Here is a 115,343-nt window from a genome sequence, read left to right as displayed (position 1 = left end):
GGCCGATGAGCAGTGGGACCACAAAGAGCAGCAGCGAAATCTTGAGGGTGAAGGCCCATCGTTGCTGCGGGCCGTACACGCCGGTGAAACCGCAGGTCAGGATGACGAAAGTACCAAGGCCCAGGACGTAGAACGCCACCGCGCGCCAGGCCGGCCACCGGTGGCCATTCCGTCCGGCTGAACGCATCCCCCACCCGTAGAGGACTCCGGCCGCAACGACGAAAGCCGTGGAGGCCCAGTCCAGGCGCCAGGAGGAAACGAGGATCTCAAGGGGTGGCACGCGGCAATGGTAGCCAGTCTTCCTGGGAGGAGGATGGGCGTTTACCGGAAACCGGGGCTGCACTGCCGGGATGCTGTTCAATGTGAGGATGCAGTTCACCAGGAAGGGCCTGAAAGACGACGGCTTCTTGGGCTTCCGGCCCCTGAAGGACCTTGACGTAATGCGGGTCCCGCGGGGAACGGGTATTTTCGCCGTGATAGCGCCCGACACGTTCCAGCCGGAATTCCTGACAAAGAGCACCGCCGGTGTCTTCAAGAAGAAAGATCCCTCCCTGACGGAGCGGGACCTCCGAGCGGCCTGGCTGGACACCGCAGCCGTCCTGTACCTCGGCAAAGCCGGTCCGGGCAGCAAGGGCAACCGCGGGCTGAGGCGGCAGATCCAGGAGTTCCTGGACTTCGGACACGGAAAGCCGCCGGGCCACTGGGACGGCCGGCTCATCTGGCAACTCAGGGATGCGGGCGCGCTGCTGGTTGCCTGGAAGGAAATGGCCGCCGAAACCCTCAACCAGGCCGAGGCGGATTACCACACGGGCTTTGTCGAGGAATACGGGAAACTGCCGTATGCGAACCTGGTGCGGGCCCGCACCAAAAGCTGACCCAGGGCAGGGCAGGGCAGGGCAGGGCAGGGCAGGTCAGGCCGGCCCCTTGAGGCGCTCCATCTCCCGGCGGTCCTTCTTGGTGGGCCGCCCGGCGCCCCGGTCGCGCTGCGGGAGTCCCAGTGCCGGCAGGACGGGCCGTGGGGGAGTGTGGTCCGTAAAGCAGTGGGAGGCGGCCTCGGCTCCCACCCGCTTGGCGATCAGCCGCCGGACCTCAAGGATGCGCTCGTACCCGGACATGCGCACCGTCACCGTGTCTCCCGTGACCAGCGTCGCGGAAGCCTTGGCGGGACTGCCGTTGAGGCGGACATGCCCGGCGCGGCAGGCGGCAGTGGCGGCCGACCGTGTCTTGTAGGCGCGGACGGCCCACAACCACGCATCGATTCGGACGCTGGCGGGGGAGGAAGGGAGGCTGGTCATGATTGGCACCGAGTATAGCCCCGGGCCCGCCGGCTTCACTCCACCGTGACCGTGACCCGCTGCACCACGTTGTTGCCCATCCCCTGGTAGTTCCAGTTCTGCTCCAGCGGCTGGGTGGCGCCGGTGGTGTCGCTGGCGCGGCAGGCCAGGAGATGCTCACCGGGCGCGGCCTCCCACTGCATGCTCCACCCCCGCCACGCGTAGCCGCCCGCGGGCTTGTCCAAACGGGCAGGCAGCCACGTGCCATCAACGGCCACCTCGACGCCGGCCACGGCACCTTCCCCCGACCAGGCGCGGCCCTGCAACATGACCGGGCCTGGGCGGACAAACCGCCGGCGGGTGAAGAAGTCCGGGATACCCGGCGGAACCATCAGCGAACGCACCCTGATCCTCGAAACCGGCCTGCCGGCGTCGTCCGCGGTGGCCTGGTACCGGTAGGCGGACTGCTGCTGGAACCCGGTGAACGGCTCCCTGGCCACTTCGATCGACTCCAGCCACTTGACGCTGGCCATCCCGTACCAGCCCGGAACCACCAGCCGCAGCGGGTACCCATGCTGCGGCGGCAGTTCGGCGCCGTTCATGGCGTAGGCAAGGACGACGTCGGGACGCAGGGCTTCGCGGACCGGAAGGCTGCGCGCGAAGTGGTGCGGGACGCCGCCTTGAACACCCGCGTCCGCGCCGGTGAAGACCACTTCCAGGGCGCCGGGCAGTATTCCCGCCTTATCCAGGAGATAGGCCAGCGGAACACCGGTCCATTGCGCCGTGCCCACCGCTTCCAGCACCCACGGCTGGCTGAGGGGCCGCGGCTCCAGCAGCGACCTGCCGTTGCCCGCGCACTCAAGGGTGACCGGGACGGTGATGGCCGGGGCCCTGCGGAGGGCTGCGAGGTTCAGCTCCAGGGCCCGTTCCACCGCACCCCGGATCCGCAGGTGCCAGGACGTGGCCTGGATGTCCGGGATATCGAAATGCGTGAGTACGTAGTGCAGCCCGGGAGGCGTGAGGTCGCGGCGGAGCGCTTCCAGCGGCATTGAATGGTTGCGGGCGGAGAGCTGCAGTTCCTCGGGAGTAAGGGGACCCTCCGACGGGCCCGCGGATACCGGCGGGGCTTCCGCAGCCGGTGGCTGGCTGTGTTCTCTGGTCTGTGTCATGGCGCCGGGATTCTGTGGGCCGTGCTCCGCCGGGGTGGCGGCGCCTAGGCACTGGTCTACGCCGGGATCCCCGGTCCGTCAACAGCCCACGGACCGGGGAGCGGAGCGCTACAGGACGGGCCGCGTCAGGAACTCGGCCAGGCTGATGGGGTCCTGGCCGGTCAAGCCGTGCACGTCAGGTGAAAGCCCTGCCATTTCGCCGGCCGCCATGGCCGTGTACGTACTCACCCATGCGTCCAGCTGCCATTGCGGAGCGCCGTAGGACGCCCGGGAGGCGTAGGCTTCCTCCACTGTCTCCGGGTGGTAGCTGACGGTCCGTCCGGTTCCGTCGCTCAGCACCCGGGCGGCCTGCGCCATGGTCAGTTCTTCCGGCCCGGTCAGGTTGTAGGTCATTCCCTTGTGGATCGCAGGGTCGCGGAGCACTGCGTGGGCGGAGCGGGCCACATCCTCCCGTGCCACCCCGGAAAACACGCCGTCACCGGCGGGCCCGCGGATCACGCCGTCCTCTCCGGCCATGAGCGGCAGGAAGTCCAGGTAGAAGTTGTCCCGGAGGAACGTGAAGTCCATACCGGAGGCCTTGATCCGCTCCTCCGTGGCGTAATGGTCCCGGGCCAGGGTGAACGTGGCATCCGGCGCGGCGCCGTAGAAGGACGTGTACACCACATGCTGGACTCCCGCGTCGGCGGCTGCGTCCACGAACGCATAATGCTGCTGCAGCCGGTCCTCGGCCTCGGCAGCGGAGACCATGAACAGGAGCTTCACTCCATCCAGGGCCTGCCGGGACGCCGCACCGTCGCCGTAGGAACACACCACGGCGGAGGCCCCTGCCAGTTCCGGCGCCCGGGCCGGGTCGCGCACCAACAGCCGCTGCGCGAAGCCGGACGTGGCAAGTTGCCGCGACAGCATGCCGCCCAGGCCTCCGGTGGATCCGGTGACCGCCAGCTCAGGAAGATCGGCCGGGGCGGCCATTCAGGCTTCCCGGGTGGCAGGCGACTTGGTCTGGGCCGGGTCGCGTTCGGCCAGGCCGCCGATGGCGTCGTCAATCTTCTTGAGGACCTCGGCATCCAGCCTCACCCCTGCCGCCGCAACGGTGTCGGCGATCTGTTCCGGCCGGGACGCACCCACGATGGCGGACGCCACGTTCGGGTTCTGGAGGACCCACGCAACGGCGAGCTGCGGCATGGTCAGGCCGGCTTCGGCGGCAATCGGCTTCAGGTCCTGCACGCCGGCCAGGACGTCGTCGCGCATCCACCGCTCAATCATCTTGGCGCCGCCCTTTTCATCGGTGGCGCGGCTGCCTTCCGGGGCCGGCCGGCCGGGAAGGTACTTGCCGCTGAGGACGCCCTGGGCCATGGGCGACCAGACGATCTGGGATACCCCCAGCTCTTCCGACGCCGGGACCACTTCCGCTTCGATGACCCGCCACAGCATGGAGTACTGGGGCTGGTTGGAGATGAGCTGGAAGCCGAGTTCCTTGGACAGCCGGTGCCCTTCACGGAGCTGGTCGGCGGTCCACTCGCTGACGCCGATGTAGAGCGCCTTGCCTTGCCGGACGATGTCCGCGAACGCCTGCATGGTCTCTTCCAGCGGCGTCTCGAAGTCGTAGCGGTGGGCCTGGTAGAGGTCCACGTAGTCCGTCTGCAGCCGGCGCAGGGACCCGTTGATGGATTCCATGATGTGTTTGCGGGAGAGCCCCAAGTCGTTCTTGCCCTTGGGGCCGGTGGGGCCGAAGACCTTGGTGAAGATTTCCAGGGACTCGCGCCGCTCGTCCTTCAAGGCCTCGCCCAGGACGGTTTCCGCTGCGGTGTTTGCATAGACATCCGCGGTGTCGAAAGTGCTGATGCCGGCGTCGAGGGCTGCCCGCACGCATTGGGTGGCAACGTCGTTTTCCACCTGCGAGCCGTGCGTCAGCCAGTTGCCGAACGTGATTTCCGAGACTTTGAAGCCACTGTTTCCGAGGTATCTGAATTCCATGGGTTTCACGCTAACCCAGTTGGTTGCTCAGGGTAAGGGCTTAGCGGTTCTCCGGCGCTTTGCCCTTGAGGACCTGCTTCGGGCCTGCGAGCGAAACGAGGGACCCGGTGTCCAGCGGCGGCACCGGATGCGGCGGCACGGGCTTCTTGAAGGACCTCGGCAGTTCGTGCGGCGGCCGGTGGTTGTGCAGGGCGGATTCCACCAGTGGGGCTACCTGGGCAACCTTGTCGGCGGGCGCCGCCGGGTCCGGAAGGTCCCGCACCGAGAGCTTGATTTCGGGCGCGGCGGCCCGTGCCCTGGCCTCGGCGCGTTTGTCGGCTTCGGCCACGGCTGAGGCCCAGTCTTCGGCCAGGACAGGCGGCTCGGCCCGGGCCGCGGCAAGTTTGGGGTGGCGTACGACGACGGTGCGCAGCGACTCCCTGAGCCGTGCCGGCTTCACGGCGGCTGCACGTTCCCGCCAGGATGGGCGGCCCTCCGGGCTTTCGCTCCGTGCCGCCATTAACAGCGCACTGCCCTTCCGGGGGCCCTTTCCGAACAGGGCCATCACCACGATGCCCGCCAGCCGGCCCACGCCGGCAAGGACCAAGGTAAGCACCCCGAGGAGGAAGAGGACCAGGAACATCAGGAGGGCTACGCCCATGGTGCCGAAGAAGGTCAGGTTGAGGACCAGAGTGTCCGGTTGCTCCACGTCATCACTCCTTTCCACCAACATCCCGGGCCCGCTGCCGGCGCACAGCGCCAGGGGCAAGCTCCTTCTCAACCATACGGATTTTTGGCGTCCCATGCCGCCGGGCGCGGTGGCATGGACAGGGTTGTAGCGAAGCTGTTACCCGATGTGACAGCATCACCGGATGACCGAATCGAATGAGTCCGCGAACTGTGTATGCCTGTCCGGCGAACAGTACGCCGAGTGCTGTGGCAGGTTCCATTCCGGCACGGCGGAAGCTTCAACCGCGGAGCAGCTGATGCGGTCCCGCTACAGCGCGTTTGCCCGGCTGGATGAGGCCTACCTGCTCCGGACCCAGCATCCATCAACGGTCCCGGCCGGCCTCGACCTGGATCCGGCCATGCAGTGGCGGCGCCTGGACATCGTTGCCACCAGCCAGGGCGGTCCGTTCGACACCGAAGGGACTGTGGAGTTCAAGGCCTATTACCGGCACGGCGCGGACCGCGGGGTTCTCCATGAAGCCAGCAGGTTTGTCCGCGAAGGCGGCCGGTGGCTCTATGTGGACGGCGACATCCTGTCCCCCTAGCAGCGGCGCGCCGCCTGCGGGCTACTCGCCGTCGTCGTAATACTCGCTGTCCGGGGTGAAACCGGCACGGTCGACCCTGCGGTGGAACCGCATCCCCGCAAGGCCGCCGAGGACGGCGCCCACCAGGGCCACAGCCGCCACCACCACGGCTGCGATGATGCTGGTGGTGGTCAGTTGGCCCTCGTTGACGGGAATCCGCGGGAAGCTGTTGAGGTTGGCCAGGACGTTGAACTGCTGACCCGCCACGAGGCCGAGGATGGCGACCACAACGGCCGCGATCAGGGCCCAGATCCACACCATGAGACCCTGCCTTGCGCCGTTGAAGCGCGCCATCCGGCCGGCGACGTAACCGCCGCAATAGTAGGAGAGGAACAGGATCACCAGCAGGACGATGATGCCCACCAGCCCCACGGTGCCGCTGTTCTGCGCGGCCTGGTTCACGGCCGCGTTGACGTCCGTGTTGTTGGCCAGCCCCACAGCGGTCCCGGCAGCAGCAACCAATGCAGTCAGCAGCACGGCCATTCCGGTGGCGGTGAGCCAGCCGAAGAACGCAGAGCCGGCTTTGATGCCGCCGAACCGTTCCTTTTGGCGGGCGACGGCGGTTTCCCTGTCCGCGAGCGCCGGGTCCACCACGGGTGCCGCAGCAGTAGCGGGGGCAGGGCGGTACTCCCGCTCAGCGGACGGGGCGGCGCCGTAGTCCCGGTCGCGTTCCCGCTCGCGCGGGCGGGCCGGTGCCTGGTCGATCGACCGTGTGGCGGGATCCTCCGCTGCGTCCGCGCGGGGGTTGCCGCGGCGGGAGGCCTCATCCTCCCGGGCATGGCGGGGAGGCAGGTTCTCTGGGTCCGTTGAGCTGCTCATGAACTAACTCAACCACCCACCCCCACCGATAGCAAGCGTGCTTATTATTTCGTGACCTGCGGTTTTACCGGTATTTGCGGTGCAGGTCTTCCTTCCTGGACGGCCCGGCAGAGGCATCGGCGATCCACGGGCCGGTCCCCTCGGACTGGTCAAGCACGCCGGCTTCCAGCCAGGTGTAATCGCCGGCGAGGACCTTGCGGGTCAGCGCGTGGTCGGCGTCGTCCGTGTTCCGCCACAACTGCTCGAAGTACTCGTCCACCCGCACTTTTGCCTGCTCGCAGTAGGCATCGGCAAGTTCGTAGGCGCCCGCGGCCGTACCGGGGGAGGTGCGAAGCAGCATTTCAGCGCGGGAACAGCATGCGGTCATGGCGAAGAGTTCGGCGCCGATGTCCACGATGCGGCCCAGGAAGGCCTGCTTCCGCTCCAGCTTTGCCTGCCACCGGCCCATGCCGTAGAAGGATTGCCGTGCCAGCCGGCGCGAGGAGCGTTCTACGAAGCGCAGGTGCTTGGCCAGCCGGCCGAAGTCGCTGTAGGAGCGCGGGTCCATGCCGGCGCCCGCCACCAGCTTGGGCAGCCATTTTGCGTAGAAACCGGAGGCGCCGACGGCGGCCCTGGCTTTATCGGCAAGGCTCGCATCGAGGGACGCGAGCTCGCCCGCCGCTGCCAGATGCGCGTCCACGGCCTCCCGGGCAATAAGCAACCGCATGATCTCGGAAGACCCCTCGAAGATCCGGTTGATCCGCATGTCGCGCAACTGCTGCTCGGCCGGTACCGCTCGTTCGCCCCGGGCCGCCAGCGACTCGGCCGTTTCAAATCCGCGGCCGCCGCGGATTTGCACCAACTCGTCCGCGATCCGGCAGCTGATCTCCGTGGCCCAGAGTTTGGCGAGCGCGGCTTCGATGCGGACGTCCTTCTGCCCGGCGTCCGCCAGTTCGGCGGCGAGTTCAAAGACTGCGTCCAAGGCGAAGGCGGACGCCGCGATGAACGCGATCTTCTTGCCCACGGCCTCGTGTTCGCCCACGGGCCGGCCCCACTGGGTGCGGGCGTTGGACCATTCGCGGGCAATTTTCAGGCTCCAACGCCCCGAGGCCACGCACAGCGCCGGCAGCGCCAGGCGGCCGGTGTTCAGGGTGGTCAAGGCAATCTTCAGGCCCTGGCCCTCGCGGCCCAGCCGGTTCGCGGCGGGAACCCGCACCTGGTGGAAACGGGTCACGCCGTTTTCGATGCCGCGCAGGCCCATGAAGGCGTTCCGGTTCTCCACCGTGATGCCGGGCGAGTCCATCTCCACCACGAAGGCGCTGATGCCGCCTTTGTGGGTGGTGCCTGCGGCGTCGGTGTGGGCGGGAACCAGGGCCATCACCACCACCAGTTCGGCGATCACGCCGTTGGTGGTCCACAGCTTCACACCGTCCAGGAGGTACGCCTCGCCGTCGTCCGTTGGCGTTGCCGTGCTGCCCATCCGGGCGGGATCGCTGCCGACGTCCGGTTCCGTGAGGAGGAACGCGGTGACGGCGCCGGCAGCGCAGCGGGGAAGGTATTCGCGTTTCTGCGCGGGCGTGCCGAAGACCTTGACCGGCTCCGGAACGCCGATGGACTGGTGGGCGGAGATGAGCGCTCCCAGGCTGGGATGGACGCTGCCGAGAAGGGCAAGCGCCCGGCCGTAGTACACCAGTGAGAGGGCCAGGCCGCCGTATTCCTCCGGGATCTTCATGCCGAAGACGCCCAGGGCGGCCAGGTCCCTGATGTACTCGTCAGGAATCTTTGCGTCCCGTTCAATGATCCGCCCGGACATGGACTTGGCGTATTCGGTCAGGCGGGCCATGAAGGCCTCGCCCTTTTCCACGGACGCCGGATCGGCGGCCGGCCAGGGGTGGACCAGGCCGAGGTCGAAGCTGCCCAGGTAGAGGCCTTTGGCGAAGCTGGGGCGGTCCCAGCCGGTTTCGCGGGCGGCCTCTGCGACGGCCCTGGCATCTTCGGCGGTGGCTCCGGCCCCGATGTTGCCGGCCGGAACGGGGATTTCCTCAGCCGGGGCGTCTTTGGCCTGGCTGTCAGTTGCGGAGCTCATGGGTTATCTCCTCGGGCCGGAATGGCCGGTGTAGCCATGGATCCGCCGGGTTGGAGAACCCTTCAGCTGTCACTCAAGATTACCCGCGGGTAGGTTCCCGTGCCAGGGGCCGTTTGCCCCTGGAAATCGCCGGACAGATCGACGGCGGCCGCACGGTGGACCAGCCTGTCCCACCCGGCGTTGATTCCGTGGGCCACTGCCAGGAGCGTGGTGGACAGCACCGTCCACGTGAGCTTTCCGGCGCCCAGCACCACCAGGGCAACCAGCCCGGCGGCCAGGACGAATCCGGCCAGGACCGCGCCGAACACCAGCGTCCCGATGAAAACCAAGGTGGCTGTTTCCACTGTGCTCAGATCGAACTGCATGAATCCCCCTGCTGCGGCGTTGCGGTGGCGAAAGACTGCTGTGGTGAAGACCAGTAGCTGAAGCGTAGGGGGACACTCCCGCCGCCAGCCAGAGGCGGGTGGGGCTGGAGGGGCTGTTGATACGGGATCGAGACACTACCCGGAGGTAGGTCACGGAGTGGTCGCGGCGGCCTGCGTTAACCTTGTAGTTGGCAGTTTTCCGGTCCACCCCCGCTGCCGCCCCCGCCACCCGAACCCAAGGAGAGTGCGTGCCCCGCTCCGCCAGGTCATCCGCTGATGCCATCAGCGCCCGGCTTCGGGACCTCGAACTCCTCACCAAGGGACCCGCCTGGGCGCTGACGCGTTCGGCGCCGTGGGTGATCGCGGTGCTGCAGGCTTCCTTCACCCGCACCCGGCCGCAGCTGCCCCTGGAGGAATTCCATGCCGACGTCGACTCCTTCCTTGAGGAGCTGCGGCGCCAGGAACCCGGGCTGGGCGGAGGGGCCAACGGAAAATCCTTCGGCGACGAGTGGACCCGGCGGCAGTTCCTGACCCGCCGCAACCAGTCGGGCCAGATCGTGTACGAGGTCACCGAACCGGCAGCGCGCGTGCTGGCCTTCCTGGACAGCCTCTCCAGCGAACGGTCCACGTTGAACGGTTCCCGGCTGGGCACCCTGCTGGGGGACGTGGAGAAGCTCGCCAACGAAACCAACCCGGACCAGAGTGCGCGCCTGGAGGCCCTGGAAGAGGAAATCGAGGAGCGGCAGCAGCTCATCGAGGACATCAGCACCGGCGAGTTCGACGGCCTCCTGGACGATGACGAGGCAGTGGAGGCCGCCGGGAACATCCTGGACCTGGCCGCCAGCCTGCCCGCGGACTACAAGAAGATGCGCGACAGGATCGAGGAACTGGTGGGCGGCCTGCGCAACCAGATCATTGAGGAGTCGCTGACCAAGGGCGCCACCATGGCGCAGGTGCTGGAGGCGGACAAACGGCTCCGCCAGAGCCCGGAGGGCCGGACGTTCCGGTCCTTCACCGCCTTCCTGGAGGACCCGCAGCAGCAGCTCCGGTTCCGGTCCGCCATCGGCGAAGTCCTGAGCCGCCAATTCGCCGACGACCTCTCACCCGAGGACCGGGAGACCCTGAAAAACCTGGTGGCGGAGCTCCGGCAGCAGCACAGCCAGATCCAGCGCATCTACGGCAAGCTCAGCGAGAGCCTCAACACGTACGTCCAGAGTGACGATTTCCGCCAGTCGGTCCGGCTCCGGCAGGTGCTGCGGGAGGCGGAGCAGGCAATCCGGTCGCTGCCGTACGAGCGTGAACGCCCCGGCCTGGTGCCTGGCCCGGTCCTGTACAACGCGGGCTTCGAGTCGCTGTCCATGGTGAAGCTGTTCGATCCCGACGAGTTCGCGGCTCCGCCCCGCCTGGCCGATCCCATCGCCTTCACGGACTCGGACCGGGTGCGCTCGCCGAGGACCGGCAAAGCCAAGCCCGCGGTGGTCCGCGCGGCCATGGCGGGGGCTGCAACGCTCGCTGACGCCTGGCAGCAGTTGCCCCCCGGGGAGCAGCACATCAACACCATTCGCGCCCTCCTCTCCGAAGCCCTGCACCGGGGTGCCGACTTCAACCGCGGGGCCTGGGACGGCCTGGACTTCGAACAGATAGACGGTTCCACCCGCAGGGCCTACCTGCCCGTGGTCACGCTCGCAAAGGATTCAGATGACTGAGGAAATCACGACACCGCTGGACGAGCCGGTGGCTGAGTCTGTCGGAACCCCGGTGTCGTCGAGCCCCACCCCCGGAGTGGTTTCCCCCCGGGACACCTTCGTGGACGGCGCAGCCCTGTTCCCCGGCGATACCGGCGTGCTGCCGATGAAGGTGCGGCAGGCGCTGGTCAAGCTCCTCAAGGGCCCGTACATCGATGGCGGCCGTGACGAGAAGCTGTGGACGGTGCTGCTGGACAACCAGTTGATCCTGCGGAGCCGCCTCTCCGAGCTGTTCCTCACCCTGCAGCTGGACCATGAGCGGAAGATCGCCGTCCTCCGTCCCGTCGACCCGGAGGTCATCGGCGGCAGCACCCGGTCCAGCATCCTGCGCCAGCAGCGCGCGCTGAGCCGGGTTGAAACCATCGTCCTGCTCCGGCTCCGGCTGCTCCTGGACCGGCACGTCACCGCCCAGACGGACCCCACCATCACCCGGGAGGAGATCACGGACCTGGTGGCGCACTACCAGCCGGCGGGCCAGCAGGACGCCCTCCGCGATTCGGATGTGGTGACCCGTGCCATCACCAAGCTCCTGGCCCGCCAGCTCCTGCTCCCCTCGGGCCTGGAGGATGTCTACACCATCTCCAACGCCCTGCCCTTGGCGCTGCCGTTCGAAAACATCGGCGACATCCCGGCCCACATCGAAGCGCTGGTGGCGGCGTCCGCGGACCAGTCGGGAACTGAACCGCTCCTGGATCTTGACGGCGACGCTGAGGCAGGTGCCGATGGAGCAGAGGACGACGCTGCCAATGGTGACGAGGCGTCAGAAACCACGAATGAGGTGACCAAGTGACCATCGCAAGCATGCTCCCGCTCGGGGACGTGACCAACCCGGGCCAGATGCGGCTTGCCTTGGTGCAGGTGGTCAACTGGGGGACGTTCCACGGCGCGCACACCATGCATGTGGACCGGAACGGCACCTTGCTGACGGGTAACTCCGGCGTGGGCAAGTCGACGTTGTTCGATGCCATGTTGCGGGTGTTCGATGCGCGGCCGCGGTCCAACGAGGCGGCGGCGCAGCGTTCCGGCGGTGCGGTGGAGGACAAGCGCACCACCTTCACCTATATGCGCGGCAAGGTGGGGGACAAGGCCGTGGGGGACGGCTCGGCGAGTGCGTTCCAGCGCCCGGGTGCCACCTGGTCCGCCGTCGCGCTGACGTTCGACAACGCCGCCGGCACCCGGGTGACGGTCTCGGCGCTGTTCGACCTGCCCAAGAACGGGACCGAGTCCAGCGTGGGCCGGTTCTACCTGATTGACAACGTGCCGCTGGACCTGGAAGCCGTGGAAGGCATCGCGGACAAGCGCTTCACCAAGGGCGCACTGGAAACGATCTTCCCGCACGCGCAGGTGTTCGATGTCCACAAGGCGTTCGCTGAGCGGTTCCGCCGGCTGCTGGGAATCAGCTCGGACCAGGCGCTGCCTTTGCTGCGCGTCATCCAGGCGGGGAAAGGGCTGGGCGGCAGCGTCAACACGTTTTTCCGCGACCAGGTGCTGGATGCCCCTGCAACATTGGCCGCCGCGGATGACGTGGTGGAGGAGTTCAGCAACCTGATGTCCATCCGCCAGCGGCTGGAGGACGTCCGGCAGCAGCGCGACCAGCTGGCCCCGGTGCCGGGACTGAACCGTGAATACGCGCAGTCCCTGCTGGACGCGAACCGGCTGAGGGACCTTGTGGGGGAGGAGTTCGAGGCCTACAAGCAGAAGCTGGCGGTCGAGGTCCACCAGAAAACCCTGGTCCGGTTCCGTGAGCTGGCGCAGGCGAAGGCCAAGGAGCTCGGCGCCGAACGTGCGGTCCGTGACGGCCTGGCCAAGGAACTGCGGCAACTCGAAACCGATTACAACAACCAGGGCGGCAACGCCATCTCGGCGATCGAGCAGTCCCTGGAGAACGCCCGGATGGGGCTGAAGCTTCGCCGCCAGGTGGAAGAGGCGGCCCAGCAGGCCTTGTCCGACGCCGGGCTGCAGCTTGAGTGGAGCGCGGCCGGCTGGGAGCAGGCGCACGAACAGGCGGCGGCGAGGTCGGCCGAGCTGAAGGACGATTCACAGGCCCTGCAGGAGCTCCGGTTCGAGGCGTTCGACGCCCATGCCACCCGCAAACGGGAGCTTGCGGCCGCCGAGCAGGAACTCCTGTCGCTGAAAACGCGCAAATCCCTCCTGCCGCCGTCGAGCATTGAAAACCGCGCCGCGATCGCCGCCGCCACGGGGATCCCGGAGGACCGGATGCCGTTCGCAGGCGAGCTCATGGACCTCGCCGAAGGCGAGGAGCGGTGGCGCCCGGCAGCGGAGCGCGCGCTCCGGAGCCTGGCCACCACCCTGCTGGTGCCGGGGGAGCACTTCGGTGCCGTGACCCGGTACCTCAACGACCATAACGTCCGCGGCGCGTTGCGGGCGGTGGACGTCTCCAAGCCGCTGGCAGGCGGCGCGCTCGCCGTGGAGGACGTGCGCGACGGCGACCTGCTGGCCAAGCTGGACATCCTCGCCGCCGGTGCGGTGGCCGAGGCCGGCGAATGGGTCCGCGAGCGGATCGCACTGGACTTTGCCTACCCGTGCGTCGAGGATCCGGACGAACTCGCAGCCCTGGAGAAGGGCCTGAGCCTGGGCGGCGTGGTCAAGCGGAACCGGCACACGGTGGAGAAGGACGACCGCTTCACCAGGCGCCAGGACTACGTGCTCGGTTTCGACAACGCCGCCAAGCTCGAACTCGTTGCCGGCCAGGTGGAGGACCTTCGGCAGGAAGTGGCCAAGGCCGCAGAACTGGCCCAGAGCCGCGAGGACTCGCACCAGGGCATGAGCCGCCAGCTCGATGCCCTGCGCCGCATCGCCGAGGACGACCGCCCGTGGGAACAAGTGTCCGCGGCTGTCGCGGCGGACGAGGTCGCCCGGATCGAGCAGCGGCTCAAGGATGCCCTGGCCGCCCAAGCGGACCTGGAACCGCTCCGCGCCACCATCGAGGAGGTCCGGCAGAAACACCAGTCCAGCACCGAGTCGGCAGCAGTCCTGCAAAGCGAATACAAGGCCCTGGACCGCCAGCTGACGGGCGCGGACGCGCTGCTCGAAGCCGCGCGCGTCCGTCTGGCCCAGGCACCGCCGTCGGACGCCACTGAGGCAGCGCTCGAACCGCACTTCGCGGAATTTGGCGACGTGACCGAAATGCATGAACTGGACAACCTGGCCAACCGGGTACGGACGGCCCTGCTGGGCGAACTGCACGCAGCCGAGTCGCGGGGACAGGCCACGGCCGAGCGCCTCACCCGCATCTTCGAGGGCTTCGTCCGGGAGTGGGGCAGCGCCATTTCTGCCGACCACGGAACCAGCATTGGCGCCGCCAGCGAGTTTGAGTCCCGTTACCACGCGATCGTGAATGACGGCCTGCCCGCGCAGGAGGCCGAGTTCCGGCAGTTCTTCAACCAGCGCACGCACGAGTCCTTCAGCACCCTGCTGCACCTGCTGGACGAGGAACGGCGCTCCATCACCAGCCGCATCCTCCCGCTGAACGGCATCCTGTCCCAGGTCAACTTCCATGAGGGCAGCTACCTGGAACTGGACATCAAACAGACGCTGCCGCCCACTGCCAAGCAGTTCAAGGACGCCATCCAGAACGCGCTGAAGGCACGGCACACCCGGCCCGCGAAGGCGGAGGCAGGCCGCTCAGACAATTCCGGTCCGGACAGGGACGACGACGCCGAGCTCACCGCCCGCTACAAGTCCCTGGAGACCCTGGTCAAGCGGCTGGGGTCGCAGGCGCCGGAGGACCGGCGCTGGCGCGCCGAGGTCCTGGACGTCCGCGGCCACCTGTTCATCCAGTGCAAGGAACACCGCGAAGTCGCCGCCCCCACCTCGGGAAAGAAAGGCGGCAGCAGGAAGACAGAAGTGTTCATGCACGCCGACACCGGATCGATGTCCGGTGGCGAGCGGCAGCGGTTCACGGCGTTCATCATGGCCGCCGCCCTGAGCTACCAGCTGGGAATTGCCGAGCAGGGTTTCACCACCTACGGCACGGTGATGATGGACGAGGCCTTCGTGCTCGCGTCCGAGGAGTTCGCCGGAGCCGGGATCAAGGCGCTGCACGAATTCGGGTTCCAGCTGCTGCTGGCTGCGCCCGAAAACGTGATCGACCTGTCCCGGCACCTGGGCTCCGTGACCGAAATCCTGCGCGACAAACGCACCAACCGATCCGGCGTCCTGACCGCACCGGTCATCCGCCCCCGCCCGGGGGAAGAAGGCGCCTGGCGGTCCGAGGCGAACCCGGTGGATATCGTCCTGCGGTAACCGGCAGCACGTGGAGTGCGCCGGTTACCTGGACTGCACTGGTTACTTGGGCTGCACTGGCTACTTGGACTGAACCCTGGCCAGGAACTGGGCCGTGCGGTCCTGCAGCCCCTGGATTTGGCGCTGCACGACGACGGCGGGGTCCGGGTTGATCTCGTTGGCCGGCGGTTCCCTGCGGACGTTGCCGCAGCAGAGGAAGTCGGCGCAGATCAGGGTGCCGACGGTGTTGCCGTCGCGCCCCGACTGGCCCGAGCGCTTGGCGACCCAGAGCAGGACGTCCTCCTTGGAGAAGACGTCCCGGCAGAGTTCGCACAACACGGAACGGTTCTTCCGGACGCCTCCCTCGGGGGCCCGGAGCATGATTCCGGTGAGGCCTTTCGGACCGGGGACCACCAGGTAACCGCGCAGCGGCATCTTTCCGTCCCGCCAGCCCAGGAACTCAAGGCTGTCCCAGTCGAGGGAATCGAAGTTTTTGGGCAGCGTCAGTTTCGCCGCTTCCGAGCGGCTGGCGTTGACGAAGGATGAGCGGATTTGCTGGGGCGTGACTGATTGCATGGCTGAACTTTCGTAGCAGTGGGCGGCCCGGATCCGGGCCAAGGTAACAGGGGAGTCAGTCAGTCTCCGCGGAGCAGGCCAAAGCGGCCACCCCGCTCTCCATGGCAGCGGCGGCCGTGATAGCCCTCTGCATGCGCATTTCCTGTTGTCCTGTCCGATGTTCAGCGTTTGTTCAGCGTTCCGGGCGGCTTCGTCCGGCCCGGCAAGGCCATCCTGCCAAATTGGGAGCCAACTGTCCAAGGAACGGCTCGTGGATGTGGCGTTGGTCACCCAATCTGGATTAGGTGACAAAAATGTTGCGTAATGATGATTTGCATAGGTTAGCCTTACTTAAGTTTTCATCCGCCCCCTTGAAGGAGCCCCGTGACGTCCCCCCTTTTCCCTGGTCCCCTCCCCACCCGCCGGAGCCTCTTCTCCTCCACCGGTAAAGCGGCAGCCATCCTCGCCGCAGCCGCGCTCACGCTCTCTGGCTGCTCCACCGGCCCCGCCGCCTCCGTAACCGCCGCCACCAGCGCCGGCGGCAGCACGGCGTTCCCGGTCACCATCGAGCACGTGTTCGGCAGCACCACCATCGAGAAGCAGCCCACCCGGGTGGCGACGGTCTCCTGGGTAAACGACGACGTCGCCATCGCCCTGGGCGTGGTGCCCGTCGGCGTCCCCAAGAACGAATGGGGCGGCAACAGCAAAGGCTCCACCCCGTGGAAGGACGCCGCCCTGGAAAAACTGGGTGCCGGATTCGGTTCGGCCAAAGCGCCGGTCCAGTACTCCGAAGCCGACGGCATCAACTTCACCGAGATCGCCAAGCTCAGCCCCGACGTCATCCTCGCCGCCTACTCGGGCCTCACCGAGGAGGACTACAAGAAGCTCAGCGAGATCGCCCCCGTGGTGGCCCACCCCCAGGTGGCGTACGGAACCTCCTGGCAGGACTCAACCACCATCATCGGCAAAGCCCTGGGCAAGGAAGCGCAGGCAGCACAACTGGTGGCGGACACCGAAGCCACCGTCAAGGACAAGGTCGCCAAGTACCCGCAGATCGCCGGCAAGAGCTTCATCTACGGCAACCTCGAGCCCGCCAAGGGTGACGGCGTGAACGTCTACACGGCCAACGACAACCGTCCCCGGTTCCTCACCGAAATCGGCATGACCCTGGCACCGGTGGTGGCAGAGAACTCCAAGGGCTCCAAGGAGTTCTACATCCCGTGGTCCGCGGAAAAAGCCAACGAGCTGGCCTCGGACATCTTCGTCACCTGGGTCCCCGACGCCTCCACCACGGACGCCATCAAGGCCGACCCCCTGCTGGGCCAGATCCCCGCCATCAAAAACGGCGCCCTGGTGGCCGATTCGGACAACACCCTGACCCTTTCCATCTCGGCATCCTCGCCGCTGAGCCTCCCGTGGTCCCTGGACACCTTCCTGCCGCAGCTCGCCGGCGCAGCGGATGCAGTGAAGTAGGTCCAGCGCCATGAGTACGACGACGGCACGTCCCGCGGCGGACGCCGGCACCCGGGTGCCGGCCCGGGCGTCGGCCGCTCCCCTCCGCGGCAACGCCCCGGAAAGGAAGCGCGCCGCCTGGCTGGCTGCCGCCGTCGTCGTGCTGGTGCTCATGGCAGGGGCATCGCTGGCGGTGGGTGCCCGGGATGTTCCACTCGGCACGGTGTGGCAGGCGCTGGCAGCGTTCGATCCCGCGAACGGGGACCATGCCGTGGTCCAGGCGCGGATTCCGCGGACTGTCCTTGGCCTGCTGGCCGGCGGCGCCCTGGGGCTGGCCGGCGCGGCCATGCAGGGAGTTGCCCGCAACCCGCTGGCCGATCCCGGCATCATCGGCGTCAACGCCGGTGCAGCCCTGGCGGTGGTGACCGGCATCTACGTCTTCGGCGTAACCGGCTTTTCCGGATACATCTGGTTCGCCTTCATCGGCGCCGCAACCGCCGCCGTCCTGGTGTATCTCATCGCATCGCTGGGCCGGGAAGGCGCCACGCCGGTCAAGCTCGCGCTTGCGGGGGCTGCCCTGAGCGCCGGGCTCTCCTCCCTCATGAACGTCATCCTGGTCTCCAGCCAGGACACCCTGGACAGGTTCCGGTTCTGGCAGGTCGGCGGAATCGCCGGCAGGGACTGGTCCGTGCTGCTTCCCGGCCTGCCCTTTTTGGCCGCAGGCGCACTCATTGTGCTGTTGAGCGGCAGGATCCTCAACAGCCTGGCCCTGGGCGACGACACCGCCCGCGGGCTTGGACAGCGTGTTGGCGCCGCCCGTGCCGTGACGGCACTGGGAATCGTCCTGCTGTGCGGTACGGCCACGGCTTTGGCGGGTCCCATCGGCTTCGTCGGCCTGGTGGTGCCGCACGCCGTCCGTTTCCTCACCGGTCCGGACTACCGCTGGATCCTTCCCTTCTCCCTGGTGGCCGCTCCGGCGCTGCTGCTCGCGGCAGACATCATCGGGCGCGTGGTGCTGCTGCCCGGCGAGGTCCCGGCCGGCATCATGACAGCCCTCGTCGGCGCCCCGGTCTTCGTCTGGCTGATCCGCCGCGGGAAGGGAGCCGGGCTGTGAGGGTCCACCGGACTGCCGTGCTGGCCTCCGCCGTAGTGGTGATGTTCTTCGTGTCCGTCCTGCTGGGCAGCTACACGGTCACCGTCCCCGACTTCTTCACCATCGTCGCCAACCATCTCACCGGCGGCCCGAAGATTCCGGGCGCCAGCTTCATCGTGATGGAGAACAAGCTTCCGCATGCCGTGGTTGGAACCATGATCGGAGTTGCGTTCGGACTGGCCGGCGCCCTCTTCCAGACCATGCTCCGGAACCCGCTGGCCAGCCCCGATGTCATAGGCATCAGCTCCGGTGCCAGCGCGGCGGCCGTTGTTGCCATCGTTGTTTTCGGCGCATCCGGTGCCACGGTGTCCGGGGCGGCGCTGGCCGGTGCGCTCGCCGTGGCCGTCCTGATCCATGCGATCTCCAGCGGCAGGAACCGCGGGCCCGGCCGGGGAAACGCAGCCGGGAACCGCCTCGTCCTGGCCGGTGTAGGCATCGCCGCCGCCCTGCAGGCAGTGGTGAGTTTCCTGATGACCCGCGCCGATATCCGGACCGCCGCCGACGCCCTGGTCTGGCTGAACGGCTCCCTGAACTCCGCCAACTGGGACCGGGCCGGCGTCCTGTTCCTGGCGCTCGCGGTGCTGGTTCCCGCCGTCGTGTTCCTTGCCGGGCCGCTGCGGATCCTGGAACTGGGCGACGACGCCGCCGCCGGACTGGGACTCCGCGTCGCCGGCACCCGCCTGGCCCTCGTGGTCATTGCGGTATCGCTCGCGGCGGTGGCGACGGCGGCGGCCGGGCCGGTCGCATTCGTCGCCTTCCTGGCCGGACCCATCGCCCGCCGCTTCACCGGCAAACCCGGCCTGCCGGCGTCGGCCCTGGTGGGTGCCCTGATTGTCCTCGCGGCGGACTACTTCGCCGCCAACCTCGCCCCGCTGCTGCTGGACGGCACCGTCCTGCCGGTGGGAGTGGTCACCGGCGCGCTCGGCGCCCCGTTCCTGCTGTGGCTCCTGATCACAGCCAACAGAAAGGACGCCTGACGTGCCCGTCCTGGAAGCACACGGCCTGACACTGCAATACGACCAACGCCGCGTGGTGGACCGGCTCAGCATCCGGATCCCCGAAGGCAGGGTCACCATGATCGTCGGTGCGAACGCCTGCGGAAAGTCCACCCTGCTGCGCGGCCTGTCCCGGCTCCTCAAACCGGCGGCCGGGGCCGTGACCCTGGACGGCAAGGACATCCACGCCCGCCCGGCCCGCGAACTGGCCCGCACCCTTGGCCTGCTTCCCCAGCATCCCGCCGCCCCGGACGGAATCACGGTCCGGGACCTGGTGGGCCGTGGCCGCTACCCGCACCAAGGCCTGTTCCGCAGCTGGAGCGGCAACGATGAAGCAGCCGTGCAGCGCGCGCTGGAAGCCACCGGGACGCTGGACCTGGCCGGGCGCGAGGTGGACGAACTCTCCGGCGGCCAACGCCAGCGCGCCTGGATTGCCATGGCGCTGGCGCAGGAAACGGAGGTGCTGCTGCTGGACGAACCCACCACGTACCTCGACCTGGCGCACCAGGTGGAAGTCCTGGACCTGGTCACGGACCTGAACCGCACACGGGGCACCACTGTGGCCATCGTCCTGCACGACCTCAACCTCGCCGCACGCTACGCAGACCACATCATCGCCATGAAGGAGGGCGACGTAACGGCCGCCGGCACCCCCGCCGACGTGGTGACCGAACACCTGGTCCGCGACGTCTTCGGCCTCGAAAGCCGCGTCATCCCCGACCCCGTCTCCGGGACCCCGCTCATCATTCCCATCGGCCGCCATCACGCCACCGCCAACGAACTGGAGCCCGTCGCATGAAGACCCGCGAAACCGCCGCCACCCAGCCGATGAGCCTGGCCTTCGAGGTCAGCGTCACCTCGGTCCGCGACCTCAGTCCCAACTTCCGCAGGATCACCTTCGGCGGGTACTCGTTGCGCGGGTTCGGCGTCCACGGCGACACCCTTGACCTCCGGATCAAACTGCTGATCCCCTCGCTCGCCGCCGACGGCACCGAACTGCCGCTCCCGGCCTTCAACACCATCCGGCCGGGCTGGTACCGGGACTGGCTTGCCATGGACCCGGCCGTCCGCGGCGCCATGCGGACCTATACCGTCCGGGAGGCCAGGCTGGACGCGGTGTACCCGGAGATCGACGTTGATTTCGCCCTGCACGGCAATCACCGCGGGCTGCCCATGGACGCCTCCGGCCCGGCTGCGAACTGGGCCGTGAACGCCAAACCGGGCGATTCCCTGACCATCATCGGCCCCAACAACCGCGCAGCGCACTGCGTCACCGCGGAAACTTACTCCGGCATCGAATGGCGTCCCGGGCTGGCCCAGCGCATCCTGCTCGCCGGCGACGAAACCGCCGTCCCCGCGATCTCCGCGATCCTGGAAACCCTTCCCCCCTACATGAGCGGGCACGCGTTCCTCGAGGTCCAGCAGCCCGCGGACTTCCTGGAACTCAGCTCCCCGGCGGACATCGAGATCACCTGGCTGGCCCGCGGTGCCGCCATCGGCAGGTCCAGGCCGCACGGCCAGTTGCTGCAGGAGGCAGTGCGCAAGGCCGTCCCCGTGCCGGGCTGGGTGGGCATCACCGCGGACGGCGGCGGCGCGGGGCCGGAGCCCGAAGACGTCAACGTCGACGTGGACATCCTTTGGGAAACGCCCGCCCGGATGGAGGCCGCCGCCGTCACCGCCTCCAGGAATCCGAGCCTGCCGGCCGGTGCCATGCCCTTCTACGCCTGGATCGCCGGCGAAGCGGCCGCCATCCGGGACCTGCGCCGGTACCTGGTCCGCGAGGTAGGCATCGACCGGAAGCAGGTGGCGTTCATGGGCTACTGGCGGCAGGGCAAGGCCGAGGGCTGAGTCTTCCTGCGCCTGGGTGCGCCGGCGACACTATTTCGCCGTCGCTTAGCGGTTGGACCCTTCCCAAACTTCGCAAGCTCAGTTCGGGGCCCTCGGGTCCGCCCTTCCTCCCTGCACTTCGTTCCGGCCGCGGGCGGCCTCTCTCCGCTCCGGTCGGCGATGCGCTCCTACGCGAAACAGCGTCGCCGGCTTAGAGCCTCTCCGTCACCCAAGCTTTACCTCGGCTTTCCCTGCGCGCTTCTTCTTGCGTTTAGGTTGGGGTCGTGGTGCCTGAATCCTTGCTTCCTGACTCGGGGCGGCGGGTGTTTGTTGCACTGGGGGACTCTTTCACCGAAGGGGTGGGGGACCGGGATGAGCGGCTGCCCAACGGGGTGCGGGGCTGGGCCGACCGGGTGGCCGAGAAACTGGCCAAAGCGCAGCCCGGCTGGAAGTACGCCAACCTGGCCATCAGGAGCAAGCGGCTCAGGCACATTATCGACGAACAATTGGAGCCCGCCCTGCGCATGCGGCCCACGCTGATCACGCTCTACGCCGGCGGCAACGACATCCTGGACCTGAAGACGGACATGGGCGCGCTGATGGCGGACTACGAGCAATTCGTCGCCGCACTCGCAGGGACCGGGGCTACCGTGGTCCTCTTCACCGGGTTCGACGTCAAGGTTTCGGCGCTGCTGGAGCCGCTGAAGAAGCGCAATGCCTACTACAACCAGCGGGTCCGGGAGATCGCCGCGAAGCACGGGGCACTGTTGGTGGATTACTGGTGCCTGGACGCCTTCCATGACCGGAGGATGTGGGACTCGGACCGGCTCCACATGTCCAAGGCCGGCCACAAATACCTTGCCGGGCAGGTGCTGGACCAGTTGGGCGTACCGCACAAGATCAAGCGCAAGGACTGGGAACCGGCCGCCCGGCTCAGCGTGCGCGAATGGGAGCAGCAGCAGCGGCGCTGGGTCCACGACTGGGTCCTGCCGCTGTTCGGCCGCAAGCTCCGCGGCGTCACGCTGGGGGATACGCTCACCCCGCGCTGGCCGGAGCCGGTGAAGGTCCCGCGCAAAGGGCTGAAGAAGCTTGCGGCGGAAACGCCCGACGACGGCGCCGTGCCTTAGCCGGTCTGGGCGGGCGGGGTGTCCAGCAGGTTTTCATACCCCGGCGCCACCCGGCCGGCATGGAACTCCAGCACCTCGAAATCGGCCACCCCGTTGGAGTAGAACGGGTCCTGCGCCAGGCTGGCGTCGAGGGTGGCGCGGTCCGCCTGCGACAGCAACAATCCTCCGGTACGCGGAATCTTGCGGCCCGCGGCGATGAACACGCCGTCGTCGAAGGCCTTTTGTAGCCAGGCGATGTGGGCGTCGTTATGGAAGTCGACGATCTCCTGGGGCACGCGGTAGGTGAGGGAGACAACATACATGGGCCAAGCCTACCGGCGTCGCAACAGGCTACTTGAAAGATCAATCGTAGAATGGGCTCATGACCGAACCCCGATGGCTCAACGCAGACGAACGCCGTGCCTGGCTGGCGCTGGTGAGCATCAACACGTTGCTGCCTGCGGCGCTTGATACCAGGCTGCACGGCGCGGGGAAGTTGTCCCTTTTCGACTACACCGTCCTGGCCATGCTCTCCGAAGCCGAGGACCGGTTCCTGCCCATGAGTGAGCTGGCCGCCCGCAGCAGCGCTTCCCTGTCCCGCCTCTCCCATGTGGTGACGAAGCTCCAAAAACGGGGCTGGGTGGAGCGCCGGCCGCACCCCCACGATGCGCGGGTCACGACGGCGCACCTCACCGAGGAAGGCATGGCGACCATTGTGCGGCTGGCACCCCGCCACGTTGAGGATGTCCGGGACCTGTTCCTCGATGCCCTGACCGAACAGGACGTCCTGGACCTGGCGCGGATCGGCGAAAAAGTTGTCGGACGGCTGGACACTGACCACTGGATCCTGCGCGAAACCAAGGGCTGAGCCGCCGATTGGTTGCTTCCGGCAACGGATGGCAAACTTACCGCATGGATTTCACTTCCCGGTTCGTGGCCCTGGGCGATTCTTTCACTGAAGGCGTTGGCGACGACGACCCCGCCCGCCCCAATGGCGTGCGCGGCTGGGCCGACCGCCTGGCCGAACAACTGTGCGCCGCCGATCCCGGCTTCGGCTACGCCAACCTGGCCATCCGCGGCAGGAAGCTCCGCCAGATCCTTGCCGAGCAGGTGGACGCCGCCGTCGAACTCAAGCCCACACTGGTGAGTATTTACGCAGGTGCCAATGACATCCTCCGGCCACGCGTGGACATCGACGAACTTCTGGTGGAGTACAACGACGCCGTCGGCCGGCTGGCCGCTACCGGCGCCACCGTGGTGATGTTCACCGGCTTCGATGCCCGGGGGTCAAAGGTCTTCGGCACCATGCGCGGCCGGACGGCTATCTATAACGAGCTGGTCCGCGGCATCGCGGGGGACCACGGTGCGCTGTTGGTGGACTACTGGCGCTTCAGCGAGTACTACGACTGGGGCATGTGGGCCCACGACCGGATGCACATGTCCGCTGCGGGCCACGCCAACATGGCCAAGCGTGTGCTCGAAGTCCTCAAATATGACCACTCCATCGACATCCCGCCCATGACGCCGGTCCCCGAACTCAGCGGCAGGGAGGCGCTCCGCGCCAACGCACAATGGTTCCGGGAATATGCGGCCCCGTGGGTGGTCCGCCGGGTCACCGGCAAGTCGTCCGGGGACAACCTCCGGCCCAAGTACGCCCAGCTCACGCGTCTCTGACCCCCGCAGTGTCCGGCCGCCGTCCTCAGGCGTGCCGGAACGCCGGAGTGGCCAGCATCGAGCCGTCGGCGCGAATCGCCAATACGGCAACATCCCAGGAGTCAGCGGCGAGGTTCAGCATCGGCATTCCGCCGGAAACGATTGCCGTGGCCAGCACATCGGCGGTAACGATGTCCGCCGCCGCCACGGTGACCTGGACGAATTCCGTCCCACCGCCCAGCCGCCAGATGTGCTCGCCCCGCTCGGCGGAACCTGACGTTGCAAGGGCTGCGTGCTGGCCGCCCGCCCCAAGCGCATACCCGGTGATCAGCGTGCGGCGGTCCGCCGGATCCACAATCCCGGCCTTCCACGGCTCCGTGCTGCCGGGCCGGGGCGAGCCGCTCACCAGGACGTCGCCGCCGGCGTTGAGGCACCAGTCGCGCCGGCCCAGGGCCAGGAGCGAAGTCCCGGCCTCGCGGATCGCGTGGCCTTTGACGATGCCGGAAAGATCAAGGACGCCGTCCGGCCTCTCGGGGGTAAAAGCGCCTTCCGTGCGCAGCCGCCAATCGTGCGCTTCCGCGTACCGTTCCCGCATTTGCGCAGAGGCCGTCCGCAGCGTCAGTTCCCCGCGGGCCAGCCGGCTGGCTTCGGAGTCCGGGCGGTACAGGCTGAAGGTTTCGTCGAGTTCCCGGAAAAGGCGTTCGACGACGGCGGTGGCGGCGGCGAGCTCATCAAGCCGAGGCTGCCCTTCCGCGGCCATTCCGACGGGCATGGTCAGGCTGATGACCGTACCCATGCACTCGAAGGTGCGGGCTTTCAGGGCCGGGGTGCCGGTTTGCGCCGGCAACGGGCTAGAGGTGCGCTGCATCGATCGCTGCCTGGAGTGAGGTGAGGTAGGCGTTGCTGGTGACGGTGGCGCCGCTGATGGTCTTGATGCCGGCCGACTGGGCAGCCAGCGCCTCGCTGCGGAGCAGGGGTGCCGCACGGTTGCTGATCTGGACCGACTTGCCGTCGGTGTTGGTCAGCTGGAGGGCCGTGACATCCGTGATCTTGCCGTTCGCCACCGTGATCTGGACCTGCACGGGGCCGAACCTGGTCTGCACCGCGGTGCCCTTGTAGGTGCCGGAGGCGGTGGAACCCGACGAACCGGACGAGCTCGAGGAGCCGGTCGTCCCCGACGTGCCGGACGAGCCTGTTGTGCCGGAGGAACCCGAAGCGGTGGAGGGACCCATCCCGGATGCGCCGGTGCCGGTGGCGCCCGTGGTGCCTGTTGCCGTCGTGCCTGTAGCGACGGTGCTGATGCCTGATACCTGCGTGCCGGCCTGCCAGCCCGCCAGGAGAATCCCGGCGGAGGCAAAGGCGGCAGCGGCGAGTCCGCGTATTTTCACCAGTCAAACCTTTCGTGATGGATCTGGTCCTCGCGGACGCCGGCCTTCGCGGCGTCCGCTATGACGTTGGCCGCCCAGGTGGCCGGTCCGCAGACGTAGACGTCTGCGTCCTTGATGTCCGGGACGTAGGAGGTGAGGCTGTAGCCGTTGCGCACGGCGTCCTCGGGGAGCCAGGTGGAGCGGCCATGGGACCGCGGCCCGGTGAGGTGGAAGAGCCTGACCCCGCGTTCCTGGCAGAGCTCCAGGATTTCGCCGCTGAGATAGAGTTCCTGCTCCGTGTGGCCGCGGAGCAGGACGCTCGCCTCCCCGGGGCCGAACGGCGTGGTTTCCAGCAGCGCGCGCAGCGGAGTGATGCCGATGCCGGCACCGATCATGACCACTTTGTTCTTGGTGCGGGCAGCGGTGCTGAGCAGGCCGTACGGTCCCTCCAGCGCCACTTTGGTTCCCTTGCGGAGCCGGAGGAGACCGGCCGATCCGTCGCCCAGGTTGCGGACGGTGATCCGCATGGTTCCCTGGCCGTCGGGTCCAGTGAAAACGGGCTCGGCAGAGAGGCTGAACGGGTGCGGATGCCACCACATTCCCGGGGCCAGGAACCGCCAGATGAAGAAGCGTCCGCCGGTCCCCGCCAGCTGGTCCAGCTGCCGGCCGCGCATGACGATGTTCACGACGCCGGGCGCCACGGACTCGACCTTGGCCACAGTGAGCTGGTGCCTGAGGGTGGCCAGTACCGGTTCCAGGATGCGGAAGTACACCAGTGCCGTTCCGGTGGAGATGCAGATGGCCAGCCAATACCAGCGCTGCCAGGTCCCCGCGGCGAACAGCCCGCCCACGCTGAACTGGTGCGGGATTGAGGTGGCGACGGCGGCATAGGTCAGCAGGTGCACCACGTACCAGAACTCGTACGGGAAGCGGCGCCGGACGGCCACCAGGGACGTCACCACGACGGCGATAAACAGGGCCATGGAGACGAACGCCAGCCACATATCGGGGAGCTGCATCCAGAGGTTGACGGACTCGGTGACAGGGTCGAGCCCCTCCGCCATGCCGTACCCGATGGCGATCAGGACGCCGTGGGCCAACAGCAGGTAGAGGGAGGGCTTGCCCAGCTTGCCGTGGAATTCCAGGGCGCGGTCGTGGCCGATGGTCCCGTCAATGAAGGGGATCCTTGCGGCCAGGAGCAGCATGAGCAGGACAAGGTCCATACCCGCCAGTCCGGCCACGATCCCGCCCGCGGTGAACAGCCCCGCGGGGGATGTGATGTTCGAAGCCCCGCCGTCCGCCAGCCAGAGGGCAATGGCCGCGGCAACGGAGGCCCAGGCAATCACGGTCAGGAGGTCGGTGCGGAGCATGCGCTGCTTGTGCTGGCCGGCGAACCGGTCGCGGACGGGCCGTGGTGTGGACAGGGAAGGGCGCTCCGGACGGCCGGAGCTGCTTGCGGCCGGTGTTGTCGGCAGGAGCTGCGTGTTCATGCCTCCAAGATTGCTGTGGGAAGCTATGTCCCTGCTGTGAAAAGGGGGAACAAGCTGCTGTGACCTTTCGGTCCCGCTGCCGCCCTTATACACCCGATTGGTCTTTAATTGCGTCAACTCGTAGACTTGGTAGGCGCTAAGTGCGCGGAGCGTGCGCAATTGCTCCGGTTGCCCGGTAATTTTCTCCAGGGCGGCCGGTAGTTAGGGGCTCAAGTTGCGTGACTAACCGTTGCCCTTCTTCACTTTTGGGTCGCCCTTAGCAGCATGGTCCAGCAGCAGATATGCGGATCATTACTTTCAATTCTTGAGGAGAAGTCATGGCAGCACACTGCCAAGTGACCGGAGCCGAGCCGGGCTTTGGGCACAGCATTTCGCACTCGCACCGCCGCAACAAGCGTCGGTTCGATCCGAACATTCAGAAGAAGCGCTACTGGGTTCCGTCCCTGCGCCGTAACGTCACGCTGCAGGTCTCTGCACGTGGCATCAAGACCATCGACGTGCGCGGCATCGACGCAGTCGTCGCCGACATTCTGGCTCGTGGGGTGAAGCTCTAGTGGCTAAGGACAAGGACGTACGTCCGATCATCAAGCTCAAGTCGACCGCGGGCACGGGTTACACCTACGTAACCCGCAAGAACCGTCGTAACGATCCTGACCGCATGGTCCTGAAGAAGTACGACCCCAAGATCCGCCAGCACGTCGAATTCCGAGAGGAGCGCTAAACATGGCTAAGAAGTCCAAGATTGCTCGCAACGAGCAGCGCAAGGTCATCGTTGAGCGTTACGCTGCGAAGCGCCTCGAGCTGAAGAAGACCCTGGTTGACGAAAACGCAACCGACGAAGCACGCGAAGCAGCCCGCCTGGGCCTGCAGAAGCTGCCCCGCAACGCGTCCCCGATCCGTCTGCGCAACCGCGACATCATCGACGGCCGTCCCCGCGGTACCTTCCAGAAGTTCGGTATCTCCCGTGTTCGCTTCCGCGACATGGCTCACCGCGGTGAGCTCCCGGGCATCACCAAGTCTTCCTGGTAATCCAGCACTGCTGATACCAGCTGCTTGAGAAGGGCCGGCAACCATGTGGTTGCCGGCCCTTCTGCGTTTAACCCACTCCGCGGGTGGTGGTTGAGCATGTGTGCGCCCTGTGCGGCAGCACACACGGCGGGATGACGACGGCGGGAGGCGGCCTGGGTGCCAGTTGGCCCGTTTCGCCGCGGAATCCCGGGGATGTACTCCGCTGGGAGGGCCGGTTTGCGGTGACGCCGGTGGGCGTGTATTGTTTTCTAAGTCGCCGCGGGGGAGACAGTGAAGAACTGATCACCGGGCGGCCGCAAACCCCAAATCAAAGCCAAAATCTGGTTGCTCTTTAGGGCGCTGGAAATCGGTGGGGCCGGTCTTCAATTCGATTCAGATCCTGAAAGATGGATTTGTGTTGGGGTGGGGGATCGGGTAAGTTTGGAAAGTTGCTCCGGAGCGATCTGCGACTGGTTTTTGGTTGTGGTGGTGCCGGGTGTGTCTGTTGTTTGAGAACTCAATAGTGTGCCAAGTTTGTTGATACCAATTGTTTTATGGATTGGTTGAATTGACTGGATCCGCCACCCCCGTGGTGTGGTCTGGTTTTTACAGCTGGTTTCAAATTTTGTGCAGCCGGGTGTGGTGTTATTTCCACCTGCTTGGTTGTGTCTGTTTTTCTTCAACGGAGAGTTTGATCCTGGCTCAGGATGAACGCTGGCGGCGTGCTTAACACATGCAAGTCGAACGATGAACTGGTGCTTGCACTGGGGATTAGTGGCGAACGGGTGAGTAACACGTGAGTAACCTGCCCTTGACTCTGGGATAAGCCTGGGAAACTGGGTCTAATACCGGATATGACCTTCCATCGCATGGTGGTTGGTGGAAAGCTTTTGTGGTTTTGGATGGACTCGCGGCCTATCAGCTTGTTGGTGGGGTAATGGCCTACCAAGGCGACGACGGGTAGCCGGCCTGAGAGGGTGACCGGCCACACTGGGACTGAGACACGGCCCAGACTCCTACGGGAGGCAGCAGTGGGGAATATTGCACAATGGGCGGAAGCCTGATGCAGCGACGCCGCGTGAGGGATGACGGCCTTCGGGTTGTAAACCTCTTTCAGTAGGGAAGAAGCGAAAGTGACGGTACCTGCAGAAGAAGCGCCGGCTAACTACGTGCCAGCAGCCGCGGTAATACGTAGGGCGCAAGCGTTATCCGGAATTATTGGGCGTAAAGAGCTCGTAGGCGGTTTGTCGCGTCTGCCGTGAAAGTCCGGGGCTCAACTCCGGATCTGCGGTGGGTACGGGCAGACTAGAGTGATGTAGGGGAGACTGGAATTCCTGGTGTAGCGGTGAAATGCGCAGATATCAGGAGGAACACCGATGGCGAAGGCAGGTCTCTGGGCATTAACTGACGCTGAGGAGCGAAAGCATGGGGAGCGAACAGGATTAGATACCCTGGTAGTCCATGCCGTAAACGTTGGGCACTAGGTGTGGGGGACATTCCACGTTTTCCGCGCCGTAGCTAACGCATTAAGTGCCCCGCCTGGGGAGTACGGCCGCAAGGCTAAAACTCAAAGGAATTGACGGGGGCCCGCACAAGCGGCGGAGCATGCGGATTAATTCGATGCAACGCGAAGAACCTTACCAAGGCTTGACATGAACCGGTAATACCTGGAAACAGGTGCCCCACTTTGTGGTCGGTTTACAGGTGGTGCATGGTTGTCGTCAGCTCGTGTCGTGAGATGTTGGGTTAAGTCCCGCAACGAGCGCAACCCTCGTTCTATGTTGCCAGCACGTGATGGTGGGGACTCATAGGAGACTGCCGGGGTCAACTCGGAGGAAGGTGGGGACGACGTCAAATCATCATGCCCCTTATGTCTTGGGCTTCACGCATGCTACAATGGCCGGTACAAAGGGTTGCGATACTGTGAGGTGGAGCTAATCCCAAAAAGCCGGTCTCAGTTCGGATTGGGGTCTGCAACTCGACCCCATGAAGTCGGAGTCGCTAGTAATCGCAGATCAGCAACGCTGCGGTGAATACGTTCCCGGGCCTTGTACACACCGCCCGTCAAGTCACGAAAGTTGGTAACACCCGAAGCCGGTGGCCTAACCCCTTGTGGGAGGGAGCTGTCGAAGGTGGGACTGGCGATTGGGACTAAGTCGTAACAAGGTAGCCGTACCGGAAGGTGCGGCTGGATCACCTCCTTTCTAAGGAGCACCTACAACGGTTGCTGTCCCGTGTATGCGGGGTGGTGGTGTTGTCAGGAGTAAAGGCCCGTTTCGCGGACGAGTGTTTCGTGGCGGGTGCTCAAGGGTGGAATATCAACAAATAGCGGTCGTGGTGTTTTCTGCTTGTCTTAGTACGAGCCAGTGATGGTTCTGGAACGGTGGGTGGGTGATGGCGCGGTTTAGTGTTTGGCACACTGTTGGGTCCTGAGGCAACAGGGCCACGGACGGCCCCTGCCTGTTTGGGTGGGGGTTGTTGGTGGGTTTGTTTGTTTCTGGTTTCCTGGCTGCATCGATCATGCATGGGTGCGTCTGCTGTTGCGGGCGTGGTGTGTGGGGTGTGTGGTTTGGGGTTGTTGTTTGAGAACTACATAGTGGACGCGAGCATCTTGTATAAGAAGCAATTTCCAAGAATATGAACCTGGATCTGGCTGCGCTGTTGATGCCCTTTGTGGGTGTTGGGGTGTGGTTGGTTTCCGTGGTTCTCTCGAGAAATTTTTTTGATCTTTGTGGTCAAGTTTTTAAGAGCACACGGTGGATGCCTTGGCATTAGGAGCCGAAGAAGGACGTAGGAATCTGCGATAAGCCTGGGGGAGTCGATAACCGGACTGTGATCCCAGGGTGTCCGAATGGGGAAACCCCGCCAAGCGCGCGAGTGACTTGGTGACCCGTACCTGAACACATAGGGTGCGTGGGGGGAACGCGGGGAAGTGAAACATCTCAGTACCCGCAGGAAGAGAAAACAATAGTGATTCCGTTAGTAGTGGCGAGCGAACGCGGATCAGGCTAAACCGTTCCATGTGTGATAGCCGGCGGGCGTTGCATGGTCGGGGTTGTGGGACTTTCCATACCAGTTCTGCCGGGCTGGTGGGGTGTGATGTGCGCGCATAGGTGAACGGTTTTGAAAGGCCGGCCAGAGAGGGTGTTAGTCCCGTAACCGTAATGTGTTTGTGCCGCCTGTGAGAGTATCCCAAGTAGTACGGGGCCCGAGAAATCCCGTGCGAATCTGTCAGGACCACCTGATAAGCCTAAATACTCCCTAATGACCGATAGCGGACCAGTACCGTGAGGGAAAGGTGAAAAGTACCCCGGGAGGGGAGTGAAACAGTACCTGAAACCGTGTGCTTACAATCCGTCGGAGCCAGTCTGATTCTGGTGACGGCGTGCCTTTTGAAGAATGAGCCTGCGAGTTAGTGTTACGTCGCGAGGTTAACCCGTGTGGGGCAGCCGTAGCGAAAGCGAGTCTGAATAGGGCGTTGCAGTGGCGTGATCTAGACCCGAAGCGAAGTGATCTACCCATGGCCAGGTTGAAGCGACGGTAAGACGTCGTGGAGGACCGAACCCACTTCAGTTGAAAATGGAGGGGATGAGCTGTGGGTAGGGGTGAAAGGCCAATCAAACTTCGTGATAGCTGGTTCTCCCCGAAATGCATTTAGGTGCAGCGTTGCGTGTTTCTTGCTGGAGGTAGAGCTACTGGATGGCTAATGGGCCCTACAAGGTTACTGACGTCAGCCAAACTCCGAATGCCGGTAAGTGAGAGCGCAGCAGTGAGACTGTGGGGGATAAGCTTCATAGTCGAGAGGGAAACAGCCCAGACCACCAACTAAGGCCCCTAAGCGTGTGCTAAGTGGGAAAGGATGTGGAGTTGCCCAGACAACCAGGAGGTTGGCTTAGAAGCAGCCACCCTTAAAAGAGTGCGTAATAGCTCACTGGTCAAGTGATTCCGCGCCGACAATGTAGCGGGGCTCAAGTACACCGCCGAAGTTGTGGCATTCAAACATTTACTAAGCCTTCGTGGTTCAGGTGTTTGGATGGGTAGGGGAGCGTCGTGTGGGCGGTGAAGTCGCGGTGTAAACCAGCGGTGGAGCCTACACGAGTGAGAATGCAGGCATGAGTAGCGAAAGACGGGTGAGAAACCCGTCCGCCGAATGATCAAGGGTTCCAGGGTCAAGCTAATCTGCCCTGGGTAAGTCGGGACCTAAGGCGAGGCCGACAGGCGTAGTCGATGGACAACGGGTTGATATTCCCGTACCGGCGAAAAACCGTCCATGTTGAACAGGGGATACTAACCGCCCGAGACCTGCCCGCTCACCCTTGTGGTGTTGTGGGTTTTGGTGGAGCGCGGGACCTGATCCTGGGAGGCAAGCGTATTAACAGGTGTGACGCAGGAAGGTAGCCGAGCCGGGCGATGGTTGTCCCGGTCTAAGGATGTAGGGCGAGTGGTAGGCAAATCCGCCACTCATGGTGCCTGAGATCTGATGGGACCCCCGTTTGGGGGGATTTGGTGATCCTATGCTGCCGAGAAAAGCATCGACGCGAGGTTTTAGCCGCCCGTACCCCAAACCGACACAGGTGATCAGGTAGAGAATACTAAGGCGATCGAGAGAATTATGGTTAAGGAACTCGGCAAAATGCCCCCGTAACTTCGGGAGAAGGGGGGCCCCAACCTTGATACACCTTCGCGGTGTGGAGGGGATCGGGGCCGCAGAGACCAGGGGGAAGCGACTGTTTACTAAAAACACAGGTCCGTGCGAAGTCGCAAGACGATGTATACGGACTGACTCCTGCCCGGTGCTGGAAGGTTAAGAGGACCGGTTAGCCTCACGGCGAAGCTGAGAATTTAAGCCCCAGTAAACGGCGGTGGTAACTATAACCATCCTAAGGTAGCGAAATTCCTTGTCGGGTAAGTTCCGACCTGCACGAATGGAGTAACGACTTCCCCGCTGTCTCAACCATAAACTCGGCGAAATTGCAGTACGAGTAAAGATGCTCGTTACGCGCAGCAGGACGGAAAGACCCCGAGACCTTTACTATAGTTTGGTATTGGTGTTCGGAGTGGCTTGTGTAGGATAGGTGGGAGACGTTGAAGCCCGGACGCCAGTTCGGGTGGAGTCATCGTTGAAATACCACTCTGGTCACTTTGGACATCTAACTTCGGCCCGTAATCCGGGTCAGGGACAGTGCCTGATGGGTAGTTTAACTGGGGCGGTTGCCTCCTAAAAAGTAACGGAGGCGCCCAAAGGTTCCCTCAGCCTGGTTGGCAATCAGGTGTCGAGTGTAAGTGCACAAGGGAGCTTGACTGTGAGAGAGACATCTCGAGCAGGGACGAAAGTCGGGACTAGTGATCCGGCGGTACATTGTGGAATGGCCGTCGCTCAACGGATAAAAGGTACCTCGGGGATAACAGGCTGATCTTGCCCAAGAGTCCATATCGACGGCATGGTTTGGCACCTCGATGTCGGCTCGTCGCATCCTGGGGCTGGAGTAGGTCCCAAGGGTTGGGCTGTTCGCCCATTAAAGCGGTACGCGAGCTGGGTTTAGAACGTCGTGAGACAGTTCGGTCCCTATCCGCTGCGCGCGCAGGAAATTTGAGAAGGGCTGTCCTTAGTACGAGAGGACCGGGACGGACGAACCTCTGGTGTGTCAGTTGTACTGCCAAGTGCACCGCTGATTAGCTACGTTCGGATGGGATAACCGCTGAAAGCATCTAAGCGGGAAGCTCGCTTCAAGATGAGATTTCCATACACAGTAATGTGTGAGAGGCCCCCAGCCAGACCACTGGGTTGATAGGCCGGATGTGGAAGCGAGGACTAACGACTCGTGAAGCTGACCGGTACTAATAGGCCAACAACTTACACCACACAGATACATACAAATTCTGCTTGCGTCCACTATGTGGTTCCCAACCAACAACCCCCAACACCCGGGGTTTGATACGGCACGGAACCAACAACTGAATAACAACACCACACATGTTGTAACCACACAGTCTTCCCACCAACCCCAGGGTTGGGACGGGTAACAAGGTTACGGCGGTCATAGCGTGGGGGAAACGCCCGGTCCCATTCCGAACCCGGAAGCTAAGACCCACAGCGCCGATGGTACTGCACCCGGGAGGGTGTGGGAGAGTAGGACACCGCCGGACACACATTGGTCGAGGCCCCAACCAACACGGTTGGGGCCTCCCACATTTAAAAACACCACCTAGACTTACCGTCTATGACTCCCCGAAGCACGGGCCCCAAGGGCAAACGGGCCACCATCCTCGATGTTGCCGCTGCCTCCGGCGTCTCCCGGCAAACCGTAACCCGTGCCATGAACGATATGGCCGGGATCAGCCCCGAGACCCGTGAACGCGTCCAAAGGATCGCTTCGGAGCTGGGCTACAGCCCCAGCCGCTTCGCCAAGGGGTTGGTCCAGGGGGCGAAGGTATCGATTGGCCTCGCCATCCCGGACCTGACCAACCCATATTTCCCCGCGTTTGCGTCCAGCGTGGTGGAGGCAGCCACCGGGCGCGGCTGGAACGTTGTGGTGGATGACTACGGGCACGGAACCGGCAGTGCTGCCGACGCCGCTGCCAGGCTCGCACCCCAGGTGGACGCCCTTATTGGCTACCTCGCGCCACACGCGGACGAGGCGCAGGCGCTGATGGGCCGCCGGCCCGTCGTCGCCCTGGACTCACCGGACGCGGGAACCGCCGGCCGCATCTCGTTCGACTACCACCACGCCGCGAGGCTGGCACTTGCGCACCTTGCCGGCAGGGGTTGCACGAACGTCGCCTTCCTGGACTCGGACCAGGGAGCGCCTGCCGGCAGTCGGAGCGCGGCAGCAGCGGCCGTCGCCGAGGAAGCGGGAATGCAGCTCACCCGCTTCCAGGCCGAGCCCTCCGCGGCGGCCGCCAAGGCGGCCGTGGCCCTCCTGGCTGGCCGAGCAGAACCCGTTGACGGGATCCTTGCCTTCAACGACCTCATGGCCGCCGGTGCGCTTAAAGCCTTGCAGGCCTCCGGCAACGCCGTGCCGGGCGACTGCGCAGTCATCGGAATGGACGGGATACCGCTCGGAGAACTGCTCACCCCTGAGCTGACCACCCTCGCACTGGACCTGCGAGCCGTCGGACGTGCCGCCGTCGGCCTCCTCGAAGGACTCCTCTCGGGCTCGCTCGCGGAAGGCGGGACCGAGGCCCATCTGATCCTTCGGCACGAGCTGGTCCTCCGTCAGTCCGCCTAGGCCCCTACTCAAAGGCGCGCGCAGCGGATAGGCTTTAACCGCATACGCGTGAACGTTCACGTAACCCCGTCAACCACACCTGCAGCAAGGAAGACCATGGCACTCCACACCCCCGCCGCCACTGATGGCGGCCAGGACCCCCGCGGCGCCACACACTCCACCCCCAACCTGGAGCTTGGCCAGGAAGAGGTCCGGGAGTTGGCCTCGCTGGCGCCGGGATGCGGAAGCCTGCCCGCGCGCTCCTACCTGGCAACTGACGCGCCCAGGCTGTCCCTCAACGGTGATTGGCAGTTCAGGCTGAGCCCTGGAATCCGGACTGCGCCCAACGACGGGTGGCAGCACGGCACGCACCTGGCCTGTTTCGTCCCGCTGCCTGTCCCTTCCAGCTGGAGCATGCACGGCCACGGATCCCCGGCCTACACCAATGTCCAGTTCCCCTTCGCCGTGGAACCGCCGTTCGTCCAGGAAGCCAACCCCATCGGTGACCACCTGGTGACCTTCCAGGCGGGCCCGGAGTTCTTCCCGCACGCGCTGTTGCGGTTCGACGGCATCGACAACGCCGGGACGGTATGGCTGAACGGTGTTGAACTCGGAACCACCCGCGGCAGCAGGCTGGCCCACGAATTCGACGTGTCCGGCATCCTGGTGGAAGGCGCCAACACCCTGGCGGTGCGGGTGGCCCAGTTCTCCGCCGCGAGCTACGTGGAGGACCAGGACATGTGGTGGCTTCCGGGGATCTTCCGGGACGTGACCCTTCAAGCGCGGCCCGCTGACGGCCTCGACGATCTGTTCGTCCACGCGGACTACGACCACGCGACGGGTCACGGCACGCTGAGGGTCGAGGTGACCCGGGCCGGCAAGGCGATTGACGCCGTCGTCCGCATCCCTGAACTCGGCCTGGAACTCCCCGCCGGGGCCCAACATACTGTCCCGGGCGTGGCGCCGTGGTCGGCGGAGCAGCCGCGCCTGTATGACGCCACCGTCAGCACCCCCGGTGAGACAGCATCCGTGCAGGTGGGATTCCGAAGCATCACCATCGAAGACGCCCAGTTCAAAGTCAACGGCCGGCGCATCCTGCTTCGCGGCGTAAACCGCCATGAACACCATCCCAGGCTGGGCCGCGTGGTGCCGCGGGATGTGGTGGAGGCGGAACTGCGGTTGATGAAGCAACACAACATCAACGCGATCCGCACCTCGCATTACCCGCCGCATCCGGAATTCCTCGCCCTGGCAGACCAGCTCGGGTTCTATGTGGTCCTCGAATGCGACCTCGAGACGCATGGATTCGTGGGGGCCGGATGGGCGCAGAACCCCAGCGACGATCCGCAGTGGGAGGAAGCCCTGGTGGACCGGATGGAGCGGACCGTGGAACGCGACAAGAACCATCCGTCAGTCATCATGTGGTCGCTCGGCAACGAGGCTGGCACGGGCCGGAACCTTGCCGCCATGTCGCGCTGGGCCAAGGACCGCGACCCGTCGCGCCCCATCCACTACGAAGGCGACTGGTCTTCGCCCGACGTTGACGTCTACTCCCGGATGTATGCCAGCCAGGCCGAGACGGCGCTGATCGGCCAAGGAATCGAACCGCCCCTCGAGAACGCCGAACTGGACGCCAGGCGCCGCGCCATGCCATTCGTGCTCTGCGAATACGTCCATGCCATGGGCAACGGGCCCGGTGGCATGAGCGAATACCAGGAACTGTTCGACAAATACCCACGGCTGATGGGCGGCTTCGTGTGGGAGTGGCTGGAGCACGGCATCACCGTGACGGACGCGGATGGCAGCGAACACTTCGCCTACGGCGGGGATTTTGGCGAAGAGATCCACGATGGAAACTTCGTCACTGACGGCTTGGTTGACGCCAACCGCAAGCCCCGCCCCGGGCTGCTGGACTTCAAGAAGGTCATCGAGCCGCTGCGCATAGAGGTCGGGCAGGATTGGGCCCGCTTCACCGTGCGGAACGGCCAGGACTTTGCGGACACGTCCGCCTTCAGCTTCCGGTACACAGTTGTGGCCGACGGCGACACCCAGGTGGAGGGGTCCGTGGCCGTTGCGCCGATAGCGCCCCAGTCCGAGGCCGTCGTCGAGCTGCCGACGGAGATTGCCCGGTATGCTGCCGCGCCGGCATCCAGCCAGTCTGCCGTGCTGACGGTGAGCGCGGTGCTTGCTTCCGATACGGCCTGGGCAGGGGCCGGCCACGAGGTCGCCTGGGGCCAGGCGGCCCGTTTTGGGACCCAGGATCCCCGGCTGCCCGCCGTGGACGGTGTCGAGGTCATGGACGACGAGCTGAAACTTGGCAACGCCCGGTTCAGCCGGGCCACCGGCATGCCCACGTCCATCGGCGGCCTTCCCGTCGACAAACTGGGGCTGGTCCTGTGGTGGGCACCCACTGACAACGATCTGGGCCGGGAATGGGGGAGCACCGACGAGCGGCCGCTTGCCACCCAGTGGAAGGACGCAGGTCTTGACCGCCTCCACACACGCCTGTTGGGCATTACGGCAGAACCCGCGGCAGGGGGCGGGGAACAACTCCGTGTCAGCACCCGCGTTGGCATTGCGGACAAGCAGTACGGAGTGCTGGTTGATTACCTGTGGACCAGCAACTCCGGAGCACTGGCACTGCGCACCCGCGTTAAGCCGGCAGGGGACTGGGTCAACGCCGGCTTCGACATCGAATGGGCGCGAATCGGTCTGGAGCTGGTCCTGGCGGCCGAGACAACCACGGTGAACTGGTTCGGGCAGGGACCGCACCAGAGTTACCCCGACACCGGCCAGGGAGCGCGGGTGGGGTGGTTCGAGTTGCCGCTCGCCGGCTGGGATGTTGATTATGTCCGGCCGCAGGAGTCCGGGGCACGCGGCTCCGTACGGCAGGCGGTTCTTGAAACCGGCGGCAAGCAGCTGCAACTCTCCGGAGAGCCCTTTGCGCTGACCGTCAGGCCCTACGGCATGGACGTCCTCGCAGCAGCGACGCATCGTCCCGACCTCGTTCCGGACGGACGCAGCTACGTTTACGTTGATCACGCCCGGCGGGGCGTTGGCACCGCGGCCTGTGGTCCCGGCGTCCTGGAGCCCTACCGGCTGAAGCCCCGCGAAGCTGAGTTTGAGGTCCTCCTCCAAGTCCACGGCTGAGGCCAATCCGGGAATGTGAGCCACCCGACATCGGCTCCAAACCCTCGAAGGCACTGAGAGGGCACGGTCAGCATTGCCGGAAACCGCGGAAATCCGTGGTTTCCGGCAGTGTGCGGAGCCCCCTCTTCCTTGATTTGCGGTGGGGTTGGTGGGCGTGTATTGTTTTCTGAGTCGCCGCCGCTGATGCGGAAAGATAGCGGCGAAAACCCCCTTCTGAACGGCCTGGAAAATGGTTCGCTTTGTGGCGAGCCTGGTGGGTTGGGGTGGTCTTCTTCCTGGTGTGGGTCCTGAAAGATGGATTTGTGTTGGGGTGGGGGATCGGGTAAGTTTGGAAAGTTGCTCCGGAGCGATCTGCGACTGGTTTTTGGTTGTGGTGGTGCCGGGTGTGTCTGTTGTTTGAGAACTCAATAGTGTGCCAAGTTTGTTGATACCAATTGTTTTATGGATTGGTTGAATTGACTGGATCCGCCACCCCGTGGTGTGGTCTGGTTTTTACAGCTGGTTTCAAATTTTGTGCAGCCGGGTGTGGTGTTATTTCCACCTGCTTGGTTGTGTCTGTTTTACTTCAACGGAGAGTTTGATCCTGGCTCAGGATGAACGCTGGCGGCGTGCTTAACACATGCAAGTCGAACGATGAACTGGTGCTTGCACTGGGGATTAGTGGCGAACGGGTGAGTAACACGTGAGTAACCTGCCCTTGACTCTGGGATAAGCCTGGGAAACTGGGTCTAATACCGGATATGACCTTCCATCGCATGGTGGTTGGTGGAAAGCTTTTGTGGTTTTGGATGGACTCGCGGCCTATCAGCTTGTTGGTGGGGTAATGGCCTACCAAGGCGACGACGGGTAGCCGGCCTGAGAGGGTGACCGGCCACACTGGGACTGAGACACGGCCCAGACTCCTACGGGAGGCAGCAGTGGGGAATATTGCACAATGGGCGGAAGCCTGATGCAGCGACGCCGCGTGAGGGATGACGGCCTTCGGGTTGTAAACCTCTTTCAGTAGGGAAGAAGCGAAAGTGACGGTACCTGCAGAAGAAGCGCCGGCTAACTACGTGCCAGCAGCCGCGGTAATACGTAGGGCGCAAGCGTTATCCGGAATTATTGGGCGTAAAGAGCTCGTAGGCGGTTTGTCGCGTCTGCCGTGAAAGTCCGGGGCTCAACTCCGGATCTGCGGTGGGTACGGGCAGACTAGAGTGATGTAGGGGAGACTGGAATTCCTGGTGTAGCGGTGAAATGCGCAGATATCAGGAGGAACACCGATGGCGAAGGCAGGTCTCTGGGCATTAACTGACGCTGAGGAGCGAAAGCATGGGGAGCGAACAGGATTAGATACCCTGGTAGTCCATGCCGTAAACGTTGGGCACTAGGTGTGGGGGACATTCCACGTTTTCCGCGCCGTAGCTAACGCATTAAGTGCCCCGCCTGGGGAGTACGGCCGCAAGGCTAAAACTCAAAGGAATTGACGGGGGCCCGCACAAGCGGCGGAGCATGCGGATTAATTCGATGCAACGCGAAGAACCTTACCAAGGCTTGACATGAACCGGTAATACCTGGAAACAGGTGCCCCGCTTGCGGTCGGTTTACAGGTGGTGCATGGTTGTCGTCAGCTCGTGTCGTGAGATGTTGGGTTAAGTCCCGCAACGAGCGCAACCCTCGTTCTATGTTGCCAGCACGTGATGGTGGGGACTCATAGGAGACTGCCGGGGTCAACTCGGAGGAAGGTGGGGACGACGTCAAATCATCATGCCCCTTATGTCTTGGGCTTCACGCATGCTACAATGGCCGGTACAAAGGGTTGCGATACTGTGAGGTGGAGCTAATCCCAAAAAGCCGGTCTCAGTTCGGATTGGGGTCTGCAACTCGACCCCATGAAGTCGGAGTCGCTAGTAATCGCAGATCAGCAACGCTGCGGTGAATACGTTCCCGGGCCTTGTACACACCGCCCGTCAAGTCACGAAAGTTGGTAACACCCGAAGCCGGTGGCCTAACCCCTTGTGGGAGGGAGCTGTCGAAGGTGGGACTGGCGATTGGGACTAAGTCGTAACAAGGTAGCCGTACCGGAAGGTGCGGCTGGATCACCTCCTTTCTAAGGAGCACCTACAACGGTTGCTGTCCCGTGTATGCGGGGTGGTGGTGTTGTCAGGAGTAAAGGCCCGTTTCGCGGACGAGTGTTTCGTGGCGGGTGCTCAAGGGTGGAATATCAACAAATAGCGGTCGTGGTGTTTTCTGCTTGTCTTAGTACGAGCCAGTGATGGTTCTGGAACGGTGGGTGGGTGATGGCGCGGTTTAGTGTTTGGCACACTGTTGGGTCCTGAGGCAACAGGGCCACGGACGGCTCCTTTGGGGTTGTTGGTGGGTTTGTTTGTTTCTGGTTTCCTGGCTGCATCGATCATGCATGGGTGCGTCTGCTGTTGCGGGCGTGGTGTGTGGGGTGTGTGGTTTGGGGTTGTTGTTTGAGAACTACATAGTGGACGCGAGCATCTTGTATAAGAAGCAATTTCCAAGAATATGAACCTGGATCTGGCTGCGCTGTTGATGCCCTTTGTGGGTGTTGGGGTGTGGTTGGTTTCTGTGGTTCTCTCGAGAAATTTTTTTTGATCTTTGTGGTCAAGTTTTTAAGAGCACACGGTGGATGCCTTGGCATTAGGAGCCGAAGAAGGACGTAGGAATCTGCGATAAGCCTGGGGGAGTCGATAACCGGACTGTGATCCCAGGGTGTCCGAATGGGGAAACCCCGCCAAGCGCGCGAGTGACTTGGTGACCCGTACCTGAACACATAGGGTGCGTGGGGGGAACGCGGGGAAGTGAAACATCTCAGTACCCGCAGGAAGAGAAAACAATAGTGATTCCGTTAGTAGTGGCGAGCGAACGCGGATCAGGCTAAACCGTTCCATGTGTGATAGCCGGCGGGCGTTGCATGGTCGGGGTTGTGGGACTTTCCATACCAGTTCTGCCGGGCTGGTGGGGTGTGATGTGCGCGCATAGGTGAACGGTTTTGAAAGGCCGGCCAGAGAGGGTGTTAGTCCCGTAACCGTAATGTGTTTGTGCCGCCTGTGAGAGTATCCCAAGTAGTACGGGGCCCGAGAAATCCCGTGCGAATCTGTCAGGACCACCTGATAAGCCTAAATACTCCCTAATGACCGATAGCGGACCAGTACCGTGAGGGAAAGGTGAAAAGTACCCCGGGAGGGGAGTGAAACAGTACCTGAAACCGTGTGCTTACAATCCGTCGGAGCCAGTCTGATTCTGGTGACGGCGTGCCTTTTGAAGAATGAGCCTGCGAGTTAGTGTTACGTCGCGAGGTTAACCCGTGTGGGGCAGCCGTAGCGAAAGCGAGTCTGAATAGGGCGTTGCAGTGGCGTGATCTAGACCCGAAGCGAAGTGATCTACCCATGGCCAGGTTGAAGCGACGGTAAGACGTCGTGGAGGACCGAACCCACTTCAGTTGAAAATGGAGGGGATGAGCTGTGGGTAGGGGTGAAAGGCCAATCAAACTTCGTGATAGCTGGTTCTCCCCGAAATGCATTTAGGTGCAGCGTTGCGTGTTTCTTGCTGGAGGTAGAGCTACTGGATGGCTAATGGGCCCTACAAGGTTACTGACGTCAGCCAAACTCCGAATGCCGGTAAGTGAGAGCGCAGCAGTGAGACTGTGGGGGATAAGCTTCATAGTCGAGAGGGAAACAGCCCAGACCACCAACTAAGGCCCCTAAGCGTGTGCTAAGTGGGAAAGGATGTGGAGTTGCCCAGACAACCAGGAGGTTGGCTTAGAAGCAGCCACCCTTAAAAGAGTGCGTAATAGCTCACTGGTCAAGTGATTCCGCGCCGACAATGTAGCGGGGCTCAAGTACACCGCCGAAGTTGTGGCATTCAAACATTTACTAAGCCTTCGTGGTTCAGGTGTTTGGATGGGTAGGGGAGCGTCGTGTGGGCGGTGAAGTCGCGGTGTAAACCAGCGGTGGAGCCTACACGAGTGAGAATGCAGGCATGAGTAGCGAAAGACGGGTGAGAAACCCGTCCGCCGAATGATCAAGGGTTCCAGGGTCAAGCTAATCTGCCCTGGGTAAGTCGGGACCTAAGGCGAGGCCGACAGGCGTAGTCGATGGACAACGGGTTGATATTCCCGTACCGGCGAAAAACCGTCCATGTTGAACAGGGGATACTAACCGCCCGAGACCTGCCCGCTCACCCTTGTGGTGTTGTGGGTTTTGGTGGAGCGCGGGACCTGATCCTGGGAGGCAAGCGTATTAACAGGTGTGACGCAGGAAGGTAGCCGAGCCGGGCGATGGTTGTCCCGGTCTAAGGATGTAGGGCGAGTGGTAGGCAAATCCGCCACTCATGGTGCCTGAGATCTGATGGGACCCCCGTTTGGGGGGATTTGGTGATCCTATGCTGCCGAGAAAAGCATCGACGCGAGGTTTTAGCCGCCCGTACCCCAAACCGACACAGGTGATCAGGTAGAGAATACTAAGGCGATCGAGAGAATTATGGTTAAGGAACTCGGCAAAATGCCCCCGTAACTTCGGGAGAAGGGGGGCCCCAACCTTGATACACCTTCGCGGTGTGGAGGGGATCGGGGCCGCAGAGACCAGGGGGAAGCGACTGTTTACTAAAAACACAGGTCCGTGCGAAGTCGCAAGACGATGTATACGGACTGACTCCTGCCCGGTGCTGGAAGGTTAAGAGGACCGGTTAGCCTCACGGCGAAGCTGAGAATTTAAGCCCCAGTAAACGGCGGTGGTAACTATAACCATCCTAAGGTAGCGAAATTCCTTGTCGGGTAAGTTCCGACCTGCACGAATGGAGTAACGACTTCCCCGCTGTCTCAACCATAAACTCGGCGAAATTGCAGTACGAGTAAAGATGCTCGTTACGCGCAGCAGGACGGAAAGACCCCGAGACCTTTACTATAGTTTGGTATTGGTGTTCGGAGTGGCTTGTGTAGGATAGGTGGGAGACGTTGAAGCCCGGACGCCAGTTCGGGTGGAGTCATCGTTGAAATACCACTCTGGTCACTTTGGACATCTAACTTCGGCCCGTAATCCGGGTCAGGGACAGTGCCTGATGGGTAGTTTAACTGGGGCGGTTGCCTCCTAAAAAGTAACGGAGGCGCCCAAAGGTTCCCTCAGCCTGGTTGGCAATCAGGTGTCGAGTGTAAGTGCACAAGGGAGCTTGACTGTGAGAGAGACATCTCGAGCAGGGACGAAAGTCGGGACTAGTGATCCGGCGGTACATTGTGGAATGGCCGTCGCTCAACGGATAAAAGGTACCTCGGGGATAACAGGCTGATCTTGCCCAAGAGTCCATATCGACGGCATGGTTTGGCACCTCGATGTCGGCTCGTCGCATCCTGGGGCTGGAGTAGGTCCCAAGGGTTGGGCTGTTCGCCCATTAAAGCGGTACGCGAGCTGGGTTTAGAACGTCGTGAGACAGTTCGGTCCCTATCCGCTGCGCGCGCAGGAAATTTGAGAAGGGCTGTCCTTAGTACGAGAGGACCGGGACGGACGAACCTCTGGTGTGTCAGTTGTACTGCCAAGTGCACCGCTGATTAGCTACGTTCGGATGGGATAACCGCTGAAAGCATCTAAGCGGGAAGCTCGCTTCAAGATGAGATTTCCATACACTTTATGTGTGAGAGGCCCCCAGCCAGACCACTGGGTTGATAGGCCGGATGTGGAAGCGAGGACTAACGACTCGTGAAGCTGACCGGTACTAATAGGCCAACAACTTACACCACACAGATACATACAAATTCTGCTTGCGTCCACTATGTGGTTCCCAACCAACAACCCCCAACACCCGGGGTTTGATACGGCACGGAACCAACAACTGAATAACAACACCACACATGTTGTAACCACACAGTCTTCCCACCAACCCCACAAAGGGGTTGGGACGGGTAACAAGGTTACGGCGGTCATAGCGTGGGGGAAACGCCCGGTCCCATTCCGAACCCGGAAGCTAAGACCCACAGCGCCGATGGTACTGCACCCGGGAGGGTGTGGGAGAGTAGGACACCGCCGGACACACACATTGGTCGAGGCCCCAACCACACGGTTGGGGCCTCCCACATTTAAAAACACCACCCACCCACCCCCGTGAAGGGGTGGATATAGCCTCCGAATTCGGTGATCAACCTCAAAAAGTCGCGGAAACACGCGGAATTTGCGGATCGGAACGTCCCAAGCTGGTAAGTTTTCGAACAGTGGCTTGCGCGCATGCCGCGTGCAGGCTTCAGAATCAAGAATCGTCCAGGAGGACATAAATGGCTAAGAACCGTAGTGAACTTGTTGCAGAGGTAGCTGGCAAGGCCGGCACCAGCCAGGCTGCCGTCAACTCCGTCCTCGACGCTCTGTTCGAGGTTTTCGAGACTTCTGTCGCCGCCGGCGAGAAGATCACCATCCCGGGCTGGCTCGCCGTAGAGCGCACCGACCGTGCCGCTCGCACCGGCCGCAACCCGCAGACCGGCGAAACCATCCAGATCGCAGCAGGCCACAGCGTCAAGCTGACCGCCGGCTCCAAGCTGAAGGCTGCTGTCTCCAAGAAGTAGAGCATTGTCCCTGTCCGGCGCGCAGCCGGCTGGAAGGAGCGGCAACCCCATGGGTTGCCGCTCCTTGGCTTTAAGCCGGATTCGCCGCCCGGGCAGGCGTAGCGGACAATGGAATGGTGTCTTCTGCCGCAAAACCCCGTTCCACCGCGCCCCAGTCCGAACCTGGCAAGGGAGCCCCGGTCCGGGACGCCGGGATCAGGGGGATCCCGTTGCCCTGGCAGCTGGCGGGACTGGCAGCCCTCATCCTGGGCCTCACGGCAGCACTGCTCTTCTCCGGCGCGGCAGCAGCCCGCAGCGTCGCGGATCCCGGCGCCTTGGTCCGGTGGGGCCTTCCCATCAGCAAGGCCATCCACAACGTGTCCCTGGCCACCGTCGTTGGCGGCCTGATTTTCGCCGTCGGCATCCTCCCCAAGAACCTCAACGCCCGCAGCCGCGACCGGGAAACATCCCGGGATGCAGGCCCCGAGCACCCGGCCTTCACCCGTGTCCTGGCCGTGGCAGCCGCAGCGGGCGCAGTGTGGACGCTATCCGCCATTGCTGTCCTGGTCCTCACCTACGCCGATGTTGCGGGCCAGGGGCTCTCCGGGGACCCCGCGTTCACCCAAGCCCTGGTGTACTTCATGACGGATATCGAAACGGGCCGGGCGTGGCTCGCCGTCACCATCATCGCCGCCGTAGTGACAACCGCGCTCTTTGGCGTAAGGTCCACCGGCGGCCTGTTCCTCACCCTCATCCTGGCCCTCGTCGGCCTGGTCCCGGCAGCCCTGATCGGGCACTCGTCAAGTTCCTCAGACCACGAAGGGGCCATCAACTCGCTGGGCCTGCACTTGGTGGGCGTGAGCACTTGGGTGGGCGGCATCATTATCCTGGCCATGCTGTCCGGCCTCCTCACCGGACCCAAGGCCGGCACGGCAGCCGATATCACCGAACCGACCCTCCGCCGCTTCTCCACACTGGCAGGCTTCGCCTTCGTCCTGGTTTTCGCCTCCGGCATCATCAACGCCAGCATCCGCGTCACCAGCTGGGCAGACCTCTTCGGATCGGCGTACGGCCAGCTGATCCTTGCCAAGACAGCCGGGGCCGTGGTGCTGGGCGGCATCGGCTTCATGCACCGCCAGTGGGTCATTCCGCAGCTTGGCCGCAAGGGCGCCGCCATGTCCTCCCGGCGGGTGCTGTGGCAGCTGATCCTGGCCGAGCTGCTGGTTATGGGTGCCACCTCCGGCATCGCCGTGGCGCTGGGCCGGTCCGCCCCGCCGCAGCCCACCACGCTGGCGCCGGATGCTTCGCCGGCCTTCATCCTCAGCGGCTATGAACTCCCCCCGGAACTCACGCCGGAACGCTGGCTCACTGAGTGGCGCCTGGACTGGCTCTGGGTCGCCGTTGCCCTCTTCGGCCTGGTGTCCTATTTCCTGGGCGTGGCAAAGGTCCGCCGCCGGGGCGACAGCTGGCAGTGGTTCCGTTCCGTGAACTGGGTCATCGGCCTGGTTGTCCTGACGTACATAACGTCCGGGCCGCCGTCGGTCTACGGCCGAGTCCTCTTCTCCGCGCACATGGTGGACCATATGGCACTGACCATGGTGGCGCCGATCTTCCTGGTGCTCGGAGCGCCGGTGACACTTGCCTTGCGGGCACTGCCCGCCCGCAGTGACGGCTCCCGGGGTGCGCGCGAGTGGCTGATGGTTTTCGTGCATTCGAAGTTTTCCCAGCTGGTGACGCATCCGTTGTTCGCGGCCGCCAACTTTGCCGGCTCGATCGTGCTGTTCTACTACTCGGACCTGTTCGGGTATGCAATGCGCGAGCATGTGGGCCACGAATTGATGAACCTGCACTTCCTGCTCACCGGCTACATTTTCGTGCTGACCATGATCGGTACGGACCCGCTGCCGCGCAGGGCGCCCTACCCCATGCGCCTCCTCCTGCTCCTGGCAACCATGGGGTTCCATGCCTTCTTCGGCGTCTCCATCATGGGTGGCACCGGTCTGCTGGCGGCCGACTACTTCGGCAACCTCGGGCGCGCCTGGGGGCCCTCCGCCCTCGGTGACCAGCAAGCAGGCGGGGCTGTGGCCTGGGGCATCGGCGAGGTGCCCACGCTCCTGGTGGCGATCGGCGTCGCCATTATGTGGTCAAGGTCGGACCAGCGGGAGACAAAACGCGTGGACCGGGCGGCGGACAGGAATAACGACGCCGATCTGGCCGCTTACAACGATATGTTTGCCAAATTGGCTGAACGCGACGCCAAGCTGGCTGACCGCAACAAGCTGGAAGGACGCTGATGAGCGAAACCGTACGCACGCACGCCCGGGTCAGGGCCTCCGAACTGGTGGGCCGCAACTGGTTGAACACCGGCGGCAAGAGCCTGGACCTCGAAGCCCTGCGCGGCAAGATCGTGCTGTTGGACTTCTGGACCTTCTGCTGCATCAACTGCCTGCACGTCCTGGATGAGCTGCGGCCGCTGGAAGAGCAGTACTCGGATGTCCTGGTCACCGTGGGGGTCCACTCGCCCAAGTTCGAGCATGAAGCGGATCCGGTGGCGCTGGCCGCCGCCGTGGAGCGGTACGAGATCCACCACCCCGTCCTGGACGATCCCGAGCTGGACACCTGGAAGGCCTACACTGCCCGCGCCTGGCCCACCCTGGTGGTCATCGACCCCGAGGGCTACATCGTGGCGCACCTGTCCGGCGAGGGCCACGCGGACGGGCTGGCGGTGCTGATCCCCGAACTCATCGCCGAACACGAGGCCAAGGGCACCCTTCACCGGGGTTCCGGCCCGTACGTGGCGCCCGAGGCGACCTCCGGCACGCTGCGCTTCCCGGGCAAGGCGTTGTTCCTGCCGCCGGGCCGCGGCTCCACGGCCGTGGCGGGAACGTCCGACGCCGGCAGCTCCCCGGATGCCGCCGCCAAAGGTTCCTGGCTGGTCACCGACACCGGGCATCACCGCCTGGTGGAGCTCGGTACGGACTTCACGACTGTCCTGGCCACCTTCGGCTCCGGCACCAAGGGCCACGCCGACGGTCCGGCCGCCGGTGACGATGCCACCGCCCGGTTCAACGAGCCGCAGGGCCTGGTGCTCCTCCCGGAAGATGTGGCAGCCAAAGCCGGGTACGACGTCGTCATTGCAGACTCAGTGAACCACCGCCTCCGCGGGCTGTCCCTCAGCTCAGGCAAAGCCTCCACGCTGGCCGGGAACGGCATCCAGCGCCTGCTGGAGACCGGACCCGCGCGGGTGGACGAAGAGGCAGCCGGCTTCACCGGACGCCTGGGCGGACACCCCCTTGAGGTCTCGCTGAGCTCACCGTGGGACGTTGTCTGGTCGCGCAAACTGAACGCGGTGGTGGTGGCGATGGCCGGAACCCACCAGATCTTCAGCTTCGATCCCCTGACCGGTGCCGTGTCCATCGTGGCGGGCAATGGGCTGGAAGGACTGCTGGATGGTCCGGCCCACGAAGCCTGGTTCGCCCAGTCCTCCGGCCTGGCCGAGGACGCCGACGGCAACATCTGGGTTGCGGACTCCGAAACGTCCGCGATCCGCAAGCTGGTCGTTGGCGAGGACGGCTCGGTGACGGTTGAATCCGCCGTCGGCAAGGGCCTGTTCGACTTCGGTTTCCGCGACGGTCCCGCCGCCGAGGCCCGGCTGCAGCACCCGCTGGGCGTGACCGTCCTGCCCGACGGTTCCGTGGCCATTGCGGATACCTACAACGGGGCCGTGCGCCGGTACGACCCCGCGTCCGGCACGGTGTCCACGCTGGCACGTGGCCTCGCTGAGCCCTCCGACGTGATCGTGGACCACACGCAGTCCGCCGGCTCGGAGCCGCTGCTGGTGGTGGTGGAGGCCAACAAGCACCAGCTGGTGTACGTTCCCATTCCCAAGGAAGCGCAGCAGGTGGATGAAGGCGCATCCCAGACCCAGCGGCCCAAGAGCCCCGTGGCCTCGGGCCCGCTGGAACTGACGGTCCGCTTCACGGCTCCCACCGGGCAGAAGCTCGATGACAGGTGGGGAGACCCCACCCAGCTGAAGATCTCCTCCACCCCGCCCGAGCTGTTGGTCTCCGGCGGCGGGACGTCCGTGGGGCTGCTGCGCACCCTTGAGTTGTCGCCCGACGTCCCGGAAGGCGTGCTGCACATTACCGCCCGTGCCGCGGCCTGCGACGGACCCGAGACCGAGGACGGCGAGATCCCCGACCACGCAGCCTGCCACCTCTACCAGCAGGACTGGGGTATCCCGGTGGTCCTGCAGGCCGACGGCGACACCGAGCTGGTCCTGGACCTCCGCGGAATGGACTGATACTGCCTCTGGTTTGCTGAACTGGCCCGGTTTTCGGCCTTCGAAACCTGAAAACCGGGCCAGTTCTCTTCCTGCCGTGCCAAGAACTGGGCCAGTATCCACATAGGCTGACTTTCTCCTCCCGTCAGCGCCCGACTCCCAGCAGTGTTGTCGGATGGACGTCACGGAAATCATCACGTCAGCCGGCGGAGTCCTGCTGCGGCGCGATGTGCTGGCGGAAGGCGGCACAGAGACAGGGCTCCGGCGGGCGATCCGCAGCGGCTCCGTGGTCCGGCTGGGGCAAGGGCTGCTGGCCGTGCCGGGCGCTGACCCGGAGTTTGTGGCCGCCGGCCGTGTACGTGGTCTGTTGACGTGTGCCTCGGCCGCGCCTAAGTACGGCCTGTGGCAGCTGCGGCCCGCCACACGGCCCCACTGTTGGCAAAGCAACGGGCGAAGTGCAGTCCGCTGCATCAGCCACCGCCTGCCCCTGACACAGCCGCCACCCCACCGGACCCTGGCGGCACTTCCGGATGTTCTCCTCCATGCGCTGCTGTGCCTGCCCGAGCTTGAGTCGCTCGTGATGGTGGAGTGTGCCTTCAACCGCGGCGATATCGAGCTGTCGTACCTTCTCCGGCATCTGGACGGGAAGCGGTGCGGCAAGGCACGGACCGTTGTGTCCAAAGTGGAGCGCGGCGCAGACTCGCTGCTGGAGACGCTGGCTCGGGTGCTGTTTAGGGACGCGGGCATAGCCACCGAAACCCAAGTCTGGATTGACGGCATTGGCCGTGTGGACTTTCTGCTGGAGGGATTCCTCATCGTGGAGATCGACGGAATTGCCTTCCATCTTGAACCACGGCAATTCAAAAAGGACCGCCGCCGGGACAACATGGCGGTGCGCTGCGGCCTGCCTGTACTCAGGTTCTTCTACGATGACGTGGTCCACGCCCCGGAATCTGTCCTTTTGCAGGTGCAAGAGGTGCTGGCGCGGGGTTCCCTCCGCTGGCCGCAGCCAAACCAGCCCAGTTTTCGCCGTTATTGGGTCTAATGCTGCCAAGACTAAGGCAGTGAGGGCTTTAAAACCGGGCCAGTCTGGCACGGGTAGGGGAGGGGCCTAGAAGCTCAGCATCGGGGTGACCTTGACGGTGTCACCGGCTACGTCCAGACGGGTGGTGAAGCTGAAGTCCACCTCCGCATCCAGGGGATACCAGGCCCCGGTAAAGGCATTCTGCTGGAGCGCCTCCACCTTGGCCTTGCCGTCCAGCGGTGCCACCACCCAGCGGCCGTCGAACGGTTCCACCGATACGCCCGGGTACTCGGTCACGGTCCACTTGATGCTGCCGTCCTGGACCCTGTTGTTGCTGGCGTAGTAGAAGGGGCAATCCGGCTGGAGCTTCTGTTCCTTGACCGCCTCTGCCGCGCAGCCGTCAAGGAATTCACGGACCTTGGCCGCAACATCGTTCTTCAGCTTGTCCGTGGCCTGGGTCAACAGGTTCAGCGGAGCCACCGGGGAGTCCTTGGAGGTGACGGTGGCGCGGGTGGCGGGCGCCGAGAAGTACTGCCCGTTCAGGGATGCCTCGTACTCGCCGGGATAGAAGACGGCAAAGGAGTTGCGGCCGCCCGGCATGTTCACCGGAACGCCGTTGACGGTGGCCTCGTTGCCGTTAACCACGGTCATGTCCACGGTTGGCAGCCGGGACGGGACAAAAGCCCAGGTGTTGAAGAAAAGCCACTCGGTGCCGGTCTTCTGCAGCAGGAACTCGGTGCGGAGCCGGCTGCCGTCGATCGTGTACTCCAGGGGCACCATCACCTGGTTGCCGGGGCGTTCCTCGGGATCGCCGACGTCGACGTTGGACAGCCGGGACGCGGCCGTCTGCAGCCCGCTGCCGTCAAGCATCGCGGCGTTGCCGGGCGGGACAGTGGCGCGCAGGATGCCCAGCGCCCGTCCGCCGTCACCGCTCCTGAGTGCGTCCAGGTACTCCCTGACCGGCTGCTGCGGACTGGCCACGGTGTTGTTGACGATATTGATGGCCACGACGGCTCCGGCGATGGCAAGCATGAGGCCCAGCAGCCATCCGGCCGCGATCCTCACCAACGCTTGACTCATCTGCACGTTTCTTACAGTAACGGCAGTGCGGACGCACTCTAAAGTTGGTGTCCCCCCTAATCCGGCGGGCGGGACACCGATAAGGCCCGACGGCGGGGGCCGGCAGGGTCAGCGGGTGGGGCCTGACGTCGGCGCGCAGCGCGTACCGGCGGCCAGGCGGCAGCAGAGCACCGGACTGAGCGGCGCAGCGGAGTCAGCGGCGGCGGCGCCGGGTGGAAGAGGTGCCGAACACGCCGCGGAGCAGTTCGCGTCCCAACTGGGTGCCCATGGACCGCGCCATGCTCTTCAGGCCGCCACCCAGGGTGCCGCCGAGCACACCGCCCAGGTCCCCCATCATGCCGCCGGGCTCGGGTTGAGGCTGGGGCTCGGCGGGCGGCCGGGGAGCGCGGGTTGCTGGGGCCGGGGTTGGCGCGGGCCGGCTGCTGGGCCGGCCCAGGATCTCCTCCTCGATCCGGCGGGCCTCGGCGTCAACGTCGTAGGCCGCCGGCGCGGACTGGCCCCCCGGCATCCCGGCGGACGGTTCCGGCGCGGCCGGGCCGGTGGGTGCCGCCCCTTTGCCGGTGAGCTTTTCGTAGGCGGACGGGTTGTCCACGGCCGTCCCGTACTTGCCCAGCAGCGCCGAGCCGGCCACCGTGCTCCGCACCAGCGCGTCCTCGGCAGGACCCATCACGGATTCCGGCGCGCGGAGCCGGGTGAGGGCAACGGGCGTGGGCGCCCCCTTCTCATTCATGACGGTGATAACGGCCTCGCCGATTCCGGCCGAGGTCAGGATTTCCTCAAGGTCGTAGTCGCTGACCGGGAAGGTGGACACCGTGGCCTTGAGCGCCTTGGCGTCCTCGGGGGTGAAGGCGCGCAGGGCATGCTGGACCCGGTTGGCCAGCTGGCCCAGGACGTCGGCGGGCACGTCCTTGGGGGTCTGGGTGACGAAGAAGATCCCCACGCCTTTGGACCGGATCAGCCGGACCGTGGTGGTGATGGCGTCCAGGAAAGCTTTGGAGGCGCCGTTGAAGAGCAGGTGTGCCTCGTCGAGGAAGAACACGAGCTTGGGTTTGTCCAGGTCGCCGGCCTCGGGCAGGTCCTCGAACAGGTCCGCCAGCAGCCACATGAGGAAGGTGGAGAACAGCATGGGCTTGGTCTGCAGGGTGGGCAGTTCCAGGCAGGTGACCACACCGCGGCCGTCCGGAGCAGTGCGGAGGAGCTCGGCGGTATTGAATTCCGGCTCACCGAAGAACTTCTCCAGCCCCTGCGCCTCCAGGTTCACGAGTTCGCGCAGGATCACCCCTGCAGTGGCCTTGGACAGGCCACCAAGTTCCTCCAGCTTGTCCTTGCCCTCGTCCGAGGTGAGGAACTGGATGACGGCACGCAGGTCCTTCAGGTCGACGAGCTCCAGGCCGTTCTTGTCCGCGAAATAGAAGACCAGCTGCAGGCTGGATTCCTGGGTGTCGTTCAGCTCCATGATCCGGGCGAGCAGGACCGGACCGAAGGAGGTGACCGTGGCGCGGACCGGGACACCGTTGCCGTCCCCGCCGAGCGCCAGGAATTCCACCGGAAACGCCTTCCCCGCCCAGGGCTGGCCGATGCTTTGGGTGCGGGCGGTCAGTTTGTCGCTCCCGACGGCGGCTGTCGCCAACCCGGAGAGGTCGCCCTTGATGTCGGCCAGGAAGACGGGGACGCCGGCGGTGGACAGCTGTTCGGCCATCATGTGCAGCGTGACGGTCTTGCCCGTACCGGTGGCGCCGGCCACCAGTCCGTGCCTGTTCATCATGGCCAGCGGCAACCGAACCGGCGCGTCCTTGTGGAGTTCGCCGTCGATGATGGCGGCCCCCAGCTCGATGGTGGCACCTTCCAGCGTGTAGCCCTGCTGGATGGTGGCAAGCTTCTCTGCTGTGGTTTTCGTGGCCATGGCGTTAGCTTAGCGGCGGGCTGCCCCGGATGGGACGGTACCCGCCCGGTCAGTTCAGCGGCCCTGCGGGCAGCTCCTTGGTGAACGCCAGGGGCCCGATGGTTTCCGGGTCCGCCGCAAGGTCGAACTGCGCCTGGTAACCGGTGTTCAGGTAGAGGTGCTTGGCCTCCGGCTGCCGTGGCCCGGTGGTGAGGTACAGCCTGGTGTAGCCTCGGGCGGCCGCCAGGGCCTCGAGTTCGGCGAGCACCACGCGGGCCAGCCCGCGACGGCGGTGGGCCGAGTGGGTCCAGATCCGTTTCAGTTCCGCCGTGGCGGGGTCATACCGGCGGAACGCGCCGCCGGCGATCGACTCGCCATTTTCCTGGATCACCAAGAGGGCGCCATGGGGGCCTTCGAATTCGGCCGCCGGGTAGCGGTTCAGTTCCTCGGCCGCGGCGCCGCGGCCAAACAGGTCCCCGTAGCGGGTGTCATATTCGACGGCGAGCTCGTCCAGGAGCGGGCGGACACGGGGATCGTGCATGGGCAGGCTGAGGACCGTCAGGGCGTTGGGGTCCAGAGGTCTGGGACGGAGGCCGGGTTCTGCGGTCACTGGTCATTCCTTGTCACGGATCAGGTCTTTCCGACGGCGGCTGGCTGGGGAGTTGCTGGTTCTGAAACTACCGGTTCTTCGGGGGCCGGGGCGGACGCGCCGGCCAGGTCCCGGGCAGCTGCGAGGACGGTCCGGGCCAAGGCGTCATTTTCGCGGAACGGTGCGGCGTTGGTGTGCGGGCGGGCGAAGGCGCCGGCGCCCCACCCGGAGGTTCCCGGACCCACGGCGAAGAGGGTGGGCTGGGCTGCGCCGTCGGAATCCACCAGCTGGTGCCGGGCCGAGACCAGCAGTTTTCCGGTGGAGTGGATGCCGTCCGAGGTCAGCAGCTGCTGTTCGCTGCCCAACCCGGTTCGGTGCAGCGAGGCGAGCACCGGGTTGAGCGAGCGGGCCACGGACGTGGCCGGGAGCCGTGCCTCGATCAGTGCCGTCGCTGACACCGTGACCCCGGACTGCCGCGATGTGGCGACGAAGGTCCCCGTGGTTTCGTCGGCGGTCACGTCCAGTCCCGGGCCAAGGAACTGCAGCAGGCCGGCCCGGTGCAGTGCGAGCATCTGGCGCAACCGGTGCGGCGGGGGTCCGGAATCGACGAAGCTGAAGAAGCCGTGCCACCAGCCGTGGACCACCTGCTGGGAGCGCGCGTTCAACCGCTCCGGCGGAACCACCCGGCCCACTTCCATATATACGTGCAGCAGGGCCAGGAACAGCGCGAGCGTCTCCGGATGGTCCGGGCTGTCACGCAAGGCAAGGTCGTGTTCGATGTAGCCGGCCACGGCGTCCTGCACGTCCTGGTGGCCCGTGAAGGCCCGGCCGTCGAAGGGCCGGTCCAGCCGCTCCAGGTCCAGATGCAGTTCTGGGTCCGGGACCGCGGCGGCAACCAGCGCTTCGCGCCCGCCGCTGTACCAGTCCAGCTCCGCGTACCGGGCGGCGAACTCGCTCCACCCCATGGCGGCACGTTCGGGGCTGCCCGTCAGGAGCTCGCGGTAATAGCAGTAGCCGGTTTCCTTGGCGATGAGGGGCCACAGGTCCCGGCGGAAGTCCAGTTCTCCGTGCTGCTCCAGCAGGGCATCCACAGCAGCGGCCGTGAAGAACTGCAGCGGCCCCGGCGCCTGTCCGCGCAGGGCTCCCGAAATCTTGGAGTGGTAGGGCACGCCCCGGCGGGAGCCGGCCCACAGCCGTGGTTCGCGCCCGGACGGAAGGTAGCGCAGCCCGCCGTCGGACGTTTCCTGGAACCTGCCGCCGCGGCCCTCCATGAGCAGGACCAGCAGGTCCACGAAGGCCAGGCCCATCCCGGAGACGATCACGTCCTGCCCCGGGCTGATGGGGGAGTAGTCGACGTCGGTGGTGTAGCTGGGTGCCGCGTGGTAGCCGCCGTGCCGGGCGGCGAAGTCCGAGAACTCCGCGGACACGGCGTCCGGGCGGGAATCCGTGTGGCCCAGCGCCGTCACCACGATGTCCGCGTGCAGGGTGCGGCCGTTGCCCAGCTCGACGTCGTGCCCGCCGCCGGGCCGGGGCGTGATGCCAACGGCCGTGGTGCGGTGCACGGTGACGCTGCGGCCCAGCGATTTGGCGGCGCGGCGGAAGAACCACTCGAGGTACTGGCTCTGCAGCCGGCGGGTGGGAAACGTGGTGCCGGTGAGGGCCCGGAGCTGGTCCCACAGGGGCTGCGGGAAGTCCGGGACGTCGATGATGGAGGCATCCAGCACGCCCGCTGCCCATTCGGCCAGGCCAGGACCGGGGGCCGCGGGTCCGGCGCAGTCCACGGAATCGTCGGTGAACATGGTGATGTCCGCGGCCATGGAGTTAAGCAGGAGGCCCGGGTCCTGGTCGTATCGCCAGATGCGGCCGGAACCCGGGATGTGCGGTTCCACCACATGGAGCTGCAGCGGGCCGGCGAAGACGTCCGGCCGGTTGGCCGCGATCCGTTCGAGCACGCCCGCCGTGCGCGGTCCGCCGCCAATGAAGACGATGGCCGGGATGCTGGCTGGCATAGGTACTCCTGACGGCCGGGGCTGGGTTGATTGCCCATGCTAGGCAGCCGTGACGACGCCGGTCGAGCGCCTGGTCACGGCCGTTAACGCCGCGTCACAGCGCGTTAAGGGACGCAAAAAACCGACGCATGACGCCGTGCGAAGTCCCGTGAAGTATTGCAACCTGCCGCCTTGCTGGCCCGTTCCGGCCGGTCCTAGATTTGCAGCCAGCACCGGCCGCCACGCCCCGTATCGACGGGCAGCGGCCCACAAGGAAAACCCAGCACGAGAAGCGAGGTGGCGCATGAGTTCAGCAACAGGGGTGGCGCAGTCCCAACAGTCGCAGCCGGTACCGGCGGCGGAAGCGCCGCCGGCAGGAACAGGCACGTCCGGCGCCGGCGGCTCCGCCACGGAGGTGGCGCCCCGGGTGGCAAAGGACTACTCGTCCTACCGGGTGGTGGCCGCCAAGCATCCGTGGCGCTGGGTGGGGACTGCCGTCGTCGCGCTCGGTGTCTTGGCCGTGGCATGGTCGCTGGCCACCAACCCGCGCTGGGAATGGGGGGTTGTGGCCCAGTGGTTCACCGCCCAGTCCGTGGTCAACGGCCTGGTGGAAACACTGAAGCTCACGGCGATCTCAGGTGTCCTCGGGTTCGTGCTGGGCTTCATCCTGGCGCTGATGCGGCTCTCGGCCTCGCCCCTGCTGGTCTCGGTGTCCTGGACGTTCTCCTGGATCTTCCGGTCCACGCCGCTGCTGGTCCAGATGCTCCTCTGGTACAACCTGGGCTACCTGTACGAAAAGATCAGCCTGGGGATCCCGTTCACCGATGTCCGGTTCTTCGAAGTGCAGACCACCACGCTGATCAGCCAGTTCGCCGCAGCCGTCCTGGGCCTGACCCTGAACCAGGCCGCCTACTCCGCGGAGATCATCCGCGGCGGCATCCTGTCCGTGGACCAGGGCCAGCTGGAGGCGGCGGCCGCACTGGGCATCCCCGCCTGGCGCCGCTCCACCCGGATCGTGCTGCCGCAGGCCATGCGCGCCATCCTGCCCACCGCCTTCAACGAGATCATCGGCCTGGTCAAGGGCACCTCGATCGTCTACGTCCTGGCCTACTCGGAGCTGTTCTACACAGTCCAGGTCATCTACAACCGCACCCAGCAGGTCCTGCCGCTGCTGCTGGTGGCCACGCTCTGGTACATCGTGATCACCTCCGTGCTGAGCGTCTTCCAGTACTACATCGAACGCCACTACTCCAAGGGCGCGGTGCGGAACCTGCCGCTGACGCCCCTGCAGAAGGCCCGCAAATTCTTCGCCACCCACGCGGCAGTGCCCAACCGGAGGAACTCCTGATGACTGACACCCTCACCGCCCCCACAGCCACCCGCGGCTTGGTGGAAATCACCGGCGTGCGCAAATCCTTCGGCCCCACGGAAGTCCTCAAAGGCGTCAGCCTCACCGTGGAACCGGGCGGGGTGGCCGTGATCGTGGGCCCCTCCGGCTCCGGCAAATCCACCCTGCTGCGCACCATCAACCACCTGGAAAAGGTGGACGGCGGCCACATCACCATCGACGGACAGCTGGTGGGCTACAAACTCCGCGGCGACCGGCTGCACGAGCTGCGCGAAAAGGAGATCCTGAAACAGCGCACCGACATCGGCATGGTGTTCCAGAACTTCAACCTGTTCCCGCACCTCACTGCCTTGGAGAACGTGGCGGAAGCCCCGGTCGTGGCCCAGGGGCGGTCCAAGGAGGACGCCCGCCGCCGCGGCCTGGAACTCCTGGACCGGGTGGGGCTCAAGGACCGGGCCGGCGCCTATCCCCGGCAGCTCTCCGGTGGCCAGCAGCAGCGCGTCGCCATTGCCCGGGCCCTGGCCCTGGATCCCAAGATCCTGCTGTTCGACGAGCCCACCTCCGCACTGGACCCCGAGCTGGTCAACGAAGTGCTGGACGTCATCCGCGAACTCGCAACGTCCGGCACCACGCTGATCATCGTCACCCATGAGATGGGCTTCGCCCGCGACGTGGCGGACACCGTGGTGTTCATGGACCAGGGCCAGATCGTGGAACAGGGCACCCCCAAGGAAATTTTCAGCAACCCCCAGGAACCGCGCACCCGGAGCTTCTTCTCCAAGGTGCTGGAACCGGCCTTCAACATCTAAGGACCTCTCCCATGGCTTTCTCCACCCCCGGCCTCCGCCGCAGCCGCGCGCTCGCGGTGCTTCCCGCCGTCGTCCTCCTTGGCACCGCCGCGCTGGCAGGGTGCGCCGACCCCGGTGCTTCGGCCGCCGGCAACCCCAGCGGCGGCGCGCAGACGACGGCGGCCCGCAACGGCGTGGTCTACAACACGTCCCCGGACCAGCAGCGGATCCGCGCGGAGAAGGACCCGGCGCTCGCCGCCAAGGTTCCCGCCCTGATCAGCAAGGACGGCAAGCTGACGGTGGCCACCACGGCCGGTTCCATCCCGCTGTCCTTCCACGCCACGGACGACAAGACGCCGATCGGCTCCGAGCTGGACATTGCCCAGCTGGTGGCGGACAAACTGGGCCTGGAGCTGGACGTGCAGGTCACGTCCTGGGAGAACTGGCCGCTGAAGACCCAGTCCGGCGACTTTGAGGCCGTCTTCTCCAACGTGGGCGTGAACAAGGACCGGGTGAAACTGTTCGACTTCGCCAGCTACCGCGCCGCGTACATGGGCTTCGAGGCCAAGAAGTCGGCCACCTATGACATCAAGGGCGCGGACGATATCTCCGGCCTGAAGGTCTCCGTGGGGTCCGGCACCAACCAGGAGAAGATCCTGCTGGCCTGGAACAAGGAACTGGAGGCCAAGGGCAAGGCCCCGGCCACGCTGCAGTACTACTCGTCCGACGCCGACACCATCCTGGCGCTCTCCTCCGGCCGGACGGACCTTAACATCGCCCCCTACCCGTCCACCGTGTACCGGGAAAACACCCGGGACGACCTGAAGGTGGTGGGCAAAGTGAACGCAGGCTGGCCGTCCGAAACCCTGGTGGCAGCCACCACCCTGCGCGGTAACGGCCTGGCGCCGGTCATCTCCGAGGCCCTCAACTCGGCCATCAAGGACGGCTCCTACGGCAAAGTGCTGGAGCGCTGGGGCCTGTCCGAGGAAGCCCTGCCCGAATCCAAGACCATCACCGATGAGAATTTCGCGGCCACCCAGGCAACGGCCACCGCCGCACCGTCCGGGAAGGCCTCATGAACGCCGTACACACTGAAACCGCCCTCGAGTCCTTCGACACCGACTGGCAGGAATGGCACGCCGCCCACGAACAGCAGCGCGCCCACCCGCACGGCTTCCTGGCGGTGACCCACCTGCACTGGCTGGGCAGCGAACCCGCCCGGCTGGAAGGCGCCCCGGGCACCTGGAGCGTGGCGGCCGACGTCGTCCGCGTCCTTTTGGAACCGGGTGACAGCCTGCAGCAGGACGGCACGGAGCTGAACACCGAAGCCGGCGCATCGCTGGAGTTCGGGCCTGTCGAAGAGCGCGGCGGCATCAACCTGGTCTCCGGCGAGACCGTCATTGAACTGGCCAAGCGGGGCGGCGAGTACATCGTGCGGCCGCGTCACCCCGAAAACCCGCTCCTGCAGGCCTACCAAGGCACGCCCGCCTACTCCCCGGACGCTGCCTATGCCGTCCGCGGAACCTTCGTGCCGTTCGAGGCGCCGCGGCCCACCACCGTGGGTGCAGCCGTGGAAGGCATCCAGCATGTCTACGAGGCACCCGGGGAAATCCGCTTCAAGCTGGCCGGCCAGGAGCTGGCGCTGACCGCGTTCAACGGCCACGCGCCCGGCTCCCTGTCCGTGCTGTTCACCGACCAGACCTCCGGCAAGACCACCTACGCGGCCAACCGCTCCCTCTCGGTGGTGCCCGCCGCGGACGGGTCCGTGGTGCTGGACTTCAACCGGGCCGTGAACCTGCCGTGCGCCTACACGGACCTGGCCACCTGCCCGCTGCCGCCAGCCGAAAACCGGCTGCCCGTGGCCATCGAAGCCGGCGAAAAGATTCCCTACGAACGTCAGGACCAGCAGTGAGTACCTTCAAAAAGCCGGGCTTCCTGGCGATCGAGCTCGACGGCGCCGGCTGGGACGGTGCGGACCTTGCCCGCGCCGTGCTGGCAGCGGAGTCGGCCGGCTTCCACGCCGCCACCTTCACCGACGCACCGGTTCCCGCCCGGGCCAACGCCCTGCAGCGGGCAGCCTTCGCGGGGCCGGTGACGCACACCATTGCGCTGGTCCCGGAGGTGGACACCGTCTACACCGAGCCTTTCCACGTCTCCACCCAGCTGGCCAGCCTGGACTACGTGTCCCGCGGCCGGGCCGGGTGGATCGCCACCGCCGCCGACGCACCTGAAGCGGCTGCCGCCGTCGGCCGTTCCGCCGTCACCGGCGCGGCGCTGGGCCAGGAAGCGGCCGCCTCCATCGAGGTGTCCCGCCGGCTGTGGGATTCCTGGGAGGACGACGCCGTGATCCGCGACGTTGCCACCGGCCGGTACATCGACGTGGACAAGCTGCACTACGTTGATTTCCAGACGCCTGCCGGGTTTGCCGGTGTTGGGTACTCGGTCAAGGGGCCATCCATCATTCCGCGGCCGCTCCAGGGGCAGTTGCCGGTGCTGGTTCCCGCGTCCCTGCTCGGCGAAGTCCGGGCGGACGCGGTGGATGCCGTGCTGGTGTCCGCGCCCGCAGCGGAACTGTTGGCGGCTGAGGTCCGCGACGTCCGGGCCCGGGTGGGGGCGTCCATTGCCGTGATCGCCGAGCTCGACGTCGTCCTGGACGCCCGCGGCCAGGACGCGGCTGCGCGGGACGCATCGTTCGACGGCGGCCGGGCGGCTTTCGCAGGTTCTGCGGCCGGCCTCACCGACTTCCTCGCCGACCTTCTAAAGGAGGCCGACGGCGTGCGGCTGCACCCGGCGTCGCTCTTTGTTGACGTGGAGGAACTGGGCCGGCTGGTCCTTCCGGAACTGCGGCGCCGCGGAGCACTCCGCCCGGTGGCGCAGGACGGAACCTTCCGCGACCTGCTCGGCCTGGAGCGCCCGGCCAGCCGCTATGCAACCGCCGCCGCTGCTGCGCCTGCCGGCGCCGGAAAGTAAGGGAAAAACATGACACAGCACACCCGTGCTAAATCCGAGATCTTCACCCCGAGCGGCCAGATCCAGTTTGGGGTCTTCTTCCAGGGCGTCAACTCGGGCACCATCTGGAAGGCCGCCGAATCGGGCTCGCAGACGGACTTCGAATCGTTCCGCCGGATCGCCCAGACCGCGGAGCGGGGCCTGTTCGCCGCGTTCTTCCTGGGCGAGGGGCTGCGCCTGCGGGAGCACCTGGGCCGCCCGCACGCGCTGGACGTGGTGGGCAGGCCGGATGCACAAACCATGCTCGCCGCCCTGGCGTCGGTGACGAAGAACATCGGCCTGGTGGCCACCCAGAACACCACCTACAACGATCCCGCCGATTTGGCGCACCGGCTCGCCTCCCTGGACCTGATCTCGGGCGGCCGCGCGGCGTGGAACATCGTGACCACTGACAACGCCTGGACCGGTGCGAACTTCCGCCGCGGCGGCTACCTGGACCACGCCGACCGGTACAAGCACGCTGAAGCATTCGTGGAGACAGCCAAGCGGATCTGGGATTCATGGGAAACGCCGGACGGCCCTGCCAGCCGGGTGCTGCATCGGGGGCAGCACTACACGGTGGACGTCACGCCGCGGCTGCCGCGCAGCGCCCAGTACCGGCCGGTGCTGTTCCAGGCCGGCGACTCGCCGGAGGGCCGCAATTTCGCAGCCCGGCAGGCGGACGTGATCTTCTCTGCCCACCCGAAGTTCGACGACGCCGTGGACTTCCGGAAGGACCTCGTGGAGCGGTCCGTGGCCGCTGGCCGTGGCGCCAACGCCGTGCAGATCATGCCGGCCAGCGAGTTCATCCTGGCGCCTACTGCCGCCGAAGCCGCTGAGAAGAAGGAGTGGGTGCGCAGCTTGCAGATCGGCCCGCAGCAGGCCATTGCCTACCTGGAGCAGTTCTGGGGCCGCGAGCTGTCCTCTTACGATCCGGACGGCCCCCTGCCGGAGATCGATCCGGTGGTGGAGGAAACGTCTGAAACCCGGGGCAGTGGTTTCCACGGCGCCAAGGCCCGGCAGCTGGCGGACCAGTGGCGGGCGGAAGCCAAGGACAAGGGGCTGTCCATCCGGCAGTTCGTCACCTCGAAGACCGCGCGGATCGATTCCACCTTCACCGGTTCGTACGTTGAGGTGGCGGACCAGCTGGCCGAGTACGCGCGGGTGGGCGCCGTGGACGGATTCAACATTTCCCCGTGGCTGATCCCCACCGGCCTGGATGACATCGTGAACCATCTGGTCCCGGAACTCCAGGAACGCGGCGTGTACCCCACGGAGTACCGCGGGAACACGCTCCGCGAGCACCTGGGGCTGGAAACGCCGGTGCGTACCGCCGATGAGGCTGCTGAGGCGGTCCGGGCGTGATGCGCTGGGCCGGTTTTGCCCGCGGGGCTGGCTTTAATTGGAAGGCTGGTTTTGCCGGACGGGACGACGACGGCGGCAGGGTGGGTGCCGTCGTCGACCCTTCCGTGGGGGCTGGTGCTGTGGTGGCTGGTTCGTCCGGGAGCATCACCCTCAAGCTGACGGTATGGGAGCAGTGGGTGTAGGGTCCGACAGCTGGGTGCTAGTCGGTTTCCGGGCTTTGGCAGTAGAAGCAGGTGCCTTCATCGCAGTCTTCTGCAGTGTCCTGCTCCGTTTGGCGCTGGCTCATTGGCGGATCCTTTCCGTGGGGGTTTGTGCAGTAGTACCCCGCTCAGGGATTTGCCCGGGACCCCTTCCTGGGTCCCGGGCAAACACTGGGGTGGTGGCTTGGCGGCCGGTTAGTGGGCCAGGGCCGGTTCGGCCAGCTGGACCTTTTCCGCCTCGGTGGGCACGAAGCCCGCCTGGAGTTCGGAGCGGAGCTTGACCATGTCCAGCTCACCCTGCCACTTGGCGATTGCCACGCAGGAGACGATGTTGCAGACCGTGCTGGTGAGGGCGCGAGCCTCGCTCATGAACCGGTCGATGCCAACGATGAGGGCCACGCCGGCCACCGGCAGGGTGGGCATGACGGTCAGGGTGGCCACCAGGGCCACGAAGCCGCTGCCGGTGACGCCCGCCGCGCCCTTGGAGGTCAGCAGCATCATGCCGAGCATCAGCAGGATCTGGCCCCAGCTCAGGTGGATGTCGCAGGCCTGGGCGATGAACATGGAGGCCAGGGTGAGGTAGATGGCCGTGCCGGTGAGGTTGAAGGAGTAACCGGTGGGGACCACGAGTCCTACAACGCTGCGGTCGCAGCCGATCCGCTCGAGCTTGGACAGCAGGCGCGGCAGGACCGGTTCGCTGGAGGACGTGGCCAGGACGATCAGGAATTCGTCCTTGAAGTAGCGCAGGATCTGCCACAGGCTGAAGCCGGTCACCTTGGCCAGGATGCCCAGGCCAACCACCACGAAGACGATGCAGGCGGCGTAGAAGGCAAGGATCAGCATGCCGAGGTTGCCGATGGAGTGGGCGCCGTACTTGCCCACCGTGAAGGCCATGGCCCCAAAGGCTCCCAGCGGAGCCACCTTCATGATGTAGCCAAACATGATGAAGAGCAGCTTGTTGAAGCTGTTGACCACGTTCAGGGCCAGCTGGCCCGGTGCGCCGAGCTTGCTGAAGGCGAAGCCGCACAGCAGTGCAATGACCAGCACGGGCAGGACTTCACCATCGGCGAAGGCGCCAACGAAGGTGGTGGGGATGATGCTGAGGATGAAGTCCACGGGGTTGCTGCTGGGCAGCTGCGTGGTGTACTTCTGCGCCACCGAGGAGTCCAGATGCGTGGGATCGATGTGCATCCCGGCGCCGGGCTGGAACAGCGTCACCGCGGCCAGGCCCAGGGCCAGGGCGAGTGCCGTCAGCGCGTAGAAGAGGCCCAGCGAACGGATCAGGGTGGGGCCCACCTTCTTGGTGTCCCTCAGCGACGTGATGCCTCCGACGATGGTGCAGAACACGATGGGGGCGATCATGAACTTCACGAGTTTCACGAAGCCGTCGCCGATGGGCTTGAGGGACGAACCGAGGTCCGGCCACAGCGCGCCCACAACGACGCCGAGGGCGACTCCGATGAGTACCTGGACATACAGGTGTCCGAGGATGGATTTGATCTTCATTGAACAACTTCCTGGTTGGTGCGGCCCCTTAATGATGGGGCAAAGAGATAGGGGTGTTAGGCGGACAGCTCGGCGGCCGGGGCCACGTCGATATCTGCGGTGGCGATGTGGCGGGCTGCCCGGTGGAGGGCCACTTCGCTGACGGTGCCGGTGTCATCGGTGATGATTTCGGCGGTGATCACGCCGGCAGGTGTCCCGATCCGCAGCAAGCGGGGGGTTCCGGTGCCGGCGGAGGATGATTGGGCTGCTGCGTTGGCTACCACCGACGACGGCTGCGAGGCTGCGAGGGCCACTGCCACGGCTGAGGTGAGGCCGATGGCCGGGTGGGGCGCGAGCATGGACAGCATCCGCACCCGCACGTCGTGGCTTCCGGCGGTGATGGTGGTTCCGTCCGCGGCGATGTAGTCCCCGGCAGGCGCCACAACCCCGACTTTCGGGACAGCGTTCTGCGGCGGATCCTCAGGCTTGCGCAGCCCCATGATCAGGCCTGCTGATGCCCGTGCCGCAATGAGGGTGGGCAGCTGCGCGGAGAGGTTGTCCGTCATCGAGGAAAGATCGACGCCGGCCTGGTCGGCTGCAAGGAGCACGGCAGGGGCGCCGGCGTCCACCATCGTTGCGCCCAGGGTCCTGCCGTTGACCTCAAGCTGGTCCATCGTGTTGCCGGTGGGCAGGAGTGCGCCGGTGCTCTGGCCCCAGGGGCCGTGGAACGAGAGGCTGACGGGAACACCGGCGGCGCTGCTGCCCGGAACCCGTGCCAGGCCCGACTTGGGAATGTGGCCGCCGGGAGTTGGAACCGCTCCGCTGAGCACGGCGCCGGACGTGACGTGGCGCATGCGGACCTTGGTCATGCCGTCTCCGGCGGGAACGATGCCCGTCTGGACTGCGAACAGGGCAATGGCGGTGGCGCAGTTGCCGCAGTTGGAACCCAGCTCAACGGTGGGGTCGCCGATCCCCACCTGGGCGAAAAGGTAGTCGAGGTCTGCCTCCGCGCCAGGGGTGGCCCAGATGACCGCGGCCTTCGACGTGGTGGACGTTCCGCCCCCGACGCCGTCCAGCTGCCGCGCATCCGCTGCGCCGAATGCGGCGGACAGCAGTGCGGGGATTTCCTCGCGGGTGGGGGCGTGGAGGGCCACGTCCCTGGCATCGAAGAGCCAGCACTTGCTGGTGCCGCCCCGGTACCAATGTCCTTTGAGTCCCACTGTATTTCTCCCTCGTAACTTGCAGGTGCCCTACTTCACAGCACCTTGTCCTTCTACGATCCGGGATGGCAGCCTTCAGCACAATCGCAAATAAATGGACGACTATCTACTTTTGCTAAACTCAATGCATGGCAATCCTTGACCTCCACCGGCTCCACGTGCTCCGCGAGGTGGGCCGCTCCGGCTCCCTGACCTCCGCTGCCGCCGCACTCTCCTTCACCACGTCAGCGGTGTCGCAGCAGATCGCCAAACTCGAGCAGGAGATGGGTGTGGTCCTGATCGAGCGCCACCCGCGGGGCGTGGTCCTGACCGAGGCGGGGCACGCCCTGCTGCACTACGCCGACGAGATCGACAGGACCGTGGAAGCTGCCCGTGCCGAAATGGGGGAGTTCGCGGGCCTTCGGCGCGGCCAACTGCGGCTCGGGACCTTTCCCACCGGCGGGGCCTCCCTGATGCCGGATGTGGTGCTGGCGTTCCGGGCCCGCCATCCGGAGGTGGCGGTAACGGTGGTGAGCGCCCGGCGGGACGGTTTGCTGGAACGGTTGCGGCGGCGGGAAATCGAGCTGACGCTGCTGTGGGACTACCCCTGGCAGCAGATCCAGGATCCTGACTTGACCCTGGCCACGCTGATGAACGATCCAACAATGCTGCTGGTCCCGCGGGAGCATCCCATTGCGAAACTGCGCTCGGTCCGCATCGGCGCATTGAGCGACCAGGAATGGGTGGTGCGCGATGAGCACCCCGTGGCCGATGTCCTCAGCCGGGTATGCCGCGACGCTGGGTTCGAGCCGCGGATCGCCTTCGCGGCCAATGATTACCAGGAGACGCAGGGCATGGTGGCGGCCGGTATCGGGATCGCGCTGGCACCAAGGCTGGCGCTGACGGCCCTGCGCCCCGACGTCGTTGCAGTCCCGCTCGCGGGGGCTCCGAAGCGCCGCATCCTTCTTGCGCACCTGGCAAACAGGAGGCTCAGCCCCGCCGCGCAGCAGGCAACCAAGGTATTCCGTTCCGTCGCCAAGGGCGCGGCTTCCTGACAATGGATGGGGCCGCCGTCGTACCGTGCCTTTCTGATGCCTACCGGGCCAGGGGCCCGGCAACCAGCGCCCTGGCAAGGTCCATGAATTCGGAGTGGGTCACCGGAGCGGGGCCTGCCGTCGAGGCAGTTGCCGTGCGGGTGTTCCGTGCGATGGCGAAGCTGTCGCTGACGACGCGCCGGTGCACAATGACGCTCCCGATCGCCGGCAGGACCAGCAGGAACTGGCCGTAGTTGCCCGCAGCCAGGAACGCCCCCTCCCACTGCGGGCCGGATTCCCGGGGTAGCCACCACAGGTAGCCGTAGTCGCAGGTGCCAAAACCGGTGGCCGGCGCCATGTCTGCGCGCCTCACATGGGTGGCCACGCTCTCCCTGACCCATTCCCGGGGGACATGCTGCCGGCCCTGCCACTGGCCGCCGGCAGCCATCAGCAGCCCGATCTTCGCCAGGTCCCGGGCGGAGAGGAAGAAGTGGTAAGCCCGGAAGGCGGACTTTCGGTCGTCCCCGAGCATCTGCTGGCGTGTGGGGACGTAGTCGTCGAACCCCAGCGGACCGGCCAGGTGCTTCTCGAACGCATCGAAGACGCCCAGGCCGCTGGCCTTCTCGAAGATGGCGCCGGCGGCGTTGAAATCCCAGTTGTTGTAGACGAAATATTGCCCGGGCGCCTTTGTGCCACGTGCAGGGAAAGCATCCTCGTCACTGCCCGGGCTGGACGGCGGATGGTAGACCCCCGACCGCGACGTCAACAGGTCACGGAGCCGGGCCGTCCGCTCGATGGGCAGCAGGCCGCCCACATCGTCAACACCGAGCTCACCAAGGGTGGTGTCGAGGCTGACCGTGCCGGCGTCCACCTGGATGCCGAAAAGGATCGAGAGCAGGCTCTTGCGCATAGAGGCGACGTAGCTGGCGCGGGTGGTGTCGCCCAGTTCGACGACGGTCCTGCCGTCCTGGAGGACCAACAGGGACGAGGTGTTCCGGGGTACCGGAAGTGCGGCGGTCACGGGGCCTCCTGGTGGGTGGTTTGGAACGAAAAAGCCCGGGGACCCGGCGGAGGCCGGGTCCCCGGGCGTGGGATTTCGGGGTTACTTGGTGTAGCCGAAGACCTGGTTCCACTTGGCAAGGTCGTCCTTGCCGTAGGTCGCGGCGTCGGTGTTCTGCATGCGGTAGACCTTGCCGGAATCGACGGCGGGGAGCGTCACGCCCATGATGGTGGGCGGTGCTACGTCGGTGCGGACCGGGTATTCACCGATCTGCGCGAAGACCTGCTGGCCCTGCTTGGAAAGGTTGTAGTTCATGAAGACCTTCGCGGCTTCCACGTTTGTGGCGGTGCCCGTCATGCCCAGGTAGTAGTCGTACGAGACGAGTCCTTCCTCGGGGACGATGAACTTGACCGGAGCCTTGTCCTGGACGGCCGAGATGTTGGTGCCGCTGATGGTGACCGTGCCTACGGCCACTTCACCGCGGGCCAGCGCCGTGGCTTCAGCGCCCAGGGAGTCATAGATTTTGGGCTTCTGCGCAGCGTACTTGGCGAAGTAGTCGCCGCCCATCTTGGTTTCCATGAACCTGTTCAGCGCAGCTGTGCTCCCGCCCGAGCCGCCCTGGACGATGCCCAGCTTGCCCTGCCATTTCCCGCCGACGGCATCCGCCCATGACTTGGGGGCATCGGCTTCCTTCACCAACTGGGTGTTGTAGCCCAGGGTGTAGACGGAGTTGAACATGCGGGTGAACTGGCCGCCGTCCACGGAAACGTCCTTGAGGGCTGAGGCGCCGGGTACGTCGTAGGCTTTCCAGACCTTGGCGTCCTCCATGGACTTGGCAATCCGGTAGTCGGACGTGCGGATGACGTCGGCGCTGAGCTTGCCGGCACCCTGCTCGGACAGTACGCGCTCGGAGAGCTTGTTCGGGGTGAGCCGGACGACGTTGACCTTGATGCCGGTGTCCTTGGTGAAGGCGTCCACCAGTGCGCTTTCGGAGGAGTCGGTGTAGCCGGAGTACAGGGACAGGGTTTGCGATTTTGCCTTCTCGTACGTGGCCTTGTCCGCGATGGACTCGCCGTTGATCACCAGTCCGTCATCGGTGCTTACGGTGGCGGTGGCCGTGACCACGCCGGCGCTCTGGGCGGGGCTTCCGCAGCCGGCAAGGCTCAGGGCGAGCAGCACTCCGGCTGCGGTGAAAGCGGGCAGTCTGGACGCTAACTTCATTGTGATGTCCCTTTCAAAGGTGGGTGGGAGGTCAGTTCTTGGTCTTGCGTTCGCCGCCGACTTTTTGGGCGATGACGGCGAGGATTCCGATGACGAGGCAGTACAGGACGCTGACGGCGGCAGCTGCCTGGCTCTGGCCGTTGTCGAAGTTGTCGAAGACGAGGATGGACAGGATCCGGGTGTTCGAGGTGAAGAGGAAGATGGAGGCGCTGAGCTCACGCATGGACAGCATGAGGAACAGCAGGAACGAGGACATGATGCCGACGCGCATCAGGGGCAGGGTGACATCCAGGACGGACCGGGTCCGCCCGGCGCCGAGCATCACGGCGCTGTCTTCGAGGTCCTGGTCCATCTGGAGCATTGACGCGGAGACACCGCGGTATCCCTGCGGCATGAACACGGCCACGCAGGCGACGGCGAGGATCGCCAGGGTGCCGTAGATGGGCAGCGGCAGCAGCAGCCAGGTCCAGAGCAGTCCGATGCCCATGACGATGGCGGGGACGGCGAGAGGGGTCATGGCCACCAGCTCGATCAGGCGTCCCACCTTGGACTTGGTGCGGTACCGGATGTAGGAGGCGATGAAGCTGAGGGTGGTGCCGGCGAAGGCTGCGATCAGGGCCACCAGGACACTGTTCTTCAGGGCGAGCTGGAAGTCGTTGGATCCCAGGACCTCGATCAGCTTCGCGAAGCTAAGGGAGTTGGCTTCGAGCAGCTGCGACATCGAGGACACGAACGGGGTGGCCTGCATCGAAGCGGCCAGCAGGGCCAGCATCGGCAGGACCACCGAAACGGCGAAGTAGGCCAGGGCCAGGATGGTGAACGGCCAGCGCATCTTGCGAAGCGGCACCTGGCGGGGACGGTTGCCCTTGCCGGTCATGGTGGTGAATTTGCGCTTGTTGATGATGCGCTGCTGGATGAGGGTCACGGCCATCAGCGCAACGGTCAGGATCACGGCGACACTCGCCGCCTGGTTGCTCTTGGCGGGCGTGGCGCTCATGAGGCGGTAGATGTAGGTGGGCAGGGTGTCCACGCCGGCGGGGTTGCCGATGACCTGGGCCACGGGGAAGTTCTCCATGGTCAAGGCGAAGACCAGGACGGCGGAGCCCAGGATGGCCGGCAGGGCCAGGGGCAGGGTGACGGTCCGCAGCATGGTGCGCAGTGGCGCCCCGTGGACGGTGGCGGCCTCTTCGAGGTCGGCGTTCATCATGGACAGCGAGCTGTGCAGCAGCAGGAAAGCGTACGGGGCGTAAAAGATTCCCAGCACGAACACCAGGCCCGGCAGGCTGTAGATGTTGATGGCGGCATCAATGCCCAGGTCGCGGAGGAAGATGTTGATGTACCCGGCGCTGGGCGAGCACAGGAGGGACCAGGCCAATGCGCCCACCAAAGCGGGGATGAACATCGGCGCCATCCCGATGAAGAAAATGAACTTCCGCAACGGCGCATCGGAGCGGGCACACACGAAGGCCAGGAATGCCCCGATCAGCAGGGCGACGATCGCTGAGCCGGCACCGACCATGAGCGAGTTGACCAGGGCCCCGAGTGCTTCCGGGGTGGCCAGCAGTGACAGGTTGGACAGTGTCAGGCCGCCCAGCGAGATGCTGCCGGGCCGGGGAACGCTGTCCGAGAAGGCGGCGAGCAGGACGAGGGCAAGAGGAAGAACGATGAGGACGCCGAGGATGACCAGGACGATCAGGCCCGGCGTGTTCTTTCGGAGGCCCGAAAGGGTCCGGGCTGCACGGTAGTCCCGGGGCGCCGGCGTGGGTGCGAGGCGGGCGTCGGCGCGGGTGGCCGCCTCGGTGGTCTTGAGGCTCATGCGAGGACCTCAGCCGGCAGGATCTGGACTTCGCGGGGGTTGACGGTCACCCACACGCGGTCCCCCACTTTGTGCTGTTCGCCGCGGCGCAGTCCGCCCAGGGCATCAAGCTCGGGCCCGGATTCCAGCTGGATGGCGTACCGGATGTCGTTGCCCTGGAAGCCCGCCACGCGGACCGTTCCCGGCCATGAGTTGGGGTGTTCGGTGGGCATGGCGGTGATCTGCAGGTCCTCGGCCCGGATGCATACCTTGGGGGATGTGCCGGCGTCGCTGGCCTGCTGCGCCGACTGGATGGTGAGCTCGCTGTTGGTGATGCGTGCGTTGGTGGACCCGGTGGCGGTGCCCTCCGGGGTGCAGTCCATGATGTTGGAGACGCCGAGGAAGTGGGCGATCGAGGCGCTGGCGGGTGCCTCGTACATGTGCTGCGGGGCTCCCATCTGCACAATCCGGCCGCCCTGGAGCAGGGCGATGCGGTCTGCCAGGGCGAAGGCTTCGTGCTGGTCGTGGGTGACGTACACACAGGTGAGCCCCAGCTGGAGCTGGATTTCACGCAGTTCAACGCGGAGCCGGTCACGCAGGCGGGCGTCAAGGTTGGAGAGCGGTTCGTCGAGCATGAGCACGCTGGGCCGCATGACCAGGCTGCGCGCCAGGGCGACGCGCTGCATCTGGCCGCCGCTGAGCAGGCTGGCGCCGCGGTCCGCGTAGGGCTCCAGGCCCACCAGCGTGAGGGCCTCCATGACGCGCTCATCGATTTCGCTCTTGGACAGCTTCTTCTGCTTGAGCGAGTAGGCAACGTTCTGGGCCACCGTCATGTGCGGCCATACCGCGTAGGACTGGAAGACCATGCCGACGTTGCGCTTGTTCGGGGGCAGGTTGATGCCCTTTTCGGAGTCGAAGACCACCACGTCGTCGATGATGATCCGCCCCGACGTGGGGTCCTCCAGGCCGGCGATGCAGCGCATGGTGCTGGTCTTGCCGCAACCGGACTGGCCCAGCAGGACGAGGGCCTCGCCGTCTTCGATGTCGAGGTTGAGGTTTTCGATGGCAGTGAAGCTTCCGTACTTCAGCTGCAGGTTTTGAATGCTGATTTTCATGGCTGATTCCTTGGCTGGGTTTTTCCGGTAGGGGTTTCTTCAGTCACTGGGCACCAGGATGGTGCTTTCGCTGATGACGCGGGCCGAGCGTTGAAAGGAGACTTCGGTGGGATCGGCTGCATCCAATGCCAGCGCCGTCTTGCCTTTCAGTAAGTGGATAAAGAGTCCGGCCTCCGCCGCCGGAACTACGCTGCGCTGCACCACGCTGCCTGCTGTTCCTGAGGCGGCAGCGACGGCGACCGCGCTGGTGAGGCCGATGGCGGGGTGCAGTGCGGTCATCGAGATCATCCGGGCCGAGACGCCGGTTGCGCCTGCAGGCGGAGGCCCCACGATGCCAACCTTCGGAATGGAAGTGAGGTCCTGCGGCAGGCCCATCCTGCGGGCAGCCGCTGCGCGCAGCTGCGGGGCAAGCCGGACCAGCGACTCCAAAGCGTCCTCGCTGCCGGTTGCGTCCAGCCCCAGGTCCTGTGCGGCAAAGAGTGCAGCCGGGGCGCCTGCGTCGATCAGTGTCGCCTGGTACCGCTGCCCGTCGACCTCGATGTCATCGATGGCGTTGCCTGTAGGGAACTGTGCTCCGTAAGTGGACCATGAGGTTTTCTGGAAGATGACATCGATGGGGACGCCGGGGTAATGCTGGCCGTCAAGTCGCCGCCCGCCGTAGGCTGGCACCTTGGCCCCTGGTGTGGGGATCTCGCAAATCAGGCGCAGCCCGGTCACGGTGTTCAGGATGGGTACCCGGGTGACTTCCCCTATGGGAGCGACCAGCCCGGCGTGGAGCGCGTACAGACCCAGCGCCGTTGCGCAGTTGCCGCAGTTGCTGGCCCACTCGACTGCCGGCTTGTCGATGGCCACCTGGGCGAACCTGTAGCGGACCGTTCCGTCCGGGTCGGTGCCGGCCACGGTGATGGCCTTGCTGGTGGTTGACGAGGCGCCGCCGACTCCGTCGATTTGGCGGAGGTCCGGCGAACCGAAGGTGCGGATAAGGAGGCGGTCCGTCTCCAGGGCGTCAGACGGAAGGACCTCGTCCCGGAATATCCAGCATTTGCTGGTGCCGCCACGGACGAGGGTGGCCGGCACCGGGGTGACGGGGAGGGTGCCGGCCTGCGGCTCTTCCCTGGATAGAAGCGTCATTGGTTCTCCTGAAAATACCCGTGCCACCGTGTGCAGCCGCCGGGTGAATGTTCAAAGCTGAGCAAACCAGAATCCGGTACATGCCCTGCTGTATGGCGTTGGTCACAAACGGTATACCGTTGGTATGACTTAAGCAACAGTCCCTCGAATATGAATACCGGCAAGGTGGTTTGGCGGGCTTCCTGCTGCAGCGGGTGTGCCGAAAATCGGCACGGTGTTCACAGCGCGCCGAAACGGTATGCAGTGCGATAGAATTGCGGCTAAAGGTATGGCGCCGGCGCGTCCTGCCGCTTGTTTGCATGAAGACCGGAGGCCGCCCGTGGCGTCGCAACCAGAGACAAGCCCCTACCTGATGATCAGGAACGCCATCATCTCGCAGGAGCTGCCTCCCCGTGCCCAGCTCGTTGAAAGCGCCCTGGCCAAGAAGTACAACGTCTCCCGGACGCCCATCAGGGAAGCCTTGCGGCGCCTCGAAACCGAGGGGCTCGTGGAGCGCTACGGTTCGCGAATGCAGGTGCGGGAGTACCGCCCGGAGGAGATGCTGGACCTCTACGAGGTGCGGACCTTCCTGGAGGAGGCGGCCGCAAAAACAGCGGCTCTCCGGCACACCGACATGGACCTGATGCTGATCGACCGCGCCCACCAGGCCATGGTCACCCTTGATTTCGATGCTGCCACTCCGGCTGAACTGGCCGCAGCCAACCGCACCTTCCATGAGCGCATCTGGGCCGCCAGCCACAGCGCCGCCCTCCTTGACCTGCTGGACCGGATCCTGGTCCACTTCATCCGCTACCCCGGCACCACGCTCTCCACCAAGGAGCGCTGGGACCGCGTACTGAAGGAGCATGAGGAGCTGTTGGTGGCCATCCGCGCACGGAACGCGGAGGAGGCCGGCCGCATCGCCAGCGCCCACATGGACGAGGCAAAGAACATCCGCATCCAGATGTACATCGACGCCCAGGAAATCAGCCACCCACGCCTGGGGTAGCCACAAATCCCGGCATTAAACCGCTCCCGCCGAGCCGCGTTAAGCCTGCGCCAAGACGTCATTGCATGCGACGGCATACTTATGTATACAACCGTGTACAGCGATGGAGCTGAGGAGATTGATGATGATCAAGAGCGACGTATTGGTGGTTGGCGGCGGTAACGCCGGATTTGCGGCAGCACTTGCAGCCGCAGAGCGCGGACGGAAAGTCGTCCTGCTGGAAAAGTCCCGGGAGGCCGCATCGGGCGGCAACAGCTTCTACACTGCCGGCGCCACCCGCATCTCCCATGACGGGCTCCAGGAGCTTACCGAATTCGTGGAGCCTGACGAGCGGCACGCCGTCAGTGAAGTCCCCGCCTATACCGCTGCCGAGTACCTTGCCGATCTGTCCAAGGTCTCTGAAGGGCGCAACGACCCCGAACTGTCCGCGGTCCTGGTCAGCGAAAGCAACCCGACATTGCGTTGGCTTCACGGCATGGGACTCAAATACCGGCTGATGTATGAGCGCCAGGCGTACCGGACCCAGGACGGTGGGTATCTGTTCTGGGGCGGGCTGCACGTGGGCAATGTGGCAGGCGGAAAGGGGCTCATGGCCGACCACCGGGCGGCCGCGGAGCGCATGGGCGTTGAGGTCATCTATGACTGCGCAGCCACCGGACTGATCCAGGAGGACGGCCGCGTCCGCGGGGTCCGGTACCGCACCTCATCCGGAGAAGGTGAGCTCCGGGCCGAGTCGGTCATCCTCGCCTCGGGAGGTTTTGAAGCATCACCTGAACTGCGCCGCCAACACCTGGGGGAGGGCTGGCAGAACGCGAAGGTCCGCGGCACACCGGGCAACACGGGTGAGATGATCGTCGCCGCATTGGACGCCGGCGCGGCCAGGGGCGGCGACTGGTCAACCTGCCACAGCGTCGCCTGGGACGCCTGGCACCCGGAGAACGAGGGCAACCTGGAACTCACCAACCAGCTCACCCGTGGCGGGTACCCGCTGGGCATCGTGGTGAACAGCGACGGGAAGCGGTTCGTGGACGAGGGCGCCGACTACCGCAACTACACCTATGCGAAGTACGGCCGGGACATTCTTGCCCAGCCGGGCTCGGCCGCCTTCCAGATCTTTGACGCTTCTTCCCGCCCTATGCTGCGAGCGGAGGAGTACGACATGCCGGGGGTTTCGGTGGTCACTGCGCCGAGTCTTGCCGAGCTGGCACAGAAGGCCGGCATCAGCCCTGAGGGGCTGGAGGAGACGGTGAAGAGCTTTAATGATTCGATCACCGAGGGCGCCCCGTTTGACCCCAACGTCAAGGACGGGCGCCGGGCGGATACCCAGCCGCCGAAGAGCAACTGGGCCCGAAGCATCGCCACCGGCCCGTACTACGCGTTCCCGGTAACCTGCGGCATCACCTTCACATTCGGCGGCCTCAAGACAGACACCTGGGGACGCGTGCTGACCGAAGACGCAGGGCCGCTTGATGGGCTCTATGCCTGTGGTGAAGCCCTGGGTGGTTTGTTCAGCGGAAACTACCCCGGCGGCTCCGGGCTTGCGGCGGGAGCCGTCTTCGGCCGCCGCGCAGGCTCCATCGCCTAGGCAGCCCAGCAACCCCACCAGCAACGGAAAGAGGAAAAAGTGGCCATTCCCATCCACCAGCGGCTTCGCGAGGATGTCCTCGCAAGCGTCTTTGCGCCTGACGAGCCGCTCACGGAGGCCAAGCTCACCGAGCGGTACGGGGCCTCCCGGACACCGGTGCGGGAGGCGCTGCAGCGGCTGGAACAGGACGGGCTGGTGGAACGGCGCGGCAAGGCGGTGGTGGTCCGAACGCATTCAGCCGAGGAGATCATCGACATCTACGAGTCGAGGATCATCCTGGAGCAGGCCGCCGCGGCCAAGGCTGCCGTCAAGGCAACCGCCCTGGACCGGCAGCTGCTCACGGGGCTGCTGACGCAGATGCAGCAGCTGGACCCCAGCGACGGCCGGGCGCTCGCGGAAACCAACCGCGCCTTCCATACCCAGCTGTGGCGCGCCACCCACAGCCCGTCGCTGATCGGACTGCTGGAACGCCTGGACCAACAGGTCCGCCGGTACACGCTCACCACCCTGACCTACCCGGGGCGGTGGCCGGTGGTGCTGGCGGATTATGCCGACCTGCTGGCCGCCATAGGGGACGGCAATTCCGCCCTCGCCGGGGAGATCGCGGCCCGCCACATGTCGGACGCCTTGAACATCAGGTTGAAGATGTACGCCGAAGATCCAAGGACGCTCTAGGCCGCACCGACGGCCGCGGGCGTTCCGCACAAAGACCCGCCGGCAGATGTTCCTGCATACTCCATCGCAACAGGAAACCCGAAAGTCGGGCGCAGGTCATCAGCCGGTGCAAAGAGGAGGGGCAGGCTCCCAAGGGCCTGCCCCTCCTCGCTTTTTCCGGCGCCTCGTGCGCCGGGCTGCTTTTGCTGGAACGGACGACGACGGCGGCGGGGTGGGTGCCGTCGTCGAGCCTTCCGTGGGGCAGGCTCCGGCAGCATGAAGCCTGCCAGGACGCACAGCAAGGGCACAGATACCACCAGTCCCCGGCATAGCCGCATGCGGTTTCCTTGGACCATGACCACTTCACGCACACCCGATCAGCCCGACGTCGACCAGCCCCATCCCAACCATGACCGCGGGCTGGAGTTCGATCTGACCACACTGATGAGCCGCCGGTCCCTGGGGCTGTTACTGGGTGCAGGCGGGGCGGCCGCCGCGCTCGCCGCCTGCACCCCTGCCGGAACCACAGGGTCCATCTCTTCGGCCACATCGTCAGCCACTTCCTCGGCGGCGTCCTCAGGTTCCGCCGCAGCATCCACGGGCTCCGCTGCCGCCTCGGCCACGCCAACGCTGACGCGGGCCATCGCCGAATGCGGGGTGGAGATTCCGGAGGAAACCGCGGGCCCCTACCCAGGCGACGGCTCCAACGGGCCGAACGTCCTGGAAGCCTCCGGCGTGGTGCGCCGGGACATCACCTCAAGCTTCGGCAGCGCGTCAGCGACAGCGGAGGGTGTGCCTCTGACGTTCACGCTGACCCTGTTGGACAACGCCAACGGCTGCACCCCGATGGCCGGTGCCGCGGTGTACGCCTGGCACTGTGACCGGGACGGGAAGTACTCGATGTACGACTCCAGCCTGAAGAACGAGAACTACCTCCGCGGCGTGCAGGAAGCGGATGCCAACGGGCAGGTCACCTTTACCTCCATCTTCCCGGCCGCCTACTCCGGGCGCTGGCCGCACATCCACTTTGAGGTCTTCGAGTCCATGAACAATGCCACCTCTGCCGGGCAAGTGCTGGCCGTCTCCCAGATCGCCCTGCCCAAGGCGGCCTGCGACGACGTCTATGCCACCCCCGGATACGAAAAGAGCGTCACCAACATGACCCGCACCACCCTGCAGTCGGACAACGTGTTCGGGGACGACGGCGGCATCTACCAGCTGGCGACCATGACCGGCTCGGCGGCGGCCGGCTACACGGCGGGGCTCAACGTGACCATCTAGCGCACCGGCACCCCCCCCCGGTTCCAGGCAATGCCCCTTGGGTTTCACCATCCGGGCTCTTCAGTAAGGGATAATCGAAGGGTCAACACCTGAGGAGCGTGCGGATCGATGGGGCTGGGGATGGGGCGCACCCGCGGGAGCGTAGCTGCCGCCTGCCTGCATGTCCTCCTGGCGGCGATTTGCGTAGCGGCGCTCGTCTGCGGTGGTGACAGCATGTCCGGTGCGCCGTACCCGGCGTTGAACTCCCACGAACGGGTTTCCAGCCAACCGGAGACCGTGGCGTTGCCCCAGCCGCTCTCTGATGCGCTGGATGGGCCGGTGGAGGTGCCGGGCGGGTACGGGATGGCCTTGACGGCCCGCGTGGGGGAGCGCCACGTGCATGCGTCCTGGACCTACGTTGACGGGGTGCCGGGGTTGAACACGCATGTTGACTCGTGGCTGCTGGGACTCCTCGATGCGGCTGCCCCGGCGGGTGGCCGGTACCGGCCCGCGATGGCGCTGAACGCACAGCAGCCGTCGGGCCAGGAGCTGACGGTGTCCGCGGCGCCCGTTCAGGCTGCGGGAACAGTGATTGTTGTCCGGGAAAAAGTGAGGACTTCCGGGACGGGCGGGACGGTCTCAGAGCGATCGGAAACCGTCTATGTTGACACGGTTTCCGGGGCTGTCCGTGGCGGCGCGGAGCTGGTGCGGCCGGAGGCGGTTCCGGGCATCCAGTCGCGCATGGTGGGCGTTCCAGCGCAGATCGCCACCCCCGTCCGGCAGGACATCCCGGTAGGCGACCTGGTCCTGAAACCGTCCGGGGAGCTGGCGGTGTCCGCGGAGGTTCCGGGAAACCCCGGGGGCAATGTGACCTTGACCATGAACGCCGCCGATGCCGGGGCGGTGCTCAGTGACTACGGCCGGCAGGTCCTGGGGCAGCTGAACGCCGCCGCCGTTCCGCGTCCCGCGACTGCGCCGGCAGCCAGGCACGTGAACTGCGACATCGTCCCGTGCGCTGCCTTGACGTACGACGACGGGCCGGACGCCCGCACCACGCCGCAGCTTTTGGCCATCCTGGCAGAGCGGAAGGCCCAGGCCACGTTCTTCATGACCGGGTCCAATACGGCCGCGAATCCGGCAACCGCGAAGCAGGTGGCGGACGCCGGCTTCGCGATCGGCAACCACACGTTCAGCCACCCTTACCTGACCAAGCTGCCCATCCCCGCAGTCAAGAAGGAGATGGAGCGTACGGACGCCGCCATCCTGGCCGCGACCGGCTCCACCCCGGCCATGATGCGGCCGCCCTACGGAGCGGCCGATGCCGCAGTGCAGGGCGCTGTGGGCAAGCCGCTCATCATCTGGGCCGTGGACTCACTGGACTGGCAGAGCAAGAACCCGGCAGTGTTCGTGCCCAAAGTGCTCAAGGAGATCACGCCCGGCGCGGTGGTGCTCATGCATGACGTGCAGCCGACGACGATCGCCGGGCAACAGGAGCTGATGTCCACCCTGCAGGCCCAGGGCTACCAGCTGGTGTCCGTCCCGCAGCTCTTCGAGGGAACGCCCTTGGTCCCGGGCCATGTGTACAGGTCCCGGCCCGTGCGCCAGTAGGCAGCAGCGCACGGCCGCCCGTTGACCGCGAACAGGGGCGTGAGTACTGTGGGCCGCCTATTCATCCTCGCCGTGGAGGCACCTATGGCCGGCACTAGCAGCACTGACTACGAATTCCTGACTGTATGGCGGGTGGCAGGAACCGCGCGGGAGGTCACGGACATCCTGGGCGATGCCGGCATGCTTCCCCGCTGGTGGCCGTCGGTGTATCTGACTGTTGAGCAGTTGGATCCGGGCAACCCGGACGGCACCGGGAAGGCGTTCTTCCTCCACACCAAAGGCTGGCTGCCGTACACGCTCAAGTGGCAGCTCACCGTCACCGCGCCCGTCACGGAACACGGATTCGCCATCTCGGCTCGGGGCGACCTTAACGGCGCCGGCCGCTGGACTTTTGAGCAGGACGGGCCCGAAACGGTGGTCACCTATGAGTGGCGGGTCAGCGCCGCGAAACCGCTGCTGCGGCGGCTGAGTTGGCTGCTCAAGCCGGCCTTTGCCGCGAACCACCGGTGGGCGATGGCGCGTGGGCAAGAGGCGCTGGCGTTGGAGCTGCGACGACGGCGGCCTGGCGCCGACCCTGCCAAGATTCCGGCGCCCGCGGGGCCCACCTTTTCACGGCTGCCCCGCTGGCCGGGGAAGGCACGGCAGGCCTGACGTACCGGACTGCCTTGGCTGGAAGGTTCGACGACGGCGGCGGGGCGGGGGCCGTCGTCGTACCTTTCCGCCGGGGTGCTTTCCTCCGGGACGGCCAGCCTGCTGCCTACGGGGCTGGGGAATCCTGCCGCTGGGTGACGCGCTGGATGAATTCGACCGTCTCGCGCTCGGTTTCGGCGCGGGTGGTGGGTTCGTTGTGCACCTCGTGCCGGACGCCGGGGAAGACGCGGGTGCGGACGTCCGCGTGGCCCGAATCGGTGAGGCGGTTGGCCACGTGGTAGGCGCCTTCGCCGTAGTTGGTCACGGGGTCCTGGTCGCCGGCGAGGATGAGGACGGGGAGGTCCGCGGGGAGCTGTTTGTACCAGTCGTCGGAATTGACGTGGTCGTAGAGGTCAACGAAGCCTTGCAGGAACCGGGCGCTCAGGGGTGCGCCGAAGTTGTTGAAGGGGTCCCTGGCGTGGTCGGCCACCACGTCGGCGTCCAGCGCCACCCAGGCCGTGGGGCCGGGATTGTCGCCGAAGCGGCCCAGGAAACCGTCGAACAGCTGGCCCACGAGGTCCTGCGGTGCGGGCTCCGCTGCGCCGGCGCCGGAGGCGAGGCGTGCCAGTTCCGGCCGGTTGATTGTTGTTTCGATGCCCCGCATTTGGGCGGCGATGCCGCAGAGGATCAAGCCGGACAGCTGAGCCTGTGGGTCCACGGCCATGCCGCGCGCGATCATGGAGCCCCAGCTGTGGCCGAACACCACGTAGGGAAGCTGGGGGAGGGCCGCCCTGGCTTTGGCCTGGAGCGTGACCTCGTCCGCGACCACCACCTTGGCGGCGTCCTCGCCGGCGTCGCCCCAAGTGCCCTGCTGCATGGCGGTGCGGCCGTGCCCGGCGTGGTCACCTGCCACCACGATGAATCCCGCGTCCACCAGGGTGGAGATGAGGTGGAGGTAGCGGCGGGAGTGTTCGCCGAGCCCGTGGACCAGCTGCACGATTGCCTTGGGCTGGCCGATGGGTTCGTAGACCCAGGCCTGGATGGTGTCGCGGCCGTTGGCGGACGTGAATTCGATTTCCTGCAGTGACATGTATTCCTCCTGTGGCGGCGCCGTCGCCTGCCCGTGGTGAGCCTAACCACATTGCCGTCATGTGCGTCAATGATTGTTCGTTTATGTGAGGACCTGCCGCCTAGTCTGAAACCAGCCACGTAGCCTGCCCCGGAAGGAAGCCGATGCCGCATCCCGACCGTCCCCTGCGCAAGCTGGGGTTTCTGACCATTGGTTTGTTTGATCCGGCCAATCCGGCCGCGGGCCACGAGTCCACGTTGCAGATCATCGAGTTGGGCGAGCAGCTGGGGTTCGACAGTGCCTGGCTGCGCCACCGGCACCTGCAGTTCGGGATCTCTTCCCCCGTAGCGGTGATGGCCGCGGCGAGCCAGCGCACCTCGCGGATTGAGCTTGGCACTGCCGTGACGCCGCTGGGCTGGGAGAACCCGCTGCGCCTGGCCGAGGACCTGGCCACCGTGGATTTGCTGGCCGGAGGACGCATCAATCCCGGCGTGAGCGTGGGCGAACCGATGCAGTACGACACGGTGAAGCATGAACTGTACCGGACACCGCGGACGTGGAGGACTTCAGCTACGCCCGGGTGGAGCGGTTTGCGCGGCTGGTGGCGGGGGAGCCGGTGCGTGAATTCTCGGGCAAGCAAGGGGTGGTGGAGGAGTTCTCCAACCGGGTGGAGCCGCATTCCCCTGGCCTGCGGGACCGCCTTTGGTATGGGGCCGGGAGCACTAAGTCAGCGGTATGGGCGGGTTCTCATGGATTCAACCTGCTCTCCAGCAGCGTGATCTTCCCCGACAAGGACCAGGAACCGGACTTCGCCCTGGTCCAGCAGTCGCAGATCCGGGCGTTCCGCGAAGCGGCTGCTGCCGCCGGACATGTTCAGGCGCGGGTTTCGCAGGGGCTGGTGGTGATCCCTACTGACTCGGCGACTGCTGCCCAGCGGGAGAAGTACCAGCGGTATGTTGACGAACGCACTCCGCGCACGGCTGCTCCGCAGGGGCCGCGGGGAATGATGTTCGCGGCTGATCTGATCGGCACCAGCGAGGAGATCGCTGAACAGCTGTACGCGCATGCAGGGTTCCAGGAAGTGGACGAGGTGGCCTTCGCCCTGCCCTTCAGCTTCGACCACGAGGACTACGTCCAGATCCTGACCGATATCGCGGGCAAGTTGGGGCCTGCTTTGGGTTGGGCATAGGGAAATCAGTTGATCAGCGTCCTCGTCACGGGGCGGCAACCCCCAACTGTGCAAGCGCTCTGTTCAATGCGCGTCGCCTCCTCATTCTGTTGTTGGAGCCCGGATGAATCGCGGAACAGGTACTCACGCTTCACTGCGCACTGCATTGGCACTTGTGCGCGGAGGATCGAGGCGTAGTCCGCCGCGCCGTGAGAGTAGGTGTTAGCCACGCTCCTTTGAAGCACAATGTGACTGGCGGCTCCGTTCAATTTTAGGAGCGGGCACACGGACCACAGTGCGGACGTCGAGCACAGACAAATGAGGACCCTAAAAGCGCGAGGCCGAGCCAATGTACTCTCGTGGATGGTCAAGGCGCGCGCTGAACACATCCCAACCGCCCAATCATCGTGTATATGTACCAGGTCCTTGTTTGGCGCCTTGTCGCAGAAACTCAACACCCTCGGCCCTTCGAGCTGATGTTGCTCCGTACTCGACAGACGTAGATACGAGCTGCTCGCTGCACTCACCCGATTGGTGCGGTGGATGCTTGCTAGATCCATTGACCCGACAAGGCGGACTATGGGGAGCAGGCGAAAGCTTGGGTCCCTATTGTTCTAAATTGCCTCCAAGCGCTTTTTGGCAAGAGCCACAACAGCTGCAACTCTGGCCTTCAGCTCAGTATCGGACAGTACGTTGTCAAAGCGGAGTTGGCGAACCCCGTAGGCCAGTACGACCGCCCAATACTCGCGCTGGGAAGAGCTCCGATCAGCCATCCAATTCATTACGGATGAACACCAGGCGGGGGACAAGGAACCACGCGCGAATGACAGGTCACCAAAGCGCTCTGTGATGTCCTCCACTGTGGGCCAGTCTGAGCCCAAGAGAGGTGAGCTCGGGTGAATCCAGCTTGACATCAACAAAACCGTTGGATCACGAACAGAACTTGAGAACGCGTTTCCGTCTGAGTCGATGATTACCGGCTGGCCATCACAAACCAAAACATTCTCAGCGTGTAGGTCGGTGTGGCTCATAACGGTCGAAGTATTAACCCAAAGATCTTTTGATGGCGGGGCTAGGCCAAGCGACGAAAGCTCCCGTTCAAAAACCGACCATTCCATAAACTGCTCTACAATTTCACTCAGCGGGACAGTCCTAGGGGCCGTTCGCTCAAGTAAATCTAGTCTCGAGCGAAGCGACTCGACTATCTCGGCCGCCTTTAGATCCTTTGAGCCAATAAGACTCATGAGCGAACTTGTGGACGAGCCGGCAAGTTGCAAAACACTTACGATTGAACCGCCCATTAGGCCCCGGATAACTTCGACCCGACGCGCGATGCAATCTCTGGGCAGAAGGTCCTGGAGGCCTCCAGCACTAGGAAGTGATTCGCCTACCTTTGCCACTACAACGGCAACAGGCCCTGTCGGGGAGGCCAGTTCGCAGCGCCAAACGGCGGCACCCGTTAATCCACCAGCCAAGGGCGCCGCCGAGATTGCTGTAGCACCGTAATGATAGGCGATCCTACGAAGAACCCTCTTCTGGTGAAAGGTAAGGATGCCGTCCACTGAAAGTTCAATCAAGTCGAAACGCGCTAGCGCTTCGCGGAGGTCGCGGATGAAACGATCGAATTTGTCGAATTGTGTCTTGCGCAATACGGAGACTCGGTTCATCTTAACCTTGTCATCCTGAAAAATCAGGCCCGTACCCTCCATGGATTCCTGAGCGTGATCAAAATCAGTAAACCCACTAAAGACGATGACACGCGAATCTGGATGCTTATCGATAACTATACGGAAAAGCTCATCCCCCAGTTCATCAACAGCCTTCTCACCCGCCCGCATAGGCAGCTTTCGATCAAGAACAAATAGGTCAATGAGATCATCGGTAGTTTCAATAAAGCTCAGCGCGTCCTCAATAGCCCCAAATGTTGTCAGTTCGAATCCGACTTCGATTAGCGATGAGGATGCTTCTTCGAGCTGCTGTGGATCATCATCGACCAATACAGCATGAGAGCTGTTCATTATCCTATGCCCCCTGTCAGTGTAAAAGTTGCAACACCACTTCTGCCGGCAATCCTGAAGCCATATGACAATTTTTCGGTGGCGGTTTTTATCAGGGCGAGCCCGATTCCTTGGTGTCCGCTTTTAGTCGATATTCCTGTAGTCTCAACATCTTGGACATCAAACTGAGTTCCGACAAAGCTGTTAGACACGCGTAGCCAGAATCTATCTCCGACTATGCTCCAAGTGACCTCAATGGGGCGTGCCTCATTTGTCTCCAGCGATGCGTCGATGGCGTTCTGGTACACATTTGCAAGCAGAATCTCGAATAAGCCAATATCAGTAAGAATCGTAGCCGTCCTGCCGTCCATATCTGGCGCGGGCGAAAAGTTTGGTGCAGTTGTCATATCCGGCCAGCAGTCGCGAAGCAGCACCTCTAGGTTACATTCGACAAGGTCTAAGTCAGAGCCGTCCCGAATCAAAGCAATGAGTGAATCAATACGCCGCTCAAGCCGATTAATGGCATCGTTCGTAGCGCTGCGCTGAAAATTCGAGACTTCTCGGCCGCCTGCCTTGCGAATCCAGCCAATAGGCGGCGAAAGTTCATGTCGAATTAGCCTTGCAAGTTCGGGGACGTATCCGTGATTTATGGGAGATCCATCGGATTTTGAGTCCAAGGGGTTCAAATTTGTAAGTGATTCCCGCACTGTCAGGATGTCATTGAAGACTTGGCGAATCTGCGGTACTGGTTCTCGCTGCATTGCCCGCATTAGTATGCGGAAAGGCACGGATTCCGGATTGGCCTTCATCCAAGCGGCCGCTCGTAACCTGACTGAGGGAGAATCTGAATTCAGCGACTCGTCCAGCCAGTCGGGTTGAGAAGCGGCTTGACTATTCATGGAGGTCATAGAACTCAGCCCGGCGGGCGAATGCCTCGCGTCCGCCTTCCATGATAGTGGTTATCGCCGCGACAATTATCGGCGCGTCGAAAGTTCCAAAGTCCCGAACCTGCCCGTTTTGTCCATCGCTCGCCAGGACAAAAACCCTCCCGGCTGCTCCGAGCACTGGGATATTTGCGTTATGCGTAGCCACAATGGTCTGTACTTGGTCCTTGGTGCGTTGGCTCATGGCTGAAACAATGTGGTTGACCAGGTAGGCGTTGTCGAGGTGGTCCTCAGGTTGATCGAGAACCAACGTTCGCTCTCTCTCTGAGAGTACAATGGGTAGCGTGACAGCGCATTTTTGACCTGCTGACAAATTGTCAACACTCTTGTCTACTGCACCGTCGCGAAGCAGGAAATCGACTTTATCCATCAGTTTTACTTTGGCTAGCCGCTCTACTCCCTCAACGGAGTCAAGAACACCAATTACCCTCGATGCCTGCTCTTGAGTCAGATCTCCGGCAGATGCCAAACCGTCGACATCAAGGGCCTCGACCATTTCCAAGAGCATCCTAGGCAAAACACGCGCAGCAAGCGAATCGATAAGAGCAGCTCGGGTGTGAGTGCCCTTGAGGCTATCCGTGAGGACGTCGCGGAGTTCTGATGCATCTGCAAGGTGTTCGACCACGACTATGATGTTTCGATCGATCTGCCGAGATGTTGATTTCGCAACGCCTTGTCGTGCGTGGTAGAGCCGTTCTTCCTCGGCCTCAAGGTTCGAGTATTCAGCATCACGACGAGCCTTCAAGGACAGGAGCTCTGAAGTGAGGGCACTAATTCTCCTATCGTTATCATCGAGTTCCCGAAGCTGCGCATCAACGTTTCGGATTTGAGCCGTCAACTGGCCGAGGCCCGCTTCCGCCTTCTCCAAGCTTTCTCTTAGGGGGGCAGCGGTTTCGCGGAGTTTTGCCTCCTCGGAGCTGGACGCGGCGACCCGGCCGGAAACGTCAGCATCCAGAGCGCTAATGGACTTTCGGAGTGCCTCAGCATTAGACGCCACCGCGCTGAGCTTTCCACCGAGAGAGATTTCGTCCGCAATGAACTCCTTATCAAGAGATCCCAGTCGCAGCAGTAGGTCATTTACGGTACTGGATGCACTGCTCATCTGACTGACGAGGTCACCTGCGACCCGTAAGTTGGATCCCCTCCTAGCGATGGCGTTGGAGCGCTCCTCCACATCGCGCAATGCATCTCTCTGCGCAGCAATGGGGCCGCGCGCATCTCCTATGAGGGACTCTTCTTGCGACCGGTAGATTTGTCGATCGGCTTCAAGGCCTGCACGCTTGAGGGCTTCCTCTTGGCATTTTTGAAGTTGACGACGTACTTCAAACATTGAGCGCGTTAGGTTTCCGACTTCGTCGCGAGACATCGTGAAGGGCTTTTCTCCAGCACGAAGATCCAGGAGCTTCAGGCGATTGGCTGCATCAGAAGCAATTTCTTCCAGCTCACTTTGTCCGAGAACAAGTACTGATCTCGAGAGGTCGAGGTCTCGTCCACGGCCTTTAGCATCAACGATGACCTGAAGCGCGGTTGAGTCGTCTTCTAGGTCGACGATCACTTCGCCCACGCCCAGAACAGCTGAGAGAAACTGTTCCCTCTGTTGCCTCCGCTGTTTCTCCGCGTGCTCCGCCCCCAAAGCATGCCTCAGGAGTTCGAGCAATGCTGTCTTGCCGACTCCGCGAGAACCGATGACGACGTTAAGCCCTCGGACGAAGGAAACATCTAAGCCATTGAGGAAGCCTCCGTTGACACGGAGTCGGGAAACCCACATTCGCAGCCTTTCGCATCGGTTGCCACGCGTACTTTACGAGACTACAGGTCATGCCCTGTGAACCTGCCGAGGAGAACTTGTACTCGCGGCACTCGAAAGAGCGGAAAGGAGCAATCTTGTCCCGAACATGACGTCAACGAACTGTCGTCCCTCCCTAATGGCAGCAATTAGCAGGAATTTTAGGAGATACGACGGGCGTGTAGGGGAGCCGGAAGTTCAAGAGCCAAAGCTTGATGTCGGCAGTCGCCAGCTCCAAGTCCGGATATGCATAGCGCGCTAACTTTTACGAAGCGGCTCCTTTGCGATTTTGAGGCTGTGGGCTCCCCAAGCGGCCTCGTTCTTAATCATCAGCGACGGAAGCCTGCGGTGGATGCAGAGCGGTCGGTGGTAACAATGTCCGAGAAGCCCAGTCAAAGAACGGCCCGCCGTAGCATCCGGACACACAGCGCAACGTTGGCGCCCCCACACGTAACCTGATTGAATGCCTCGTTTCGCACTGGACATCGAGTCCGTCCCCCGCCCCGCCCGTTCCCAGGAGCTCCTGGACGCCGTGAACCACCGGGTGGTCATTGCCGACGGCGCCATGGGCACCATGCTTCAGGGCCGGGACCTGCAGCTCGAAACGGACTTCCAAAACCTCGAGGGCTGCAACGAGATCCTCAACGACACCCGCCCGGACGTCATCGCGGACATCCACGACGCCTACTTCGCCACCGGCATCGACGCCGTCGAAACCAACACCTTCGGCGCCAACTGGTCCAACCTCTCCGACTACGGCATCGACGACCGGATCGAGGAGCTCGCCCGAAAGGGTGCGGAGATCGCCCGCGAACGCGCCGAAGCCGCGGAAGAAACAGACGGCCGCATGCGCTGGGTCCTCGGCTCCATGGGCCCCGGCACCAAGCTCCCCAGCCTGGGCCACACCAGCTACGACTACCTCAAGCAGACCTTCGCCCTGCAGGCCGAGGGCCTGATCGACGGCGGCGCGGACGCCTTCCTCATCGAAACCAGCCAGGACCTCCTGCAGACCAAAGCCGCCGTCAACGGCTGCAAACAGGCCATCGTCGCCAAAGGCGTCCGGCTCCCCATCTTCGTCGAGGTGACGGTCGAGACCACCGGAACCATGCTCATGGGCTCCGAAATTGGCGCCGCGCTCACTGCCCTGGAGCCGCTCGGCGTCGACGCCATCGGCCTGAACTGCGCCACCGGCCCGGACGAGATGAGCGAGCACCTCCGCCACCTCTCCAAGCAGTCCTCCGTGGCCATCGCCTGCATGCCCAACGCCGGCCTGCCCATCCTCGGCGCCAACGGCGCGCACTACCCGCTCACCCCCACCGAACTCGCCACCGCGCACGAACAATTCGTGCGCGAATTCGGCCTGGGCCTGGTGGGCGGGTGTTGCGGTACGACGCCGGAGCACATGGCCGCCGTCGTCGAACGCCTTGCCCCCTTCCGCACCAAAGCCGTGGATGCCAAGGCAAGCAACGCACCGGCGCGAATCCCCACCGAGCGCGAGGCCGGCGTCGCCTCCCTCTACCAGCACGTGAACTTCGACCAGGAATCCGCCTACCTGGCCATCGGCGAACGCACCAATGCCAACGGCTCCAAGGCTTTCCGCCAGGCCATGCTTGAAGAACGCTGGGACGACTGCGTGGACATCGCCCGCGAGCAGATCCGCGTCGGCGCCCACCTCCTGGACGTCTGCGTGGACTACGTGGGCCGCGACGGCGTCGCCGACATCAAAGAGGTCGTCTCCCGCTTCGCCTCCGCCTCCACCCTCCCGCTGGTCATCGACTCCACCGAACCGCCAGTCCTGCAGGCAGGCCTGGAACTCATCGGCGGCCGCCCGGTGGTCAATTCCGTCAACTACGAGGACGGCGACGGCCCCAACAGCCGCTTCGCCCGCATCATGCCGCTGGTCAAGGAACACGGCACGGCCGTGATAGCCCTGACCATCAACGAAGAGGGCCAGGCCCGCACCACTGAGGGCAAGGTGGCCATCGCCTCCCGCCTGGTGGACGCCCTGGTGGGCGAATGGGGCATGCGGGTGGAGGACATCATCGTCGACTGCCTCACCTTCCCCGTGGCCACCGGCCAGGAGGAAACCCGCCGCGACGGCATCGAAACCATCGAGGCCATCCGCCAGATCACCGCCAAATACCCCGGCATCAACACCACGCTCGGCGTCTCCAACGTCTCCTTCGGCCTCAACCCGGCCGCCCGCATGGTCCTGAACTCCGTGTTCCTGCACGAAGCCGTCCAGGCCGGCCTGACCAGCGGCATCATCGACGCCGCCAAAATCGTCCCGCTCGCCTCCCTCCCGGAAGAGCAGCGCAAGGTGGCCCTGGACCTCGTCTACGACCGCCGCGAATACGACGCCGACGGCAACACCACCTACGACCCCCTCGCCAGCATGCTGGACCTCTTCGCCGGCGTCGACACCGCAGCGCTCAAGGACCAGCGCGCCGCCGAACTCGCCGCCCTGCCCACCGGCGCCCGCCTGGAACGGCGCATCATCGACGGCGAAGGCAAGGGCCTGGAAGAGGACCTGGACCTGGCCCGCAGCGAAGGCATGACCCCGCTCGGCATCATCAACGACCACCTGCTTGAGGGCATGAAAGTGGTGGGCGAACGCTTCGGTGCCGGCGAAATGCAGCTGCCGTTCGTGCTGCAGTCCGCCGAGGTCATGAAGAACGCCGTGGCGCTCCTTGAGCCGCACATGGAAAAGGCCGACTCCTCCGGCAAGGGCACCATGGTGATCGCGACCGTCCGCGGCGACGTGCACGACATCGGCAAGAACCTGGTGGACATCATCCTCACCAACAACGGCTACAAGGTAGTCAACATCGGCATCAAGCAGGGCATTGCCGAGATCATCGCCGCCGCGGAGGAACACGACGCCGACGTGATCGGCATGTCCGGGCTGCTGGTGAAATCCACCGTGGTGATGAAGGAAAATCTCGCCGAACTGCAGACCCGCGGCCTGGCCAAGAAGTGGCCGGTCATCCTGGGCGGCGCCGCTTTGACCCGCGCCTACGTGGAGCAGGACCTGGCCGAACAGTTCGAGGGCACCGTCAGGTACGCCAAGGATGCCTTCGAGGGGCTTGCCCTCATGGAACCGCTGGTCCGCGTGGCCCGCGGCGAGGACCCGGACTCCGTGGGCCTGCCGCCGCTGAAGAAGCGCATCCACAAGGGCGGCCCGAAGTTCACCATCACCGAGCCCGAGGCCATGCCCGGCCGGTCCGACGTCGCCACCGACAACCCCGTCCCCGCGCCGCCGTTCTGGGGCACCCGGATCGTCCGCGGCGTCTCGCTGCACGACTACTCCGCCTTCCTCGACGAGCGTGCCACCTTCATGGGGCAGTGGGGCCTCAAGCCCGGCCGCGGCGAGGACGGCGCCTCCTACGAAGAACTGGTGGAACGCGAAGGCCGGCCGCGCCTGCGCTACTGGCTGGACCGCATCCTGGGCGAGGGCATGCTGGACGCGTCCGTGGCCTACGGCTATTTCCCCGTGGTCTCCGAAGGCGAACAGGTGGTGGTGCTGCACCACGGCGAGGATCCCGACGGCGTCCTGGGCCAAGCGGGCCTGCTCGCCCCCGACGGTGGTTCAGGCGGTCCCATCGGCACCGACCGCCTGCGGTTCGATTTCCCGCGCCAGCGCCGCGACCGGCACCTGTGCCTGGCCGACTTCGTGAAGTCCCGCGAATCGGGACAGATCGACGTACTGCCCGTGCAGTTGGTCACCGCCGGCTCCAAGATCGAAGAGTTCACGTCCAAGATGTTCGCGGCCAACCAGTACCGCGACTACTACGAGCTCAACGGACTGGTCATGCAGCTGACCGAGGCGCTGGCCGAGTTCTGGCACGCCCGGATCCGCAAAGAGCTCGGCTTCGCGGCCGAGGAACCCAAGGACACGGCCGGGTATTTCAAGCTCGACTACCGCGGCGCCCGGTTCTCGCTGGGCTACCCCGCTTGCCCGGACATGGAGGACCGCCGCAAGGTCACCGAGTTGTTGAAGCCCGAGCGTATGGGCGTGGTCCTGAGCGATGAGCTCATGCTGCACCCGGAACAGTCCACCGACGCGTTCGTGTTCCACCACCCGGAAGCCAAGTACTTCAAGGTGTGAGCTGGCGCCGGCCCGGCCGTCCGCGCCGGAAGCGGCGCCGGGCTCTTATCATTCCGCGCCAGGCAGCGAGGCCAGCTCCGTCAACGACCCGTCTGGTCCCATGCCGAGGATGAGGTCCAGGTCCAGCCGGTCCAGGAAGGCGTCATCGTGGCTGACCACGATGACGGCGCCGCCGTAGTCCCCGAGCGACTCCACCAGCTGGTCAACGCTCCGGATGTCCAGGTTGTTGGTTGGCTCATCCAGGATCAGGACTTGAGGCGGCGGGTCGGCGAAAAGCAGCCGGGCCAGGGAAACCCTGAACCGCTCACCGCCCGAGAGCGTGTGCACCGGCCGGTTCACGCTGTCGCCGCGGAGGAGGAACCGGGCCAGCTGGTTGCGGATATCGCCCGCAGGCACGTCCGGCGCGGCGTCCTGCACGTTTTCGAGGGTTGTGGCCTCTTCCCGCAGCCCGTCGAGCCGTTGACGCAGGTAGCCGGCGCGGTCCGTCAGCAGGCTTCCACCGGCTTGGCCCTCCATGCACGGGACACCGCCCATCAAGCGTTCCAGCAGTGTGGTCTTGCCGGCGCCGTTGGGTCCGGTGATGGCCACCTTCTCCGGGCCCTGCACCACGAAGGAGCGGTTGGTGCCCCGCAGTTCCGCGATCCGCCGGCCGCGCGGAACGTCCGGGTCGGGAAGGTTCAGGGATATCCACTCCTGGTCCCGCACCCTTGACGCAGCGGCGTCCAGGGCCGCTTGCGCGGCCTGCACTTTGGCGTCCATGCCGGAACGCATTCGTCCGGCTGAGACCTGGGCATCAGAGGCCCGCTGGTTCATCAGGATCTTGGATCCCTTCTTATTGTCGTAGCTGGCCTGGCCCGTCCTGGCCCGTTGGGCGAGCTTCGATTCCGCCTCCTGCTTTTGCCGTTTTTCCTTCTTCACCAGTTGTTCAGCGGCCCGGGTTGCCTGTGCGGCTGCGGCTTGCTGGCTGTCCAGGTACGCCTGCCACTCGCTGTAGGGGCCGCCGAACACCGTGAGCCCTCCCTCGTACAGTTCGGCCGTGCTGTCCATGAGTTCCAGCAGTGCCAGATCGTGGCTGACCACCACCAGGCTGCCCGGCCAGTCAGCCAGCATCCCTCCGAGCGCGGAGCGTGCCCGGCGGTCCAGGTTGTTCGTCGGTTCGTCCAGCAAGGTGATGGGGGTGCGCCGGATCCGGAGCCCGGAGATGGCGGCCAGCATGGCTTCCCCGCCGGACAGTTCGCCCACGCGCCGGTCCAGTCCGACGCCGGTCAGGCCGATTCCCTCCAGCGCCTCGTCCGCACGGGCCTCGATGTCCCAGTCGTCGCCCAGCACATCGAAGTGCTCCACCGCCGCGTCGCCGGATTCGATAGCCCGCAGGGCGCGGACTTTGTCCTTGATCCCGAGCAGCTCCATCAGGGTGGCATCGTCGTGCAGCGTCAGGGTCTGTGGAAGGTAGCCGACGTCGGCTCCCGTGCTGATGCCGCCGGCCGTCGGTGTGAGGGTCCCGGCCACGAGTCGCAGCAGCGTTGACTTCCCGGAGCCATTCGTTCCGACGAGCCCGGTTTTTCCGGGCCCGAAGCTCCCGGAGATCCCGGACAACGCCGGCGAGCCGTCCGGCCACCGGAAATGCACGTCCGTGAGGACGATGGATGGATTTTTTGTTGCAGGCATGGTGCTCCCAAAAAAGGATGTTGGGCGGCTGGGCCGCGGTTCGCCAAGGTCAGGTCCGAAAGGAGCGGGTCCTAGGGCGGACGGGACGTGGCGGTGGGCGGCCACGGCGGCCCGGGGAATGGGCGGGCGTATGCTGCGGGGCAGGAAATCAGTGCAGGGGAAGGAAAGCCGTGGATCGGCATCGGGCTCCGGGTGGTTTCAGCGGGTGAAGCGCTGAACTTGCGGGCCCTTGGGGCATCAGGGAAGTGTCAGCGCGCGGACTGCGTCGCGAAACCTGAAATGCCCGTCAAAACATTGCCTAACACTGGGGAACAGAGGACAACAGTGTCACAAATTCGTTGGCTGGAGGCAACCTGTCTGCGTCACGGTGTGAGCTGGCGCCGGTCCCGCACCTGCGGTGACGGCACACTGGCGGCCCGGCCGTCCGCGCCGGAAGCGGCGCCGGCCACCGGCTTCACCCGGCGGAGCGAGACCAGGACGGCGCGCCCCACCACGGCGATGCCGATGACCGTGGTGACGGCGCGCAGGGTGTCCCAGCCCGCCGTCGACGTCAGCAGTGAGTAGAGCAGGAAGCTGCTGAGGTTGGTGCCCAGCGGTGCGCCCGGAACATAGGAAATCCCGGTGCCGCTGCCCACGGCGAAGGGCCAGAACCACAGGTTGAGCAGCAGGCCGAACACATAGGACGCCACCACGCCGTACCCGGCAAGCATCCACAGCTCTGCCCTGCCGCGCACCCGGCGGGGGAGCAGCCCGGCTCCCGCACCCACCCAGGCGCAGGCGAACATCTGGAACGGTGTCCACGGCCCGATTCCGCCCCACAGCACGCTGGAGACGGCGATGGTGGCGGCGCCGAGGAGCAGGCCAAACCGCGGACCGAACGCCCGGCCCGCCAGGACCAGCAGGATGAACACGGCCTCCACGCCGCCGACGCCGGTACTCGCCACCCGGACCGCGGAACCTACCGCGGCGAGGACGCCGAGCAGCGCCACGGTGTGTGCCGAGCGGACCGAGCCGTCCAGGGACACCACGACGGCGGCCGCCGCCAGGGGTGCGATGGCCAGGGCAGCGTACGGGGTGGCCGCAGCGGCATCCTGCGGCAGTGCCGCGGCCAGCAGCGGCCAGCAGAACGCCGCCAACGCCAGCAGGTTTGCTGCCGCCAGGACGGCCAGCTCGGCGCCCCGCGGCATTCGAGGGCGGCGGCCCGGCTTCGCGGCAGGCAGGTCAGGCCGGCGCCCGGCGGCCCGGGCCGAGGCCACGGGTAGTGCCGCGGGAACGGCAGCTTCTGTTGTCACGGCTGTCACGGCGGCCGGCGCCACCCCGTCCCGCATCGGCAGGACCCGGGCCCCAAGCCGGTGCGCAAACTCGAGATCGTGGGTGGCGAACAGGACCGCGGCGCCGTCATCCGCGGCCGCCCGCAACGCCGCCGCCACCGCCGTCCGCGCCGCGGGATCCAGCCCACGGGTGGGCTCGTCAATCAGGAGCACCTGCGGCCGGTCCATGGTCTGCAACGTCATGGCAAGGATCCTGCGCTCGCCGGCGGACAGGTCCCGGGGATGCTCATGTCCGATCGGCATGCTGGCGTTGCCCCGCAGGAGGGCCAGCCGGGACGCCGCAAAGCCGGGCTCCGCAGGCTGGCCCGGCTTTCCCCGCGCCAGGCGCCTCTCCGCCGCCCGCAACTCGGCGGCGACGGTGTCCCTGGTGAAGAGGTCGTCCGAGGCGTCCGGCACCAACGCCACCCGGCCGCCGTCGTCCGTCCTGGCACCGCTGGTCCCCTCACCGAGGGCCAGCGCCACCAGGAGGGAGGACTTCCCGGCACCGTTCGGGCCCACCAGCGCCACAATCTCGCCGGGGTGCAGGGCCAGGGAAGCCTCCCGCACCACGGGCGTGCCACCGCGGTGCACGGCCAGGTTTACGGCCGCCAGCACGGGCGCGGAGGCCGGCGGCGCCGTGGCTGGACCAACAAGGGGACGCGGGGGCGCGGGCGTTGGGGCCGTACCCGCCACCAGCGCGCCGCCCTCAAGGGTCCACCAGGAATCGGCGACGGGGACCAGCGCTTCCGCACGGTGCTCCGCCACGATCACGCACACCCCGGAGTGGTGCGCAAGGCTGCCGAGCACGGCGGTCACGCGTGCCCTGGCGGTGGAATCCAGGTCGGCCAGCGGCTCGTCCACCAGGAGCAGGACGGGATGGTCCACGACGGCGGCCGCGATGGCCACCAGCGTTGCCTCACCCGCCGAGAGGGTGCTGGGATCCCGATCCAGCAGCGCCGAAACCCCAACCCGCTCCGCCACCTCCAGCACCCGGGCTTTGGCGGCCGGCCGGCCCACGCCACGCAGCTCCAGGGCCAGGCCAATCTCGTCCCGGACCCGTGTGCTGGCAAAGGCGGCGCGGGGATTCTGCAGGACCACGCCGATCAGGCGCGCGGTGTCCCGCGGCGGTACGGCAGCGCGGTCAACGCCGGCCACCTGCACCACGCCGGAGATGTCCCCGCCGTCGACGTGGGAGAGCAACCCCGCGATGCCGCGCAGGAACGTGGACTTGCCGGCCCCCGTCGGCCCGGTGATCACCGTGAGGGACCCGCCGGCCGGTGCGAACCCGGCCGCGTGCACCTGCGCCCCGCCCACCCGGAACAGCGCGTCCCGGACCACCAGCGGCGCGTCGCTTCCGGAGGCCGGTGGCGGTACGGGCCGGCCCGCGAAGCCGCGCAGCTCCAGGGCCGCCGCAACCCGGCCGGCATGTTCGAGGGTGCGCTCCAGGACGGGCACCAAGGCCCGCGGCCCGAAACGTTCGCCACGCAACCGGAACGCCAGGCGCACGGACCCCGCGGCGTCGGCAAGTGCCGGAAGCGCCGCCCACGCCACCACCAGCATCCGGGCCACGCCCTGCAACGGGCCGCCCCGGGCCAGCCGGACGAATCCGCGGGACACATCCACCCACGCATTGAGCAGGCCGAAGCCCAGGATCAGCCCGGCAATGGGCAGTGCGGACAGGACCGCCGCCCACAGCCCCGGGGCGGTGACCGGGCCCAGGAACACCACGTGGGCGTACGGAGCCGGAAGCCGCAGCGGCGGCAGGGCCAGCAGGAGCGGCTCCCCAATACCCGCCCCGTTAAAGAGGACCCGGTAGAGAACCCGCGCCGCAATGAACACAGCAGCGAGAACCGCTGCTGCGCGCAACGGCGCGGGCCGGAAGGTCATGCCGCGGGTGCAGCCGGTTCGTTGTCCACGGTGTAGAGCAGTTCAAGGCTCTCGCCGGGGCTGAGCTTGAGGGTGTCCAGGCCTTCCTGCGCGTAGGCCCATGCGCCGGCGGCGGGCTTCACCCAGAGGGCCCAATAAGAGACCGTGTTTTTGTCATCGCACGCTTCGCGGGTGCTGCCGCCCTTGTGCTTGATGTCGAAGTCCGCAGCGGGCACGCCGTTGACGCGGCACGCGAAACTCGTGGGGTACTTGGCGGTGCCCTCGATCTTCACGTTGGCCTTGGCCAGCACGTCCGATGCCGGAGTGGGTCCGTCCGCGGGCACGCAGGCGGAGGTGTCGGCGGCGGACTGCTTCAGGGAGGCGGAATCCACCACTACCTTCACCCCGGTGCAGGGCCCGGCGGAGGCAGAGGCGCTGGCCGATGCCGAGGTGGAAGCGGATGCGGAGGGAGCGGACTGGGTGGCGGCCGGCGTGGAGCAGGCGGCAAGGGTCAGCAGGAGGCCGGCGGCGGCGAGGGAGCTCGCGGCGGCGGTGCGGGTCTTAGTCAATGTCACCTGTCAAGGGTAGGGCGTGCCGGGCCGGGAACCGGAGGCGGTCGCCTTGTGTGACGCAACGTCTCGGCCCGGCGCGCACCCGGCCCCGCGCAACGGCCGACGACGGCACCCGGGTGGGCGCCGTCGTCGGCCGTTCTGTTTCAGTGCTGTCAGCTTTCGGTTGCCAGGACCGCGTTGGCCGGCACCGCGTCCTCCGGCGCGTCGTACCGCGGGTCATTGGACGACGGATGGGCGGCAACGGACGCAGCATGCTCGGCCAGCACCCCGGTCTGGTGGCGGATCTTCAGCCGGTAGAGCAGGGTCCCGCCAACCACCACCGCGGCCACGAAGATCACGCCGCCCCACTGCAGGTACCACTCGAACGGCGGCACCGAGTTGTAGATCTCCGGGCGCGGCCACACCAGGTTCACTGTCATGGCGGCACCCCACAGGACCGCCAGGATGTTCACCGGAACCCCCCACTTGCCCAGGCAGAACCCTGGCTCGGAACCGTCCTCGGCCAGCGGCCATTTCTTCAGGAACCGTTTGCGGAGCAGGGGAACCGTCACCAGGAGGTAGGAGAGGTAGATCAGGACGATGCTGATGCTGGACAGGATGGTGAAGATGGCCGGCTGCGTGACGTTGACCAGAAGCGGCAGGACGGCCAGGACGCCAATGACGATCGCCGCGACCGTGGGGGTCCTGCGGACGGGATCCACCTTGCTGAGCTGCCGGCTGAACGGCAGGTTGTTGTCCCGCGCCATGGCGAACATCATCCGGATGGCGGCGGCGTGGACGGCCAGGGTGCACACCACCACGGCCACCACGATGCAGGCCAGGAAGGCCTTGCCGAACGGGCCGCCCAGGACGGAGAGCACGATGTGCTGCAGGCCGCCGTCGGGAGACCCCACCTGCGGGTCGGTGAGGTCTGGTGCGGCCAGGATGCCGAACAGCAGGATCCCGCCGCCCAGCAGGAACGATGCTGTGACGGCGCGCAGGATGGCCTTGGGAGCGGTCTTCTTGGGGTCCTTGGTTTCCTCGCCGAGGGAGCTGGCGGTGTCGAAGCCGTACATGACGTAGCCGGAGGCCATGGCGCCGATCAGGAAGACGCCGAAGAAGCCAAGGTCGTGGCCTTCGCCGAAGCCGTTGGTCTGGAAGAAAACCTCAGGGCCGCGCACCACATGCCAGCCCAGGGCCAGGATCAGCAGCACGGCCGCGACCAGCTCCACGAACACGCCGATGCTGTTGATCCGGGTCATCAGCTTCACTCCGAACGCGTTGATCAGGGTGGAGATGGTGATCATGATGGTGGCCAGCACCACGCCGTTCATGGCGAAGTCGTACGGGCCGGTGCCGTCACCGACGAACTGGAAGCCGGACCAGAGCTGCGGCAGCGTGATCTGCAGGGCCAGCGCCACCGAGCCCAAGGCCATGATGGAGGAGAGCAGCAGCAGCCAGCCGGCCAGCCAGGACGAGGTCCCCGACGCGAGCCGCTTGGCCCAGTTGTACACGGAACCGGCCACCGGGTAGCGGCCGGCCAGTTCGGCGAAGCACAGGGCCACCATCAGCTGGCCGACGAACACGATGGGCCAGGACCAGGCGTACGCCGGGCCGGCCATGGAAAAACCGAAATAGAACAGTTGGAAAACACCGGTGAGGATGGAGATGTAGCTGACACCTGCGGCGAAGCTGGCAAATTTGCCGATGCTCCGGTCAAGGGTCTGGGTGTAGCCGAATTCGTCCATGCCGCTTGAATCAATACTCTTGCTGGGTTCCACTATGGACTCCTGGATCAGAAAGCACGATTGGACCGGCCGCCCTGGGGTGCGGCGGAATGACGTTGGCGGGGGCCGTTGCCGTTGGGGAGACGGCCCCCTGAGGTCCTGCCGCTCAGGCGAGGGACGTGGTGAGCTCCTTCTCTTCCATGGCCTCTTCGGCCGTGCGGTCCGCGGCCGTTTGGGCGGCCCGGATCAGATCGGCGCAGCGCTCGCCGATCATCATCACGGTGATGTTGGGGTTGACGGTGACGTGTTCGGGCATGACGGACGCGTCGGCGACGCGGAGGCCTGTGACGCCCTTGACCCGCAGCTCGGGGTCCAGCGGCGACATGTCGTCGTCGGCTGCGCCCATACGGACGGTGCCCACCGGGTGGTACACGGTGTTGTGGGTCTTGCGGATGTAGTCCTGCAGCTCCTCGTCCGTCTGCGCCTCGATGCCGGGCGAGAGTTCGCGGCCGGTCCACTCCGCCATGGCGGGCTGGGCGGCGATGTCGCGGGCCTTGCGGATGCCGGCCACCATGACGCGCATGTCGTGGCCTTCCGGATCGGTGAAGTAGCGCGGGTCCACCATGGGCTTGTCGCGGAAGTCGCGGCTGCGCAGCCGGACGGTGCCGCGGGAGCGTGCGTGGGTGACGTTGGGGGTGAGGCTGAAGCCGTTTTCCGTGGTGGGGTAGCCGTGCCGCAGCGTGTTCATGTCGAACGGAACCGACCCGTAGTGCATCATCAGGTCGGGGCGGTCCAGGCCGCCTTCGGTGGGGGTGAAGATGCCGATCTCCCACCACTGCGTGGAGGTCTGCACCATGGGCTGCCTGGCCTCGAACTGCACCACGCCTTCCGGGTGGTCCTGCAGGTTCTCGCCGACGCCGGGGGAGTCCACCAGCACTTCGATGCCGTGCTGGGCCAGGTGCGCTGCCGGGCCGATGCCGGAGAGCATCAGCAGTTTGGGTGAGTCGATGGCGCCGGTGGACAGGATGACCTCACGGTGGGCGTTGAGCCGGTGGGTGCGGCCGAACGCCCCGTCCACCACGTCCACGCCGGTGCAGCGCTTGTCCGCGTCGAACACCAGCTGGCGGGCGCGCAGGCCGGTCAGCAGGGTGAAGTTGGGCCGGTCGATGATGGGGTGGATGTAGGAGACGGAGCTGGAGGAACGGGTGCCGTCCGCGCGCCGGTTGATCTGGAAGAAACCCGCTCCGTCGACCACGGTGGTGCCCGTGTTGAACTTCGCGCGGGGGATGCCGGCCTGCTCACAGGCGTCCAAAAGCGCGACGCCGGCAGGATCCGCCGGGGGAACGTTCATCAGGTGCACGGGGCCGGAGTCGCCGTGGTGCGGTGCGTCCGGGCCGGCGTCCTCGTTGGTCTCCAGCCGCTGGTACAGCGGCCAGGCTGCGTCGGCGTTCCAGCCGGTGGCGCCGTACTTGGCTTCCCACTCGTCCAGGTCCTCGCGCGGCGCCCAGAAGGCGATGCAGGAGTTGTGGCTGGAACAGCCGCCCATCACTTTTGCGCGGGCATGGCGCATGAAGGAGTTGCCGTTTTCCTGCGGTTCGATGGGGTAGTCCCAGTCGTAGCCGGATTCGAGCAGTTCCATCCACCGGTCCAGCTGCAGGATCTCCGGGATATTGCGGTCATCCGGGCCGGCTTCGACGAGGGCCACGGTCACCTCCGGATCCTCGCTCAGCCGGGCGGCGACGGCGGCACCGGCGGATCCGCCGCCGATGACGACGTAGTCGAACCCGCGGTCGGTGAGGTCCTCGATGTTGTCGTAGTGCATCTAGTTCTCCTTGCCGTGGTCAGCGAACCAGCCGGTGACCTGGGGGCTGGTGTTCTGGTAGATGTGCTTGGCTTCCTGGTACTCGGCGAGGCCGGTGGGGCCCAGCTCGCGGCCGACGCCGGACTGGCCGAAGCCGCCCCACTCGGCCTGCGGGAGATAGGGGTGGTAGTCGTTGATCCAGATGGTGCCGTGCCGCAGACGGGACGCCACCCGCTGCGCTTTGCCGGCGTCCTGGGTCCACACCGCGCCGGCCAGCCCGTAGATGGTGTCGTTGGCGGTGGCCACGGCCTCGTCTTCGGTGCGGAACGTTTCGACCGTGACCACCGGGCCGAATGCCTCGTCGGTGACCACGGACATGCCGCGCTTCACTTGGTCCAGGATGGTGGGCTGGTAGTAGAACCCGGCGTCGTACTTCCCTCCGGAAGGTGCCTCGCCGCCGGTCCGGAGCCGTGCGCCTTCCTGGACACCGCGCTGGACGTAGGCGCTGACTTTGTCCCGGTGGGCGGCGGAGATCAAGGGGCCGGTCTCGGCGTCGTCGTCGAACGGGCCGCCCAGCCGGATCTCCCGGGCGCGGCGGACCAGCTCGTCCACGAAGCGTTCTGCGATGGATTCCTCCACCACCAGCCGCGCCCCGGCGGAGCAGACCTGCCCGGAGTGGACGAAGGCGCCGTTCAGGGCATTGTCCACGGCGGCGTCAAAGTCGGCGTCCGCGAAAATGACGTTGGGGTTCTTGCCGCCCAGCTCCAGGGCCACCTTCTTGACGGTGCCCGCGGCCGCCGCCGCGATCAGCTTGCCCGTTTCCAGGCCGCCGGTGAAGGAGACGAGGTCGACGTCGGGATGTTCCGAGAGCGGTGCGCCTGCCTCAGCGCCTGCCCCGGTGACGAGGTTGGCGACGCCGTCCGGCAGGCCAAGGTCCTGCAGCAGCTGCATTGCCAGGATGGCGGTGGACGGGGTCAGCTCGGAGGGTTTGAGGACGAACGTGCACCCGGCCGCCAGCGCGGGCGCGATCTTCCACGCCGCCTGGAGCAGGGGGTAGTTCCACGGGGTGATGAGGCCGCAGACGCCCACGGGTTCGTAAGCGATCCTGCTGACCACGGCGGCATCCCCGGCGTCGACAATCCGGCCCGCCTGCTGCCCGGCCAGCCTGCCAAAGTACTCGAAGCAGGCGGCGACGTCGTCCATGTCGATCCGGCTTTCGACCATCCGCTTGCCGGTGTCCAGGGACTCGGCGCGGGCGAATTTTTCCCGGCGTTCACGGAGCCCGGCGGCCACCTTCAACAGGAAGGTCCCGCGCTCCGGGGCCGGAACCGAGGACCAAACGCCGGCATCGAACGCAGCGCGGGCCGCGGCAATGGCCCGTTCGGCGTCTTCCCGGCCGGCCTCGGAGACCGTGGCGACCAGTTCGCCGTCGGCCGGGTTGCGGATTTCACGGACAGCGCCGGACGCGGCCGGCTCCCACGCGCCGTTGATGAACAGGGTGGCTGCTGCCTCGGGTGCAGTGCTCTGGGCGGCTTCCCGCGCTGGTGTGGCGTAAGTCATAGGAAGGACAGTAATGCACCTTGAACGAGTGTTCAATACTTTTTTGAACGCTCGTTCAATGTTACTGAGGGGCTGCCGGCGTGACGGCGGCCGGTCGTTCAGTGCGGGCGGAGTTCCGCGCTGCCCGTGCTTCCGTCGTGGACGGGAGCGAACGCGATCTGCTCCGTCCGCTCGATGCTCCGCTGGATGGCGGCCGTGTCGACGCCGAGCAGCGCCGTCAGCCACACGCCGTTCTGGATCACCACGATGTCCGCCGCCCGGTCCCTGCAGGCCTCCCAGGACAGTGCGGGCTGGGCGGCGGACACCAGCGCGGCGACGCCGTCGATGTAACGGTCAAAGGCCACTGCGTTGATCTGGGCGTAGTCCTCGTCGGCCTGGGCCAGGGCCCACAGGTGCAGGCGGAGGGACAGGTAGCGGGTGGTCAGCAAATCCTTGGCCGCCACCCGCCGCAGCGCCTTGCGGAGTTGCTCGTCCGGGGGCAGCGACGGGTCCGGCGCGACCAGCAGGAGGTCGTGCTCGTCCACGCGCCGCAGGGCAGCCCGGATCAGCGTGGTCTTGTCATCGTAGTAATAGTTCACCAGGCCCAGCGCCACGCCTGCTTCGCGGGCCACGGACCGCATGCTCACCCCGGCGATGCCATGACGGGACAGCAGGTCCATCGCCGCCTCGAGGATGCGCGATTGCCTGTCCACCTGTTCGCCGGAGTTCACGGCATTCGTCCCCATCTGGCCAGACTATTGCCTCCCGGCGCGGAGCGCACTTTCCCGGATACCCGCCAAAACAGAAGAATCCCCGCCGGGAGCAAGCGGCATGCTCACAACCCGGCGGGGATCCATTCGTCGGCGGGCCGCCTACTTCTTGGGCAGGCCCGCCGGGTTCAGTTCGGACTTCTGGATGGCCTCGGAAGAGAGGCCCCAGCGGTCCAGGATCCTGGCGTAGGTGCCGTCGTCAATCAGGTGGTTCAGCGCGGCCTGCGCGGCAACCGCCAGGCCGTTGCCCTTCTTGGTGGTGAAGGCGATCTGCGCGGTCAGAGGCCAGCCGCCGTTCAGCGTGCCCACCTGCTTGGTCTTGCCGTCCTGCGCGGACTTGTACGCCGCGGCGGCGTTGGGTCCGAAGGTCAGGTCCGCACGTCCGGACTGGAGGGCCAGGCTTGAGGCGGAATCGTCGTCGTAATACTGGAACTGGACCGGCGCCAGGCCGTTCTTCTTGTTCTCCTCGTCCCAGCGCACCAGGATCGCTTCCTGGTTGGTGCCCGAGCCCACGATGATCCGCTTGCCCGCCACGTCCTTGGCTTCCTTGACCTCCCCGATGCCGGAGTCGCTCTTGGCGTAGAAGCCCAGGAGGTCGTTGCGGTAGGTGGCGAAGTCGAACTTTTCCTTGCGCGCCTCGGTGACGGTCACGTTGGACAGCACGGCCTCGTACTTGGACGATTCGATGCCCAGCGGCCAGTCCGCCCAGGCGACGGGCAGGACCTCGACGTCCAGTCCCAGGGCCCCGCCCACGGCGTAGGCGATGTCCACCTCGCTGCCGATCAGGGTCTTGTTGTCCGTGGCGAACAGGCTCAACGGCGCCGCGCCGCCCGTGGTCACCACGGTCAGCTTGCCGTCGGCCTTGATGGCCTCCGGGACCAGGGCAGCTGCCGCGGCGTCCTTGGTCACCGGAAAGCGGTCCTGCTGCGGTGACAGGTTGAAGGTCCTGCCCGCGGCGCTGGTGGTTGATGACGACGACGGTGCTGTCGCCGCCGAGGCGCCCGGATCGGCGCAGGCGGACAGCCCCAGCAGGGCCGAGACGGCAAGGGCCGCGACGGCGGCAGGCTTGGTTTTGATGGGCATGGTTCCTCCTGGAAGGGGCCGAAAGATGCGGCGGGAGTGCGCGTTGCAGCAACTATCCGGCAGCCCCGGTGGGGGAATCAAAGCCCGCGAAACCGGGAGATACAGGGAGTAACGGCGGTTAACCGGAGGACCGCGGCGGTCACATTCCGGGCCGCTCCCGGCGCCGCGGCACGCACCTTACAAGCTCCCGTGGCACGCAAAAGGGGGACCGGCGAACCGGTCCCCCCTTGCACTGCGCTGCCAGCCGGGCCCTAGCTGAGCGCGGCCAGGACTTCCTTGGCTACTGCCTCGCTGGACTGCGGGTTCTGCCCGGTGATGAGGTTGCCGTCGCGCACCACGTTGGAGGACCAGGCGGCCCCGTTCTCCACCACGGCGCCCTTGTCCTTGAGCGCGTCCTCCACCAGCCACGGGGTGTTCTCGCCCGTTCCGCCGCCGAGTTCTTCCTCGTTGGTGAAGACCGTCAGGCGCCTGCCCTTGAAAGCGAACCCGCCGTCGTCGTCCGTTGCACTGAGCAGCCCGGCCGGACCGTGGCAGAACGGCGCAATGACCTTCCCGTCCTTGTTGGCTGCCACCAGCAGGCGGCCCAGGTCCGCGTCCTTGAACAGGTCGGCCATGGGGCCGTGGCCGCCGGGCATCACCACGGCGTCATAGCCGTTGACGTCGACGTCGGCGAGGACCAGCGGGTGCGCCAGCTCGCCGTCGATCTTGGCCAGGTAGTCGCGGAAGCCCTGCGCACGGTCCTCGCCGCCGGCCGATTCGGGGGCCAGGCTCACCTGGTCCACCGTGGGCTTCCTGCCGCCGGGGGTGGCGATGTGGACTGTGTTGCCGGCCTCGGTGAGGGTCTGGTGGGAGACCACCAGCTCCTCCGCCCAGTAGCCGGTGGGGTGTTCGCTGCCGTCCTTCATGGTGAGGGAATCGGCGGCCGAGACGACCATCAGGATGTTTGCCATGGTGTTTCTCCTGTCGTTGGGTTTCTACTTGCCGGCGGCTTCGAGCCCGGCGTACGTCTCGTCGTCGAGCGTGAGGCCGGCGGCGGCCAGGTTTTCTTCGAGGTGGGGCACGGAACCGGTGCCGGGGATGGGCATCATCACCGGGGAGCGGCGCAGCAGCCAGGCGAGGGCCACCTGGGAGGTGGTGGCGCCGAGGCGCTTGGCGGCTTCATCGAGCGGTCCGCCCGGCTTGGCGAGCTCGCCGGCGGAGATCGGCGCCCACGGGATGAATCCGATGCCGTTCTCCTCCGAGTACCGCAGCACGTCCTCCGAGGACCGGTCGGTCAGGTTGTAGCGGTTCTGGACCGTGGAGACGGTGAAGTGCTTTCCGGCTGCCTCCAGCTCCGCCACGCTCACCTGCGACAGGCCCAGGGCGCGGACCTTGCCCTCGTCCTGGAGCTCACGCAGCACACCGAACTGCTCCTCGGCGTCCACCTCGGGGTCGATCCTGTGCAGCTGCAGCAGGTCCAGGGTGTCCACCTTCAGCTTCCGCAGGCTCAGTTCCGTCTGCTGGCGCAAGTATTCAGGACGCCCCACCGGGATCCACTTGTTGGGCCCGGTGCGGGTGAAGCCCACCTTGGTGGCCACCTTCAGGCCCTCCTTGTACGGGTGCAGGGCCTCCGCGATGATTTCCTCGCTGATGTTGGGGCCGTAGGAGTCGGCGGTGTCGATGAAATCCACGCCGAGCTCGACGGCGCGGCGCACCACGGCCACGGCGGCGGCGCGGTCTGCGGGCTCACCCCACACCCCGTCGCCGACGATGCGCATGGCGCCAAACCCGAGCCGGTGCACGGTTCCCAGGTCCTTGAGGTCGATCGTTGCGGACAGTTCCAGCTGCTTCGTTGAATCTTGGCTCATAGGGGCGGCAACATCATCAGCGTGCTGAGTATTCCGCAACTCACAGAAATAAGCCGGGGCCCGCCGTCGTTATGCATCAAGTGCCCGCCGCCATCCGGGGGCACGCCCCACGAAACTTTTTTTGAAAGGCCGGCACCTGACGTGACTCTTCCCCTCTCCATCCTTGACCTGGCAACCATCGGCAAAGGCCAGACGGCGGCGGAGAGCTTCGCGGGCAGCGTGGCCATGGCGCAGAGCGCGGAGAAGCTCGGATACCGGCGGGTCTGGTACGCGGAGCACCACAACATGTCCTCCATCGCCTCCTCCGCCACCAGCGTGCTGATCGCGCACGTGGCCGCCCACACCGAAAGCATCCGGCTGGGCGCCGGCGGCATCATGCTGCCCAACCACTCGCCGCTGACCATCGCGGAGCAGTTCGGAACCCTGGAAACCCTTCACCCCGGCCGGATCGACCTGGGCCTGGGGCGGGCACCGGGCAGTGACCAGAACACCATGCGCGCCCTGCGCCGGGACCCGATGTCCGCGGACAGCTTCCCGCAGGACGTCCTGGAACTGCAGGGCTACCTGACCGGCCCCACCCGCATCCAGGGCGTCGAAGCCACCCCTGGCAAGGGAACCAACGTCCCGCTGTACATCCTGGGCTCCTCCCTGTTCGGCGCCCGCCTGGCCGCGCAGCTGGGCCTCCCGTACGCCTTTGCCTCGCATTTTGCCCCCGCCGCCCTGCGGGATGCCGTGGCCATTTACCGCCGCGAGTTCAAGCCCTCCGCGCAGCTGGACGCGCCGCACGTGATCGCCGGCGTCAACGTGATCGCCGCCGACTCCGCCGCCGAGGCCCAGGCCATGTTCCAGGCCACCAAGCGCGCCCGCGTCTCGCTGTTCTTCGGCGGCGGCCGGGAGTTCACCGACGACGAGGCGGACATGGTCCTGGACTCCCCGCAAGGACAGCATGTGGCCCAGATGATGCGCTACTCCGCCGTGGGCACCCCGGACGCCGTGGTGGACTACCTGGCAGATTTCGGCAAGCACGCCGACGCCGACGAACTCATCGTGGCGCACCAGAGCACCGGCACCGAGGCGCGGCTGCGCTCCGTCGAGCTGCTGGCCGAGGCCGCCGGACTGGCCCGGGTGGGCGCCTGAGGTTTCGCCGGGCACGATGCCCGAAGGTCCTGTCCGCTGCTTTTACACGGACGCAATGAAAGCGACTCCCCGGGGAAACCCCCGCGGCTGAAGATGGGTACTGCCCCGTCAGGGATTGCTGGGATTTCCGGGCGGGGCACCAACCGGTAGTCCGCAGGCGATCCAGCGGCTGAGTTCCCGGCCTGGTTCTGCCTTGAAGGGGTACCTGGATGCCTACGCCGTTGAACCAAAGCGTGGCGGAATCCGCGCTGCTCACCCGCTCGCTCCCGTTGGACATGCTCCGCGCCTTCATCCAGTCCGATGCCGCGGACAACGGGCTCACCCCCGCGCTGCTGGCCGAACTCAAGGTGCTTGCCCGGGTTCCGTCCCTGCTGGTGGCCTGCAACTACGGCGGGACGCTCTGCGAGGCTGAGGGCATCTCCACGGAGATCCTGCCCCTGGGCAACGCGGCGATCGCCCTCCGCGCCCTGGCGGCCCTGCCGAACACGCATGCAGCGATTATTTCCGGCCGGTCCCTGCGCGACCTGGCGGCGGTGTCCCGGCTGCCCGTGGAGGTCCACCTGATCGGGTCGCACGGTGCGGAGACGGACATGGGCTTTGCACATGCCCAGAGCCTGGCCACCGAATCCGTCCTGCTCAAGGTCAACGCCGCGCTCAACGAGGCCGTGGGCTTCCAGGAGGGCATCTGGATCGAACGCAAGCCCGTGGCCGTTTCCGTCCACACCCGGCCCGCGCCGCCGGAGGTGGTGGAATCGGTCACGGAAACCGCCCGGGAAATCGCCCGCCTCCATGGCCTGTTCTTCATCGTGGACGGGTCCGTGCTGGACCTCTCCGTGGTGGAACCGTCCAAGGCGGAGGCACTGGAAAGCCTCCGCTCCCGGCTCGGCGCCAGCGCCGCCATGTTCGCCGGTGACGCCTACAGCGACGAACTGGCCATCGCCACCCTCCGCGGTCCGGACCTGGGACTGCGGGTCGGGCCCGGTGAGACCGCCGCCGCGCACCGCGTCCGCGACCCCGAAGCCTTCGCCCGCGTCCTGGCCCTCCTTTTCGAACTGCGCCGGGCCTGGCTGTTCGGTGAGGACGCCGTCGGCCTGGAACGGCACTCGATGATCGGCAACGGCTCCTCCACCGCGCTGCTGACCCCGGACGCGAAGATCTGCTGGATGAGCCACCCGCTGCCGGACTCCGGATCCCTGTTTGCCCATATCCTGGGCGGCGACGCCGCCGGCCACTTTTCCGTGGAACCGGTCAAAGCCTCCCAGGTGCTGGGCCAGCGCTATGTGGACAGCACCATGATCGTCGAAACCCGGTGGGCGGACGTGACGGTAACCGACTACCTGGAGCCCGCCCCGGACGGCATCACCAGCCTGGTGCGGGTGCTCTCCGGCCACGGCGCCGCGAGGATCACCTTCGCGCCCAGGCCGGACTATGCCAACGCCCCGTTCAGCATGGAATCGCGCGGAGAGGAACTGCATGTGGTGGGGACGTCGGATCCCATCATCCTGTTCGCGCCGGGGGTGAGCTTCAGCATCGCCTCGGACGGCATCCACGCCACGGCCACGGCGTCGGTGAACCTGCAGGACGGCCCCGTGGTGTTGAACCTGCGCTGTGGCGATACCGATCCGCAGCCTGCGGATCCCGACGGTGAGACGGAGCGCCGGGCCGGGGTGGCCCTGCAATCGCGCCAGTGGGTGCAGGACCTCGCCCTGCCCTCCGTCAAGCCTTCCCTGGTGCGGCGTTCAGCCCTGGTGCTCCGCGCCCTGGTCCACGAGCCCACGGGCGCCGTCCTCGCCGCACCCACCACGTCCCTGCCCGAGGGCATCGGCGGGACACGGAACTGGGACTACCGGTACTGCTGGCTGCGGGATGCCTCCATGACCGTGAATGCGCTGGTGGACCTGGGCTCCACGGCGGAGGCGGCCGGATTCCTGGGCTGGCTGGGCCGGATCCTCGAACACGCACCGGGCCCCGAATGGCTGCACCCCCTGTACTCGGTTACGGGCGCGCCGCTGTCCACGGAAGCTGTGGTGGACAGCCTGCCGGGGTACGCGGGATCCCGTCCGGTGCGGATCGGCAATGCGGCGGATCACCAGGTCCAGCTGGACGTCTTTGGGCCGGTGGCCGAACTTATCCACTCGCTGAGTGAACGCGAGGACGCGCTCGCCGACGACCACTGGGAGCTGATGAACCAGATGGCCTCGGCGGTCCTGGCCCGCTGGCATGAACCGGACCACGGGATCTGGGAAGCCCGGCGGGCGGCACGGCATCACGTGTATTCAAAGGTGATGTGCTGGGTGACCCTGGACCGCGCGCTGCGGACCGCGGCGCGGCACGGCCGGGAGCCGGACCCGGCCTGGGCGCCGGCGGCAGCCACGATCCGTGCGGAAGTGCTCCGGGAGGGCTGGGACGAGTCCGCGAAGTCCTACACTGTTGCCTACGACAGCCCGGACCTGGATGCCGCCGTCCTGCACATCGGCCTCTCCGGCCTGCTGGACGTCAGGGACCAGCGCTTCCTGGACACCGTCACCGCCGTGGAGCGGGAGCTGCGGGTGGGTCCAACGGTCTTCCGCTACAGGTACGACGACGGGCTGCCGGGCCTGGAGGGCGGGTTCCACATCTGCACCACCTGGCTGATCGAGGCGTACGTGGCCGTCGGCCGCATCGATGAAGCCTGGGACCTGTTTGACCAGCTGGTGAACCTTTTCGGCCCCACCGGGCTGCTCCCCGAGGAATACGACCCCGGCACCGAGACCCACCTGGGCAACCATCCGCAGGCCTACTCACACCTGGGCTTCATCCGCTGTGCCCGGCTGCTGGACGAACACCAGGACAGGAGATAGTCGGCTCCCGTCGTGGGTACGTAGAGTGGAGGTAACAGGGATCCACCTTACTGAAACGAGACTGATGACGACCGCCCGCGCCCAGGGAGTAGGGTTCCGGTCCGACCGCGGGCCCATCCTCATCGCCCTGATGCTGTCCACGGGACTCGTGGCCATCGACTCCACCATCGTGGCCACGGCCGTCCCGTCGATCGTCCGGGACGTGGGCGGCTTCGCATCCTTCCCATGGCTTTTCTCCGCATACCTGCTGGCGCAGGCGGTGTCCGTCCCCATCTACGGCAAGCTCTCCGACATGGCCGGCCGCAAACCGATCATCCTCACCGGCATCGGCCTGTTCTTGCTGGGCTCGGTGCTCTGCGGCGTGGCGTGGAGCATGCCCTCCCTGATCGCTTTCCGCGCCCTGCAGGGACTCGGCGCCGGCGCGGTGCTGCCCGTGGCCGTGACCATCGCCGGGGACATCTACACCCTGCAGGAGCGTGCCAAGGTCCAGGGCTACCTGGCCAGTGTCTGGGCCATCTCGTCCGTGGTGGGCCCCAGCCTGGGCGGCGTCTTCTCCGCCCTCGGCATCTGGCGCGGCATCTTCCTGGTCAACGTGCCGCTCTGCCTGCTGGCAGGCTGGATGCTGGTCCGCACCCTGCACGAGAATGTGGAACGGAAGAGGCACAAGGTGGACTACGCCGGCGCCGTCCTCCTGGCCGGATCGCTCGGCCTGCTCATCCTCGGTGCGCTGCAGGGCGGCCAGGCGTGGGCGTGGAATTCGCCCATCAGCATTGGCGTGTTCGCGGTGGGTGCCGTGCTGCTGGTCGCGTTCCTCCTGGTGGAGCGGCGTGCGGCGGAGCCCATCCTGCCTTCCTGGGTGGTGTCGCGCCGCCTGCTTGCCACCACCACCCTGGTGTCCTTCGGGGTCGGGTCCGTCATGATCGGCCTGACTTCCTACGTGCCCACCTACCTGGAGGGTGCGCTGTCCTCCTCGCCGCTGGTGGCCGGCCTGGCGCTCGCCGCGCTGACCCTCGGCTGGCCCCTGAGTGCCTCGCAGGCCGGCAAGTTCTACCTGCGGATCGGCTTCAAATCCACGGCCCTGATCGGCATCGCCATTTCCGTGGCGGGCCTGCTGATCCTGTCGCTGACGGCCTCCTCGCCCAACGTGGCGCTGATCGCGGTCAGCTGCTTCGTCGTCGGGCTTGGCCTGGGCCTGCTGGCCACCCCCACGCTGATTTCCGCCCAGTCCAGCGTTCCCTGGCACGAACGCGGCGTGGTGACCAGCACCAACATGTTCGCGCGGTCCATCGGCAGTGCCCTGGGCGTGGCCGTGTTCGGCGCCGTGGCCAACTCCATTTACGGCGGCAGCAGTGGTGGCGACGCCGACCCCGCCACGGTAATCAGCGCTTCGGGTGCCGTGTTCCTGGCCGCGCTCGTGGCCGGCCTCCTCACGGTGGCAGCGGTGCTGTCCATGCCGGCGGTCAAGGCCGAGGACAGCGGCAATTCCGACGCGGAGCCAGTGCCCACCAACGCGGACGGCAGCCCGGACTAGGGAATCCCGCCAGACCGGCACGCCAGCCCGGCGGCGCCGGCCGCCTTGGGTGGCAGCGCCGCTAGCGGGACGCCCGGAAGATCGACGGCGCTGGCCGGGTCCCGGTGGCAAGGTCGGCCAGGATCCGCCCCACCACCGGGGTGAACTTGAAGCCATGGCCGGAGAAGCCCGCGCCGATCACCACCGGCCCCACCCGGTCCAAAATGAAGTCCTCGTCCGGGGTGGTGGTGTACGTGCAGCTGATGGCCTCGAACGAATCAGGGTCCACGCCGGGCAGCCACTGCCGTGCGTACTCCTGCAGCGCTGCCAGCTGCGTTGGTTCGGGCAGAAAATCGCGGTGGTCCGGGTCCACCACCGGGCCCACCCCGTGCCAGCCGGCCTTGATGCCTTCGCCGGGGGTCTGCATGCCGTACACGGGGGAGTACCAGCCCTGGTAATCCGGGCCGGGATAGTGGTTGAATCCGGGCCACACCGCGCCGGGGTCCGCCACCCGGAAATGCGCCGGCTGCTCCTGCGTCACCCTCAGCTTCGGGATCCGCAACGCTGCGGCGCCCGTGCCCGCAACCCTGGCCAGCAGCTTTTCCGTCCAGCCGCCGGCGGTCACCACGGCCTGGGCTGCGGTGACCACTTCCGTGCCCGCAGCGGATTCAAGGCCCAGCCGCACGCCGTCGTCGAACACCTCGAAGTCCACCACCTTGGTATGGTGCCGGATCTCGGCGCCGCGGGCGGAGGCGAGACGCTGGAAGGCGGGCAGCGCCGCCTCCGGGTTGAGCTGGCCGCCGTCGGGCATGTGCAGGACCTGCTGGTCGAAGCGGATGCCGCGCCAGCGCCCGCCGGCCTCGGCAGGGTCCAGGAATTCGGCGCGGATGCCGGCCTCGGTGAGGGCCTCGGCAACCTTGGGGAGGTCGCCGCCGGGACCATGGGCCGCCACGCCGGTGCGCGCAAGCAGCTGCACGCCGCTGTCCTGCTCCAGCTCGTCCCACAGGGCGAGCCCCTCTGCCAGCATGGCCACGTAGTCGGGCTGGTGGTAGCCAGGGTTGAGGTTACGGGTGGCACCGTGGGAGGCGCCGATCTTGTGGCCTGGGCCGAATTGTTCCACCAGCGTCACCTGCCGGCCGCGGCGGGACAGTGCCCACGCGGCCGCAGAGCCCATGGCCCCGCCGCCGATCACGACGGTATCCAGCACAGTATTCATCAGCCCTCCAAGCTGCAGTTATGTCGGTTGGCCGGCGCTCAGGCCAGCAGCAGTGCCACGCCGATCATCGCCGGCACCGCCACCACGGTGGTGATGAGCACGGTGTCCTTGGCGACGGTAAGCCCGGTCTGGTACCGGCTGGCGGCTACGAACACATTCTGCGCGGTGGGCAGCGAGGACGTCACCACCACCGCGAACAGGGCATGCCCCTCCATCCCGAGTGCGAAGCGGGCAAAGGCGTAGGCCAGGGCCGGCTGGACCGCGAGCTTGAAGCCGCTGGCCAGCAGGGTGTCCACGCGCCGGCCGGCGGAGGCCTGCAGCGGGCGGCTGCCGTTCAGGCTCATCCCGAATGCCATCAGCATGGCCGGAATCGCGGCCCCGCCAATCAGGTGGATCGGCTCCATGACGAGCGCCGGCACCTGGAATCCGGTGCCTGCCACCAGCAGCCCCAGTCCGGAGCCCACGATCATCGGATTGCGCAGGATCATCAGGAAGAAGCCCAAAACCGTGGTCCGGTGCGTGCTGGTGCTCGAGTCCAGGACCATCAGGAACGTTGGCGTGAAGAAGGCCAGCTGGAAGATCAGCAGGGGCGCCACATAGCTCGCATCACCCAGGACATATACCGCGATGGGAATACCCAGGTTCGCCGAGTTGGCAAGGGACGCGGACATGGCTGACATCAGCGATTCCGGGAGGGCCCGCTTCAGCCAGAACCTGGCCAGCACCAGGTAGATCCCGGCCGTGGCGATGGCCGCCACCGCCGTGACCAGGAGCGGTTCGGCGAAGACTTCCTGCAGACGGGCCTTGCTCAGGGTTTCAAAGAGGAGCGCCGGGCTGGCGACGAAGAACGTCAGGCCGCTCAGGACGGGGCGGGCGTTATCACCAAGGATCCGCTGCCGGCCCACGAACCAACCCACCAGGATGATGCACCAAACGACGAAGAATCCCGCCAGCACCCCTAGCAAGGGTCAGCCGTTCGGGCACGGCGGAGGAAGGGACCGGGACACACGCTCCGGCTACAGGGTGGCGTTGTTAAGGGCGAAAGGGGGGCGCATCATGCCGGGAGTCAGGCCTTCGGCGGGATCATTGCCCAGCTGGATGATCCGGTTGTCCTGGTCGACATGGACCACCTTGGGCTGGTAGGCCTTGGCTTCTTCGGTGGTCATTTCGGCGTAGGTGATGAGGATGACGATGTCATTCTCGTGCATCAGGTGCGCCGCTGCACCGTTGATGCCGATGACACCGGAACCGCGCTCGCCGGCGATGGTGTAGGTTTCAAGCCGCGCGCCGTTGGTGACGTCCACAATGGACACCAGCTCGCCGGGCAGGATGTCGGCGGCTTCGAGCAGGTCGAGGTCAACGGTGACCGAGCCGACGTAGTGCAGGTCGGCGTGCGTGACGGTGGCCCGGTGGATTTTGGACTTGAACATTGTTCGATTCATAACGGCTCCAGTCTAGTCCTGCGGCCCTTTACCCGCAGTGACGCACGAAACATACGGGCCACGACGCGCCTGCGCACCGGCGCGGGTTCTCAGGGCGCAGGGAACGCACCTGCGCAACGCCGGGCGGCGTGGCTGCGCACGGAAGGACGCGGACGACGGCGGCCGGTCACCCGGCGTCGTCCGTTGCCACCGCCGCGGCAGCCGCAGCCAGGGTCTCCCGGGCGGCGAGGATGGCCGGGCGCTGGGTGCTGGAGCGGCGGACCGAGGTGAAGATGGTGCGGTGCGGCTTGCCGGGAAGCTCCAGAAGCTGCGCGGTGGTGCCGCGGCCCGTCCACACCAGGTCCGGCATCAGGGCCACGGCGTTGCCGGACTCGATCAGGCGTGCCTGGGCCTGCAGGTCGGCGGTTTCAAAGCGGACATCGGGCTCGAATCCTGCGCTGCGGCAGGCTTGTTCCGCCCAGTGGCGCGAAGCGGCGCCGCGCGGTTCCATGACCCAGGCCAGGTCTGCCGTGTCCTCCAGGAAACGGATCCCGGGTCCGTTGCCGGAGGCCGGGGGAACGGCCAGGCGGATGGCGTCTGTAGTCAGCTTCACCTTGTCCAGTTCCGGGTAGCGCGGGGCCGCGTGTCCCGGATATTGCTCGGCAATCACCAGGTCGAAGTCCCGCGCCCACGTCTCATGCAGCGCCGTCTCGGGCTCGCGCTGGATCATTTCGATCCGCACCTCGGGGTAGGCGGCGGCCATGCGCGTCAAGGTGTCCGGCATCAGCGCCAGCGCGGCCGACTGGAAGACCGCGATCCGTACCGTCCCCGTGACTGTGGTCAGGGATGCGGCCAGATCCGCCTCGGCCTGCTCCATGGTTTCGAGCAGCTGAGCCGTGTGCGCCACGAGCACCTCGGCCTGGGGCGTCAGTTGCACCCGCCGCCCGGTCTTCCGGAGCAGTTCCACGCCCACTTCCTTCTCCAGCAGGGCCAGCTGCTGCGATACCGACGACGGGCTGTACTGCAGTGCCTCGGCCACCTCCGCGAGCGTCCCACGGATGCTTAACTCCCGGAGCAGCCGCAGCCTGCGGACATCAAGCATGGTGGATTCCTAACTGAAACTAACGAATATAGGTTAGAAGTAGTCACTTTATCTAACGCAATTGCGCACGCATACTGTTGAAACCGAGTTACCCCCGTCACAGCCAGGTTTCTTGGCGTGCCGCGGCGGGGTCGCACCCCAACCAGGAGTTCCTGATGAGCAGCAAAGATTTGAGCCAATCGATCATGCGGCGAAAGCCCATTGATGACATCGAAGAAGAAAACAAGCACAGTGGACTGTTCAAGTCCCTTGGCCTGTGGCAGCTCACCGCCATCGGCGTTGGCGGCATTATCGGCGTCGGCATCTTCTCCCTCGCGGGACTGGTGGCCGCCGGCAGCGAAGGCACACCCGGGGTGGGGCCCGCGGTACTGATTTCCTTCCTGATCGCAGGGCTGGCCTCAGCGGCCGCAGCCCTGTCCTACGCGGAGTTCGCGGGAATGATCCCGCGCGCCGGCTCCGCCTACACCTACGGCTACGTAGCGCTCGGCGAGGTCATCGGCTGGTTCATCGGCTGGGACCTGCTGCTGGAATACATCGCCATCGTGGCGGTGGTGGCGATCGGCATCTCCGGCTACCTTGACGCCTTCCTGGCCGGCATCGGCATCCACCTGCCGAGCTGGATGACCTCCACCTTTGACGAGGGCAAGGGCGGCATCATCAACATCCCTGCCATCCTGGTCTGCCTCCTGGTCACCTGGATCCTGTCCCGCGGCACCAAGGCGTTTGGCCGGTTCGAGCTGGCAGCCGTGGCTATCAAGGTGGTCCTGATCCTCTTCATCATCGGGCTTGGCGTGTTCTACATCGATACCAACAACTACAACCCGTTCATGCCCAGCGGCTTCGGCCCCGTGGTGGCAGGCTCCGCCACCGTCTTCTTCGCAGTCTTTGGTTACGACGCCATGAGCACTGCGGCCGAGGAAGCCAAGGACGGCAAGAAGCACATGCCCAAGGCCATCGTGCTCTCGCTCATCATCGCCATGCTGCTCTACGTTGCTGCCACGCTCGTCCTCACCGGCATGCAGAACTACAAGGACATCGACCCCAAGGCAGGCTTCGCCTCGGCCTTCACCTCCGTGGGGCTGCCGGTTATCGCCACCATCATTTCGGTGTTCGCCGTGCTGTCCATCCTCACCGTGATGCTCACGTTCCTCCTGGGCGTTACCCGCGTGTGGTTCTCCATGAGCCGCGACGGACTGCTCCCCGGCTGGTTCGCCAAGACGGACCACCGCGGCACCCCGCAGCGCGTCACCTGGATCGGCGGCATCGCCTCCGCCTTCCTGGCCGGCGTGTTCCCCATCAAGGCAGTCGCGGACCTGACCAACATCGGCATCCTGGCCGCGTTCGTCGTCGTCTGCCTGTCCGTGATCATCTTCCGCTACAAGCGGCCTGATGCTCCCCGCACGTTCCGCCTGCCCCTGATGCCCGTGATCCCGGCGTTCGGTGTCCTGGCTTCGGCCTTCCTCATGCTGCAGTTGCACTGGGAGACCTGGCTGCGGTTCGTGGTGTGGCTGATCATCGGCTTGGTGATCTATTTCAGCTATGGACGCAAGCATTCGCTGATGAACCCCAACAGCCCGCGCCACCAGGAGCTCGCGGACACGCACCGCCCCCTGTCCTGACCCCCTCCCGACGCCCGCTCACATCCGACCGTTATTCCTGAGACGCCCGCTCACATCTGGCGGCGGTTCCTGAAACGCCCGCTCACATCTTGCAAGAACAGGGGACCCTCCTGCGCATCACGTGCAGGAGGGTTTCGCTGTTTAGTCGCAGAATGTGAGCGGGCGTTTGGAATTTATTCGCAGGATCTGAGCGGGGGTTGGGGTTTTGAGTGTCAAAGGTGAGCGGGGGTTGCGAAAGGGGCTAAAAGATTGGTTTTCCTAACCTGTACTGGTTGGAAAAGATCGCTTTATCTTATGTGATTCGAAGCTCATACTGGTGGAAAGACCTCCTCCCAACCCAGGAAAGAACGGGAAAACCATGACCCACGTTGCAATGGAACCGGCAGCCCCCGTCGCTGCCACGGCGCAGACGGTCGACGTCGACGTCCCCCAGGCGAAGGCACTCGCCGACGAAGCGGTCGCCTTGGTCCGCCGCTGGCTCAACGAAGCGTCGAAGGTTCCGGTCGACGCCTCCGCCCAACAGCTCGCCGGCGTGCTGAAAGACCCCAACGGCCTGGAGTTCACCGTTGGATTCGTGGACGGCG

The 115,343-nt window shown here is 65.6% G+C and carries 85 protein-coding genes, 6 rRNA genes and 1 pseudogene (2 of these 92 running past the window's edge); 49 read left to right on the top strand and 43 right to left on the bottom strand.

The genetic code is table 11. From position 1 onward, the window contains the following. Positions 1 to 280 carry the 5' portion of a cytochrome c oxidase assembly protein gene (locus AC4EEV_RS10335; protein WP_491328897.1) on the bottom strand. 602 nt of this gene lie to the left of the window's left edge, so only the first 280 of its 882 coding nucleotides appear in the window; its start codon is at positions 278 to 280; its stop codon lies off the left edge, out of view. Positions 281 to 368: 88 nt separating this feature from the next. Here AC4EEV_RS10335 and AC4EEV_RS10330 point away from each other — a divergent pair, with 88 nt between their 5' ends. Beyond that, complete coding sequence (locus tag AC4EEV_RS10330) at positions 369 to 875, top strand: hypothetical protein (RefSeq protein WP_026265185.1); 507 nt, start codon at positions 369 to 371, stop codon at positions 873 to 875. Between the two features lie 36 nt (positions 876 to 911). Here AC4EEV_RS10330 and AC4EEV_RS10325 read toward each other — a convergent pair whose 3' ends face one another. The 5 genes from AC4EEV_RS10325 to AC4EEV_RS10305 form a co-directional block, all read right to left on the bottom strand. Continuing rightward, on the bottom strand, positions 912 to 1,295 hold the full coding sequence (locus AC4EEV_RS10325; protein ID WP_018763919.1) for an RNA-binding S4 domain-containing protein: 384 nt from the start codon (positions 1,293 to 1,295) through the stop codon (positions 912 to 914). 35 nt (positions 1,296 to 1,330) lie between these two features. Continuing rightward, entirely contained in the window at positions 1,331 to 2,443 is a 1,113-nt protein-coding gene (locus tag AC4EEV_RS10320; protein WP_491328896.1) for a sulfite oxidase, read from the bottom strand. Positions 2,444 to 2,551: 108 nt separating this feature from the next. Beyond that, positions 2,552 to 3,412 (bottom strand): SDR family oxidoreductase, encoded by an 861-nt coding sequence (locus tag AC4EEV_RS10315; protein ID WP_491328895.1) that lies wholly within the window; start codon positions 3,410 to 3,412, stop codon positions 2,552 to 2,554. After that, a complete protein-coding gene (locus AC4EEV_RS10310) occupies positions 3,413 to 4,417 on the bottom strand; it encodes an aldo/keto reductase family protein (protein ID WP_018763922.1) in 1,005 nt (334 codons plus the stop codon). A 40-nt stretch (positions 4,418 to 4,457) separates the two neighbouring features. After that, complete coding sequence (locus AC4EEV_RS10305) at positions 4,458 to 5,105, bottom strand: hypothetical protein (protein ID WP_026265188.1); 648 nt, start codon at positions 5,103 to 5,105, stop codon at positions 4,458 to 4,460. Positions 5,106 to 5,268: 163 nt separating this feature from the next. Between AC4EEV_RS10305 and AC4EEV_RS10300 the strand changes: the two genes are divergently transcribed. Further along, entirely contained in the window at positions 5,269 to 5,670 is a 402-nt protein-coding gene (locus tag AC4EEV_RS10300; RefSeq protein WP_133832827.1) for a YchJ family protein, read from the top strand. Between the two features lie 21 nt (positions 5,671 to 5,691). On the opposite strand, the gene AC4EEV_RS10295 is transcribed toward AC4EEV_RS10300, so the two are convergent. The 3 genes from AC4EEV_RS10295 to AC4EEV_RS10285 form a co-directional block, all read right to left on the bottom strand. Then, positions 5,692 to 6,528: a YrzE family protein gene (locus AC4EEV_RS10295; RefSeq protein WP_491328894.1), complete on the bottom strand. Its 837-nt coding sequence runs from the start codon at positions 6,526 to 6,528 to the stop codon at positions 5,692 to 5,694. 64 nt (positions 6,529 to 6,592) lie between these two features. Then, on the bottom strand, positions 6,593 to 8,593 hold the full coding sequence (locus AC4EEV_RS10290) for an acyl-CoA dehydrogenase family protein (RefSeq protein WP_491328893.1): 2,001 nt from the start codon (positions 8,591 to 8,593) through the stop codon (positions 6,593 to 6,595). 62 nt (positions 8,594 to 8,655) lie between these two features. Beyond that, entirely contained in the window at positions 8,656 to 8,958 is a 303-nt protein-coding gene (locus AC4EEV_RS10285; RefSeq protein WP_491328892.1) for a hypothetical protein, read from the bottom strand. A 248-nt stretch (positions 8,959 to 9,206) separates the two neighbouring features. On the opposite strand from AC4EEV_RS10285, the gene AC4EEV_RS10280 reads away from it, so the two are divergent. The 3 genes from AC4EEV_RS10280 to AC4EEV_RS10270 are packed head-to-tail and all read left to right on the top strand — an operon-like array spanning position 9,207 to position 14,969. Further along, positions 9,207 to 10,664, top strand: a complete 1,458-nt coding sequence (locus tag AC4EEV_RS10280; protein ID WP_018763928.1) for a DUF3375 family protein — start codon at positions 9,207 to 9,209, stop codon at positions 10,662 to 10,664. After that, positions 10,657 to 11,493: a DUF4194 domain-containing protein gene (locus AC4EEV_RS10275; RefSeq protein ID WP_491330833.1), complete on the top strand. Its 837-nt coding sequence runs from the start codon at positions 10,657 to 10,659 to the stop codon at positions 11,491 to 11,493. The genes AC4EEV_RS10280 and AC4EEV_RS10275 overlap by 8 nt, the downstream gene beginning before the upstream one ends. After that, complete coding sequence (locus AC4EEV_RS10270; RefSeq protein WP_491330832.1) at positions 11,490 to 14,969, top strand: ATP-binding protein; 3,480 nt, start codon at positions 11,490 to 11,492, stop codon at positions 14,967 to 14,969. Before AC4EEV_RS10275 ends, AC4EEV_RS10270 begins: the two co-directional genes overlap by 4 nt. A 60-nt stretch (positions 14,970 to 15,029) precedes the next feature. Here the strand turns inward: AC4EEV_RS10270 and AC4EEV_RS10265 are convergent, their stop codons facing one another. After that, the gene (locus AC4EEV_RS10265; RefSeq protein ID WP_026265190.1) at positions 15,030 to 15,524 is read right to left on the bottom strand and encodes an FBP domain-containing protein; all 495 of its coding nucleotides are present in this window, start codon (positions 15,522 to 15,524) and stop codon (positions 15,030 to 15,032) included. Positions 15,525 to 15,887: 363 nt separating this feature from the next. Between AC4EEV_RS10265 and AC4EEV_RS10260 the strand changes: the two genes are divergently transcribed. The 6 genes from AC4EEV_RS10260 (at position 15,888) to AC4EEV_RS10235 (ending at position 22,057) form a co-directional block, all read left to right on the top strand. After that, entirely contained in the window at positions 15,888 to 16,976 is a 1,089-nt protein-coding gene (locus AC4EEV_RS10260) for an iron-siderophore ABC transporter substrate-binding protein (protein WP_109864281.1), read from the top strand. Between the two features lie 10 nt (positions 16,977 to 16,986). Continuing rightward, positions 16,987 to 18,069, top strand: a complete 1,083-nt coding sequence (locus AC4EEV_RS10255) for a FecCD family ABC transporter permease (RefSeq protein ID WP_491330831.1) — start codon at positions 16,987 to 16,989, stop codon at positions 18,067 to 18,069. 41 nt (positions 18,070 to 18,110) lie between these two features. Further along, entirely contained in the window at positions 18,111 to 19,085 is a 975-nt protein-coding gene (locus tag AC4EEV_RS10250; protein WP_491330871.1) for a FecCD family ABC transporter permease, read from the top strand. Position 19,086: 1 nt separating this feature from the next. After that, complete coding sequence (locus tag AC4EEV_RS10245) at positions 19,087 to 19,902, top strand: ABC transporter ATP-binding protein (protein ID WP_018763935.1); 816 nt, start codon at positions 19,087 to 19,089, stop codon at positions 19,900 to 19,902. Next, a complete protein-coding gene (locus AC4EEV_RS10240; protein ID WP_285320782.1) occupies positions 19,899 to 20,951 on the top strand; it encodes a siderophore-interacting protein in 1,053 nt (350 codons plus the stop codon). Before AC4EEV_RS10245 ends, AC4EEV_RS10240 begins: the two co-directional genes overlap by 4 nt. 263 nt (positions 20,952 to 21,214) lie before the next feature. After that, on the top strand, positions 21,215 to 22,057 hold the full coding sequence (locus AC4EEV_RS10235; RefSeq protein ID WP_491330830.1) for an SGNH/GDSL hydrolase family protein: 843 nt from the start codon (positions 21,215 to 21,217) through the stop codon (positions 22,055 to 22,057). On the opposite strand, the gene AC4EEV_RS10230 is transcribed toward AC4EEV_RS10235, so the two are convergent. After that, positions 22,054 to 22,359 carry a YciI family protein gene (locus tag AC4EEV_RS10230; protein WP_285320780.1) on the bottom strand — a complete coding sequence of 102 codons (306 nt, stop codon included), beginning with the start codon at positions 22,357 to 22,359 and terminating at the stop codon, positions 22,054 to 22,056. The two genes, AC4EEV_RS10235 and AC4EEV_RS10230, sit on opposite strands and share 4 nt — an antisense overlap. A gap of 59 nt (positions 22,360 to 22,418) precedes the next feature. On the opposite strand from AC4EEV_RS10230, the gene AC4EEV_RS10225 reads away from it, so the two are divergent. After that, positions 22,419 to 22,904 (top strand): MarR family winged helix-turn-helix transcriptional regulator, encoded by a 486-nt coding sequence (locus AC4EEV_RS10225; RefSeq protein WP_491330829.1) that lies wholly within the window; start codon positions 22,419 to 22,421, stop codon positions 22,902 to 22,904. A 44-nt stretch (positions 22,905 to 22,948) separates the two neighbouring features. Continuing rightward, positions 22,949 to 23,710, top strand: coding sequence for an SGNH/GDSL hydrolase family protein (locus AC4EEV_RS10220; RefSeq protein WP_026265194.1), 762 nt, complete (start codon positions 22,949 to 22,951; stop codon positions 23,708 to 23,710). A 25-nt stretch (positions 23,711 to 23,735) separates the two neighbouring features. Here the strand turns inward: AC4EEV_RS10220 and AC4EEV_RS10215 are convergent, their stop codons facing one another. The 3 genes from AC4EEV_RS10215 to AC4EEV_RS10205 are packed head-to-tail and all read right to left on the bottom strand — an operon-like array spanning position 23,736 to position 26,546. Continuing rightward, entirely contained in the window at positions 23,736 to 24,485 is a 750-nt protein-coding gene (locus AC4EEV_RS10215; protein ID WP_491330870.1) for an FAD:protein FMN transferase, read from the bottom strand. Between the two features lie 55 nt (positions 24,486 to 24,540). Beyond that, a complete protein-coding gene (locus AC4EEV_RS10210; RefSeq protein WP_491330828.1) occupies positions 24,541 to 25,077 on the bottom strand; it encodes an FMN-binding protein in 537 nt (178 codons plus the stop codon). Continuing rightward, the gene (locus tag AC4EEV_RS10205; protein WP_491330827.1) at positions 25,074 to 26,546 is read right to left on the bottom strand and encodes a ferredoxin reductase family protein; all 1,473 of its coding nucleotides are present in this window, start codon (positions 26,544 to 26,546) and stop codon (positions 25,074 to 25,076) included. Before AC4EEV_RS10205 ends, AC4EEV_RS10210 begins: the two co-directional genes overlap by 4 nt. 317 nt (positions 26,547 to 26,863) lie before the next feature. On the opposite strand from AC4EEV_RS10205, the gene rpmB reads away from it, so the two are divergent. The 15 genes from rpmB to AC4EEV_RS10130 all read left to right on the top strand — a co-directional run bounded on the left by rpmB (position 26,864) and on the right by AC4EEV_RS10130 (position 49,768). Beyond that, positions 26,864 to 27,100 carry a 50S ribosomal protein L28 gene (gene rpmB / locus AC4EEV_RS10200; protein ID WP_018763944.1) on the top strand — a complete coding sequence of 79 codons (237 nt, stop codon included), beginning with the start codon at positions 26,864 to 26,866 and terminating at the stop codon, positions 27,098 to 27,100. Next, positions 27,100 to 27,267, top strand: a complete 168-nt coding sequence (gene rpmG, locus AC4EEV_RS10195; RefSeq protein ID WP_013602737.1) for a 50S ribosomal protein L33 — start codon at positions 27,100 to 27,102, stop codon at positions 27,265 to 27,267. Before rpmB ends, rpmG begins: the two co-directional genes overlap by 1 nt. A 2-nt stretch (positions 27,268 to 27,269) precedes the next feature. Then, entirely contained in the window at positions 27,270 to 27,575 is a 306-nt protein-coding gene (rpsN, locus tag AC4EEV_RS10190) for a 30S ribosomal protein S14 (protein ID WP_015938870.1), read from the top strand. A gap of 658 nt (positions 27,576 to 28,233) precedes the next feature. Further along, a 16S ribosomal RNA gene (locus tag AC4EEV_RS10185) occupies positions 28,234 to 29,758 on the top strand. Positions 29,759 to 30,287: 529 nt separating this feature from the next. Then, positions 30,288 to 33,417, top strand: a 23S ribosomal RNA gene (locus tag AC4EEV_RS10180). 167 nt (positions 33,418 to 33,584) lie between these two features. Beyond that, positions 33,585 to 33,701, top strand: a 5S ribosomal RNA gene (gene rrf / locus AC4EEV_RS10175). The 16S, 23S and 5S rRNA genes sit together here, the layout of an rRNA operon. Positions 33,702 to 33,775: 74 nt before the next feature. Next, positions 33,776 to 34,783 carry a LacI family DNA-binding transcriptional regulator gene (locus AC4EEV_RS10170; protein WP_491330826.1) on the top strand — a complete coding sequence of 336 codons (1,008 nt, stop codon included), beginning with the start codon at positions 33,776 to 33,778 and terminating at the stop codon, positions 34,781 to 34,783. 96 nt (positions 34,784 to 34,879) lie between these two features. Next, complete coding sequence (locus AC4EEV_RS10165) at positions 34,880 to 37,912, top strand: glycoside hydrolase family 2 TIM barrel-domain containing protein (protein WP_491330825.1); 3,033 nt, start codon at positions 34,880 to 34,882, stop codon at positions 37,910 to 37,912. 565 nt (positions 37,913 to 38,477) lie between these two features. Then, positions 38,478 to 40,001, top strand: a 16S ribosomal RNA gene (locus AC4EEV_RS10160). 519 nt (positions 40,002 to 40,520) lie between these two features. Continuing rightward, positions 40,521 to 43,649 (top strand): 23S ribosomal RNA (locus AC4EEV_RS10155). Between the two features lie 172 nt (positions 43,650 to 43,821). Beyond that, positions 43,822 to 43,938 (top strand): 5S ribosomal RNA (gene rrf / locus AC4EEV_RS10150). 239 nt (positions 43,939 to 44,177) lie between these two features. Then, a complete protein-coding gene (locus AC4EEV_RS10145; RefSeq protein WP_011693739.1) occupies positions 44,178 to 44,462 on the top strand; it encodes an HU family DNA-binding protein in 285 nt (94 codons plus the stop codon). Positions 44,463 to 44,575: 113 nt separating this feature from the next. Continuing rightward, positions 44,576 to 46,735, top strand: a complete 2,160-nt coding sequence (locus tag AC4EEV_RS10140) for a bifunctional copper resistance protein CopD/cytochrome c oxidase assembly protein (protein ID WP_491330824.1) — start codon at positions 44,576 to 44,578, stop codon at positions 46,733 to 46,735. Next, positions 46,735 to 48,744 (top strand): NHL domain-containing thioredoxin family protein, encoded by a 2,010-nt coding sequence (locus AC4EEV_RS10135; protein ID WP_133831958.1) that lies wholly within the window; start codon positions 46,735 to 46,737, stop codon positions 48,742 to 48,744. The genes AC4EEV_RS10140 and AC4EEV_RS10135 overlap by 1 nt, the downstream gene beginning before the upstream one ends. 154 nt (positions 48,745 to 48,898) lie before the next feature. Further along, entirely contained in the window at positions 48,899 to 49,768 is an 870-nt protein-coding gene (locus AC4EEV_RS10130; protein WP_109045426.1) for a DUF559 domain-containing protein, read from the top strand. A 66-nt stretch (positions 49,769 to 49,834) separates the two neighbouring features. Here AC4EEV_RS10130 and AC4EEV_RS10125 read toward each other — a convergent pair whose 3' ends face one another. The 4 genes from AC4EEV_RS10125 to AC4EEV_RS10110 all read right to left on the bottom strand — a co-directional run bounded on the left by AC4EEV_RS10125 (position 49,835) and on the right by AC4EEV_RS10110 (position 55,307). Then, a complete protein-coding gene (locus AC4EEV_RS10125; RefSeq protein WP_196803377.1) occupies positions 49,835 to 50,827 on the bottom strand; it encodes a hypothetical protein in 993 nt (330 codons plus the stop codon). A gap of 193 nt (positions 50,828 to 51,020) precedes the next feature. Next, entirely contained in the window at positions 51,021 to 52,730 is a 1,710-nt protein-coding gene (locus tag AC4EEV_RS10120) for a helicase HerA-like domain-containing protein (RefSeq protein WP_491330823.1), read from the bottom strand. 49 nt (positions 52,731 to 52,779) lie between these two features. After that, positions 52,780 to 53,319: a GNAT family N-acetyltransferase gene (locus AC4EEV_RS10115; RefSeq protein ID WP_285320197.1), complete on the bottom strand. Its 540-nt coding sequence runs from the start codon at positions 53,317 to 53,319 to the stop codon at positions 52,780 to 52,782. A 20-nt stretch (positions 53,320 to 53,339) separates the two neighbouring features. Further along, a complete protein-coding gene (locus AC4EEV_RS10110) occupies positions 53,340 to 55,307 on the bottom strand; it encodes an FAD/NAD(P)-binding protein (RefSeq protein WP_491330822.1) in 1,968 nt (655 codons plus the stop codon). 283 nt (positions 55,308 to 55,590) lie between these two features. On the opposite strand from AC4EEV_RS10110, the gene AC4EEV_RS10105 reads away from it, so the two are divergent. The 7 genes from AC4EEV_RS10105 to AC4EEV_RS10075 are packed head-to-tail and all read left to right on the top strand — an operon-like array spanning position 55,591 to position 61,957. Next, positions 55,591 to 56,634: an amino acid ABC transporter permease gene (locus AC4EEV_RS10105; RefSeq protein WP_018763851.1), complete on the top strand. Its 1,044-nt coding sequence runs from the start codon at positions 55,591 to 55,593 to the stop codon at positions 56,632 to 56,634. Then, the gene (locus AC4EEV_RS10100) at positions 56,634 to 57,443 is read left to right on the top strand and encodes an amino acid ABC transporter ATP-binding protein (protein ID WP_018763852.1); all 810 of its coding nucleotides are present in this window, start codon (positions 56,634 to 56,636) and stop codon (positions 57,441 to 57,443) included. The genes AC4EEV_RS10105 and AC4EEV_RS10100 overlap by 1 nt, the downstream gene beginning before the upstream one ends. 11 nt (positions 57,444 to 57,454) lie before the next feature. Beyond that, positions 57,455 to 58,501, top strand: coding sequence for a transporter substrate-binding domain-containing protein (locus AC4EEV_RS10095; protein WP_491330821.1), 1,047 nt, complete (start codon positions 57,455 to 57,457; stop codon positions 58,499 to 58,501). Continuing rightward, a complete protein-coding gene (locus tag AC4EEV_RS10090) occupies positions 58,498 to 59,334 on the top strand; it encodes a DUF1684 domain-containing protein (RefSeq protein WP_491330820.1) in 837 nt (278 codons plus the stop codon). Before AC4EEV_RS10095 ends, AC4EEV_RS10090 begins: the two co-directional genes overlap by 4 nt. Beyond that, positions 59,331 to 60,392 (top strand): LLM class oxidoreductase, encoded by a 1,062-nt coding sequence (locus AC4EEV_RS10085; RefSeq protein ID WP_285320202.1) that lies wholly within the window; start codon positions 59,331 to 59,333, stop codon positions 60,390 to 60,392. The genes AC4EEV_RS10090 and AC4EEV_RS10085 overlap by 4 nt, the downstream gene beginning before the upstream one ends. A gap of 9 nt (positions 60,393 to 60,401) precedes the next feature. Beyond that, the gene (locus AC4EEV_RS10080) at positions 60,402 to 61,775 is read left to right on the top strand and encodes an NtaA/DmoA family FMN-dependent monooxygenase (RefSeq protein WP_491330819.1); all 1,374 of its coding nucleotides are present in this window, start codon (positions 60,402 to 60,404) and stop codon (positions 61,773 to 61,775) included. After that, a complete protein-coding gene (locus AC4EEV_RS10075; RefSeq protein ID WP_133831985.1) occupies positions 61,775 to 61,957 on the top strand; it encodes a hypothetical protein in 183 nt (60 codons plus the stop codon). Before AC4EEV_RS10080 ends, AC4EEV_RS10075 begins: the two co-directional genes overlap by 1 nt. A gap of 213 nt (positions 61,958 to 62,170) precedes the next feature. Here the strand turns inward: AC4EEV_RS10075 and dctA are convergent, their stop codons facing one another. Then, positions 62,171 to 63,481 carry a C4-dicarboxylate transporter DctA gene (dctA, locus tag AC4EEV_RS10070; protein ID WP_018763858.1) on the bottom strand — a complete coding sequence of 437 codons (1,311 nt, stop codon included), beginning with the start codon at positions 63,479 to 63,481 and terminating at the stop codon, positions 62,171 to 62,173. Between the two features lie 56 nt (positions 63,482 to 63,537). Further along, positions 63,538 to 64,680: a PrpF domain-containing protein gene (locus AC4EEV_RS10065; protein ID WP_018763859.1), complete on the bottom strand. Its 1,143-nt coding sequence runs from the start codon at positions 64,678 to 64,680 to the stop codon at positions 63,538 to 63,540. 128 nt (positions 64,681 to 64,808) lie between these two features. On the opposite strand from AC4EEV_RS10065, the gene AC4EEV_RS10060 reads away from it, so the two are divergent. Continuing rightward, positions 64,809 to 65,714, top strand: a complete 906-nt coding sequence (locus AC4EEV_RS10060; protein WP_109045438.1) for a LysR family transcriptional regulator — start codon at positions 64,809 to 64,811, stop codon at positions 65,712 to 65,714. Positions 65,715 to 65,754: 40 nt separating this feature from the next. Here the strand turns inward: AC4EEV_RS10060 and AC4EEV_RS10055 are convergent, their stop codons facing one another. From AC4EEV_RS10055 to AC4EEV_RS10035, 5 genes are all read right to left on the bottom strand, one after another. Next, positions 65,755 to 66,714: a serine hydrolase domain-containing protein gene (locus AC4EEV_RS10055; protein WP_491330818.1), complete on the bottom strand. Its 960-nt coding sequence runs from the start codon at positions 66,712 to 66,714 to the stop codon at positions 65,755 to 65,757. Positions 66,715 to 66,795: 81 nt separating this feature from the next. Further along, a complete protein-coding gene (locus tag AC4EEV_RS10050; RefSeq protein WP_491330817.1) occupies positions 66,796 to 67,914 on the bottom strand; it encodes an ABC transporter substrate-binding protein in 1,119 nt (372 codons plus the stop codon). Between the two features lie 31 nt (positions 67,915 to 67,945). Next, entirely contained in the window at positions 67,946 to 69,730 is a 1,785-nt protein-coding gene (locus tag AC4EEV_RS10045; RefSeq protein ID WP_491330816.1) for an ABC transporter permease, read from the bottom strand. Next, positions 69,727 to 70,824 carry an ABC transporter ATP-binding protein gene (locus AC4EEV_RS10040; RefSeq protein ID WP_491330815.1) on the bottom strand — a complete coding sequence of 366 codons (1,098 nt, stop codon included), beginning with the start codon at positions 70,822 to 70,824 and terminating at the stop codon, positions 69,727 to 69,729. Before AC4EEV_RS10040 ends, AC4EEV_RS10045 begins: the two co-directional genes overlap by 4 nt. Before the next feature lie 39 nt (positions 70,825 to 70,863). Next, a complete protein-coding gene (locus tag AC4EEV_RS10035) occupies positions 70,864 to 71,955 on the bottom strand; it encodes a PrpF domain-containing protein (protein ID WP_491330814.1) in 1,092 nt (363 codons plus the stop codon). Between the two features lie 319 nt (positions 71,956 to 72,274). Here AC4EEV_RS10035 and AC4EEV_RS10030 point away from each other — a divergent pair, with 319 nt between their 5' ends. From AC4EEV_RS10030 to AC4EEV_RS10005, 6 genes are all read left to right on the top strand, one after another. Beyond that, the gene (locus AC4EEV_RS10030) at positions 72,275 to 72,943 is read left to right on the top strand and encodes a GntR family transcriptional regulator (protein ID WP_223992974.1); all 669 of its coding nucleotides are present in this window, start codon (positions 72,275 to 72,277) and stop codon (positions 72,941 to 72,943) included. Between the two features lie 121 nt (positions 72,944 to 73,064). Then, positions 73,065 to 74,528: an FAD-dependent tricarballylate dehydrogenase TcuA gene (gene tcuA / locus AC4EEV_RS10025; RefSeq protein ID WP_491330813.1), complete on the top strand. Its 1,464-nt coding sequence runs from the start codon at positions 73,065 to 73,067 to the stop codon at positions 74,526 to 74,528. A gap of 39 nt (positions 74,529 to 74,567) precedes the next feature. After that, positions 74,568 to 75,203: a GntR family transcriptional regulator gene (locus tag AC4EEV_RS10020; RefSeq protein WP_285320210.1), complete on the top strand. Its 636-nt coding sequence runs from the start codon at positions 74,568 to 74,570 to the stop codon at positions 75,201 to 75,203. Between the two features lie 333 nt (positions 75,204 to 75,536). Further along, on the top strand, positions 75,537 to 76,463 hold the full coding sequence (locus tag AC4EEV_RS10015; RefSeq protein WP_491330812.1) for an intradiol ring-cleavage dioxygenase: 927 nt from the start codon (positions 75,537 to 75,539) through the stop codon (positions 76,461 to 76,463). 120 nt (positions 76,464 to 76,583) lie between these two features. Beyond that, complete coding sequence (locus tag AC4EEV_RS10010) at positions 76,584 to 78,050, top strand: polysaccharide deacetylase family protein (RefSeq protein ID WP_491330811.1); 1,467 nt, start codon at positions 76,584 to 76,586, stop codon at positions 78,048 to 78,050. An 84-nt stretch (positions 78,051 to 78,134) separates the two neighbouring features. Further along, a complete protein-coding gene (locus AC4EEV_RS10005) occupies positions 78,135 to 78,701 on the top strand; it encodes an SRPBCC family protein (protein ID WP_491330810.1) in 567 nt (188 codons plus the stop codon). A 106-nt stretch (positions 78,702 to 78,807) separates the two neighbouring features. Here the strand turns inward: AC4EEV_RS10005 and AC4EEV_RS10000 are convergent, their stop codons facing one another. Beyond that, complete coding sequence (locus AC4EEV_RS10000) at positions 78,808 to 79,770, bottom strand: alpha/beta fold hydrolase (protein WP_491330809.1); 963 nt, start codon at positions 79,768 to 79,770, stop codon at positions 78,808 to 78,810. Between the two features lie 143 nt (positions 79,771 to 79,913). On the opposite strand from AC4EEV_RS10000, the pseudogene AC4EEV_RS09995 reads away from it, so the two are divergent. Further along, positions 79,914 to 80,938: pseudogene (locus AC4EEV_RS09995) on the top strand (LLM class flavin-dependent oxidoreductase). Positions 80,939 to 81,531: 593 nt separating this feature from the next. On the opposite strand, the gene AC4EEV_RS09990 reads toward AC4EEV_RS09995, so the two are convergent. The 3 genes from AC4EEV_RS09990 to AC4EEV_RS09980 are packed head-to-tail and all read right to left on the bottom strand — an operon-like array spanning position 81,532 to position 85,626. Beyond that, on the bottom strand, positions 81,532 to 82,935 hold the full coding sequence (locus AC4EEV_RS09990; RefSeq protein WP_491330808.1) for a hypothetical protein: 1,404 nt from the start codon (positions 82,933 to 82,935) through the stop codon (positions 81,532 to 81,534). Beyond that, positions 82,935 to 83,822, bottom strand: a complete 888-nt coding sequence (locus tag AC4EEV_RS09985) for a sensor histidine kinase (RefSeq protein WP_491330807.1) — start codon at positions 83,820 to 83,822, stop codon at positions 82,935 to 82,937. The genes AC4EEV_RS09990 and AC4EEV_RS09985 overlap by 1 nt, the downstream gene beginning before the upstream one ends. Beyond that, entirely contained in the window at positions 83,806 to 85,626 is a 1,821-nt protein-coding gene (locus tag AC4EEV_RS09980; RefSeq protein ID WP_491330806.1) for a hypothetical protein, read from the bottom strand. The genes AC4EEV_RS09985 and AC4EEV_RS09980 overlap by 17 nt, the downstream gene beginning before the upstream one ends. 481 nt (positions 85,627 to 86,107) lie before the next feature. On the opposite strand from AC4EEV_RS09980, the gene metH reads away from it, so the two are divergent. Continuing rightward, a complete protein-coding gene (gene metH / locus AC4EEV_RS09975; RefSeq protein ID WP_491330805.1) occupies positions 86,108 to 89,752 on the top strand; it encodes a methionine synthase in 3,645 nt (1,214 codons plus the stop codon). A 48-nt stretch (positions 89,753 to 89,800) separates the two neighbouring features. Here metH and AC4EEV_RS09970 read toward each other — a convergent pair whose 3' ends face one another. The 10 genes from AC4EEV_RS09970 to AC4EEV_RS09925 form a co-directional block, all read right to left on the bottom strand. Next, positions 89,801 to 91,420, bottom strand: coding sequence for an ABC-F family ATP-binding cassette domain-containing protein (locus AC4EEV_RS09970; protein WP_491330804.1), 1,620 nt, complete (start codon positions 91,418 to 91,420; stop codon positions 89,801 to 89,803). A gap of 362 nt (positions 91,421 to 91,782) precedes the next feature. Continuing rightward, positions 91,783 to 94,617: an ATP-binding cassette domain-containing protein gene (locus AC4EEV_RS09965; RefSeq protein ID WP_491330803.1), complete on the bottom strand. Its 2,835-nt coding sequence runs from the start codon at positions 94,615 to 94,617 to the stop codon at positions 91,783 to 91,785. Beyond that, positions 94,614 to 95,171, bottom strand: a complete 558-nt coding sequence (locus tag AC4EEV_RS09960) for a hypothetical protein (protein WP_051083402.1) — start codon at positions 95,169 to 95,171, stop codon at positions 94,614 to 94,616. Before AC4EEV_RS09960 ends, AC4EEV_RS09965 begins: the two co-directional genes overlap by 4 nt. 149 nt (positions 95,172 to 95,320) lie before the next feature. Beyond that, entirely contained in the window at positions 95,321 to 96,895 is a 1,575-nt protein-coding gene (locus AC4EEV_RS09955) for an APC family permease (protein WP_491330869.1), read from the bottom strand. A 145-nt stretch (positions 96,896 to 97,040) separates the two neighbouring features. Continuing rightward, the gene (locus AC4EEV_RS09950; RefSeq protein WP_491330802.1) at positions 97,041 to 98,696 is read right to left on the bottom strand and encodes a GMC family oxidoreductase; all 1,656 of its coding nucleotides are present in this window, start codon (positions 98,694 to 98,696) and stop codon (positions 97,041 to 97,043) included. Beyond that, a complete protein-coding gene (locus tag AC4EEV_RS09945) occupies positions 98,697 to 100,235 on the bottom strand; it encodes an aldehyde dehydrogenase family protein (protein ID WP_491330801.1) in 1,539 nt (512 codons plus the stop codon). It lies immediately after the preceding gene. 98 nt (positions 100,236 to 100,333) lie between these two features. Further along, a complete protein-coding gene (locus AC4EEV_RS09940) occupies positions 100,334 to 100,960 on the bottom strand; it encodes a TetR/AcrR family transcriptional regulator (RefSeq protein WP_109045490.1) in 627 nt (208 codons plus the stop codon). 126 nt (positions 100,961 to 101,086) lie between these two features. Then, complete coding sequence (locus tag AC4EEV_RS09935; RefSeq protein WP_491330800.1) at positions 101,087 to 102,067, bottom strand: ABC transporter substrate-binding protein; 981 nt, start codon at positions 102,065 to 102,067, stop codon at positions 101,087 to 101,089. 251 nt (positions 102,068 to 102,318) lie between these two features. After that, on the bottom strand, positions 102,319 to 103,017 hold the full coding sequence (locus AC4EEV_RS09930) for a type 1 glutamine amidotransferase domain-containing protein (RefSeq protein ID WP_491330799.1): 699 nt from the start codon (positions 103,015 to 103,017) through the stop codon (positions 102,319 to 102,321). A gap of 24 nt (positions 103,018 to 103,041) precedes the next feature. Next, on the bottom strand, positions 103,042 to 103,914 hold the full coding sequence (locus AC4EEV_RS09925; protein ID WP_491330798.1) for an aldo/keto reductase: 873 nt from the start codon (positions 103,912 to 103,914) through the stop codon (positions 103,042 to 103,044). A gap of 141 nt (positions 103,915 to 104,055) precedes the next feature. Here AC4EEV_RS09925 and AC4EEV_RS09920 point away from each other — a divergent pair, with 141 nt between their 5' ends. The 3 genes from AC4EEV_RS09920 to AC4EEV_RS09910 all read left to right on the top strand — a co-directional run bounded on the left by AC4EEV_RS09920 (position 104,056) and on the right by AC4EEV_RS09910 (position 109,422). Beyond that, entirely contained in the window at positions 104,056 to 105,051 is a 996-nt protein-coding gene (locus AC4EEV_RS09920; protein ID WP_018760701.1) for an LLM class flavin-dependent oxidoreductase, read from the top strand. Between the two features lie 209 nt (positions 105,052 to 105,260). Continuing rightward, positions 105,261 to 107,891, top strand: a complete 2,631-nt coding sequence (locus AC4EEV_RS09915; protein WP_491330797.1) for a trehalase-like domain-containing protein — start codon at positions 105,261 to 105,263, stop codon at positions 107,889 to 107,891. A gap of 64 nt (positions 107,892 to 107,955) precedes the next feature. Next, positions 107,956 to 109,422: an MFS transporter gene (locus AC4EEV_RS09910; protein WP_347887140.1), complete on the top strand. Its 1,467-nt coding sequence runs from the start codon at positions 107,956 to 107,958 to the stop codon at positions 109,420 to 109,422. Positions 109,423 to 109,483: 61 nt separating this feature from the next. On the opposite strand, the gene AC4EEV_RS09905 is transcribed toward AC4EEV_RS09910, so the two are convergent. The 4 genes from AC4EEV_RS09905 to AC4EEV_RS09890 form a co-directional block, all read right to left on the bottom strand. Beyond that, a complete protein-coding gene (locus AC4EEV_RS09905; protein ID WP_347887141.1) occupies positions 109,484 to 110,617 on the bottom strand; it encodes an FAD-dependent oxidoreductase in 1,134 nt (377 codons plus the stop codon). A gap of 38 nt (positions 110,618 to 110,655) precedes the next feature. Further along, positions 110,656 to 111,582 carry an AEC family transporter gene (locus AC4EEV_RS09900; RefSeq protein WP_491330796.1) on the bottom strand — a complete coding sequence of 309 codons (927 nt, stop codon included), beginning with the start codon at positions 111,580 to 111,582 and terminating at the stop codon, positions 110,656 to 110,658. Positions 111,583 to 111,633: 51 nt separating this feature from the next. Next, positions 111,634 to 112,059 (bottom strand): aspartate 1-decarboxylase, encoded by a 426-nt coding sequence (gene panD, locus AC4EEV_RS09895; RefSeq protein ID WP_210411346.1) that lies wholly within the window; start codon positions 112,057 to 112,059, stop codon positions 111,634 to 111,636. 166 nt (positions 112,060 to 112,225) lie between these two features. Beyond that, positions 112,226 to 113,140, bottom strand: a complete 915-nt coding sequence (locus tag AC4EEV_RS09890; protein WP_491330795.1) for a LysR substrate-binding domain-containing protein — start codon at positions 113,138 to 113,140, stop codon at positions 112,226 to 112,228. A gap of 155 nt (positions 113,141 to 113,295) precedes the next feature. On the opposite strand from AC4EEV_RS09890, the gene AC4EEV_RS09885 reads away from it, so the two are divergent. Next, a complete protein-coding gene (locus tag AC4EEV_RS09885) occupies positions 113,296 to 114,759 on the top strand; it encodes an amino acid permease (protein WP_491330794.1) in 1,464 nt (487 codons plus the stop codon). Positions 114,760 to 115,117: 358 nt separating this feature from the next. Next, positions 115,118 to 115,343 carry the 5' end (the start) of a bifunctional proline dehydrogenase/L-glutamate gamma-semialdehyde dehydrogenase gene (locus AC4EEV_RS09880; protein WP_491330793.1) on the top strand. The gene runs 3,293 nt beyond the window's last position, so 226 of the gene's 3,519 nt are visible here — the first part of the coding sequence; it begins with the start codon at positions 115,118 to 115,120; its stop codon lies beyond the right edge, outside the window.

This window comes from Pseudarthrobacter sp. MOO14 (genome assembly GCF_058267675.1).
Note: the sequence above shows the minus strand (reverse complement) of the source record. Positions and strands in the feature narration are given on the sequence as shown.

Excerpts from the sequence above, each read along its gene's own strand:
- AC4EEV_RS10330 (WP_026265185.1), top strand. The coding sequence starts at position 369 with ATGCAGTTCACCAGGAAGGGCCTGAAAGACGACGGCTTCTTGGGCTTC.
- AC4EEV_RS10325 (WP_018763919.1), bottom strand. The coding sequence starts at position 1,295 with ATGACCAGCCTCCCTTCCTCCCCCGCCAGCGTCCGAATCGATGCGTGG.
- AC4EEV_RS10320 (WP_491328896.1), bottom strand. The coding sequence starts at position 2,443 with ATGACACAGACCAGAGAACACAGCCAGCCACCGGCTGCGGAAGCCCCG.
- AC4EEV_RS10315 (WP_491328895.1), bottom strand. The coding sequence starts at position 3,412 with ATGGCCGCCCCGGCCGATCTTCCTGAGCTGGCGGTCACCGGATCCACC.
- AC4EEV_RS10310 (WP_018763922.1), bottom strand. The coding sequence starts at position 4,417 with ATGGAATTCAGATACCTCGGAAACAGTGGCTTCAAAGTCTCGGAAATC.
- AC4EEV_RS10300 (WP_133832827.1), top strand. The coding sequence starts at position 5,269 with ATGACCGAATCGAATGAGTCCGCGAACTGTGTATGCCTGTCCGGCGAA.
- AC4EEV_RS10295 (WP_491328894.1), bottom strand. The coding sequence starts at position 6,528 with ATGAGCAGCTCAACGGACCCAGAGAACCTGCCTCCCCGCCATGCCCGG.
- AC4EEV_RS10290 (WP_491328893.1), bottom strand. The coding sequence starts at position 8,593 with ATGAGCTCCGCAACTGACAGCCAGGCCAAAGACGCCCCGGCTGAGGAA.
- AC4EEV_RS10285 (WP_491328892.1), bottom strand. The coding sequence starts at position 8,958 with ATGCAGTTCGATCTGAGCACAGTGGAAACAGCCACCTTGGTTTTCATC.
- AC4EEV_RS10275 (WP_491330833.1), top strand. The coding sequence starts at position 10,657 with ATGACTGAGGAAATCACGACACCGCTGGACGAGCCGGTGGCTGAGTCT.
- AC4EEV_RS10265 (WP_026265190.1), bottom strand. The coding sequence starts at position 15,524 with ATGCAATCAGTCACGCCCCAGCAAATCCGCTCATCCTTCGTCAACGCC.
- AC4EEV_RS10255 (WP_491330831.1), top strand. The coding sequence starts at position 16,987 with ATGAGTACGACGACGGCACGTCCCGCGGCGGACGCCGGCACCCGGGTG.
- AC4EEV_RS10250 (WP_491330871.1), top strand. The coding sequence starts at position 18,111 with ATGTTCTTCGTGTCCGTCCTGCTGGGCAGCTACACGGTCACCGTCCCC.
- AC4EEV_RS10240 (WP_285320782.1), top strand. The coding sequence starts at position 19,899 with ATGAAGACCCGCGAAACCGCCGCCACCCAGCCGATGAGCCTGGCCTTC.
- AC4EEV_RS10230 (WP_285320780.1), bottom strand. The coding sequence starts at position 22,359 with ATGTATGTTGTCTCCCTCACCTACCGCGTGCCCCAGGAGATCGTCGAC.
- AC4EEV_RS10225 (WP_491330829.1), top strand. The coding sequence starts at position 22,419 with ATGACCGAACCCCGATGGCTCAACGCAGACGAACGCCGTGCCTGGCTG.
- AC4EEV_RS10220 (WP_026265194.1), top strand. The coding sequence starts at position 22,949 with ATGGATTTCACTTCCCGGTTCGTGGCCCTGGGCGATTCTTTCACTGAA.
- AC4EEV_RS10215 (WP_491330870.1), bottom strand. The coding sequence starts at position 24,485 with ATGGGTACGGTCATCAGCCTGACCATGCCCGTCGGAATGGCCGCGGAA.
- AC4EEV_RS10205 (WP_491330827.1), bottom strand. The coding sequence starts at position 26,546 with ATGAACACGCAGCTCCTGCCGACAACACCGGCCGCAAGCAGCTCCGGC.
- rpmB (WP_018763944.1), top strand. The coding sequence starts at position 26,864 with ATGGCAGCACACTGCCAAGTGACCGGAGCCGAGCCGGGCTTTGGGCAC.
- rpsN (WP_015938870.1), top strand. The coding sequence starts at position 27,270 with ATGGCTAAGAAGTCCAAGATTGCTCGCAACGAGCAGCGCAAGGTCATC.
- AC4EEV_RS10170 (WP_491330826.1), top strand. The coding sequence starts at position 33,776 with ATGACTCCCCGAAGCACGGGCCCCAAGGGCAAACGGGCCACCATCCTC.
- AC4EEV_RS10165 (WP_491330825.1), top strand. The coding sequence starts at position 34,880 with ATGGCACTCCACACCCCCGCCGCCACTGATGGCGGCCAGGACCCCCGC.
- AC4EEV_RS10145 (WP_011693739.1), top strand. The coding sequence starts at position 44,178 with ATGGCTAAGAACCGTAGTGAACTTGTTGCAGAGGTAGCTGGCAAGGCC.
- AC4EEV_RS10140 (WP_491330824.1), top strand. The coding sequence starts at position 44,576 with ATGGTGTCTTCTGCCGCAAAACCCCGTTCCACCGCGCCCCAGTCCGAA.
- AC4EEV_RS10135 (WP_133831958.1), top strand. The coding sequence starts at position 46,735 with ATGAGCGAAACCGTACGCACGCACGCCCGGGTCAGGGCCTCCGAACTG.
- AC4EEV_RS10130 (WP_109045426.1), top strand. The coding sequence starts at position 48,899 with ATGGACGTCACGGAAATCATCACGTCAGCCGGCGGAGTCCTGCTGCGG.
- AC4EEV_RS10125 (WP_196803377.1), bottom strand. The coding sequence starts at position 50,827 with ATGAGTCAAGCGTTGGTGAGGATCGCGGCCGGATGGCTGCTGGGCCTC.
- AC4EEV_RS10120 (WP_491330823.1), bottom strand. The coding sequence starts at position 52,730 with ATGGCCACGAAAACCACAGCAGAGAAGCTTGCCACCATCCAGCAGGGC.
- AC4EEV_RS10110 (WP_491330822.1), bottom strand. The coding sequence starts at position 55,307 with ATGCCAGCCAGCATCCCGGCCATCGTCTTCATTGGCGGCGGACCGCGC.
- AC4EEV_RS10105 (WP_018763851.1), top strand. The coding sequence starts at position 55,591 with ATGAGTTCAGCAACAGGGGTGGCGCAGTCCCAACAGTCGCAGCCGGTA.
- AC4EEV_RS10100 (WP_018763852.1), top strand. The coding sequence starts at position 56,634 with ATGACTGACACCCTCACCGCCCCCACAGCCACCCGCGGCTTGGTGGAA.
- AC4EEV_RS10095 (WP_491330821.1), top strand. The coding sequence starts at position 57,455 with ATGGCTTTCTCCACCCCCGGCCTCCGCCGCAGCCGCGCGCTCGCGGTG.
- AC4EEV_RS10090 (WP_491330820.1), top strand. The coding sequence starts at position 58,498 with ATGAACGCCGTACACACTGAAACCGCCCTCGAGTCCTTCGACACCGAC.
- AC4EEV_RS10080 (WP_491330819.1), top strand. The coding sequence starts at position 60,402 with ATGACACAGCACACCCGTGCTAAATCCGAGATCTTCACCCCGAGCGGC.
- AC4EEV_RS10075 (WP_133831985.1), top strand. The coding sequence starts at position 61,775 with ATGCGCTGGGCCGGTTTTGCCCGCGGGGCTGGCTTTAATTGGAAGGCT.
- dctA (WP_018763858.1), bottom strand. The coding sequence starts at position 63,481 with ATGAAGATCAAATCCATCCTCGGACACCTGTATGTCCAGGTACTCATC.
- AC4EEV_RS10060 (WP_109045438.1), top strand. The coding sequence starts at position 64,809 with ATGGCAATCCTTGACCTCCACCGGCTCCACGTGCTCCGCGAGGTGGGC.
- AC4EEV_RS10050 (WP_491330817.1), bottom strand. The coding sequence starts at position 67,914 with ATGAAGTTAGCGTCCAGACTGCCCGCTTTCACCGCAGCCGGAGTGCTG.
- AC4EEV_RS10045 (WP_491330816.1), bottom strand. The coding sequence starts at position 69,730 with ATGAGCCTCAAGACCACCGAGGCGGCCACCCGCGCCGACGCCCGCCTC.
- AC4EEV_RS10040 (WP_491330815.1), bottom strand. The coding sequence starts at position 70,824 with ATGAAAATCAGCATTCAAAACCTGCAGCTGAAGTACGGAAGCTTCACT.
- AC4EEV_RS10035 (WP_491330814.1), bottom strand. The coding sequence starts at position 71,955 with ATGACGCTTCTATCCAGGGAAGAGCCGCAGGCCGGCACCCTCCCCGTC.
- tcuA (WP_491330813.1), top strand. The coding sequence starts at position 73,065 with ATGATGATCAAGAGCGACGTATTGGTGGTTGGCGGCGGTAACGCCGGA.
- AC4EEV_RS10015 (WP_491330812.1), top strand. The coding sequence starts at position 75,537 with ATGACCACTTCACGCACACCCGATCAGCCCGACGTCGACCAGCCCCAT.
- AC4EEV_RS10010 (WP_491330811.1), top strand. The coding sequence starts at position 76,584 with ATGGGGCGCACCCGCGGGAGCGTAGCTGCCGCCTGCCTGCATGTCCTC.
- AC4EEV_RS10005 (WP_491330810.1), top strand. The coding sequence starts at position 78,135 with ATGGCCGGCACTAGCAGCACTGACTACGAATTCCTGACTGTATGGCGG.
- AC4EEV_RS10000 (WP_491330809.1), bottom strand. The coding sequence starts at position 79,770 with ATGTCACTGCAGGAAATCGAATTCACGTCCGCCAACGGCCGCGACACC.
- AC4EEV_RS09990 (WP_491330808.1), bottom strand. The coding sequence starts at position 82,935 with ATGAACAGCTCTCATGCTGTATTGGTCGATGATGATCCACAGCAGCTC.
- AC4EEV_RS09985 (WP_491330807.1), bottom strand. The coding sequence starts at position 83,822 with ATGACCTCCATGAATAGTCAAGCCGCTTCTCAACCCGACTGGCTGGAC.
- AC4EEV_RS09980 (WP_491330806.1), bottom strand. The coding sequence starts at position 85,626 with ATGTGGGTTTCCCGACTCCGTGTCAACGGAGGCTTCCTCAATGGCTTA.
- metH (WP_491330805.1), top strand. The coding sequence starts at position 86,108 with ATGCCTCGTTTCGCACTGGACATCGAGTCCGTCCCCCGCCCCGCCCGT.
- AC4EEV_RS09970 (WP_491330804.1), bottom strand. The coding sequence starts at position 91,420 with ATGCCTGCAACAAAAAATCCATCCATCGTCCTCACGGACGTGCATTTC.
- AC4EEV_RS09965 (WP_491330803.1), bottom strand. The coding sequence starts at position 94,617 with ATGACCTTCCGGCCCGCGCCGTTGCGCGCAGCAGCGGTTCTCGCTGCT.
- AC4EEV_RS09955 (WP_491330869.1), bottom strand. The coding sequence starts at position 96,895 with ATGGACGAATTCGGCTACACCCAGACCCTTGACCGGAGCATCGGCAAA.
- AC4EEV_RS09950 (WP_491330802.1), bottom strand. The coding sequence starts at position 98,696 with ATGCACTACGACAACATCGAGGACCTCACCGACCGCGGGTTCGACTAC.
- AC4EEV_RS09945 (WP_491330801.1), bottom strand. The coding sequence starts at position 100,235 with ATGACTTACGCCACACCAGCGCGGGAAGCCGCCCAGAGCACTGCACCC.
- AC4EEV_RS09940 (WP_109045490.1), bottom strand. The coding sequence starts at position 100,960 with ATGGGGACGAATGCCGTGAACTCCGGCGAACAGGTGGACAGGCAATCG.
- AC4EEV_RS09935 (WP_491330800.1), bottom strand. The coding sequence starts at position 102,067 with ATGCCCATCAAAACCAAGCCTGCCGCCGTCGCGGCCCTTGCCGTCTCG.
- AC4EEV_RS09930 (WP_491330799.1), bottom strand. The coding sequence starts at position 103,017 with ATGGCAAACATCCTGATGGTCGTCTCGGCCGCCGATTCCCTCACCATG.
- AC4EEV_RS09925 (WP_491330798.1), bottom strand. The coding sequence starts at position 103,914 with ATGAGCCAAGATTCAACGAAGCAGCTGGAACTGTCCGCAACGATCGAC.
- AC4EEV_RS09915 (WP_491330797.1), top strand. The coding sequence starts at position 105,261 with ATGCCTACGCCGTTGAACCAAAGCGTGGCGGAATCCGCGCTGCTCACC.
- AC4EEV_RS09910 (WP_347887140.1), top strand. The coding sequence starts at position 107,956 with ATGACGACCGCCCGCGCCCAGGGAGTAGGGTTCCGGTCCGACCGCGGG.
- AC4EEV_RS09905 (WP_347887141.1), bottom strand. The coding sequence starts at position 110,617 with ATGAATACTGTGCTGGATACCGTCGTGATCGGCGGCGGGGCCATGGGC.
- panD (WP_210411346.1), bottom strand. The coding sequence starts at position 112,059 with ATGAATCGAACAATGTTCAAGTCCAAAATCCACCGGGCCACCGTCACG.
- AC4EEV_RS09890 (WP_491330795.1), bottom strand. The coding sequence starts at position 113,140 with ATGCTTGATGTCCGCAGGCTGCGGCTGCTCCGGGAGTTAAGCATCCGT.
- AC4EEV_RS09885 (WP_491330794.1), top strand. The coding sequence starts at position 113,296 with ATGAGCAGCAAAGATTTGAGCCAATCGATCATGCGGCGAAAGCCCATT.